Source organism: Acinetobacter guerrae (assembly GCF_009372255.1).
GTDB lineage: Bacteria > Pseudomonadota > Gammaproteobacteria > Pseudomonadales > Moraxellaceae > Acinetobacter > Acinetobacter guerrae.
Genome location: NZ_LXGN01000034.1, coordinates 294744 through 402836 on the forward strand (window position 1 = coordinate 294744; position 108093 = coordinate 402836).

The 108093-nt window shown below is 39.0% G+C and carries 96 protein-coding genes and 2 pseudogenes (1 of these 98 cut by a window edge); 33 read left to right on the plus strand and 65 right to left on the minus strand.

Translation table 11 applies throughout. From position 1 onward, the window contains the following. Positions 1-272: the start of an FAD-dependent oxidoreductase gene (locus A7A69_RS11135; protein ID WP_152877592.1), read on the minus strand. Its footprint begins 1513 nt before the window's first position; 272 of the gene's 1785 nt are visible here — the first part of the coding sequence; it begins with the start codon at positions 270-272; its stop codon lies off the left edge, out of view. Between the two features lie 299 nt (positions 273-571). Further along, positions 572-1378, minus strand: coding sequence for an IclR family transcriptional regulator domain-containing protein (locus A7A69_RS11140; protein ID WP_152877594.1), 807 nt, complete (start codon positions 1376-1378; stop codon positions 572-574). A gap of 185 nt (positions 1379-1563) precedes the next feature. Here A7A69_RS11140 and A7A69_RS11145 point away from each other — a divergent pair, with 185 nt between their 5' ends. Next, a complete protein-coding gene (locus A7A69_RS11145; RefSeq protein WP_152877596.1) occupies positions 1564-2304 on the plus strand; it encodes an SDR family NAD(P)-dependent oxidoreductase in 741 nt (246 codons plus the stop codon). A 63-nt stretch (positions 2305-2367) separates the two neighbouring features. Here the strand turns inward: A7A69_RS11145 and A7A69_RS11150 are convergent, their stop codons facing one another. The 10 genes from A7A69_RS11150 to efp all read right to left on the minus strand — a co-directional run bounded on the left by A7A69_RS11150 (position 2368) and on the right by efp (position 13019). Further along, complete coding sequence (locus A7A69_RS11150; protein WP_120368902.1) at positions 2368-3156, minus strand: alpha/beta fold hydrolase; 789 nt, start codon at positions 3154-3156, stop codon at positions 2368-2370. Between the two features lie 130 nt (positions 3157-3286). Continuing rightward, entirely contained in the window at positions 3287-4723 is a 1437-nt protein-coding gene (locus A7A69_RS11155; protein ID WP_152877597.1) for an amidohydrolase family protein, read from the minus strand. Beyond that, entirely contained in the window at positions 4723-5517 is a 795-nt protein-coding gene (locus A7A69_RS11160; protein WP_120368900.1) for an ABC transporter permease, read from the minus strand. The genes A7A69_RS11155 and A7A69_RS11160 overlap by 1 nt, the downstream gene beginning before the upstream one ends. Next, complete coding sequence (locus A7A69_RS11165; RefSeq protein ID WP_120368899.1) at positions 5510-6331, minus strand: ABC transporter ATP-binding protein; 822 nt, start codon at positions 6329-6331, stop codon at positions 5510-5512. Before A7A69_RS11165 ends, A7A69_RS11160 begins: the two co-directional genes overlap by 8 nt. A gap of 45 nt (positions 6332-6376) precedes the next feature. Beyond that, a complete protein-coding gene (locus tag A7A69_RS11170) occupies positions 6377-7363 on the minus strand; it encodes an ABC transporter substrate-binding protein (protein WP_120368898.1) in 987 nt (328 codons plus the stop codon). 551 nt (positions 7364-7914) lie between these two features. After that, positions 7915-8820 (minus strand): DUF58 domain-containing protein, encoded by a 906-nt coding sequence (locus A7A69_RS11175; RefSeq protein WP_152877599.1) that lies wholly within the window; start codon positions 8818-8820, stop codon positions 7915-7917. 15 nt (positions 8821-8835) lie between these two features. Further along, positions 8836-9795: an AAA family ATPase gene (locus A7A69_RS11180; protein ID WP_152877601.1), complete on the minus strand. Its 960-nt coding sequence runs from the start codon at positions 9793-9795 to the stop codon at positions 8836-8838. Positions 9796-9875: 80 nt separating this feature from the next. Continuing rightward, on the minus strand, positions 9876-10178 hold the full coding sequence (locus tag A7A69_RS11185) for a YbdD/YjiX family protein (protein WP_171406699.1): 303 nt from the start codon (positions 10176-10178) through the stop codon (positions 9876-9878). Then, positions 10178-12283, minus strand: a complete 2106-nt coding sequence (locus tag A7A69_RS11190) for a carbon starvation CstA family protein (protein WP_152877603.1) — start codon at positions 12281-12283, stop codon at positions 10178-10180. Before A7A69_RS11190 ends, A7A69_RS11185 begins: the two co-directional genes overlap by 1 nt. A 166-nt stretch (positions 12284-12449) precedes the next feature. After that, on the minus strand, positions 12450-13019 hold the full coding sequence (efp, locus tag A7A69_RS11195; RefSeq protein WP_120368893.1) for an elongation factor P: 570 nt from the start codon (positions 13017-13019) through the stop codon (positions 12450-12452). Positions 13020-13089: 70 nt separating this feature from the next. Between efp and epmB the strand changes: the two genes are divergently transcribed. Genes epmB through A7A69_RS11210 form a run of 3 tightly spaced genes read left to right on the plus strand, consistent with a single transcriptional unit; the run spans position 13090 to position 17987 of the window. Further along, a complete protein-coding gene (gene epmB / locus A7A69_RS11200; RefSeq protein ID WP_151980200.1) occupies positions 13090-14106 on the plus strand; it encodes an EF-P beta-lysylation protein EpmB in 1017 nt (338 codons plus the stop codon). A gap of 15 nt (positions 14107-14121) precedes the next feature. Next, positions 14122-15873: a GTPase gene (locus A7A69_RS11205; RefSeq protein WP_152877605.1), complete on the plus strand. Its 1752-nt coding sequence runs from the start codon at positions 14122-14124 to the stop codon at positions 15871-15873. Then, positions 15855-17987: an EAL domain-containing protein gene (locus tag A7A69_RS11210; RefSeq protein ID WP_120368890.1), complete on the plus strand. Its 2133-nt coding sequence runs from the start codon at positions 15855-15857 to the stop codon at positions 17985-17987. The genes A7A69_RS11205 and A7A69_RS11210 overlap by 19 nt, the downstream gene beginning before the upstream one ends. A 105-nt stretch (positions 17988-18092) precedes the next feature. Here A7A69_RS11210 and carO read toward each other — a convergent pair whose 3' ends face one another. Continuing rightward, on the minus strand, positions 18093-18824 hold the full coding sequence (gene carO / locus A7A69_RS11215; protein ID WP_120368889.1) for an ornithine uptake porin CarO: 732 nt from the start codon (positions 18822-18824) through the stop codon (positions 18093-18095). 296 nt (positions 18825-19120) lie between these two features. On the opposite strand from carO, the gene dapD reads away from it, so the two are divergent. The 5 genes from dapD to A7A69_RS11240 all read left to right on the plus strand — a co-directional run bounded on the left by dapD (position 19121) and on the right by A7A69_RS11240 (position 22406). Beyond that, positions 19121-19942 (plus strand): 2,3,4,5-tetrahydropyridine-2,6-dicarboxylate N-succinyltransferase, encoded by an 822-nt coding sequence (dapD, locus tag A7A69_RS11220; RefSeq protein WP_151980196.1) that lies wholly within the window; start codon positions 19121-19123, stop codon positions 19940-19942. Positions 19943-20034: 92 nt separating this feature from the next. Next, positions 20035-20745 (plus strand): 7-carboxy-7-deazaguanine synthase QueE, encoded by a 711-nt coding sequence (queE, locus tag A7A69_RS11225; RefSeq protein ID WP_152877607.1) that lies wholly within the window; start codon positions 20035-20037, stop codon positions 20743-20745. Positions 20746-20783: 38 nt separating this feature from the next. Next, positions 20784-21452, plus strand: coding sequence for a 7-cyano-7-deazaguanine synthase QueC (queC, locus tag A7A69_RS11230; protein WP_119686537.1), 669 nt, complete (start codon positions 20784-20786; stop codon positions 21450-21452). A gap of 16 nt (positions 21453-21468) precedes the next feature. Continuing rightward, a complete protein-coding gene (locus A7A69_RS11235; RefSeq protein WP_120368886.1) occupies positions 21469-21879 on the plus strand; it encodes a hypothetical protein in 411 nt (136 codons plus the stop codon). A gap of 68 nt (positions 21880-21947) precedes the next feature. Continuing rightward, positions 21948-22406 (plus strand): peroxiredoxin, encoded by a 459-nt coding sequence (locus A7A69_RS11240; protein WP_152877609.1) that lies wholly within the window; start codon positions 21948-21950, stop codon positions 22404-22406. Positions 22407-22478: 72 nt separating this feature from the next. Here the strand turns inward: A7A69_RS11240 and A7A69_RS11245 are convergent, their stop codons facing one another. Next, positions 22479-23045, minus strand: a complete 567-nt coding sequence (locus tag A7A69_RS11245) for a nicotinate-nicotinamide nucleotide adenylyltransferase (protein ID WP_120369065.1) — start codon at positions 23043-23045, stop codon at positions 22479-22481. A 102-nt stretch (positions 23046-23147) separates the two neighbouring features. On the opposite strand from A7A69_RS11245, the gene A7A69_RS11250 reads away from it, so the two are divergent. Both A7A69_RS11250 and A7A69_RS11255 read left to right on the plus strand, forming a co-directional pair. Beyond that, complete coding sequence (locus A7A69_RS11250) at positions 23148-23948, plus strand: enoyl-CoA hydratase-related protein (RefSeq protein ID WP_151980192.1); 801 nt, start codon at positions 23148-23150, stop codon at positions 23946-23948. 171 nt (positions 23949-24119) lie between these two features. Further along, positions 24120-24905 (plus strand): nitroreductase family protein, encoded by a 786-nt coding sequence (locus A7A69_RS11255; RefSeq protein WP_120368883.1) that lies wholly within the window; start codon positions 24120-24122, stop codon positions 24903-24905. On the opposite strand, the gene A7A69_RS11260 is transcribed toward A7A69_RS11255, so the two are convergent. The 10 genes from A7A69_RS11260 to A7A69_RS11300 all read right to left on the minus strand — a co-directional run bounded on the left by A7A69_RS11260 (position 24906) and on the right by A7A69_RS11300 (position 38628). Beyond that, a complete protein-coding gene (locus tag A7A69_RS11260) occupies positions 24906-25220 on the minus strand; it encodes a YqfO family protein (protein ID WP_151980191.1) in 315 nt (104 codons plus the stop codon). A 61-nt stretch (positions 25221-25281) separates the two neighbouring features. After that, the gene (locus tag A7A69_RS16960) at positions 25282-25398 is read right to left on the minus strand and encodes a KGW motif small protein (RefSeq protein ID WP_262381704.1); all 117 of its coding nucleotides are present in this window, start codon (positions 25396-25398) and stop codon (positions 25282-25284) included. Between the two features lie 146 nt (positions 25399-25544). After that, positions 25545-25964 (minus strand): NUDIX hydrolase, encoded by a 420-nt coding sequence (locus A7A69_RS11265; RefSeq protein ID WP_152877702.1) that lies wholly within the window; start codon positions 25962-25964, stop codon positions 25545-25547. 69 nt (positions 25965-26033) lie between these two features. Next, a complete protein-coding gene (purL, locus tag A7A69_RS11270; protein WP_152877611.1) occupies positions 26034-29870 on the minus strand; it encodes a phosphoribosylformylglycinamidine synthase in 3837 nt (1278 codons plus the stop codon). Between the two features lie 357 nt (positions 29871-30227). Then, the gene (locus A7A69_RS11275; protein WP_152877613.1) at positions 30228-32168 is read right to left on the minus strand and encodes an acetyl/propionyl/methylcrotonyl-CoA carboxylase subunit alpha; all 1941 of its coding nucleotides are present in this window, start codon (positions 32166-32168) and stop codon (positions 30228-30230) included. Between the two features lie 11 nt (positions 32169-32179). Beyond that, entirely contained in the window at positions 32180-33010 is an 831-nt protein-coding gene (locus tag A7A69_RS11280; RefSeq protein WP_152877616.1) for an enoyl-CoA hydratase/isomerase family protein, read from the minus strand. Positions 33011-33020: 10 nt separating this feature from the next. Then, on the minus strand, positions 33021-34181 hold the full coding sequence (locus tag A7A69_RS11285) for an acyl-CoA dehydrogenase family protein (RefSeq protein WP_152877618.1): 1161 nt from the start codon (positions 34179-34181) through the stop codon (positions 33021-33023). A 121-nt stretch (positions 34182-34302) separates the two neighbouring features. Then, complete coding sequence (locus tag A7A69_RS11290) at positions 34303-35916, minus strand: acyl-CoA carboxylase subunit beta (protein ID WP_152877620.1); 1614 nt, start codon at positions 35914-35916, stop codon at positions 34303-34305. Positions 35917-35919: 3 nt separating this feature from the next. Further along, complete coding sequence (locus A7A69_RS11295; RefSeq protein WP_152877622.1) at positions 35920-36804, minus strand: SDR family oxidoreductase; 885 nt, start codon at positions 36802-36804, stop codon at positions 35920-35922. Positions 36805-36822: 18 nt separating this feature from the next. Then, positions 36823-38628, minus strand: a complete 1806-nt coding sequence (locus A7A69_RS11300) for an acyclic terpene utilization AtuA family protein (protein WP_152877624.1) — start codon at positions 38626-38628, stop codon at positions 36823-36825. A gap of 194 nt (positions 38629-38822) precedes the next feature. Here A7A69_RS11300 and A7A69_RS11305 point away from each other — a divergent pair, with 194 nt between their 5' ends. Beyond that, positions 38823-39428, plus strand: coding sequence for a TetR/AcrR family transcriptional regulator (locus A7A69_RS11305; RefSeq protein WP_152877626.1), 606 nt, complete (start codon positions 38823-38825; stop codon positions 39426-39428). 144 nt (positions 39429-39572) lie between these two features. Here A7A69_RS11305 and A7A69_RS11310 read toward each other — a convergent pair whose 3' ends face one another. The 9 genes and pseudogenes from A7A69_RS11310 to A7A69_RS11350 all read right to left on the minus strand — a co-directional run bounded on the left by A7A69_RS11310 (position 39573) and on the right by A7A69_RS11350 (position 48490). After that, positions 39573-40736 carry an acyl-CoA dehydrogenase family protein gene (locus A7A69_RS11310; RefSeq protein WP_152877628.1) on the minus strand — a complete coding sequence of 388 codons (1164 nt, stop codon included), beginning with the start codon at positions 40734-40736 and terminating at the stop codon, positions 39573-39575. Between the two features lie 236 nt (positions 40737-40972). Further along, positions 40973-41677 (minus strand): PqiC family protein, encoded by a 705-nt coding sequence (locus A7A69_RS11315; protein ID WP_152877630.1) that lies wholly within the window; start codon positions 41675-41677, stop codon positions 40973-40975. Continuing rightward, the gene (locus A7A69_RS11320; protein WP_151980180.1) at positions 41667-43331 is read right to left on the minus strand and encodes a PqiB family protein; all 1665 of its coding nucleotides are present in this window, start codon (positions 43329-43331) and stop codon (positions 41667-41669) included. Before A7A69_RS11320 ends, A7A69_RS11315 begins: the two co-directional genes overlap by 11 nt. A gap of 15 nt (positions 43332-43346) precedes the next feature. Continuing rightward, a pseudogene (locus A7A69_RS11325) lies at positions 43347-44069 on the minus strand (paraquat-inducible protein A); the annotation flags it as partial. A gap of 80 nt (positions 44070-44149) precedes the next feature. Continuing rightward, positions 44150-44827 carry a paraquat-inducible protein A gene (locus A7A69_RS11330; protein ID WP_152877634.1) on the minus strand — a complete coding sequence of 226 codons (678 nt, stop codon included), beginning with the start codon at positions 44825-44827 and terminating at the stop codon, positions 44150-44152. A gap of 231 nt (positions 44828-45058) precedes the next feature. Continuing rightward, a complete protein-coding gene (locus A7A69_RS11335) occupies positions 45059-45733 on the minus strand; it encodes a class I SAM-dependent methyltransferase (protein WP_152877636.1) in 675 nt (224 codons plus the stop codon). Positions 45734-45756: 23 nt separating this feature from the next. After that, entirely contained in the window at positions 45757-46539 is a 783-nt protein-coding gene (locus A7A69_RS11340) for a Rossmann-like and DUF2520 domain-containing protein (protein WP_152877638.1), read from the minus strand. A 95-nt stretch (positions 46540-46634) separates the two neighbouring features. After that, the gene (locus A7A69_RS11345; RefSeq protein WP_152877640.1) at positions 46635-47654 is read right to left on the minus strand and encodes a DUF1311 domain-containing protein; all 1020 of its coding nucleotides are present in this window, start codon (positions 47652-47654) and stop codon (positions 46635-46637) included. A gap of 194 nt (positions 47655-47848) precedes the next feature. After that, positions 47849-48490, minus strand: coding sequence for an Ntn hydrolase family protein (locus A7A69_RS11350; protein WP_152877642.1), 642 nt, complete (start codon positions 48488-48490; stop codon positions 47849-47851). A 72-nt stretch (positions 48491-48562) separates the two neighbouring features. On the opposite strand from A7A69_RS11350, the gene A7A69_RS11355 reads away from it, so the two are divergent. Genes A7A69_RS11355 through A7A69_RS11360 form a run of 3 tightly spaced genes read left to right on the plus strand, consistent with a single transcriptional unit; the run spans position 48563 to position 50343 of the window. After that, positions 48563-48925, plus strand: a complete 363-nt coding sequence (locus A7A69_RS11355; protein WP_152877644.1) for a hypothetical protein — start codon at positions 48563-48565, stop codon at positions 48923-48925. Positions 48926-48927: 2 nt separating this feature from the next. Beyond that, positions 48928-49275: a hypothetical protein gene (locus A7A69_RS16850; RefSeq protein ID WP_241675248.1), complete on the plus strand. Its 348-nt coding sequence runs from the start codon at positions 48928-48930 to the stop codon at positions 49273-49275. Between the two features lie 24 nt (positions 49276-49299). Next, the gene (locus A7A69_RS11360) at positions 49300-50343 is read left to right on the plus strand and encodes a hypothetical protein (protein WP_241675249.1); all 1044 of its coding nucleotides are present in this window, start codon (positions 49300-49302) and stop codon (positions 50341-50343) included. A gap of 1361 nt (positions 50344-51704) precedes the next feature. On the opposite strand, the gene A7A69_RS11375 is transcribed toward A7A69_RS11360, so the two are convergent. Further along, entirely contained in the window at positions 51705-52940 is a 1236-nt protein-coding gene (locus A7A69_RS11375) for a dihydroorotase (protein ID WP_152877648.1), read from the minus strand. A 12-nt stretch (positions 52941-52952) separates the two neighbouring features. Continuing rightward, a complete protein-coding gene (locus tag A7A69_RS11380) occupies positions 52953-53969 on the minus strand; it encodes an aspartate carbamoyltransferase catalytic subunit (protein ID WP_152877650.1) in 1017 nt (338 codons plus the stop codon). Positions 53970-54112: 143 nt separating this feature from the next. On the opposite strand from A7A69_RS11380, the gene rlmKL reads away from it, so the two are divergent. Then, a complete protein-coding gene (gene rlmKL, locus A7A69_RS11385; RefSeq protein WP_152877652.1) occupies positions 54113-56314 on the plus strand; it encodes a bifunctional 23S rRNA (guanine(2069)-N(7))-methyltransferase RlmK/23S rRNA (guanine(2445)-N(2))-methyltransferase RlmL in 2202 nt (733 codons plus the stop codon). Between the two features lie 59 nt (positions 56315-56373). Here the strand turns inward: rlmKL and A7A69_RS11390 are convergent, their stop codons facing one another. Together A7A69_RS11390 and clpB are read right to left on the minus strand one after the other, a co-directional pair. Beyond that, positions 56374-56817 carry a hypothetical protein gene (locus A7A69_RS11390; RefSeq protein WP_120368858.1) on the minus strand — a complete coding sequence of 148 codons (444 nt, stop codon included), beginning with the start codon at positions 56815-56817 and terminating at the stop codon, positions 56374-56376. A gap of 185 nt (positions 56818-57002) precedes the next feature. Continuing rightward, positions 57003-59582, minus strand: coding sequence for an ATP-dependent chaperone ClpB (gene clpB, locus A7A69_RS11395; protein WP_120368857.1), 2580 nt, complete (start codon positions 59580-59582; stop codon positions 57003-57005). A 321-nt stretch (positions 59583-59903) separates the two neighbouring features. Between clpB and A7A69_RS11400 the strand changes: the two genes are divergently transcribed. Next, positions 59904-60683, plus strand: a complete 780-nt coding sequence (locus tag A7A69_RS11400) for a peptidoglycan DD-metalloendopeptidase family protein (protein ID WP_241675254.1) — start codon at positions 59904-59906, stop codon at positions 60681-60683. A gap of 147 nt (positions 60684-60830) precedes the next feature. Here the strand turns inward: A7A69_RS11400 and A7A69_RS11405 are convergent, their stop codons facing one another. Genes A7A69_RS11405 through kynU form a run of 4 tightly spaced genes read right to left on the minus strand, consistent with a single transcriptional unit; the run spans position 60831 to position 65489 of the window. Beyond that, positions 60831-61991, minus strand: a complete 1161-nt coding sequence (locus A7A69_RS11405; RefSeq protein ID WP_151980168.1) for a porin — start codon at positions 61989-61991, stop codon at positions 60831-60833. A 30-nt stretch (positions 61992-62021) separates the two neighbouring features. After that, positions 62022-62768 carry an alpha/beta hydrolase gene (locus tag A7A69_RS11410; protein ID WP_151980167.1) on the minus strand — a complete coding sequence of 249 codons (747 nt, stop codon included), beginning with the start codon at positions 62766-62768 and terminating at the stop codon, positions 62022-62024. Between the two features lie 14 nt (positions 62769-62782). Next, on the minus strand, positions 62783-64192 hold the full coding sequence (locus tag A7A69_RS11415) for an amino acid permease (RefSeq protein ID WP_151980166.1): 1410 nt from the start codon (positions 64190-64192) through the stop codon (positions 62783-62785). A 46-nt stretch (positions 64193-64238) separates the two neighbouring features. After that, complete coding sequence (kynU, locus tag A7A69_RS11420; RefSeq protein ID WP_151980165.1) at positions 64239-65489, minus strand: kynureninase; 1251 nt, start codon at positions 65487-65489, stop codon at positions 64239-64241. Positions 65490-65636: 147 nt separating this feature from the next. Between kynU and gigD the strand changes: the two genes are divergently transcribed. After that, positions 65637-66089 (plus strand): Lrp/AsnC family transcriptional regulator GigD, encoded by a 453-nt coding sequence (gigD, locus tag A7A69_RS11425; RefSeq protein WP_120368852.1) that lies wholly within the window; start codon positions 65637-65639, stop codon positions 66087-66089. A gap of 45 nt (positions 66090-66134) precedes the next feature. Here gigD and A7A69_RS11430 read toward each other — a convergent pair whose 3' ends face one another. Next, positions 66135-66560, minus strand: a complete 426-nt coding sequence (locus A7A69_RS11430; RefSeq protein WP_338325131.1) for a GNAT family N-acetyltransferase — start codon at positions 66558-66560, stop codon at positions 66135-66137. Between the two features lie 103 nt (positions 66561-66663). Continuing rightward, positions 66664-67086 carry an OsmC family protein gene (locus A7A69_RS11435; protein WP_152877656.1) on the minus strand — a complete coding sequence of 141 codons (423 nt, stop codon included), beginning with the start codon at positions 67084-67086 and terminating at the stop codon, positions 66664-66666. A gap of 149 nt (positions 67087-67235) precedes the next feature. Between A7A69_RS11435 and crp the strand changes: the two genes are divergently transcribed. Both crp and A7A69_RS11445 read left to right on the plus strand, forming a co-directional pair. Then, positions 67236-67943, plus strand: coding sequence for a cAMP-activated global transcriptional regulator CRP (gene crp, locus A7A69_RS11440; RefSeq protein ID WP_152877658.1), 708 nt, complete (start codon positions 67236-67238; stop codon positions 67941-67943). 149 nt (positions 67944-68092) lie between these two features. Beyond that, entirely contained in the window at positions 68093-69139 is a 1047-nt protein-coding gene (locus tag A7A69_RS11445; protein WP_151980164.1) for an NADP(H)-dependent aldo-keto reductase, read from the plus strand. A 48-nt stretch (positions 69140-69187) separates the two neighbouring features. Here A7A69_RS11445 and A7A69_RS11450 read toward each other — a convergent pair whose 3' ends face one another. The 6 genes and pseudogenes from A7A69_RS11450 to A7A69_RS11475 all read right to left on the minus strand — a co-directional run bounded on the left by A7A69_RS11450 (position 69188) and on the right by A7A69_RS11475 (position 74694). Further along, positions 69188-69970 (minus strand): M48 family metallopeptidase, encoded by a 783-nt coding sequence (locus A7A69_RS11450; RefSeq protein ID WP_120368848.1) that lies wholly within the window; start codon positions 69968-69970, stop codon positions 69188-69190. Positions 69971-70076: 106 nt separating this feature from the next. After that, a pseudogene (locus A7A69_RS11455) lies at positions 70077-70387 on the minus strand (hypothetical protein). Positions 70388-70499: 112 nt separating this feature from the next. Next, positions 70500-71819 (minus strand): adenylosuccinate synthase, encoded by a 1320-nt coding sequence (locus A7A69_RS11460; RefSeq protein WP_120368846.1) that lies wholly within the window; start codon positions 71817-71819, stop codon positions 70500-70502. Positions 71820-71888: 69 nt separating this feature from the next. After that, positions 71889-73055 (minus strand): ATP phosphoribosyltransferase regulatory subunit, encoded by a 1167-nt coding sequence (locus A7A69_RS11465; RefSeq protein WP_151982131.1) that lies wholly within the window; start codon positions 73053-73055, stop codon positions 71889-71891. 152 nt (positions 73056-73207) lie between these two features. Next, on the minus strand, positions 73208-73549 hold the full coding sequence (locus A7A69_RS11470; protein WP_152877660.1) for a hypothetical protein: 342 nt from the start codon (positions 73547-73549) through the stop codon (positions 73208-73210). Between the two features lie 122 nt (positions 73550-73671). Further along, positions 73672-74694: a type I glyceraldehyde-3-phosphate dehydrogenase gene (locus A7A69_RS11475; protein ID WP_151982127.1), complete on the minus strand. Its 1023-nt coding sequence runs from the start codon at positions 74692-74694 to the stop codon at positions 73672-73674. Between the two features lie 412 nt (positions 74695-75106). On the opposite strand from A7A69_RS11475, the gene alaS reads away from it, so the two are divergent. The 3 genes from alaS (at position 75107) to csrA (ending at position 79592) form a co-directional block, all read left to right on the plus strand. Next, positions 75107-77743, plus strand: coding sequence for an alanine--tRNA ligase (gene alaS, locus A7A69_RS11480; protein ID WP_152877706.1), 2637 nt, complete (start codon positions 75107-75109; stop codon positions 77741-77743). A gap of 66 nt (positions 77744-77809) precedes the next feature. Continuing rightward, positions 77810-79090: an aspartate kinase gene (locus A7A69_RS11485; protein ID WP_120368841.1), complete on the plus strand. Its 1281-nt coding sequence runs from the start codon at positions 77810-77812 to the stop codon at positions 79088-79090. Between the two features lie 247 nt (positions 79091-79337). Further along, entirely contained in the window at positions 79338-79592 is a 255-nt protein-coding gene (gene csrA / locus A7A69_RS11490) for a carbon storage regulator CsrA (protein WP_004989721.1), read from the plus strand. Between the two features lie 68 nt (positions 79593-79660). Here the strand turns inward: csrA and rnhB are convergent, their stop codons facing one another. Continuing rightward, positions 79661-80230, minus strand: a complete 570-nt coding sequence (gene rnhB / locus A7A69_RS11495) for a ribonuclease HII (protein WP_151982135.1) — start codon at positions 80228-80230, stop codon at positions 79661-79663. A 15-nt stretch (positions 80231-80245) separates the two neighbouring features. Beyond that, positions 80246-80629 carry a hypothetical protein gene (locus A7A69_RS11500; RefSeq protein WP_120368840.1) on the minus strand — a complete coding sequence of 128 codons (384 nt, stop codon included), beginning with the start codon at positions 80627-80629 and terminating at the stop codon, positions 80246-80248. Positions 80630-80839: 210 nt separating this feature from the next. On the opposite strand from A7A69_RS11500, the gene A7A69_RS11505 reads away from it, so the two are divergent. Then, positions 80840-81394, plus strand: a complete 555-nt coding sequence (locus A7A69_RS11505) for a cytochrome b (RefSeq protein ID WP_120368839.1) — start codon at positions 80840-80842, stop codon at positions 81392-81394. 74 nt (positions 81395-81468) lie between these two features. On the opposite strand, the gene A7A69_RS11510 is transcribed toward A7A69_RS11505, so the two are convergent. From A7A69_RS11510 to A7A69_RS11520, 3 genes are all read right to left on the minus strand, one after another. Further along, complete coding sequence (locus A7A69_RS11510) at positions 81469-82467, minus strand: adenosine deaminase (RefSeq protein WP_152877662.1); 999 nt, start codon at positions 82465-82467, stop codon at positions 81469-81471. A 62-nt stretch (positions 82468-82529) separates the two neighbouring features. After that, a complete protein-coding gene (locus A7A69_RS11515; RefSeq protein ID WP_151982123.1) occupies positions 82530-83849 on the minus strand; it encodes an NCS2 family permease in 1320 nt (439 codons plus the stop codon). Between the two features lie 407 nt (positions 83850-84256). Next, the gene (locus A7A69_RS11520; RefSeq protein WP_151982121.1) at positions 84257-84463 is read right to left on the minus strand and encodes a hypothetical protein; all 207 of its coding nucleotides are present in this window, start codon (positions 84461-84463) and stop codon (positions 84257-84259) included. Between the two features lie 868 nt (positions 84464-85331). Here A7A69_RS11520 and A7A69_RS11525 point away from each other — a divergent pair. Next, complete coding sequence (locus A7A69_RS11525) at positions 85332-86786, plus strand: SulP family inorganic anion transporter (protein WP_152877664.1); 1455 nt, start codon at positions 85332-85334, stop codon at positions 86784-86786. A gap of 58 nt (positions 86787-86844) precedes the next feature. Here the strand turns inward: A7A69_RS11525 and A7A69_RS11530 are convergent, their stop codons facing one another. Further along, entirely contained in the window at positions 86845-89082 is a 2238-nt protein-coding gene (locus tag A7A69_RS11530) for a TonB-dependent receptor (protein WP_152877666.1), read from the minus strand. 299 nt (positions 89083-89381) lie between these two features. Further along, entirely contained in the window at positions 89382-90728 is a 1347-nt protein-coding gene (locus A7A69_RS11535; RefSeq protein WP_151982115.1) for a dicarboxylate/amino acid:cation symporter, read from the minus strand. Positions 90729-91170: 442 nt separating this feature from the next. Between A7A69_RS11535 and A7A69_RS11540 the strand changes: the two genes are divergently transcribed. Beyond that, entirely contained in the window at positions 91171-92178 is a 1008-nt protein-coding gene (locus A7A69_RS11540; protein WP_152877668.1) for a glycosyl transferase family protein, read from the plus strand. A gap of 22 nt (positions 92179-92200) precedes the next feature. On the opposite strand, the gene A7A69_RS11545 is transcribed toward A7A69_RS11540, so the two are convergent. Both A7A69_RS11545 and A7A69_RS11550 read right to left on the minus strand, forming a co-directional pair. Beyond that, positions 92201-92467, minus strand: a complete 267-nt coding sequence (locus tag A7A69_RS11545; protein ID WP_120368831.1) for a YeaC family protein — start codon at positions 92465-92467, stop codon at positions 92201-92203. Continuing rightward, on the minus strand, positions 92464-93384 hold the full coding sequence (locus A7A69_RS11550; protein ID WP_120368830.1) for an NAD(+) kinase: 921 nt from the start codon (positions 93382-93384) through the stop codon (positions 92464-92466). Before A7A69_RS11550 ends, A7A69_RS11545 begins: the two co-directional genes overlap by 4 nt. 409 nt (positions 93385-93793) lie before the next feature. On the opposite strand from A7A69_RS11550, the gene mrcB reads away from it, so the two are divergent. Continuing rightward, positions 93794-96190 (plus strand): penicillin-binding protein 1B, encoded by a 2397-nt coding sequence (gene mrcB, locus A7A69_RS11555; RefSeq protein ID WP_152877670.1) that lies wholly within the window; start codon positions 93794-93796, stop codon positions 96188-96190. Positions 96191-96222: 32 nt separating this feature from the next. Then, a complete protein-coding gene (locus tag A7A69_RS11560; protein WP_171500811.1) occupies positions 96223-96777 on the plus strand; it encodes a tetratricopeptide repeat protein in 555 nt (184 codons plus the stop codon). A gap of 44 nt (positions 96778-96821) precedes the next feature. Here the strand turns inward: A7A69_RS11560 and A7A69_RS11565 are convergent, their stop codons facing one another. Further along, entirely contained in the window at positions 96822-97718 is an 897-nt protein-coding gene (locus A7A69_RS11565; RefSeq protein WP_152877674.1) for an NUDIX domain-containing protein, read from the minus strand. Positions 97719-97856: 138 nt separating this feature from the next. Here A7A69_RS11565 and hemP point away from each other — a divergent pair, with 138 nt between their 5' ends. Beyond that, a complete protein-coding gene (gene hemP, locus A7A69_RS11570; protein WP_004989761.1) occupies positions 97857-98027 on the plus strand; it encodes a hemin uptake protein HemP in 171 nt (56 codons plus the stop codon). Positions 98028-98174: 147 nt separating this feature from the next. Here the strand turns inward: hemP and A7A69_RS11575 are convergent, their stop codons facing one another. The 4 genes from A7A69_RS11575 to tfpB form a co-directional block, all read right to left on the minus strand. Then, on the minus strand, positions 98175-99527 hold the full coding sequence (locus A7A69_RS11575; protein WP_152877677.1) for an ATP-binding protein: 1353 nt from the start codon (positions 99525-99527) through the stop codon (positions 98175-98177). 3 nt (positions 99528-99530) lie between these two features. After that, positions 99531-100187 carry a response regulator transcription factor gene (locus A7A69_RS11580; protein ID WP_152877679.1) on the minus strand — a complete coding sequence of 219 codons (657 nt, stop codon included), beginning with the start codon at positions 100185-100187 and terminating at the stop codon, positions 99531-99533. Between the two features lie 118 nt (positions 100188-100305). Further along, the gene (locus A7A69_RS11585) at positions 100306-100665 is read right to left on the minus strand and encodes a NirD/YgiW/YdeI family stress tolerance protein (protein ID WP_120368824.1); all 360 of its coding nucleotides are present in this window, start codon (positions 100663-100665) and stop codon (positions 100306-100308) included. A gap of 105 nt (positions 100666-100770) precedes the next feature. Next, positions 100771-102528, minus strand: a complete 1758-nt coding sequence (gene tfpB, locus A7A69_RS11590; RefSeq protein WP_152877681.1) for a type IV pilus assembly ATPase TfpB — start codon at positions 102526-102528, stop codon at positions 100771-100773. Positions 102529-102675: 147 nt separating this feature from the next. Here tfpB and A7A69_RS11595 point away from each other — a divergent pair, with 147 nt between their 5' ends. Continuing rightward, positions 102676-103614: a GGDEF domain-containing protein gene (locus tag A7A69_RS11595; RefSeq protein ID WP_120368822.1), complete on the plus strand. Its 939-nt coding sequence runs from the start codon at positions 102676-102678 to the stop codon at positions 103612-103614. Between the two features lie 5 nt (positions 103615-103619). Here A7A69_RS11595 and tsaA read toward each other — a convergent pair whose 3' ends face one another. Continuing rightward, positions 103620-104339, minus strand: a complete 720-nt coding sequence (gene tsaA / locus A7A69_RS11600) for a tRNA (N6-threonylcarbamoyladenosine(37)-N6)-methyltransferase TrmO (RefSeq protein WP_152877683.1) — start codon at positions 104337-104339, stop codon at positions 103620-103622. Between the two features lie 104 nt (positions 104340-104443). On the opposite strand from tsaA, the gene A7A69_RS11605 reads away from it, so the two are divergent. Then, a complete protein-coding gene (locus A7A69_RS11605; protein ID WP_004989772.1) occupies positions 104444-105223 on the plus strand; it encodes a ferredoxin--NADP reductase in 780 nt (259 codons plus the stop codon). 74 nt (positions 105224-105297) lie between these two features. Here A7A69_RS11605 and A7A69_RS11610 read toward each other — a convergent pair whose 3' ends face one another. After that, entirely contained in the window at positions 105298-106128 is an 831-nt protein-coding gene (locus A7A69_RS11610; protein WP_152877685.1) for a DODA-type extradiol aromatic ring-opening family dioxygenase, read from the minus strand. A 196-nt stretch (positions 106129-106324) separates the two neighbouring features. Here A7A69_RS11610 and trhP point away from each other — a divergent pair, with 196 nt between their 5' ends. Both trhP and A7A69_RS11620 read left to right on the plus strand, forming a co-directional pair. Beyond that, complete coding sequence (gene trhP, locus A7A69_RS11615; protein WP_152877687.1) at positions 106325-107692, plus strand: prephenate-dependent tRNA uridine(34) hydroxylase TrhP; 1368 nt, start codon at positions 106325-106327, stop codon at positions 107690-107692. Positions 107693-107694: 2 nt separating this feature from the next. After that, a complete protein-coding gene (locus A7A69_RS11620) occupies positions 107695-107955 on the plus strand; it encodes a YfhL family 4Fe-4S dicluster ferredoxin (RefSeq protein WP_120368819.1) in 261 nt (86 codons plus the stop codon). Positions 107956-108093 lie beyond the last annotated feature (138 nt).

A 108093-nucleotide genomic window follows, 5' to 3' on the forward strand; every position in this document is an offset into this window, starting at 1 on the left:
TCGTCATTGAAAAATTGTTTAGTTTCATGCTTTAAATACGTAAGTGCAGCCTCACGACTGTCGTGTATACCGTTTTGTTTAGCATGATGATTATTAGGAATCCACAGCACTCCACCAGAAAAAGCCGTTGTACCTCCAAAGACCTGATCTTTTTCCAATACAATTACATTTAAGCCTTTTTTTCTGGCAGTAATGGCAGTCGATAAACCACCAGCCCCTGCACCGACAACGATTAAATCACATTCAAGCTGTTCGGATAATGGTATATTCATAGTGTCACTCCTTGCGACAGTTGCATACGTTCATTCGCCTGAGCGATGAAGGCTTCACAATCCTGCTGTGATATCCAGAACGTTTTTTCTTTTTATTAAACTACTGAGCAAACTTAATTCCGACCAGATCACTTTGTTCTTATTCAGGCGATGATCGCGCAAATCAACCTTATATCGTGCATTGTTTATAAAAACGGCAGCCAATTATTATTTTTATTAAATATTTTAAAAAACAATAAATTAAAATTTATATATAAAAAAAGCGTTCATTAAGAACGCTCTTATAAGCTCAATCAGAGTTAAATCATGTCCCGAATTTCTTTAGCAGCTTCTTGCAACATGGGTAAAACCGTATTGACTAGATAGTGGTCGTTCACTTTACTCATCGGAGCCACTGCATTGAGTCCTGCTACGATATCACCCATTTGGTTAACAATCGGAATCGCAATCGCAGTGACCCCCAATTCATATTCTTCAGCAGAAATACAGTAGCCATTCATTTTAATCATATCCAATGCTGCTAAAAAAGCCTCCTCCTCGGTATAGGTATAAGCAGTAAATCGCTTTAAACCATATAACCTGATCCAGTTCTTTTGTTCTTCAAGTGATTTATGTGCCAGTAAAATTTTACCTGTCGATGAAGCATGTGCTGGAATACGATTGCCTAAATGAATTCCAAATGGGCTTATTCGGAAGTTGGCATTTTGTGGGACACTTCGGGCAATTGGAACGACCTCGTAGCTATCCTGTACCACGACTGAAAATACGAGTGAGGTTTTTTCGGATAAATGATTTAGAACAGACTGTGCAACTTTTGGTAAATGTGCGGTACTGAGAAAAGCCCCTGAAAACTTTAAGACTTTATGAGTGAGCCAATAAAAATAATCATCACTGTCTAAGTAGCCCAGAAATTTGAGGGTCTTTAAATAACGGCGCGCCGCAGTTCGGGTAATATCTGTACGCTCTGCAACCTGAGTCACATTGAGGCGCTGGCGGTCTGTGCCAAATGCTTCAAGAATACTCAGCCCTTTTGCCAGACCTGCAATATAGTCATCGTATTTAATAGTTTCTTGTGAAAGATCATGTTGAATAATTTGATCCCGCATTTTTTTTCCTTGTCATTCCCTGTCCGATATTCGCTCAGTATGTCTGAAGATCGTCTAAAATCACAGCCATGATCTAGAGCAAAAATAACTAAGCACGTAATTTAAAGATAAGGAACACATCAGAATCAGAGCATGTATGCCATGCACATCGCTTCGATCAGAATTTGGAATTAAGGAATCGTATTATGTCTAGATTAAAAAATAAAGTCTGTATTATCACTGGTGCAGCTTCAGGTATGGGAGAATCAGAAGCACAGGCCTTTGCACAACAAGGTGCCAAATTAATTATTGCAGATTTAAACCTTGAACAAGCGAATCAGGTTGCACAAAAAATTGTTAATGCTGGAGGTGAAGCATTTGCATGTCAGGTCAATGTCACCAAGCTAGATCAATTGCAACATCTAGTTGAATTTAGTATTGCGAAATTTGGGCGCATAGATGTACTGCTTAATAACGCAGGTATTTTTGATAAATATACCAATAGTCTAGACACTAGCGATGAACTATGGGATGCCATGTTTGACATTAATGTCAAAGCAGTGTTTCGTTTAAGCAATCTGGTTTTGCCAAAAATGATTGAACAAGGTTCTGGAACCATTATAAATATTGCATCTGTAGCTGGCTTAGTCGCACAAATGGGTGGAGCATCCTACACTGCATCAAAACATGCAGTCATTGGTTATACCAAACATTTGGCTGCGGTATACGCCAAACAAGGCATCAAGATTAATGCCATCTGCCCAGGTACTATTCGCACGCCTATGACCGCAAAAATGCTGGAAACCCGCCCAACTGACAAGATTCCATTAGATCGTTTTGGTGAAGCATCTGAAGTTGCAGATTTAGCCATTTTTTTGGCATCTGATGAAGCACGTTTTATGAATGGTGCCTGCGTCACTATTGATGGTGGATATACTATCGTTTAATAAAAACCCTAGTTCAATTTAAATTTGAACTGGGGTCGAAATATCATATGCTAAAAGACTTGATTAATAAGCGCGTGACTCACCTTGTTCATGTAAAAAATCCTGAATAAGTTTCACGACTTGTTCAGGTTTTTCTGCATGTAACCAATGTCCTACACCTTCAATGGTTTTAATTTCAGCCAGTGGAAATTGTTCACGAATATTTTTTTCATATTCTGTTTGAATATATTCAGACTTCGCGCCCTGAATAAATAAACACGGCTTATTCCACGGCTCAATATCATTCCAGCCAGTCAAATTTGGATATTGTTTTTCAAGCGCATCGACATTAAATAACCAATGCCCCTGATTAAAAGATTTGAGTAAAAACATAATCACGCCATCTTGTGGAATGTATTGTTTCATAATCTCTGTTGCTTGCTTACGACTCAACTCATGCGGCTCTGCACGAACAGCATTAATTGCATCCAGAATATCTCGATGACGATGCCCCTGATAAGCCACAGGGCTGACATCTAGTACAATCAATTTATCGACACGATCAGGATATAATCCTGCGATTTTCATGGAAGTTTTTCCGCCCATTGAATGACCAATTAAGCTGAATTGTTGAATACCAAGCTCATCTAAAGTATCGATAACATCCTGCGCCATAATTTCATAATTCATTTCATCACTGTGCGGTGATAAACCATGATTACGCAAATCAATTTGAATGATTTTATGATTGGTATTCAAGGCTCGAGCAATAACACCCAAATTCGACAAACTACCAAATAAACCATGTAATAAAACCACTGGTGTGTTACTGGTTGCATGATCTGATTCGACGATATGAGTATTAAGTATCATAAGGATTTCCCTGTATTTATTGCTCTATAGCTTAGACTAGCTCGGCTTGATCGTTTTTTTCAAGCGACAACTACATTTCAGTAGCAAAAAGAAAGCTCTCCATTGAGAGCTGTTGTTTTTTAATACAGATTTATGAAGCTAATGCCATTTTTTCAGCGCGCTGCTGAAGTTTTTTGACAGCTTCACGTGCCTGTGCGGCTAATTCCCACATATCCAGATTTGGGATGTGATTGTTTTCAATCACTGTCTTACCGCCAATCAGCATGTGTTTAATTTGTGCCTGACCACCACTGGCGACAGGTCCAATTGCCATATCGTGCAACCCCATATAGCGTGGATCATCCAGTTGATAAACCACCAAGTCAGCCTGCTGACCGACTTCAAGCGTACCAATATCAGATAAACCCAAAACCTGTGCCCCGCCTTGCGTCCCCCAACGAATGACATCCTCGACGGTCGCCGCATCAGCCCCGCCTTCAAACGTCCCACCATCATACTTTGGTTGGGCAAACATACCTTTACGGGCACGCTGTAACATCCATGTTGCATGAGTTTCTGACAACATATCTGCGGCTTCATTGGATGCAGCACCATCCACTCCAATTGAGATATTCATTCCCGCTTTTTCTAGAGTTACCACATCTGCAATGCCACTGCCGAGCCGCGCATTACTTTGTGGGCAATGTGCAATCCCTGTTTTAGTTTGCCCTAAAAGCTGAATTTCTTCAGGAAGTAACTTAACCAAATGTGCAAACCAGACATCTTCACCGACCCAGTCATGCTCAGCACAAAATTGAACTGGCGTCATGCCAAATTTGGCCCGCGCCGCATCCAGATAGTCCACCGTTTCAGATAAATGACTATGTAAGCGAATGCCTAAACGTCGAGCAACTTGTGCCGTTTCTCGTAATTGTTCTGGTGTAGTGGAATGTAATGCCGTAGTTGGCGCCATTACAATTCTTTTAAAGGCTTGTGGGCGACTATCATGATATTTACTAACTAAACGTTCAATATCAGCAATCACATTTTCAAATTTTTCTGGACGTAATGCCTGCGGAAGTTCTGCTTCCAGCCCACGGGTTAACGTCCCGCCACCACGACACAGGATAAAACGTAAACCTAGTCGATCGGCTTCATCGAATAAAATTTCCGCGCCATCAAAAGGCATATTTGGCCAATATAAATAATGATGATCTGCGACAGTACCACAGCCTGATCGCAACAGTTCAATCAAACCAATACGCGCTGCCAATCGAAAGCTTTCTTCATCAAAAGCCCCACGAAACCGATAGGGTGTGGAAGCCAACCACGGCGTCAAACTTTGATTAAGGCCTTGCGGCTCACCTTTCAAAAGAGACTGAAACAAATGATGATGGGTATTTACCCAAGCAGGATAAATCACACAATCTCGTGCATCGATTATCGTTTCATTGGTCTGCAAGCTGAGTGATGAGCCAATCTCGGTAATAACGCCATTTCCAATACGTATACAGTCTGCCTGAATACGTGCTGCTTCACCTGCCAGACCTGTTAAAATTGCGTGTGCATTTTTAATTAGATAATTCATCAGGTCTGCTCACTCTCATGCCATTTGTTTAAAAACATTTGACTTAACATTGACATCGCAACAAACAAAACCAAACCTGTACATGTAATCAAGAAGAGTGCTGCAAACATTAACGGTAAATCAAGCTGAAAACCTGCCTGTAAAATCTGATAAGCCAATCCTGCGCTGGTTCCACCAGTTCCAGCAACAAACTCGGATACCACTGCACCAATTAAAGCTAAACCACTTGAAATACGTAATCCACCAAAGAAATATGGCAAAGCATTTGGTACACGTAAACGCATTAACTCCTGCCAACGACTGGCTTTATTGATACGAAATAGATTCAACAAACCTGCATTGACACTGCGTAAACCTAAGGTGGTATTGGTTAAAATCGGGAAAATAGCAACCAACATGGCACATACCACCAAAGCCAAAGTCGTGTTCTGAATCCAAATAATGACTAAAGGCGCAATTGCAACAATCGGTGTGACCTGAAATAAAATGGCATAAGGCATAAAACAGGCTTCAATCACGCGGCTTTGTACAAATAAGAAAGCAATCAGCGTTCCAATCACAACGGCGCAAATAAAAGCCAGCAATGTCACTTTTAAAGTCACCCACAAACTGCCAAAAAGTAAGCCTGACTGAGACACCAGTGCATGACCAATATCGGAAGGTTTTGGAATCAGATAAACAGGGACATTGAGCTGTTGCAAACTAATTTGCCAGATCAATAATAAAATAACGCCCAAAGCCAATGGTGCAGCAATTCGTCGAAAAGTTGGATGATTCATTAAAGGTTTAACCATGATGCTCCCCTCCACTGGCTTGCTCTAATACTTCAGATAAATGCGCACATTGCTTCATGAAAATATCTGAGTTTCTAAAATGTTCATCGCGATGATCAGGGCCTTCAATCTGAATATCAGCAACTACTCGACCAGGACGCGCACCCATCACAATGACACGTGACGATAAAAAAACAGCTTCATAAATACTATGTGTGACAAAAACAATCGTCAGATCACGCTCAGACCACAACGTCCGAATATCACTGTCCAAACGATGGCGAGTAAATTCATCCAAAGCACCAAAAGGTTCATCCATCAACAATAAGTCTGGTTCCGTGACCAATGCACGAGCCAGTGATGCGCGCATCTGCATGCCACCAGAAAGTTCTTTCGGATAAGATTCACCGAATTTACCCAAACCAACAGAGGTTAAAGCTGCGGTTACTTTTTGGTTGCTGATATGTTTAGACACATGTCGCAAATCCAGAGGTAAACGCACATTATCCTGAATATTTGCCCACGGCATTAAGGTTGCTTCTTGGAACACCATTGCCATTTTGCACTGGGATTGCATATCAGTTTTACCATTCCAGCGCACCTGTCCCGCAGATGGCTGCTCAAGATCGGCAAACATTTTGAGTAAAGTACTTTTACCGCAACCCGATGGCCCAAGCAGTGACACGATTTCACCGCGCTTAATATCCAGATCAAACCGCTGTAAAGCATGTGTACCATTCGGATACACTTTTTCTACGCCACGCACCATCAGCATAGGGCTACTCAGGTTTGCACTGGGTTCTGTCGTAATACTGACCGAAACTGCTGAATTCATATGAGGTTCCCCCTCTGGCATTGATTTACGATCTAATCGATTGACTTAGTTTTTCTTGGCAGTGGGTTTAACAAACTGAGTGGTATAAGCCGCTTTCCAATCCACTTTGGCATCCAATAATTTAGACTGCACCATAAAATCACGCGTTTTCTTCCAGCGCGCATCTGTCATGACACCAATGCCCATCGTTTTTGCATCACCACCATCAATCAGACCAAGCTGCTTCATTTGCGTAACAGCAAAAGCTAAAAGTGGATCATCCATATTTGGATTTTCTTTTTTAATAATGGCATTTCCCGCAGCAGGATTTTTCAGATAGCTTTTCCAACCTTCCATAGAGGCTTCTACAAAACGGCGCATCACGTCTGGTTTGCTCTGTAAAAGATCATTACGGGTCACTAAGATTCCGCCATAGGCTGGATAGCCATCATTGGCAAATAAGAAAAATTTACTTGAAGGTTCTGCTTTCTTGGCCTGAAATACTTCTGAAGTCGCATAGGCCTGTTGTGCAACATTTTTACCTGCTAAAAACGGCTGCATATTAAAGGTATAAGGACGTGCTTGAGAGTTGTCTAATTTATATTTACCACGTAACCACGGCCACCAACTTGCCTGCCCACTGGTCGAAACTAAAACGGTTTTACCTTTTAGATCAGCCAGTGATTTTACATCGCTATGGGTAATGACACCTTGTGGATCAAACTGAAAAGGTGCAGCAATGGCTTTGATTGGGAAACCACTTTCGATTCCCTTTAAGACTTGTAAATCATAATTGATAATGACATCGGCGCGTTTAGCCAAGAGCAAGGTCATGTTATTGATTTGAGGGCCACCAACTTTGATGGTGACATCTAAACCATGTTTTTTATAAATCCCTTCTGCCAATGCTTGATAGTAGCCGCCTTGTTCTGCCTGTGCATACCATGTGGTTTGCAAAACAAGCTTATCATTTGCTTGAACAAAAGAAGTGAAAAGTAATGATGCGGCAACCACAGCCAAACGCGTTTTGCCTAAACGGTTATAAATTTTCATAATAAAAACCCCTGATGAATAGGTGAAAGCTTTTGCTATTCATTCAAAGGAGGAATTGAGTACGTTGGTCAATTTATTTTTGACACACTCTCAAGGCTTTTATATAACAAATAAAAACCTTGTCCCCCTAAGAGGAACAGCTTGCGCTGTAGAGCAATGTCCCATGCGACTGAACGCACTAACCGCTTATACTCAATTAGATATAAGCAAGGGCTATGCCAAAACAAATTCAAGATTAAGATATAAATAAATTGATATAAAGCTATTATGAAATTGATATATTTTAGTGGTAAAAAAATACGATCACTTTATTTATCAAAGTCTTAATTAAAATTTAGATATGACAATATGGTCACCAAATCAAGTTTAGCTGTAATCAAAATCGAAGCATTACCCCACATTCATTATTCACTGAACACAATGTTCTTTAATCAGCAGTACAGTCTCGTTTCATGGAATAAAGATAAAATGCATTAAATTGCATCTTTTATGTGCAAAAAATTTGTTTCGCTATATAACAAGTCAGAAAATAAATCTATTTGCACATCAGCTTATGCCTGAGCCAAAAGTTTACGTGCTTCAATCGCATGCTTTTCGCCTGAACCATATTCAAGTTGTTGTATCGGTAAATGCAGACTATAAAAAATTTGTCGCTGTTCGCAAAGCTCAACCAAAGCCATCATCCAGCTCAGTTTTTGTTCATGTTCCTGACATGGGATGTGCCTGTAATCAATTTCAAACTGATGCTGATCCGATTCATCTTCAAACATTTTGACAAACAAGCCTTGTCCTCGAGCAACCTGTTTCCATGAAACCGCCTGAAATGAATCTCCCTCCCTAAAATTACGAAGTTCACGAAACTCTTGCAGGTCATGCTGATTCAACTGATGTTGTTGTTTATATTCAAGCTCAAGATCCAAACTTTGCGGCGCAATCCAGATTTCGCGCTGTAAATAGAGATAAGTCCAAGCTCGTACTAGTCCAAACGGATACGTTGAAAAAATCTGGATCGCAGGAAATTCAAATTTACCTCGATGTGTTGGCGAAAAAACCAGTTCGACTTCTTGAAACATTTGATCGATAACAACAGTCTGTTCTTGAACACATATTCGTATTTGAATAAATCGTGTAATGACTCGTTGTTGTTTAAAATGCAGCTTTAAAATTAAAGGATGACCCAGTTGCCCCACATCAGGATAGATCATTTCAATGTGTAATTGATGAAGTTGCTTAAAGGTGAGATAAAAACTGATACATAGCACCGCACTAATCAAAAAACAAAAACCCAGTATCAGATTATTTGCATAGTTGATGCCTGCGATAAATGTGATCACAATCAACGCCAGATATAAAAACCCTTGTTGATAAATAAAAACTAAAATATCACTTTGTTTTAAAATCTTAAATTGATCGGCACGGAAACGTTTGGCAAACCATTTCTGAAAACCAGATTGCATGGCTGATTCTCCAACTTATAGTGTATCCACAGCGTCCAAACATTGTCGTGCTTCATATTCAGTCATATTCATACGGTGCGCAGCGACCGCCACAAAAACGGCTTGTATATCATCTGTAATGACATAACTCCGTTTTTCAATGAGTGCATAAGCTTGTGCTGCCAATTTTAAAGCTAAAACACCACGTGTAGATAAGCCATGCCGCTGCTTACGAGTTTGTTCTGCCAAATCTAGTACGTACTCCAATACTGCATCACTCAGATAGACTTTTTTTACAAGTTCTTGGAGTTCAATAATTTCTTCGGCATAAAACACGGGTTGGATTTGAGCAACCAAATCCTGTCTCGATGCCTGTTGTAATAATAATTTTTCAGCATGTCGAGATGGAAACCCGAGTGAAAGACGCATTAAAAAGCGATCAAGCTGAGATTCTGGTAGTGCATAGGTTCCGCTCTGAAATAAAGGATTTTGCGTGGCAACCACCCAAAATGGCCGAGGAAGATCATAACGTATACTGTCCACAGTCACAGCCCCTTCTTCCATGGCTTCAAGTAAAGCACTTTGGGTCTTTGGACTACAGCGGTTAATTTCATCTGCAAGAAGAATCTGAGTAAAAATTGGTCCCTGTTTAAACTCAAAAATATGCTCTTTTTGATTAAACATATTAATACCAATCACATCACTGGCAAGCATATCATTGGTAAACTGAATACGTCCAAAATCTAGTCCAGCCAATCGTGCCAAAGCACTGGCTAATGTGGTTTTACCTAAACCAGGTAAATCCTCAAATAAAACATGCCCTCCTGCCAATAAACAAGTCAGCGCAAGTTGCGTTTGTTTTGATTTATCTAAAATAAGTTGATTAATTTGTTCTAAAAACTGATCAATCTTGGGGCTATATTGTGTAATTTTCTGGTTCATCTCTAAATTCCCCTGATTTAGTTCAGGTTTTTTTAGTTTTTCCATGCCCCACATCACAAATTTCCTTAATTAAAAAAAGGTGTATGAATCAACATACACCTTTTTTATTTTTTTCTAAAGAAATGAAAAAGATATCAACATGGACATTTTTTTAAATTACCACTGGATGGATAACGTGAATCCACACAGTGACGATAAAATGTCTTGGCATCCATCGCTTCCAAATCTGGATGATGTTTACGCATATGCTCAAGGTAAGTGTCGTAATCAGGCACACCGACCATTAAACGAAAGCTTTGCTGTAAACGCTTAAATAGAGTTGCAATACGTGACCAATTCTTTGGAGAAAGTAATAGGTCTTTTTGCGACATAATGGTCATCTTAATAATTTTTACAATCACCGCACGACCATTTTGAGCGATTTTCAGATTCATGATCATTCACCTCGCGTTGAAGCAGGTGCTACCGTTTCAACATCTGCATACACAGCAGGAGCTTCATGGGTCGTCGGTTCACGACTCGCCAAAGCACGACGGATCACACCAATCGAGGCAATCACCATCACCACCGCCACAATCATAAAGAACGCGCAAAGCACGGCATTAATCTGATTAGATAACACCACAGTTTGCATTTCAGCCATTGTTTTGGCAGGAGCTAACATTTCACCACGCCCAATCGCATCTGAAAAACGGTTTGCTTGTGCAAGGAAACCGATTTTCGGATTTTCATGGAAAATCTTTTGCCAGCCCGCAGTCATACACGTCACGAGTAAGAAAATTGTAGGGACAATCGTGACCCAAACATATTTCTCTTTCTTCATCTTAAATAGAATAACTGTGCCTAGAATCAATGCCATTGCTGCGAGCATTTGGTTACCAATACCAAATAAAGGCCACAATGAGTTAATCCCACCTAATGGATCGACCACACCCTGATAAACGAAGAAACCCCATCCACCTACCGCGACCGCAGTACCAATCATATTTCCAACAAATGATCCTGACTTTTTAATCGCTGGAATAACAATCCCAACAGTATCTTGCACCATAAAACGGCAAGCACGGGTACCCGCATCTACCGCAGTTAAAATGAATAATGCTTCAAACAAAATGGCGAAGTGATACCAAAATGCCATCATTGAACGATTGTTAAAAATTTCAGAAATGATATGCGCCATACCAATCGCGAATGTTGGTGCACCGCCAGTACGTGACAAAATCGTGGTTTCACCGACTTCCTGAGCCAGTAAAGTCAGCATTTCTGGTGTGACTACAAAACCAATATTACGCACGGCTTCTGCTGCACTTTCAACCGTTGTGCCCAATACCGCCGCTGGAGCATTAATGGCAAAATAAACACCTGGATCAAGTACTGTTGCACAAATCATAGCCATAATGGCAACAAATGATTCCATGAGCATGCCACCATAACCAATCACACGAATATCTTTCTCATTTTCGATGAGTTTAGGCGTTGTACCACTTGATACCAGTGCATGGAAACCAGAAATAGCACCACAGGCAATTGTAATAAATAGAAATGGAAATAAACTACCTGCAAAAACGGGTCCTGTCCCATCAATAAAATGTGTTACTGCTGGCATTTTTAGCTCTGGTAATGCAACAACAATACCAATTGCCAAGCCAACAATGACCCCAATTTTAAGGAAGGTCGATAAATAATCACGTGGTGCGAGTAGTAACCAGACAGGTAAAACTGAGGCAATAAAACCATAAATGATCAAACACCATGTTAACTGCGTTCCAGTTAAAGTAAATAATGGCCCCCAATATGGGTCAGCAGCAACATGTCCACCATAAATGATGGCCAACATCATTAATACAAAACCAATGATTGAAACTTCTGCAATTTTTCCTGGGCGTATATAGCGCATATATACTCCCATAAATAGTGCAATTGGAATCGTTGCAGCAATACTGAAAACGCCCCACGGACTATGTGCAAGAGCTTTTACTACAACAAGTGCCAAGACTGCCAGAATGATGATCATCACTCCCAACGCACCTAGCATAACCACGACACCCGCAAATGTGCCAAGTTCTTGTTTTGCCATTTCGCCAAGTGATTTTCCATCTCGGCGTGTCGAAATAAACAAAACTAAAAAGTCCTGAACAGCACCCGCCAAAACCACACCCACCAATAGCCAGATGGTTCCTGGTAAATAACCCATTTGGGCAGCCAGAATTGGACCAACTAACGGCCCCGCACCTGCAATTGCCGCAAAATGATGGCCAAATAAAACGTATTTATTGGTCGGTACATAGTCCAGACCATCCGCCAAGCGATGCGCTGGTGTCAATCGTCTTGAGTTGAGTTCGAAAACACGGGTAGCTATAAATAGACTATAAAACCGATATGCAATGCTATAAACACAGACTGCGGCTAACACCATCCAGACCGCATTAACATGTTCACCACGACTTACTGCCAGTATTCCAAAAGAAATGGCACCAATAATCGCGACTAGACTCCAGATTAATTTTGAGGGGAGCGTAGATTTCCTTTGAATTGTATCCATTCATGACCTCATTATTTATGATTAACTGCCCTAAAATTCAGATCCATCTTTTATAGAGAATTTCCCTGCGACTTTACTCCTCATCTTGTTATTTTCATCTAATACTTTGGCATAAAAAAAGGGATGATTGCGATCATCCCTTTCATAATAGTCTATTTTTAAACCATTATGCACGCTCTAAATAGTCACCAGTACGGGTGTCTACACGAACGCTTTCTTCTTGCTGAACAAACAACGGTACGCGAACCACAGCACCTGTTTCAAGTTTTGCTGGTTTACCGCCACCGCCAGATGTATCACCACGTACACCTGGATCAGTTTCAACAATTTTTAAAACCACAAAGTTCGGTGCACTTACATTTAATGGTACGCCATTAAACAGCATAATGGTGCATTTCTCATTTGAGTCATCTTTTAACCATTTAGCAGCATCACCCATTGCAACTTTATCTGCAGCAATTTGCTCAAAAGATACAGGATCCATAAAGTTCCATAGTTCGCCATCGTTGTATAAGTATTCCATTTCTACTTCTACAATATCGGCAGCTTCTAATGAATCACCTGACTTAAATGTTTTTTCTAAAACTTTACCTGTTTTAAGGTTACGAAGTTTTACACGGTTGAATGCCTGACCTTTTCCAGGTTTAACATATTCGTTTTCCATGATTGAACATGGGTTACCGTCAAGCATGACTTTAAGGCCTTGCTTGAATTCATTTGTAGAATAACTGGCCATGACTGGCACACTCCAAACTTACTAACTTAAATGTATTAATGCTAGACTAGCATTATTTTTTCCGTGTCGCATGATAAACTATTTGTATCAAGAGCAAAACTGGCAAAAACAACTCAATGATCTAATCATTGATCCATTAGAGCTGTTAAATCTATTAGAGTTGCCTAAAGAACACTTGTTATCTGGTGCCATTCTTGCATCCAATGATTTTAAATTGCGTGTACCACGAGCCTTTGTAAAAAAAATGAGAAAGGGCGATGCACACGATCCGCTACTGCTTCAAATTTTACCACATCATCTTGAGTTACAAGAACATCCTGAATTTGTTACCGACCCATTAGGAGAAGAAGCCGCCAATCAACTTCCAGGCGTGCTGCATAAATATAGCTCCAGATTTTTGCTAACCTTAACAGGTGCCTGTGCAGTTCATTGCCGATATTGTTTTCGCCGACATTTCCCCTATCAGGAAAATTTACCAAAAAATGAAGATTGGCTAAATATTAAGGCTTATATCGAAGATCATCCTTTAATCAATGAGGTGATTTTAAGTGGCGGTGACCCCCTTACTTTGTCCAATCGTAAATTACAACTCTGGCTTGAAAGAATCGAATCACTGCCCCAAATAAAAATTTTGAGAATTCATTCACGAGTTCCGATCGTTATCCCCAACCGTGTCGATGAAGAGCTGATTTCTCTATTAAAAAACAGTAGGCTACGCATTATAGTGGTGGTACACTCAAATCATGCTTCAGAGCTTGATGACTATACCTGTAACAAGCTTGCGGCGTTATCATTTGAACACATAACTGTGTTAAATCAGGCAGTTTTTCTTAAGGGTGTGAATGATAACGCACAAACATTGATTAATCTCAGTCATCGATTGTTTGAAGCTCGTGTCATGCCCTATTACTTACATGTTTTAGATAAAGTAAAAGGTGCGCAGCACTTTGATGTTATATCATCAGAAATTGACCATATTTATCAGGAAGTCTTGGCGAATTTACCGGGTTATTTGGTTCCTAAGCTGGTTAGGGAAATCGCAGGCGAAAAAAATAAAACACCGCTATTTGGGGTTTCAACATTTTGAGTTGAATAATAAATTATGATGAATCAAACTTTTACGGATATTTTTGAAACATCTACTGCTTTAAGTCGAGATGAATTAAGCTTTAGTGAGTCTAATGTTAAAGCAGTGTCTGACTGGGTTTCGTCATTATCCATCATGCAACTGGGGGATACTTCACGTGCTTTATTTTCTGCATTGATTGAACTTTCAGAATTAAATTGCTCTGAAACTTTACGGTTTGATTTATTACAAACCATGCATCCTGTGCTTGAAAATGTTTTAGCAAGCTTTGAAAAACATTTTTTCAATCAAGGTCTCATCAATACCGCTCGAAACGAGCATATTATTGAATTGGCAATCTTGTTACGTAAACACTTTGCTGGCATCTATATTGATATTGTAAGACGTAGTACCGAGCAACTCGAACAAAATAAATTTTCTGTTTTTGCATTGCATAAAAAGAAAAATCTACAAACGGCACGTACACTCGCAATATTTTATGGTCTACGACAGCTTACCGAGCTGCTGTATCAGGAACATATGCTCTACAGTGAACCCATGGCTGGACAATGGTTAATTGCCCATTATTTATATAAAATTGCAATGAAAGCACATGTGCATTTAACCAATATAAATCAAGTACAAGGTACTCAAAATCAACTTAGCAATATTACCCAAGCATATGCACAATTAATTTTACTGGATATTTTAAATACCAATCAGATTCGACAAGCTGAAATTCAAGCTTTATATCAATGTAGTTTTGATTGGGCTAAAAAAATACAAATTTATCCAAAAGAAACGACCTTATCAAAATATGTGATTGATACAGAAAAAGATCATCCCCCTGTATATAACAAACATCAAAATTCAGGTTTTACACCTTCTATTTATATTGTCATTCAAGATTTACTCGAACATATCACTGCGACTTTACATCGAAATGCAGATTATCTTTCACAAACCGAAAAAATTTATTTAAGCCCCGCATTGAAATTTCATGTGCAAAACATTCTCGGAACTATTGCCGAACGGCAACATGAACGCTATGAATATTCCGCTCAATTACATATATGTTTTGGCTTACTCACGGCACATTTTTATTTATCCAAAGCCAAAAATTTTAATGAAACTTTGCAGCTTGATAGTCATTACGGTTTTCAAAATAGTTCAAGAATGGCATCTGGTTTAACCCAACAAGAATCATCCGCCAGTGTACCCAATAATCAAAGATTGAATCGTGAAGCCAAACTCATTTATCAGACGGAAGTACTTGATATCAGTGTAAATGGTTATCGAATTAAATGGACTGAAGAAGCACCTAAGAATTTGAGAACTGGTGAATTTATATTGGTTAAGGAAAACACACATAGTCAATGGCGTGGTGGGGTGATTCGTTGGATTAAACAATCTGCTGAAAAAAGTCTGGAAATTGGTCTGGAAATACTGGCTCAGGATATTTTTCCCTGTGCAGTTCGCGTGCAGGCAGACCGTCATAGCAATAACTACTATCCAGCTTTGTTGATGCAAAGCCAGAATCTTGATCAGGTCAAAACCACACTGATCTTGCCTGGTTCACAAATTTTTAGGGAACAACAAGGCATACATTTAAGGTTAGAAAAAGAAGAGTTCAAAGTATATTTGCTCAAAGCACAGCTGATTACGCAAAGCTTTGTACAGTTTGACTACGAACTTTTAGACGATCAACAGCAGAACAGCCTGAAAGACTTTATGTTTAAACAGGCCAAAGACTCAGATAATCAGGATTTATGGGAAGCTTTAAAGTGAGAAACTCGTTACTTTCTAAAAAGTTAAAATTAAGCAAAACTCGTTTACTCATTATTGATGATAACCAGCTTCGTTATAATCAAATTATTGAGTTATTTGAATCAAAAAGTTATCAAATTCAAGCTACTTTGCTTGATGACCTGAATAGTTTTGAAAAACAGCTCAATATCGGTTGGGATATTGTCATTTTTGGACGGGCTTACGATCTTAAACTAGAACAAGTCGTCTCACTCATTCAAGCATCGGCACAACCCAACTTACCCATTCTATTGCTTAGCCCCGACTCATATACGTCTACTGAATATCTAAGTTATATTCATAAAGGTATTTATGAAATCATTGATCTTAAAGCCCCAGAACAACTATACATTGCGTTGGTTCGAGCATTATCCTATAGTCGTCTGCAACAAAATGAACAGCGCTTACTAGAAGAGCTAGATACAGCACATTCTCATGTTCAATCTAAAGTCAAGGAAAGCAACAAAGCGGTTGCTACGCTTCAGGAAGGGATTCACACCAAAGCCAATGCTGAGTATTTAGCACTGTTTGGCTTAAAAAATGAAAATGAACTCATTGGGCTTCCTATTTTAGATATTTTGCAACCTACAGATTTGAGTCATTTTAAACAAAAATTCAAACGGGTTTCTCAGGGATTATTCGATCAAGCCTCTCTTGATATTGTATGTAGAAATCCTGCTATTGCAGCTTCAAATCCGCTAAAAATCGAATTTTTACCGAGTGATGAAGAAGATGCAGTTCAATTGACTATAGAATATGATGACAGTAGTACGGTCGCGCCAGTCAGTACTTTGCCTATATCTCAATCCAATGAAAATGAAAAACTCCCTCCTACAATTCATGCATTTAATGCGATTAATCGCCAGCTAAGTAAACAACCTGCAAATGCCAATGCATTGGTGGTCATTACCCTTTCAAGCTGCCCAGAAGATGTGTTTAAACATAATTTTGAAACAATCAAAACCTATTTTTCTAGTATTTATGGTTTTATTAAAGAACAGGTGAATGTTTCAGTTTTCAAAATTAATGCTGTGTTGTATGTCGCTTTGTTTCAAGCTGAATCTGACCAAGTGCTGAAATCACAGTTAATCAGCTTAAAATCATTAGAAAAGCCTCAATTATTAAGTGTAGGTAATTCGACTCTACCCTTACACTTATTTTTAGGATATATGGTTTTAAATCAAACGAATATTACAGATGAAAAAAGTTTTGATCATTTGTTGGAACAGGCATTTGCTCAACGTTTGCCAAACATGGAACAAAGTTTATCTCAACCTGATTTAGGTCAGGCTACGGTTCTAGAAAAAATCAATATAAGCACTGAGAGTATACCTAAAGTTCAGCAATCACTTCTTCAAGCACTTCAGCAAAAGCTAGATGCAGGTGATATACATCTAAAATATCAACAACTGTATGATAAACAAGATAGCAACCTCTATACCTATGAAGTGACCAGTGGCTTTATTTACGACAATGCATGGCAAGATATTAACCAATTATCAGATTTGCGTGATGATCCAGAGCTTTCTATCAAAGTTGACCGTTGGATTCTGGTTGAAGCATGTAAGCAGCTACATAACTTTTTAACGCAATACCCAACAGCTAAACTGATTATTAACTTAAATCGTCACATTTTGTTAAATGACAAACAGTTACCAGAGTTGATGGGGAAACTTCTAACCATTGTTGGCAGCCGAGCCAAAGCGCCTCTTACTTTACAATTTTCAGAAGAATCTATTAGTCAAAATTTGCCTTTAGCTCAACAACAATTTGCCAAATTAAAGCAAAACGAAGTTGAAATTTCTGTGCGAGACTTTGGTATTTCGATGTATTGCGAATCTATTTTAAGTCAGATTGACCTTGATTATTTAAGTTTGCATCAGAATCTATGCAAAATGTTAGGTTCAGATAAAGAGTTAACTCAGCTTCAACACAAACTTGAAAATTTCCACAAAATTAAAGCTGTTGAAATTCTAGCTAAAGATTTAAATGATATGACCATGTTTGCAAATGCATGGAACATTGAAGCGCGCTATTTACAAGGTGATTATTTCCAGAAAAAACTAGATCGCCTGACCGATGTACAAGATCAATAGATCTTAGAAAATCGTGTAGATCTTTCGACATACTATTTATTTCAAAGTTAAAAAAAGAACCGCAATAGCGGTTCTTTTTTAACTAATTATGGACTTAGAATAATCTTACCAATAGAAGTTCAAACCAACTTTACCAACTGGTAACCATTGGTACTTATCATCATTACGGATTTTGTCTTCTTCTGCTGCCAGATCTCGGTCAAAATCTGCTCCATTTACGTTAACAAAAGTTCCATTTGCACTTAAATTAACTTTTGGATTACCAGTATAGTATGCACCTACTTCCGCAAAAGCACCCCAGTTTTTATTGAATTTTGGTGCAAAACCAAAACCAACATAAGGTGCAATATTGTTCTCATAGTTCATCTTACCGTTGACTTCACCGTTAAAGTTATAGTTATTGCCATTAACTTTAATAGTGCCATCACTAGATCGTTTAGTTAAATCATAGTCATTATCTAAATAAGCTGCACCTGCTGCTACATAAAGACCTTGTGCCCATGGATTCGCACTGGCACCCCAAGGACGAATTTCAGCGTTTAGATAAGCTAATTTATTGTCCATATCTAAATCATATTTAGTGCCATTGATTGAAACATCATCAGTCCAAGAAATGTCACCGCCGTTATAACCTAAAGCTAACCCTACATATGGATTCGCTTGCCAAAGTAAAGCACCACCATAGCCTGTTGTACCAATTTCGGCACGAACACCCACTGGTAGTAGTTGTTTTTGATCAAAAGCATAATGATCCTGTACCACAGTATCATCCGCCATTGTTGTACTCGCTACAGCCGCTAAAGCACTAGCAACTGCAATTAGTTTTAATGTTTTCATTGCCATCTCCTCAAAAGATTTTTATCAAACTTTCATCTAAAATGAATTTTTTTGTGTAGTGGTATCTTATGAGAAAGATAGAGCAGGTTTTATACAAGAATTGATCATTTTCCGTTAAGTTTTGATACAAATGCGTTTGGTTATTGTTTTTCAATAAAAATTATTTTTTTAATTGTGTCATTTAAGTCAATTACCAAAAACGCTTAAGTTTATCTTTTTAAATGAAACTTTGACATTCACAAGATTATTTTTGGTAATTCGTGTAAAATTATTCAAATTTTTTTGGAAGGAAGAACATGACTCAGCTTTCTACAATCATTGAGCAAGCGTTTGAAGATCGTGCGAATTTGAGCGCAACGGATTGTCCAGCAGAAATTCGTGATGCCGTAGAGCAAGCGATTTCTGGTTTAGATAACGGTACATTGCGTGTTGCTGAAAAAATCGATGGTGAATGGGTTGTTCATCAATGGCTTAAAAAAGCAGTATTGTTATCCTTTAAATTAAATGATAACAAGCCTATCGAATCTTGTGATTTACGTTTTTACGATAAAGTAGCAACTAAGCATGCAGGTTGGACTGAAGAACAGTTCAAAGCTGCGGGGGTACGTGTTGTACCGCCTGCTGTAGCGCGCCGTGGTAGTTTTCAGGCAAAAAATGTAGTTCTTATGCCTTCTTATGTCAATATTGGTGCTTATGTAGACGAAGGCACTATGGTTGATACATGGGCAACTGTAGGTTCATGTGCGCAAATTGGTAAAAATGTTCACTTATCTGGCGGTGTAGGGATTGGTGGTGTTTTAGAGCCTTTACAAGCGAACCCAACGATTATTGAAGATAATTGTTTTATCGGGGCACGTTCTGAAATTGTTGAAGGTGTGATTGTTGAAGAAGGTTCTGTGATTTCAATGGGCGTATTCATTGGTCAATCAACCAAAATCTTTGATCGTGAAACTGGCGAAATTCACTATGGCCGTGTACCAGCAGGCTCAGTGGTTGTTGCGGGTAGTCTTCCATCAAAATGCGGTACTTATAGCCTTTATGCTGCGGTAATCGTGAAAAAAGTGGATGCCAAAACTCGTGCTAAAACCAGTTTGAACGATTTACTTCGCGCTGACTAATTGCATTTATTTGCGGAGCTTAATTGTTCCTCGTCTCTACGCTCAAATCTGATCGTAGGGATTTTTGTTTTCTAAAATGTGGTATTTCTGCAATGACTTCTCTACGTTCAACGACTATTCCGGTATCAGATCCTGCGGCGGGTCTTCGCATTACGGAAATTTTTTATTCCTTGCAAGGAGAAGCTAATACCGCAGGTTTGCCCACTGTTTTTATTCGTTTAACAGGCTGCCCTTTACGCTGTACTTATTGTGATACCACATATTCTTTTGAGGGTGGTGAGCGTCAGTCTCTAGATCAGATTATCGAAACAGCTTTATCGTTTAAGACACCTTATATTTGCGTTACAGGTGGTGAACCTCTTGCTCAACCTAATTGTTTGCATTTATTGACACGATTATCAGATTTGGGCTGTCAGGTATCTTTGGAAACCAGTGGAGCACTGGATGTATCTAAAGTTGACCCTCGCGTATCTAAAGTTTTAGATTTAAAGACCCCCACGTCTGGTGAAGAAAAACGTAATCTTTTGACCAATCTGGATTATTTGACTCAGCATGATCAAATTAAATTTGTGATTTGTAACCGTGAAGATTATGAATGGTCAAGACAGCAATTAAATGATTATCAACTTGATCAAAAAGTCAGTACAGTGTGGTTTTCCCCTGCTTTTGCAGTTGAAAAAACTTCGGTTAAACTACCCCAGTTAGCGCGTGATATGGCGCAATGGATTCTAAATGACCATCTCCCAGTACGTTTTCAATTGCAATTACACAAATTGCTTTGGAACGATGAAACAGGTCGTTAATCCAGTTTATTTTGTTAGTTATTTTTGGAGAATATCATATGCGCCCTCGTGCCATTGTTTTATTATCAGGCGGCTTAGACTCGACGACTTGCCTAGCTTGGGCACAAGCGCGTTATGAATGTATGGCGCTCAGTTTCATGTATGGACAACGTTCTACCACTGAACTGGATGCAGCCAAAGCACTTGCTCAACGCGCTGGAGTTGAACATCGTGTTATCAATATTGATTTGGGAAATTTAGGGGGTTCTGCCCTGACCGATCATAATATCGATGTGCCTGACCATGAGCAAGAAGGTATTCCTATTACCTATGTACCAGCCCGTAATACCATCTTTTTATCTTATGCACTTGCTGCTGCCGAAGTTTTTGGAGCTGAAGCGATTGTGATTGGTATTAATGCGGTTGACTATTCAGGATATCCAGACTGCCGTCCAGAATACATCGACGCCTTTACAAATATGGCACGATTGGCAACAAAAGCAGGTGTAGAAGGAAAACCTCTTACATTTGAAACACCTTTGTTACATTTATCCAAAGCGAATATTATACGTTTAGGTATTGAACATGGCGTAGACTATAGTCAAACTGTCTCATGCTATCAGGCGGATGCTGAAGGTCGTGCATGTGGGAAATGTGATAGTTGCCGTTTACGTAAACAAGGGTTTATTGAAGCTGGCGTCGCAGATCCTACACGCTATATACCATAATAATCAGGTAATATTTATGAAATTATTCAACACAAAACTTATCCTTTCTTCAATTATGGCTGCTGCTGCATTTACAGCAACGCTTACCCATGCTGCGGATGAAAACAAGCTGCAACAAGCCTACAAGAGCACAAATGTTAAAGGTGCTTTAATTAACCTTTGTAAAGACGAAACAGGTAAAGGCAATAAACTCTCTGCTGCTGAAGTTAATAAATATTGTACTTGTGCAGTAGAAGCAGACGGTAAAATGACAAATGCACAAAAATGGGAAGTACAAAGTGCTATTAATGCCAAGAAAAGCCCAAGCTCTCTAGCATTTGTACAACAGCAAAATAAAGATCTTCAAGCCTGCTTTGGCCCACAACTTACCGGTAAGTTAAAAGGCTTAACTGAAGAAGCAATGAAGTCTGCTCAAGGCAAGAAATAAGCAGAACTGATGTGATTTGCTAGCCACTTTATGTGGCTAGTTTTTTATGGAAAATATGGAGAATAATAATGAGCATTGAAAATATTTCATTACCCAATCAAACTTTCCCAACAACGCATGGCGAAATTAATTTGGCAGATGTCGCTGCCGAATGGTTAATTATTTACTTCTATCCAAAAGATTCGACACCAGGTTGCACCACCCAAGCCGTTGGATTTTCATCTTTAAAAGATCAGTTTGATGCATTGGGTGCAACTGTAATTGGTGTATCTCGTGATTCAGTCAAAGCCCATCAAAACTTCACTGAAAAGCAATCTTTGAGTATCGATTTAATAAGTGATAAAGATGAAATTCTTTGCCAACACTTCGATGTGATTAAAGAAAAAAATATGTATGGTAAAAAAGTGATGGGCATTGAGCGATCAACTTTTATTTTTCATAATAAACAATTAGTTAAAAGTTATCGCAAAGTCAAGGCCGCAGGACATGCTGAACAAGTTTTGGAAGATTTAAAAACCCTCCAATAAGACCTGTTCAATGATTTTAAGATGTAGCATCCTTGCATCTACGCTACATCTTATTCAAGCTACTTTTAATGCTTAAACCAGATTTGATTTATCATCTCGCAAATATTTTTCTTGTAATTGCCGATAGATTGAAGATTTCTGAAAATTTTCCAAAAACTGAATAGTTCCCTTTGGAAACGCCTGTTTTTGGATTTCACCACGATAATATGCTTCCCGTATTGGGGTTGCTGACATAGATTCTTTTAAACTGTCTAACTCAACCATGATCCATTCTGGAAAAAGTTTTAGATAATACGAAGATTCATCTTTAAAATGTCCGATCAACCCAATTTTGCTATTTGGCTGAACAATTTGATTTACCCGTAGTTTTACCTGCTTAACCCATTTTTCATCATCATAAACATCAATCACATGTACAAAATGAATCCTTTTTTGGTCATCTTCCGAAAAGTTAGATAAAATCATTTCTTCACGTTCTTCTGCCAAAAAGGGATTTTTAATATTGCGCTCAGGTTGTGCAGATCCTAAAGCCAAAATAACGTTCTGACTTTGTTGTAATGCAATTTCAACGGTTTGCATATGAGCCAGATGGAACGGCTGGAAACGCCCAATAAAAACGAGATAATCAAATGTGTACATAAGCCAACTTAATTTTTTTATGAACTCACCAGTAGTCATTTACAATCAAATTTACGACATAATGGCAAACATAAACCCAAGATTGAAAGCAAGGATAGTACGATGACACTTCGCTGTATTCAACAACCCCATCAACATTTAAATGCAAAACTTGAAAATGGCATCCTGACTTTAGCCATAAATCGCCCTGAAGCTAAAAATGCGCTATACGGTGAATTGTATTTATGGATTGCTCAAGCACTTGATGAAGCAGATCAATCCAACCAAGTTCGTGTTGTTATTTTACGTGGCGCAGATGCAGATTTTTCAGCAGGAAATGACATGAAAGACTTTATGTCATTTATTCAAAAACCGCATGAAGGTAAAGCAGGAGATCAGCCTCCTTTTGTTTTACTTAAATCTGCTGCCAAATTATCTAAACCACTTATAGTTGCCATTAAAGGGGTTGCTATTGGTATTGGTGTGACTATCTTATTACACGCTGATATTGTATATGCCGATCAAACTGCGCTATTCCAGATTCCATTTGTAAGTCTCGGTTTATCTCCTGAAGGTGCTGCAAGTCGTTTATTGGTGAAACAAGCAGGTTATCACCGTGCCGCAGAGCTTTTATTTACTGCCAAAAAATTTAACGCTGAAGTTGCTGAAAAAGCGGGACTGGTCAATCAAATCAGTGAGGATGTTTATGCATTGGCTGAACAAACCGCCCAACAATTGGCTGCCCTACCACTTGCATCTATTAAGCAATCTAAAGCTCTCATGAAACACGATCTTGATGAGATTGTGCAATGTGTTGATGACGAAGCCGAGATTTTCATGCAACGTGTACGCTCGCCAGAAATGAAAGAAGCTGTACAAGCTTTTATGGAAAAGCGTAAGCCAGATTTTTCTCAGTTTGATTAAATCGGTGTCGTGAATAGCAAATAGATTAAATATTCCTGAGAATTAAATTCTGCGTTTAAAAATCATTTAATGAAACGCAGTTAATCTCAGGAACTACACTTTTTTACCCGCATAAAATAATTGAGTGATATCCTCATTCATGATCTTTAACGACTCAATATTTGAACTATTATGGCAAATTCAGAAACACTTTCTCAAAACTCCCAATCAGATTCGGATAAAACACGTTATTTTGAACCTGCACCACAAGATATCGATGTAGAAAACTTTCGTAAAGTGGTTGAAAGTCGCCGATCTGTACGCAAATTCACCGATAAAGCCATTCCAACCGAAGTGCTTGACGCATGTCTTGACTTGGCGCTTCTTGCACCAAATTCCTCCAATTTACAACCATGGACATTTTATGTTGTACAAAATGCGGGCAAGAAGAAGCAGTTAGTTAAAGCTTGCTTGGGTCAACTTGCTGCAAAAACGGCTGCAGAACTTATTGTATGTGTTGCACGAACAGATCGTGTCGATGAAATGGCGAAAAAGAATATTTCAGAATTTCCATTTCCTGAAGCCCCTGAAATGGTTAAAAAATACTATCGTTTCATTCCTTATAACTATAAAACTGGTTATTTCAATGCACTCGGTAACTTTAAAAAAGTTGCCTTTAAAGTGGCACGTAGCCTAGATAAACAACTTCCTGTCACTGCATTTAACCCTGCCGATGCACAGCTTTGGGCAAGTAAAACCACCGCATTGGCTTGTGAAAATCTGGTGCTTTCACTACGCGCTTATGGTTTTGATAGTTGTATGATGGAGGGTTTTGATGAGCCGATGGTTCGTAAAATATTAAAACTCAATGATCAGCAATTCCCCGTGATGGTCATTGGCGCAGGCGAACGTGCTAAAGACGGTGTGTTCTTCCCTCAATATCGTTTTGACCGCGATTTATTTATTCAAAAAGTTTAATTATTGAATATCTAAGATTTGAATAAACTCAAAAGCAGGCTCTTCGTATGGATGGCTTGCTTTTAATGCCGTTGCAACTGCACTGGCATTTTTTTCGGGAACAATGGTTTCCACTCTCCATTCTTCGAGCTGTTCCAATTCATCCAATTTGCCTAAAAATGGATTTGCACCTTTAACTGGCTTGAACTGCCCTATACCTTTCACTTGCCATGCGCAATGTTGATAGTTACCGATTCCACCTGCTCCAGCTTCAAAAATAGCTTGTTTAGTCAATTCAAGATGAGATTCAGGTACGTAATAAATCAGTTTAAGCATAATCCGATATAAGATGAATACGTTAGGTTTATCTTAAACGATTTAGTTTCAGGATTAATCGTTATGATTGTAAAACCAGATAATTTCCTAAAATCCATAACAATTCGGCTGTAATAACCGCACCAAACCACATCCAGCCTTTGCGTTTTCGAGATCGCATTTGGTTATTTTTTTCCATGCATTAACTCCAATTTCATATTTGTTCTGATGTCTAGTAAATGCAAAACTTATACCAACCTAAGCGAAGTAAAAAATCAAAGCATCTAAATGTATTTATGAAATGATTTTTATTGATTGGGTTATTTATATTTTATAAACATTTTATTACTTTTTATGAGTGTCGAAGAAAGTTCTAAGAAAAGTAAGCGCTTCTTTAAAAATTTCATGCCAATCTTCACTTGGTTCTTCATGCACTGAATACCAGAAGAATTCAAATGTTAAGCCTCCATCATCAAGACAGAAGTAAGTCCATGTATCTGGCGCAGTTTGATCTATTTCACAGTAATAAAAATACCAATCTTGTTGAGTAGATTTGAGGACGAGGCTTCCTATAAATTTTGGATTATCTCGTGCAATCAAACCAGATTCTTCATATAACTCACGAATTGCAGCATTTTCATAGGTTTCATTTGGCTCTATGCTCCCTTTCACCAATTGCAGGCCTGCTAAAGGATGCCTGAAAGCCAATATTTCTAAAGTCTGTGCTTTTCGTCTTATTAGAATTGGAACGACTTTTTTAATCATTGTAAACCCAATAAAAAAACCATCTTTGATTGATTTAATCAAAGATGGTTTTTTAATCACTAATTTATATTAACCAATAAACTTACGTGCATTACGGAACATACGCAACCATGCACCATCTTCAGTCCAGTCTTCTGGTTTCCAAGAATGCTGTAAAGCACGGAAATTACGCTCTGGGTGTGGCATCATAATCGTAGCTCGACCATCTTTCGAGGTCACACCCGTGATCGCTTCTGGTGAACCATTTGGATTAAGCGGATAATGTTGCGTCGGTTGACCTAAGCTATCTACATAACGCAAGGTCACTTGATCATTGCTATTCAAGCTAGCCAAGTGTTCATTACTTGCAACCACACGCCCTTCACCATGCGCCACTGCGATTGGCAGAATAGAGCCCTGCATATCTTGTAGTAATACAGAAACTGACTTTTCTACGCGAACATTGACTGCACGAGCTTCAAAAACTTCAGAAAGGTTGCGGTGGAAACGCGGCCAGTTTTCTGCACCTGGAATCAGTGGTGCAAGTTGTGACAGCATCTGGCAACCATTACAAATACCTAAGCTAAAGGTACTTTCACGGTTAAAGAAGCTTTCAAACTGATCACGCAATTTTGGATTAAACAATACTGACTTCGCCCAGCCACCACCTGCACCAAGCACGTCACCATAAGAGAAACCACCACAAGCGACTAAACCTTCAAAGTCTTGTAGATCAACACGACCTGCCAATAAATCGCTCATGTGCACATCGACAGTATTGAACCCAACTTTGTCAAATGCGGCTGCCATCTCAACATGACCGTTGACACCCTGCTCACGCAAAATCACCATATTAGGACGGCGTGTTGCGATAAATGGTGCTTCAACAGGTTCGTTTAGATCGAAAGTTGCTTGTGCAATTAAACCTTTATGGTTTTGATCTGCAATAAGTGCAAATTCCTGATCGGCTGTTTCTACGTTATCACGTAGACGCTGGATCTGATGTGACACTTCTGCCCATGCTTGTTGTAGTTCGGCACGCGCTAATATTAAACCATTGATACTCAGTTGATCAGTGTTATTCACACGTCCAACCAAATGTATAGCATCTCTTAAATTCGAGCTTTCAATTTCAACTTGTAATGCATCCCAATCAGTGGCTTTAAGTTGTAAAACTGCACCAATTTCTTCTGCAAATAAACTTTCAATTGTTTGTGGTTCTAAAGCTGCACCTAAACGTGATGCAAACATCATTTCAGCCACAGCAGCCAACAAACCACCATCACCAATGTCATGGTAAGCTTGTATCAGACCGCGATTATTCCAATCTTGTATCAGATTAAAGAAATCTTTTAAATCTTCAAAACTGTCTACATCTGGCGTAATCGTACCAATGGCTTTATACACTTGGGTCAAAATCGATGCACCAATACGGAATTGACCTTTAGACAAATCAATACGTACCAGTACAGAACCATCAATATTTTTAAGTTCAGGTGTTAATGTTTTACGCACGTCACTTACTGGTGCAAATGCCGTAATCACGCCAGACATTGGGGAAGTGACAGCTTTCTCGATGCCATCATCATTCCATGTAGTACGCATAGAAAGTGAATCTTTACCTACAGGAATTGCAATTCCGAGTGCTGGACACATTTCCATACCAATGGCTTTTACGCCATCAAACAAGGCTTGATCTTCACCTTTTTGACCTGCTGCTGCCATCCAGTTTGCAGAAAGCTTAATATCACCCAATTGTTCAATATTTGCCGATGCAATATTGGTAATTGCTTCCGCAACCGCTAAACGCGCCGATGCAGCAGGATTTAACAATGCCACAGGCGGACGTTCACCCATTGCCATTGCTTCACCTGTATAACCTTGCAAACTGGTCGTGGTTACTGCGGCATCCGCGACTGGAACCTGCCATGGACCGACCATTTGGTCACGCGCAACCATACCCGTAATTGAGCGGTCACCGATCGTGATGAGGAATGATTTGGATGCAACGGTTGGATTTTTCAAAACACGGAAAATTGCATCTTTTAAATCAATTTTTGATGTATCAAACTCGTTGCCTGTACGTTCAACAGTTTCATACGAACGCTGCATACGCGGTGTACCACCAAGCATGACTTGCATTGGAATATCTACCGCATTGTCATGGAACAATGGATCTTCAACAGTCAAATGACGTGCTTCAGTTGCTTCACCCAAGACCGCAAACGGACAACGTTCACGCGCACAAATTTCTTCAAACAATTCTAACGATTCTGGGCGAATCGCAAGTACATAACGTTCTTGTGCTTCGTTTGACCAGATTTCCATCGGGCTCATGCCACGTTCCAACGATGGAATCTTACGCAAGTTTAAAATCGCGCCCAACTCATGATCATTGACCAGTTCAGGCATAGCATTGGATAAACCACCTGCACCGACATCATGAATCGATACAACTGGGTTAAAATCTTCCATGCGCCAACAAGTATCAATCACTTCTTGGCAACGGCGTTCCATCTCAGGGTTTTCACGTTGTACCGAAGCAAAGTCCAGACTTTCACCCATCGTACCGCTATCAACAGAAGATGCTGCACCGCCACCTAAACCGATCAACATCGCTGGGCCACCCAGAACGATCAGTAGATCTCCTGGTTGAATGGCATCTTTTTCGACATGGTCAGGACGAATATTCCCGTAACCACCTGCAATCATGATCGGTTTATGGAAGCCTTTGACTTCGCCATTGACGTTTTGTTCAAAAGTACGGAAATAACCATTTAAGTTAGGACGACCAAATTCGTTATTAAACGCCGCGCCGCCCAATGGCCCTTCAATCATAATTTGTAATGGCGATGCCATACGTGAAGGTTTGCCGTAATTATCTTCCCATGGCTGCTCAAAACCCGGAATATTCAGGTTAGAAACAGTAAAGCCCGTTAAACCTGCTTTTGGTTTACCACCGCGACCTGTTGCACCTTCATCACGAATTTCACCGCCCGAGCCAGTTGCAGCGCCTGCAAAAGGAGAAATGGCAGTCGGATGGTTATGGGTTTCCACTTTCATCAAGATGTGAGCAGCTTGGCTCTTATATTTATATATAAAATGACCTGTTTCATTGTCTTTCTTTGGGTAAAAACGCTGAGTGTCATAACCTACAATCACAGAAGCATTGTCTTTATATGCCGACAATACTTCATTCGGTGATTCTTTATAGGTATTTTTAATCATCTGGAACAAAGATAATGGCTGTTTTTCACCATCAATTGTCCATTCTGATCCAAAGATTTTATGACGACAATGTTCAGAGTTCGCCTGAGCAAACATCATCAATTCGATATCGTTTGGATTGCGCCCCAAGTCTGTAAATGCTTGAGTTAAATAGTCAATTTCTTGATCAGACAAGGCAAAACCAAACTCATTATTGGCTTTGACAAGTGCTTGTTTTCCCTCACCCAAAATATCAATTGAATTTAAAGGTTTTGGCGGCGTTTCTAAAAATAAACGATGGGCATCTTCGATCTGGCTGAAAACTGTTTCAGTCATACGGTCATGTAGAGCCTGTTTAACCTCATTACTCAGTTCAGAAACACCTTTTAAGGTATATAAAATACCACGTTCCAAACGATGCACTGGCGTATTACAGTTTTTAAAAATATCAGTCGCTTTAGATGACCACGGCGAAATGGTTCCAATACGTGGAGTCACCAAAACCTGAATTTCATCATTGGTCACTTGGCGCAATTCAAATACGCTGCCATCATTTAGAAGTTGCAATGCAGATTGATGCTGCTGCTCGTCGAGCGCTTGATCAAACAGGTAAACCCATTGGCTGTCAAAGGCTTGGACAGAACTGATTGAAGATAAACGTGTTAATAGTTGAGCTTTCTTGAATGAAGAATGTGCTGGTGCACCGGCCACGATAAACATGTTGATTTTGGCTCCACGGGCAAGTCTTTTGGACTTTACCGCAATGTGACTTTAGAGAGAGCGCATATTCTACTGTGAAAAGGTCAAATCAGCTAGATGGAGAGCATGGATTTCTCCTAAGTTCTTCTATTATGACTTATATTTATTTCAAGAATGCATTCGCAGTAGGCAATTGATCGCCTTAAATATATACCTAAGAGATAAATTTATATGCAACAAAACACTTCAAATGTATCTGGATCTCATCTTTGACCCTGATTTCTATGCTCATGATCATAAATTACAAGCTAAAGAAAAGAATAGCTCAAATTTGGAATTGACCATATAAGCGATTCTTTTCTTATTTTAAGTTTAGCTTTAACGTATATTTAATAAATGTTGACGCTTTTTCACCTGCTGCCCAACCTGTCCTACCAACGACTCGACCACGCCATCAACATCTGATTTGATCTGTTGTTGAATCTTCATCGCTTCAAGAACGAGTAAAGTCTGTCCTTTAACCACCTGATCACCAACATTCACCAATAAGTTAACAATTGCACCATCCATTGGCGCACGGATTTTACCATCGCCTATCACTTCAACTGCTTCAGGGGCTGCATAAGTGGTATTTTCAATTAGTAAATTTCCATTATCTGTATCTAGATAAAGCTGATTTTGATCAAGCACATAATCCAGTTTACGGCGTACACCATCCACATGATAAATGATCTGTGTTGCATTAATCTCATGAATATAAATAAGTATTTGCTGGTCACATAAAGAAACTGTTACTTGATCATGCTCAGTTTGCACACGCAGCGATATGTGCTGATCTGCACATCTGAGTTTTAATGGAAAAGGAATCTTAATTCCAGTTTGAAAAGCGGATTTTGCTAGATTGGTCTGAGTAAATAGTGCTGCCGAAACTGCGAATATTTCAAGATTTGGCACACATTGATGCAGGCTAATATCATCCTGAAAATATTGCTGAATAAATGCAGTATTGGTATCACCCGCTATAATTATGGGATGGCGTAATACATTCACCAAAAACTGTTTATTGCTATTTACACCAAGTAATACACAATCCTCTACAGCACGAGCTAACAAGCGAATTGCGTCCTGACGGGTTTTACCGTAAGCAATCACTTTAGCGACCATAGGATCGTAATATGGACTAATTTCGCCTTGTGGTAACATGCCATGATCAATACGCACGTTTGGTAAATGAGCAGGTTGCCAACGTAATACTTTTCCAGTTTGCGGCAAAAAATCCTGACGTGGGTCTTCTGCATATAAGCGTACTTCAATGGCATGTCCATTGAGAGTCAATTGATGCTGCTGTAAAGGGAGAACTTCACCATTTGCTACTCGTAATTGCCATTCAACCAGATCTAGTCCAGTCACCATTTCTGTCACAGGATGTTCAACCTGCAAACGAGTATTCATTTCAAGGAAATAGAACTCCCCCGATTGATCTAACAAAAACTCAACTGTTCCTGCACCCACATAATCACAAGATCGGGCGGCTGCAACGGCCGCTTCACCCATTTTCTGGCGTAATTCAGAAGTCATCACGGGACAAGGCGCTTCTTCTACAACTTTTTGATGACGGCGTTGAATTGAACAATCTCGCTCAAATAAATACACATAATTACCATGCGTATCACCAAAGACTTGAATTTCTACATGACGAGGGGCAATCACCGCTTTTTCAATGATTAATTCACCTGAACCAAAAGCATTTTCAGCTTCGGAACGTGCTGTTTTTAAAGCTTCCAGAAGTTCAGACACTTGATGCACTAAACGCATACCACGTCCTCCACCACCAGCGGAAGCTTTAACCATCACAGGAAAACCAATTTTTTTTGCTTGCTCTGCTAAATATTCAATGTCTTGTTGATCGCCCTCATAACCAGGAACGCAGGGTACACCTGCCTCAATCATGGCAATTTTTGATAAACGCTTGCTCCCCATTAAATGAATGGCGGCTGCATTTGGACCAATAAAAGTAATCCCATTGTCACTACAAGCTTGAGCAAAATCAGTATTTTCAGACAAAAAACCATAACCTGGATGTACCGCATCAGCCCCTGTTTTTTTGCAAGCTTCGACAATATTGGCGATAGATAAATAAGATTCAGAAACTTTGGATGCTCCAATATGCACTGCTTCATCGGCAACTTGAACATGGCGAGCATTTTTATCAGCATCTGAATACACAGCCACGGTTTGATAGCCCATTGCTTTCGCTGTTTGCATCACTCGAACTGCAATTTCACCACGATTTGCCACTAATACTTTTGAAAATGCCATTTTTTAAATCCCTATTCAGCCCAATTTGGCAAGCGTTTTTGAATGAATGCCATTGTCCCTTCTTGCCCTTCAATACTGGCAACGGCTTGGGCAAATTGATGCGCAGCATCATCCAGCAAAGTGTCTAAAGGCTCAGTGAGTGTTCGATGTAATAAAGCTTTGGTATTTCGAGATGCTAATGGCGCAGCACGTTTAATCTGTTGAATGGTGTCACGAAGCAATTGCTCAAGCTCAGTTTCATCACGCACCACTTCATGAACTACACCTAATTTGAGCGCAGTCTCACCATTAAAGCGTAAACCTAGCAATGCCAAACGACGTGCTTGAGTTAATCCAATTCGTTTTACAACAAAGGGGGCAATTTGCGCGGGCAACACCCCTAAACCTGTTTCAGGTAAACCAAAATAAGCATTGTCACGGCTGATTGCGATATCAGAAACACAGACCAAACCGAATCCGCCACCGAGCACCGCACCCTCCAAAATTGCCACAACCGTTTGCGGAGCCTGATCTACTTGTTCAATCATGGCACCAAAACAGCGATTAAAATCAACATAGGGCTGTAAGTTCTCTACATTGGTAGCTTCAGCACGTAATGCCGACATATCTTTAATATCGCCCCCAGCACAAAAGTGCCCGCCCTTACCGCGTAAGATCACCGCGCGGATCGAAATATCGTCTGCAATCTGAGCAAAGACCTGTTGGATCGCCTTGACCATTTTTAAACTCATGGCATTGCGACTATCTGCACGATTTAGCCAGAGCGTTAAAATACTGCCTTGTTGTTCAAGCTGGATACTGTCGTCCACTGCTAAATCACTCAGAGAAGTTGAAAGTGTCATGTTTCTTCTCCTAGTTTTTCTGTTTTTTTGGCAAAATATCCATGAGCTTGCAGATGATGCCTAACATAATTTCATCTGCACCACCCCCAATCGAACCTAGACGACCGTCACGGTACAATTGCGATGCAGGGTTATCCCACATGAAGCCATTTCCTCCCCAATATTGCAGACAACTATCTGCCACTTCACGCGTTAAACGCCCTGCTTTAAGTTTTGCCATCGATGCCATCATGGTGACATTTTCACCCGCAATGTGTTGCTCACAGGCTTGATAGGTCAGAGCTTTTAAGGCTTCAACTTCAGTCATGAGTTCAGCAAATCGGAAGTGTACATATTGGTTATTGATGAGCGGCTGTCCAAACGTTGTACGTTCTTTGGTGTAATCAATAGTTTGTCGAATGACTTTTTCTAAACCACCAATCGCATTGGCACAGGCCCACATACGTTCCTCTTGAAACTGCATCATTTGCATCATGAAACCCATGCCTTCTGCACCAACCAAATTACGCTGTGGCACTCGAACATTATCAAAATAGACTTGAGCAGTCGTGGTTGAACGCATTCCCAATTTATTGAGGGGTTCTGAAAAACTAATTCCTGCGGTTTTTGCAGGAACAATTATCATAGACTTATTGACGTGTGGTTTATCATCAGAAGTATTGGCAAGCAAACAGAAGAAATCTGCTTGAAGTGAATTGGTAATCCACATCTTACTGCCATTAATCACATAATCATCACCGTCTTTTTTTGCTGTAGTTTTGACTGCTGCTACGTCTGAACCCGCATGAACTTCTGATACAGCAATCGATGCCACATATTCGCCACGAATCGCAGGATTTAAAAACTCCTCTCTTAATTCCTTACCACCAAAACGAGCAAGCGCAGGTGTTGCCATATCGGTTTGTACACCAATGGCTAATGGCACACCGCCACATGCAGCGCGCCCCAATTCTTCTGCCACGACAAGATTATAAGAATAATCTAAACCTAGACCGCCATTTTCTTCAGGTTTACAGATACCGAGTAAGCCTAAATCTGCCATTTTCTTAAACACTTCATGAATCGGGAAACGCCCTGCTTCTTCCCATTCTGGAATAAACGGATTGAGTTCATTTTCTACAAACTGACGTGCGGTACGGCGTAAAGCATCATGCTCTTCGGTAAATTTCATTATTTTTTTCCTTAAATTAAATCTTGTTGATTCAATCTCCCCAACCTCTTTTGACGACATAGTAGAGAAATAAATTCCTCTATAAAAAGCTTAGCAAAAGAGATTTCTCAGGGATGATTTCTTAAAATCTCGACACACCAAAACGAGTGGGATTTAACTCTCGTTGCTGTGCTTCATAAATCGTTTGTAATAAAAATATCAATACCTTACGTGTATCACGCGGGTCGATAATGCCATCATCATGCAACATCGCAGTATTGAATAAAGCTGTTGATTGCTGTTCCAGTTTCACCGAGGTACTTTGCTCAAGAAGATCTAGCATTTGCGGGTTAGGTTCCATTCCCGACGCTTTTTGCTTAGCTTCAGCGACAATGCGTAAAACTTTACCTGCCTGCGCAGCCCCCATCACCGCAACATGTGAATTTGGCCAAGCAAAAATAAAATCAGGCGATAAACTCCGTCCACACATTGCATAATTGCCTGCCCCATAAGAGCCAGCCACAATAATCGAGATTTTTGGTACGGTTGCATTTGCAACAGCCTGAATCAGTTTAGAACCATGTTTAATAATGCCATTTTGTTCAGCATCGGTTCCCACCATAAAGCCAGTCGTATTATGCAAAAATAAAAGTGGCCGTTGGGTTTGCTCACAAAGATGAATAAACTGAGCTGCTTTTGCTGCACCTTGTGGTGTGATCGGGCCATTATTGCTAATCACGCCAACATGCATCCCGCCTATTTTTGCCCAACCACACACCGTTAAAGCATCATATTCCTGTTTAAATTCCAGAAAATCTGAATCATCGATCACACGTGTAATGATTTCTTTCATATCAAAAGGTTGCTTTGGGTCTTTTGGGATAATACCGAGCAATTCTTCGATTGAATAATGAGGCTCTTTGTAATCATAAATAGGCTGTGTGACGTGTTCTTTCCAGTTCAGATGCTCAAAAATTTCGCGGGCAATACGAATACCATCAGCATCATTTTCCGCCAAATACTCTGCCACACCTGACACTTGGGTATGCATTTCTGCACCACCTAACTCTTCAGCCGTTGCAACTTCACCAGTCGCTGCCAACAGTAAAGGAGGACCAGCGAGTAGCATTTCAGTTTGTTTGCGAACCGCAATTACATAATCGGATAATCCCGGTTGATAGGCCCCACCAGCAGTCGCATTACCATGCACCACCGAAATTTGTGGAATACCTGCCGCAGACATGCGAGCCTGATTGGCAAAAGTCATACCGCCATTAGTAAATACTTCCGCAGCATAATTCAGATTTGCACCGCCACTTTCAGTCAAGGTAATAATCGGTAATTTTTGTTCAAGCGCAATTTTTTGTAAGCGTAAAGATTTTTGTACGCCCATTGGAGATATGGTTCCGCCTTTAATTGCACTGTTACTGGCCGTTATTAAAGCTCGGACACCACTGACAAAACCGATTCCCGCAATAATGCCACCTCCTGCATCCGAGCCATCTTTATCATCATGCAGGTTATAACCAACTAGACTGCATAGCTCAATAAAAGGTGAATTGGCGTCAAGAAGTAAGCGCACACGTTCATGCGGTAAGATTTTGCCTTTTTTATCAAATTTGGGCTTTGCTGCATAAGATTTATCAATCCCTTTTTGCTGTATAGCACGAACATCTGCAAGCTGGTTCAGTAAAGCTTCGCGATTTTGTTGGTATTGTTCATTTCCTACTACAATTTCAGATTGAAGAATTGTCATAATTTAATCCTTCTTTTCGAGTTGGTCTTTTAGTACCTCTGGAATAAAGGCACGATGGAAACCGTTAAATGACTGGCTATTGGTTGCATCTGCCAATGGATACATACGTGTTCCTTGCGAAGCTGCGCCATCAACTCTTAAAGTGACACCTGAAATAAACGCTGCTGCATCTGATAACAAATAGCAAATCGCGGATGAAATTTCAGATTCAGTCCCCATTCGTTTTAGGGGGACATTCCCTGCCAAGCTTGGAATAATCACTTTGGCAAAGTCACCACTATAATTGTCCATTCCTGATGAAATGATCCAGCCAGGTGCAACGGCATTGACTCGAACGCCTGAACGACCCCATTCAACTGAAGCTGTTTTGGTTAGATTGTCTACACCTGAACGCGCTGCACCTGAATGCCCCATACCTGGCATTCCGCCCCACATATCTGCGGTCATGTTAACAATGCTACCGCCATGTTTTGCCATCCATTGATTGTATGCTTCGCGCATTAGATAAAAAGTTGAATGCAAGTTATTACGGACTACAGCATCAAAACCATTTGCAGAAATACTGTCTAAGCTCGAAGGAAACTGTCCGCCTGCATTGTTCACCAAACCATCAAGTTTGCCGAACTTTTCGATGACATCAGCAATCATATTCTTGACAGCTTCTTCATCACGGTTATCACAAACGGTGAAATGGACTTTGCCCCCATCGTCACTGATCTCAGCAGCGGTTTTTTCAAGTTTTTCAATTTTTCGCCCTGTAATCACAACTTGCGCACCTAGTGATGCAAGTTCGTGTGCTGTGCAACGCCCAATACCAGAACCACCACCCGTGACGATAATCACTTTGTCAGCAAATGCATCTGCCCTAAAAATTGATTGATAGCCCATTTTGCGTTCTCTCCTTACTTATTTTTCTAACAATTGCTGTGGTAATTTAACTGGCATATCCAATAATTGCTGTGCAAAAGCTTTCCCTTGCGGATCAATGCGTAAACTGGCAATTCCACCTCCACCCAATGCATTTTCCAGTATAAAATTTAAAGCATTCATAGCGGGTAATTCATAACGAATGACTTTGGATGTATTTGGATCTAAAACATGCTGCATATAATTTGCAACATTCGATTCAGTCAACGCTGCCCGAATCCACGGTAAATATTCTGCTTTACGCGCAATCACCCCGATATTGCTATGATTACCCTTGTCGCCACTTCTGGCGTGAGCAAGATCAATCAATGCAACCTCTATTTCATCACCCTGATATGTGGCAACTTCACCCACTGGATGTTGCTGAATGTTGTGTGTAGTAGAACCTTGCGGGATTTGAACAGGATGACGCTGCCCTGCAAAATCCACTTCAACATTGACCTGATTTTTATCAATTAAAAAAGAAAAAAGTTTAATTACAGGCGAAGCTTTGGGGCGACCACCCACAATCCCCGCTAAAGCAGGTGCCATGCCTGTTGATGCTTGAGCGATTTCAGAAGCAAAGAACATACAGGCTTCTTTAAACAAATGTTTAACCGCAATCTTAACCACCACTTCACGGCTATCTTTTATTCTTGAATGAGCACCATATGTACTTTCAACACCTAAAATTTCCACCGATTTTTCACTAAAAGGAGGTACTGAACGTAAAGCTAATACTCTTTCGCATTTTGTTAAAATTGCATCGGCAATCATCTGGGCTTTTTCTGGTGCTTCGCGACCTGCAATTAAAAAACTGACTAAAACGCGATAACCATCGGCATAAGTCGCACTGACTTTATATTGCTGCGTTGCTGCTGTTCCTGTTGCACCTGTTACTTTAACTCGATGTTCACCTACCCGTTCTAAATGAACTTGACTAAAATCTGCCGTCACATCTGGAAGTAAATACGCTTGTGGATTGCCAATTTCATACACAATTTGTTCAGCAACGGTTGCGGTTGAAACCAAACCACCAGTCCCTTGAGGCTTAGTCACGATAAAAGAAGCATCTGCGCTGACTTCTACAATTGGAAAACCCATATTGTCAAAGCCTTGTACCAATCTCCAATCTGTAAAGTTTCCGCCTGTACATTGTGCGCCACATTCAATCACATGCCCTGCCAATGAACCTTGTGCCAGCTTGTCATAATCATCGAGTGACCATTTAAACTCATGCAATAAAGGTGCAAGCACTACTGCCGAATCGACAACTCGACCCGTAATCACAATATCAGCCCCTAAATTCAACGCATCTCGAATTGCCACAGCACCTAAATAAGCATTGCTACTGGCAAGCTGTTCAGGTAATGGTGCGTCATTAAACATTTCATGAATATTTTGCTTTAACAGCTCAGCCTGTTGTGCTAATAAATTATCCCCTAAAACCACCGCGACTTTTAAATTCAGCCCTTTTTCATCAATAATTTTCTGTAATGCATCACGACACGCTAATGGATTTACTCCCCCTGCGTTACTAATTACTTTGATTTTTTTATTCGCAATTTTTTCAATCAGAGGTGACATCACACGACTGACAAAATCTAGTGCATAGCCATGATTTGGATCCGTCATCATCGCCTTTGCCATAATTGACATGGTAATTTCAGACAAATAATCAAACACCAAGTAGTCTATATCACTTAAATGTACCAACTGAAATGCAGCAGTATTGGTATCGCCCCAAAAACCTGACGCACATCCAATTTTAATTACCTTTTGATCATCCTGTTTGATACTTGTCATGTGCTTTCTCATTGTTATTTCTAAAAACGCTTCAACATTACCAAGCAAGTGCTTGGTTTGTAAAGTGCATAATGCTATGCTGTATTGGCAAAAATAGACAAAATCAAGCAAATGCTTGTTATAAAAAGATAAGACAATTCATGAAATGAATTTTGTTACAATACCTTTAGACTTGATAGGATAAATAGACTGGCATGATTGCAACTTCAATTGAGCAAATTCCCAAAATTGTATGTTTTGATGAAAGCCCACGTGGACGTTTATTGCTTGGTGCTGCCTATCTGTTTTATAAGCAAGGTTATGATAAAACCACTGTACGCCAACTTGGTGAGTTCATTGGAATTCAGTCAGGTAGCTTGTTTCATCATTTTAAAAGTAAGGATGACATTCTTGCTACCGTGATGGAGCAAACCATCATCTATAACTTTGCACGTTTAAAAGAAGCCGCTGAACGCTCGCATGATCCTGAACAGCAATTACGTCATTTGATCAAAGCTGAGCTAGTTTCGATTGCAGGAGATACAGGTGCTGCCATGGCAGTACTGGTTCATGAATGGTTTTCTCTATCAAAAGAAAAACAAGATTATCTTCTAAAAATGCGTAATGAATATGAGCAAGTATGGCTAGATGTAATTGAAAAATTACGTGCGCAGGGTAAAGTTAAACATGATGCTTTTATCTGGCGGCGTTTGCTCGGCGGTGCTATTTCTTGGACAGTCACATGGTATAAGCCAGAAGGGAAAATTAGCATTGAAGAGTTAACTGAAATGGTTCTGGACATGGCGATAAAACCAGTATAAAAAACAAAACTGCAAAAAAAAGCTTAAACATGTGTGTAAAGCATATAAGTATTCATACCGTCGGTGAGGATGAAATTTTTGCAGAACTAGATATCAAATATATTATCTATTCTATCCAAGAAATGATTTTAAGGGGCTAGTAAATTAATACCCCAGTTGCCGACTCACCAAATCTTTCATAATTTCTTCAGCACCGCCACCAATCATATTGACTTTGACCTCGCGGTAAATCCGTTCTGATTTTGTGCCACGCATAAAGCCCATGCCACCCAAAGTCTGAACCGCTGCATCCGCGCAAAATTGCATCGTTTGAGTTGCGACATTTTTTAACATACAAATTTGAGCAATGAACTCATTTCCCTGCAATTCAGGCTTACCCAAACGATAAGCTGTATCTTCTAACAATGCACGAGTTGTAGTAAGACGCGTTGCCATCTCGACCAGCTTATGTCGAACGACTTGATGATCAATTAAGCGCTTTCCAAAAGTTTGACGTTGTTTCGCCCAGTCCAGAGCTTCTTCATAACACACCAAAGCATAACCATAACTACTTGCTGCAAGAAAAAAACGCTCCATATTAAAATTATTCATGATCACAAAAAAACCCATATTTTCTGCACCAAGCAAATGTTTGACGGGGACTCGCACATTATCGAAATGCAACTGTGCGGTGTCCGATGCCCACCAGCCCATTTTATCCAGTTTGGTTTTGGTAATACCCTCACTGTGTGCATCTATCAACAACATGGAAATACCATTCGCCCCCTTAGCATGAGGATCTGTTCTTACTGCAACGGTATAATAATCTGCACGAATACCTGAGGTAATAAAGGTTTTTTCGCCACTAACAATATAATCATCACCCTCTCGTATTGCTTTAGTTTTGAGAGTCGCAACATCTGATCCACCACTTGGCTCTGTAATCGCTAAAGCAGAAATTTTTTCTCCAGATAAAATTTTTGGTAAAACTTCAGCTTTAAGGTCTTCTTGGGCAAAGTGCTGAATTGGTGGGGAGCCAATCGTATGCGAAAGCAACGATGCCGCTAAACCACCCGATGCACATTTCGCCAACTCAATCGAAGCAAGTAAAGTATAAAAAGCATCGGTTCCTGCAACTCCACCATATTGCTCATCAAATCCCACCCCTAATAAGCCAATATCTGCTGCTTTTTGATAAAGCTCACGAGGAAAAGTTTCCGCTTCATCCCATTCGTTGATAAAAGGAATAATCTCTTTTTCCGTAAAGCGTCTCACACTGTGAGCAAAAGCTAAATGTTGCTCTGTGTAATATAAAGGATTGAGTTGCATAGTTGCATCCTGCAATGACTGATCATTGTTTTTAAATATTTATATGGCATCTAAAGTATCAAAATCACCAAAACCAAGCAAGCGCTTGGCAAAATAAAACTTAAAATATATTTACTTGGTTTCTATTCAATGATTTAAAATACTTTGAAAATAATCTAAATATTTTTCAATAGCATAAGCCAAGAACTAAAGGTTATGATCAATTAACATTGTATTTATTTATCTTTTTTCTGAGGCTAAGTACACGTTACCCCCTTAATATTTACTACTTTTTTAGCATTCATCATCACGACTGAATCAGCAATATTTTCAATGATTCGGTTCAGTGATTGAGTCGATGCCGCTACAATATTATTTATTTTTCTACTTTCACCCTGAATAGGTACAGTAAAACTGGTTCTACAACTCAATGAATGATTCTGTAAATTGGTTTGAGGCGAAGCAGATGGAGTCATTGCAACAGGTACATCTGCTTTAATAATCCAAGTCACCATCACATTTATATAGTGATTATCAGAATTGGAAGACATGTGATGAGTAGAATCATCAATCACATCAAAATTTGAAAAATCTGCCGCAATACGATATGCCATTTGACCTGCCGTCATCCCACTATTATAACGATCGACAGCACCTAACTTTTGTTGTAATCCAGCCGATAAACCATCACGTAATTGGGTACTTAAAGTCGACGTCCAGCGGTCATTGTCCAATACTTTAGATTTCCCTTGATGATCCTGCACCACAATAGATGCCCGATCGAGACGATCAGGCAATCCTACAGGCAATACTTCAATCACTTGTACACCTGAATTCACTATCGGTGTGACTTTAGACTGTAACGTATAATAATTTGGTGTAGGTGAACTTGAGCAAGCACTGACCAATACCCCTACTACTATCGTCATGACTGATAGTCTTAAAGCATTTTTATTTTTCATTACGATCTACCTCAGGAGTTTTACCTCGAATCAGAGATTCAGGATGCTGTTCAATATAATCTGCCATTAACTCTAAAGAGGCGGCTGCACGAGTCATTTGCTGCAAGGCACGGCGCACATCACGTTGCATAGGTGCATCACTTGAAAGAATTGATTCGGTAGAACGTAAAGTACCACGCACATCATTCAAGGTAGACTGTAATTCTGGTGCAACTTTACCATCGAGCTGTTGAACAAGCTGATTGGTCGAATCGATCGCATTATTCATATTCCCCAATGTTTTACGCATATCCTGACCAATTTCAACCAATGGGAATTTAGTCAATTTATCTGCAATTTGAGAAACCTGTGCCTGTAAACCTTTTAACTCAGATGGCATAGTGGGTACTTCAAAGCGACCCGTTGGCAATACTTTTATCGCTGCTGGTTTAGCCTTAGGGAACAGATCAAATGCAATATAATTTTGACCAGTCAATAAATTGCCTGTTCGCATTTGCGCTCGCCAACCGTTTTGAACAAAGCGTTTAAAAATTTCACCATCAGGATCCATATCCTGACCGTGCGCTAATCGGGATGGGTAAATGTTGCCTTCGGCACGCATACGTACATGCGTATAATTACGATCAAACTCAGCATTGATCGACTTAATATCACCAATATCAATACCCATAAAGTCGATTGGAGCGCCAGCACTCAAGCCACGTAATGATTGATCAAAGTACATTACAACTTTAATTGCTTTACCATCAGGATCTTTTAAAGCTTCTGATTTAGAATCCCATAAATTAAAATGAGTTAAATTCTGGGCGATCGGCGCATCGGAATTATCAGGATATCCAAAAGCAATACCGCCTGCCACGATACTTGCCAACGATTGGGTGTCGAGATTAAATCCTGATGCATTCAGGGTTACATCCACACCACTAGCCTGCCAAAAACGTGCATCCTGCGTGACAAATTTATCATATGGCGAACGGATAAATGTTTGAAGATCAACATGTTTACCATCTTGCGCCAAATTATAAGCTGTAATTTGACCGACATTAATTCGCCGATAATAAATAGGTGACCCAATATCAAGTGAACCTAGATCTTTTGCCTTTAAGAAAAATCTTTTACCTGGGACATCAGAGGTGACAACAGGGGGTATTTCCAAACCATTAAACTCTTCTTTTTTCTCTTTGGCTTTACCGCCATCGACTTCAATATATGAACCAGAAAATAAAGTGTCTATTCCTGAAACACCACTTGTACCAACCCTTGGGCGAACCACCCAAAAACGCGAATCTTTTGCAGCAAAATTACTGGCATCCTTGCGTAATTCTATTTTGGCAATGACGTGCGAACGATCATCTGAAAGTGTAATTTCTCGAACTAACCCGATGTCAACCTGTCTGTATTTTACTGTTGTTTTTCCAGCAACCAGACCCTCAGCAGATCGAAATGAGACATAAATTGTTGGCCCGATTGCCAGAATTGATTTAATTGCCAATGAAAGCGCAATTAACAAAGCAATCAAAGGAATCAACCAGATCAATGCAGGTCGCCATTTGCCCTTTTTTTTCTGAGGCTGTGGCAAAGTTGCTCCTACCTGATGATCTGTTTGTTTCAGATCATGATCTGAGTTGCTATTCGTTGTATTATTTTCCGTCATCATTCATATTCTTTTTTAGCGAGGCTGAAAAAAATCATTTTTAGATGGTAAATGATTTATCTGATTAATCATGGTCTTTTTCGTAGAATTAGGTTGCTTGTGTAATTTATTTTGAGAGGCGTAATAATTGTCCCAAATAATTCGTGGATCAAAACTTAACGATGCAAACATGGTCAATACAACCACTGCACCAAAAGCAACGGCGCCTGGCCCCGCTAAAATAGTTGCTAATGATTGAATTTGTATCAGTGCAGTTAATAACGCAACCACAAACACATCAATCATCGACCAACGGCCTACGAACTCAACAATACGATATAAAACACTACAATGGGAAGGTAACATATTCCATTGCGCAGAGGATTGCATTCGCACCACAAATACCAAAAAGTACAAAATTAGTAATTTCACCATTGGGATAAATATACTGGCAGTAAAAATTACGGCTGCAACAAAGTAATCGCCACTTTGCCAAAAGTAAATCACCCCACTCATTATTGTATCTTGTTGATGCCCCAATAATGAATCTGTAATTGTCATCGGCAATACATTTGCAGGAATATACAAAATGGTCGCGGCAATTACCAACGCCAATGTTCTGCTTTGGCTATGATCTTTGCGGATATGTAATGTACTTCGACATCTGCTGCAATATTGAGGCTGATCTGCTTGATGATTTTGTGAATTGAGCAAACCGCAACAATGACAGGAAACCAATGAAAGATTGATCGCTCTGGGTGTAACATGGTCAATACGGGCATCATCATCGGCGACATAATCATCTTGATGCAACTGCTGTCCAATCTGTTTGATCTTTTTCATGACATACACCGATCAACTTCATCCCAAATATCCTGAACTTTGACAGATGCGATATACACCAACAACAAACTTAATATCGCAAATGCCCATAAAGCGATACCTGGAATTACCACCACCATTCCCATCAATTTAACTAAAGTCACCAGCACCCCAATTAAAAAAACTTCAACCATCCCCCATGTTCGAAATACATAGATTATTCTTAACGCAGGGATCAAGTATTTTGGTCTGGTTTTAAAGACACTAACTGATGAAAAGATATAAGCCAATAACAATAAATCGGTCAGTGGAACAATAAACGTTGTAATCAAAATGAGAACGCCGACAAAACCTCGATCGATATGAAACATAGTCAAGGCTGCACCTAACAATGTCGTTTGAGATACATTGCCATTGAGTTCTACACTTACGATTGGAAAACTATTGGCTACAATAAAAATAATTAAGGCAGTAATGACCAACGCTAATAAGGTATTAAAAGGTTTGACCTGCCGATAAAGTTCAGCACCACAACAATTACAATATGCACGTTCCCCACGTTCAAGTTTTACTTTTTGATAAACCGCATCGCATTCTTCGCAGCAGCATAATGTTTTAAGTGACAGACTACCTGTACTTAACTGATCCTGATCAGAATTTTCTAAAAGTGAATACTTGGCAGTAGGCTCGCTCATAAACTAATCATGCTCTTTTATTGTTTATTTAATAAATTCGATATTTCCAGAAAACTTATCAGATCGTGTGAAATGATTTAGATTTTTTTCGTATTTTAAATACTTACATCCCATTGAATGAAAAAAAATGTTTTTATCCGCTCTTTTACAAGATCGCGCTCACTGTTATTTTATATCTTATCAAATATAGACAGACAACGATTGATCTGTTTCAGACAGACTTGAATTTTGTTACTTTGAGAACGCCATAAAACCCTGATAATTTAAAATCTGAGTAAATCTTTTAATTTGATTAAAACCAGCTTGCTCCAGCACATCAAAAGTTTGTTGTTCAGATAGTGCATAAAAATCATCTGACATACGCTTAAGCATTGCACTTGTTTGCACTTCGGTAAGTCCGTTACTTTCACCGATATTTTTTAAAGCATGTTGTTCTTGTTCGGAAGAAACTTCGGTTAAATCAAAAGTTAGAAATAAACCTTTTGCTTTAAGTCGCTTTTGAATCGCATGGAGGAACAACAACTTATTACTAAACGGGACAAAATGTGTCACCAATATTGAAAGTGCGGCATCGAAACCAGTTTTATCTTCTAAATCTGACACATCACCCAAAACAAATTGAACACGATGCTCTACATTCAAATCATGAATCGTTGCTCGTGCTTTCTCTAGCATCGTGGCCGATAAATCAGTTGCGGTAAACTGCCAATCTGGAAAAGTTTCCAATAAATAACGAAGTTCATAACCTGTTCCACAGCCAACCACTAAAATATGGGCAGATTCAGAGAGATAGGTTTTTAACAAGGCTTGTATCTGCTGATGCACCACTTCGTAACCTGGAATTAATTGACGAATATGTTGATCGTAACCATCCACGACTTGCTGTGATGTAAAATCTTTTGCCATATTATTTTATCCTTCTTATCTGTTTAGAACTTAGAATGGTGCCTGTCAATAATTGCATCACTCATGATTTGATAAATTTCTTTTAAATCTGTCCGATTAGCTTGTTGTAGCATATGTTGATGCATCTTAAGAATATTGTGATCCTCTCGAACTGCAGGCCCTGTTTGAACTTGTCTAGGATCATATTGTGTGGCTTTTTTAGCGGTCTCAAGAATTAAGGGATAAAGCAAAGAAAAATCGACTTTTTGCTGATCCACAATTTGTTTTGCCATGTCGTAGCAATAATTACTAAAATTACAAGCAAAAACCGCAGCCAGATGCAAACTTAAACGTTGTGAAGATGAATAAGCATAGACTTTACTACTTAGGCTATTTGCTAATTGTTCCAAGATTTCCAAGCTGTGCTGTTTAGTCGCCTCTATAAAAAAAGGAGTTTCAGCCCAATTAATTTCACGTTCAAAACTAAAGGTTTGCAGTGGATAAAATACACCTGCATTTGGATGTATCTCTGACAACACTTTAATATCTGTACTTCCCGAAGTATGAACAATCAAAACTTCAGATAATTGTGCTGAAATAGATTGCGCGACGGTTGCAATAGACTGATCACTCACTGCAACAATGAGTAAATCTATTTCTGAACTAAATTGATGATGGTCATCAATTGCTTGCGCTCCAACTTGATTGGCAAGCTTTTTTGCATGTTCGGGATTACGACTCTTGATTTGTACAATTTGATGCTGTTGTGCAAAGGCTTTGGCTAAATGTGTTGCAACTTTGCCAGAACCAATAAAACTAATCCGCATATCTCATCTCATTGATCGCAATAGGCGTAAGCATGCCAATAAAGAAAGGGCGAATCAATCGCCCTTTACAACTATCATGCTTTTACTCAAATCATTTAATTAAATGTATTATTTAAATAGACAATACGTTCCATAGTTCGATAGTTAAAGCACTTCGTGTATTGTATCTCTATGTTTTGATCGCTTAATGCCTGATCCCAGTAATTAGATTGTTTTTGATAAGTTTCCTTTTCTTTTTCAGGAATTTCATAGACAGACTTTTGAGCAAGAACTTTACAATCTACATCACGCTTTTCAAACCAGTCTGCTTGATCTTGTTTAAGTTGATCGCGCTGTTCTTCTGTAAAGTTATCCCACGTTTGATTCAGTCTTTCAACTTGTCTCTGATTTTCAGCATCTAATTCTTTTTTACGAATATCCATCGCCTGTTTTGCGAGATTGTATTGTGCAGCCACTTTTTGGTCATTATGGTCAATCATGGATTGATATTCTTTATTCTTTTCAACATAACTTTCAAAAAAAACTGCTTGTTCAGTGATAAAGGCGACCCCTTCCAATATCTCATTTTGATTCAGTACACTCAAACTCAAACCTTCTTTATCAGTCTTCGTGATATCATATAATAAATCACCACGCAATTCGTCATCAGTTACTTTCAAACCTGATTCATTATTATCTAGATAATCTTTCACAGTTGAATATCCGTGCTCTTCGCTATTCTCAATATAGACCTGATAAGCATTTTCTGCACGTTGCATTAAACCTTTAGGAAAATGTACAACCAATTGACTTTCACAGTTAAGTTGTTTTTCTGTTTGAGTATCTTCGGTCAAAGTTCGAATCGTTTTTATCTCAAACTTTAAGCTTTTATTAATGTTTTCTAGAATATTTCGATCAGCTTCATAATACCCAGAAGATTGGCGCAGTTTTTTCTCCATGACTTTTATATATTCAGACTTCAAATAACCTTGAATTTTATTAAGATTATCTTGATTGGTACAACTAAAATCTGCAACATTCTGAGCTTTATTTTCGGTTTTTTTATTTATAACGTAGTCACAACCACTGAATAAAACCCCAGTTAACAATGTCATTAAAATGATAAAATTCTTCATATTTTTTGAATCATAACTTTTGATTACTTGTATGAAGTACAGCCTAATGATATTACACCTACTAATCAAGTATATTGATTATTTTCGTATTAAACGCTAATTTATTTGTTATTTAATGATAAATATTTAAAATAATTACGCATTCTATCTAAAAATATAATTACTATGTAAATAAAAAAATTTCTACAACAACCTTAATGAATGTTAAGAGTATGACCAAAAATATAATCTTCTTTAGATTGAAAAACATAACTAAAACTACAACTCATCATAGAATCACAGCCTGCCTGAATTTTAAAAATCTCACAAAGATCAATAATATAACACTCAAACCACTCACTTTTCTGATTAAAAGAATGACGTGATCTAAGGTTAGAATAAAGTTTCTTTAACAGCGGTGTAATTGCTTCTACATGTGGACTAAACAACCATATTAAAATTTCATTTTCTTCGCATGCTTTAACTTGATATTCACCACAGTGATCTGGTTGTATAGAATAAAGTTGAATTTTATTGGGCTGATTATATGAATAAAGAAGTTTAGTGATCTGTATCTGAAAGTTTTCTACTTCTAGTTCTCTTAACATTCTTGATATTTTTAAACATTTAGGTAAAGTTTCAATTTTTGATTTCGCCAATTTTATAAAAAAATCAATTGCCCGGTAAATCAAAGTGACTTCACCTGCCCCAGTAATAACACCATTTTCCCATAAATATAATTTAGTCATACCATCAGAAAAAGAAAGTATATTTCCATCCTTATCTATCTTTACACTTCTGTTATCTGCTGCAATAATAACACTATCTTCAAGTTGAATCGCAATAATAAATGTCATATGCTAAAATAAATTAATAATTTAATTTTTATTGTATATTTTTTTATATTTAATAACTAGGGGAATAATTTTATGGCTAGTGGGTCTCAAATTATTATAAACAAGAATGGAGTTACCGTGATTACTCCAGGAAAGTTCGAATCCAAAGCAGGACAACATAAATTTGAGAATGGAGCCATAGTAAAATACCAGCTTCCACAAATCCCAGATATGAGCAACCCTTATGTTTTACAATATTTAGTTAAAAATAAAAAAAATCAGGCTATGGTAAATAAACCATATTTGTCTATAGATGAAGATGGAAATATACGAAAAGGGAAAACTGATGAAGATGGTTTTATGCAGTTGACTAAAATGCCCTCTCCTCAAAAAGTCACGACTTGGGTCATGATGAATGAAATTGAACAAGCAAAAGAAGAAGATATTGAGGATTAAACATGAGTACTCATTTCAGTCGCCTTAAACTCATCATTCAGGATCCACTTAAGTTCAAAGACTTAAATTATAAATTTATAGTGAGCAATAACCATACTAAAAAAGCAACTGTCTTTGATGGACATTTTAATGGACAAGGCCTAACAGAATGGACTGAAATCTACAATTTAAACACTACTTTAATTTATGAGATTTACTTAGGTGGAAAGTTACTTCAAAAGGTGGCTGCCAAAGCTTATCCCAATAAGAACAAACATAATGTATTTACAGTTAAGACCACGACCGAAATCACCAAAAATATAAAAGAGAATATTAAAGAAATTTATCTAAATGATGGTGAAGTTGCATAGTATCTCATCAAAAATACTGAAACTATGCTGAATTGGTCAAAAAAAGTATTTAAAAGACCACTGATTCCATCAGATTGGGACATTCTTAAAGCAAATAATACTCATATTTCTGACATAGCCCCTATCAAGTTATTAACGCCAGGTACGGTTGTTATTCTTTCCAATTCAACTACGGCCAAAGCCTTACCAAAATATAAAAAATATGCACAAGAAGCACAGAAAAATTTAGATGAGATGCAAAAAGATAAAAATTTCGATGCAGTCTTTTTTGCTCAAAATTATGAGTTTTTTTATGATGCTATGCTAAATAAGAATAGTAAAATATCTCATCAAAATATTTTAGAAAATAATAATGATCCCTTGGTTCTTAAATTTGATCAGCATTCAAATGACAGTACTGCTGCTTGGGGATCCGTCCTAAAAGGTGGCATAGATGGTGCATTAAGTTTCTCTGATGGCATTGTTCAAAGAATGCATAAAATTCATGGAGAACTTGCCTTAAAAATGGCTGAGGAAAAAGCCAAAGGATCTAGTTTGGCTAATCCTAAAAACTTCAAGGCTTTTAAAAACAAGTATTCATATTTATATGATGAATTAAACAGAGAATCTCTAAAACAGATTTTTAAGTGGGATCGATCAATCAAGACTGACAATATGAGACGTATTATTAGCCAATCTACACTTGCAAGAGGAGAGGTTTATAAAGGTGGGATAAAAGAATATGTAAAAAAGATGAGTGAACTTGGGAAAATGAGTAAATATATAAAAGGTGGAGGATATTTATTCCTTGCTTTAGATGTTTACAATGCAAGAGATGCTATTGTCCATGCAAAAAATGAAGAAAAAGCAAAAACAACTGTTGTTGAAAGTTCAAAGATTGTTGGTGGTTTAATTGGCGGTAGTGCAGGAGCATTTATTGTACTTACAGTAGCCTCTGGTGGCACTTCATTAATTGTACTCGGTATTGCTGCGGGTGCTTCGGCTTTATTAGGATGGGGAGGAAGCGAATTATTTGGAGTCGCAGCAGACATAGCTTATGAAATTGCAGAAGTTAAAAGAAGTAAATGATTATGAATATATTTTTTATTTTATTTAAAGAGATCCCACTAATAATGTTTGGTTTCTTATTTTCTTTATTTTTTTTATAATTCAATACATTTACATAAACAAAAACCTGAAAGAAATTTGCAAAATTATGTTTAAATATGATGATCTTTATAAAGCCCCTTTGAATTATTTTGATTTTTATTTTCTAAGTGCCCTTCCCTTAGTTTTTTGGCGTGAAACACTCAACATAAAGAAAGGAACAAAATTCAAAAAACTTTATGGAAAAGAGTTTTATTTTAAAATTGAACGACATCAATTAAATAAACTACTTCACCAAAATCCTTATTTCTTTTACATTCAATATTTTGTATTTTTTTCTGGAATTTTCAGCTTGCTTTTTATGGCAATTGGCTGTTTTTTGATTAAATTTTCGTAAAATATTTAATTTTCAGCTATAAAGCAAATTTTTAGCTGTATGAAAATTAGTTAGCCATGAGATTTTAAGTTATATTGAATGCGAAACCCATAGTTTTTTAATGAATAACTTACTAACATGAATAAATTTTTATTATTTATAAAAACTATGCCATTTGTATTTTTGACTATAGTTTTCTCTTTTTTATATTTATTTTCTTTCGTAGTTCAGTACATTTATATAAACAAAAATCTAAAAGAAATTTGCAAGATTATGTTTAAATATGATGATCTTTATAAAGCCCCTTTAAATTATTTTGATTTTTATTTTCTAAGTACCCTTCCCTTAGTTTTTTGGCGTGAAACACTCAACATAAAAAAAGGAACAAAATTTAAAAAACTTTATAGAAAAGAGTTTTATTTTAAAATTGAACGACATCAATTAAATAAACTACTTCACCAAAATCCATATTTATTTTACATTCAATATCTTGTATTTTTATTTGGAATACTTAGTATGATTTTTATAGCTATTGCATGTTTTTTAATTAAATTCAATTGAACACATTTTATGATTACAAAATGCTTACCCAAAGCTCTATTGAGATTAGTTAAGAATACGTCGTTTTGTTACAATCAAAAGTTAAAACTTTTGATATTATTGAAGATAAAATGAGTAAATAATAGTGAGGATAATTTTTATTTCATTTAAATAGATCCCACTAATAATGTTTGGTTTCTTATTTTCTTTAATTTTTTATAATTCAATACATTTACATAAACAAAAACCTGAAAGAAATTTGCAAAATTATGTTTAAATATGATGATCTTTATAAAGCCCCTTTAAATTATTTTGATTTTTATTTTCTAAGTGCACTACCCTTAGTTTTTTGGCGTAAAACACTCAATATTCTTTCTCGATCATACCTATTCAAAATAAGTCCCCCAACTTAGTTGGGGGGGATTTTTTAAATAAAAAAAGTTTGAATGACTTTTCCAGTTAAAGTCTGATTTAAAAGTGGTGTATTTTTACCACTAGACAAAATACTTTTCTTTTCTACTGTCCACTGTAAATCAGGATCAACTAATACCCAGCCTTTTTCAGCCTGCCAACGCTCTAACATATTCGCAACTTGAGCAGGTGCTATGGTGACTTTCTCTACCCACTCAAGTGGTTCAAACAATCCTTCTTTGACCAATTGAACACCCAAAGCTACATAAGTATCAAAAGCACTAATTCCCGGCAAAGTTTCTGCAAATGGCATCATTTTCGCCGAACTACTTAAAGGTTCATGATGCGTACAAATTGCATCAATGACACCTGATTTTACTGCTTGGCGTAGTTGTTGTTTATCTTGCTCAGAACGCAAAGGCGGACGTACATGAGCCAATGAATTAAAACCATCAATTAAGGATTCAGTTAAATGTAACTGATGCATCGCAACATCAGCAGTTACAGGTAAGCCTTTGGTTTTAGCCGCTTCAATCAACTCAATTGATTTCCCAGAAGATAACAGTCCAAAGTGCGCGCGTACCCCAGTCGCTTCAATCATGATTAGGTATTTCGCAATCGCAATGGTTTCTGCAATCGCAGGAATCATCGGTAAACCTTGACGTGAAGCAATGAAGCCTTCATGCACACAGCCATCTTTGGCAATTTGTGCTTCTTCTGGATAAAACACTACGGTTAAGCCTAAACCTGCAGCATATTCCAGTGTGCGAATAACTACATCATCATCTTCAAAAGATGCATTGGCATTTGACACGGCGGTACAACCACCCTTTTTAAGTGCCGCCATATTAGCAGGTTGTTTGCCCATTAAACCTTGGGTCTGCGCGCCAATAATATGTAAATGAAACTGTCCATCCGTCCATGCTTTCTCAATTAAGCCATGAATCAAGGCACCATTGTCCTGCACAATCGGTTTAGAATCTGGTGGCGTAATCACATGTAAAATACCATTTTCACGTGCAGCCTTGCCTTCAGACTTCAAAGTACCATGTTGTTGTTGTCCTGGCTCTCGTACACGTGCGCACAAATCTACCATCGTTGGCATCAACCATTTACCTTGTGCATCGATACTTTCATCAATATGCTCAAGTGATTCAACACGTTTACCATTTTTTAAATAAACAGTTGTAATTAGGTCAATTTTCTCTACAGGATCAAGTAAACGGACATTTTCAAGTTTAATATTGCTCATGATGTTGATCCCTTATACCGCGACTGCTTCAATTAAACCCTGGTGCTGTAACTGCCCTTGCATTGTGAGTGCCAGAACCGCCATACGCACCGCAATACCATTGGTCACCTGATGCAAAATCACAGAGCGCGGGCCATCCGCAATGCTAGAATCGATCTCGACACCACGATTCATTGGGCCAGGATGCATCACAATACAATCAGGTTTAGCCAACGCCAAACGTTCCTGATTCAGTCCATACATACGATAAAATTCTGCTTGAGAAGACAATGCAGGCGAATCAATTCGTTCATTTTGAATACGTAGTGCGATGATGACATCACAATCTTTAACGCCTTCATCCATTTTATTGAACAAACGAACATGCTCACCATATTCAGTAAAACCAACAGGTAGCAATGTATTTGGGGCAATCACCCGTATATCTTTACAACCTAAAGTTTGTAAGGCAGCAACATCAGAACGTGCAACACGAGAATGTTTAATGTCACCAATAATTGCAACGCTGAGTTCTTCAAAAGGTTTATTGGTATCACGACGAATAGTCAGCATATCCAACATTGCTTGCGTTGGATGAGCGTGACGTCCATCTCCTGCATTAATAATCGCTAGATTTGGACAGACATCTTTAGCAATAAAATGTGCCGCACCTGAAGAGGAATGACGTACCACAAAGATATCTGCCGCCATTGCTTCCAAGTTCCAGAGTGTATCTCGCAAGGTTTCCCCTTTAGAGGTACTTGAACGTGCAATATCAATATTTAACACATTGGCAGACAAACGTTTCGCTGCCGCCTCAAAAGTAGTACGAGTACGGGTAGAATTTTCAAAAAATAAATTCATCACGGTACGCCCTTCAAGTAATGGCGTCGTGATCAACTGATTTTGATCATTTATAAAAGATTGCGCGGTATCGAGAATTTTTGTAAGCGTTTCTTTGGAAAGACCTTCGATGGTCAAAAAGTGTTTTAAATTGCCCTGCTGATTGAGCTGAATCTGACTCGGTGTATGCAATGCCGCCAAGTGCATGAGAGATTCCTTAGACGTTAAGTTAAGGCATTATACAGATATTTTTCTCAATCGGGCAGTTGAAGTTTTAGGCAAATGAACAAGTTTTCCCCTTGAAAATACGCTAAAATAACCGATTGCTTTAGCTGCTCTTGGAAAATTGAATGAATTCACCGCAACGTCTTTCTACATATTGGGTTACCTGTGCAGATGGACTGGAAACCTTATTGCAACAAGAATTACAAGGTTTAGGCATCGAGCAGACTGAACGCTTTGCAGGTCGTCTCATTTTTCAAGGATCTTTAGAACAAGCTTACCGAATTTGTATGTGGTCACGTCTAGCGTCACGCGTACTCAAGCCAATTCATACCTACGAGATCGAATTTAGTCATGATGCCCGTGATGTTGCAGAAGAACTGTACGAAGGGGCTTTAAATTTTGATTGGTCACTCATTTTTGCACCTCAAAGTACCTTTGCCATCCGTTTGCATGTCGAGCGTGAAATTAAAGTCAATACTCAGTTTGCGACACTTAGAACTAAAGACGGTGTAGTCGATTCTTTTATGGAAGCCGTTGGTCGTCGTCCTAGCATTGATACCAAACAACCCGAAATTACCTTGTTTGTATTGGCAGGTAAAACCGAACACACCTTTTGCTTAGACTTATCAGGTGATTCCCTACACAAGCGCGGCTATCGTCACTATATGACCGAAGCACCGATTAAAGAAAATTTGGCAGCCGCAATTTTACAAAAAGCCAAATTACAACAATTACAGCCCGATTTAATTCTCGACCCGATGTGTGGTTCAGGTACGTTTATTATTGAATCTTTGATGATTTTGACAGATCGTGCACCTGGTCTAGTTCGTCGTTTTGGCTTTAATGGTTGGCATGGGCATGACCGTGAACTCTGGCTTGAAATTAAAGCCGAGGCTGCACAGCGTCATGAGGTCGCTTTAGAAAAAAGCCTACCCAAATTTTATGCATATGATGCAGATTGGGAAGCCGTAAAAGCGACTCGTCAAAATATTATTGCGGCAGGTTTTGAAAAATTACTAGATCAAATCCAAATTGAAGAACGCCCACTTGCAGACTGGCCATCTTTTGAAAACACCTATAACAAGGCTTTCGTGGTGACCAACCCACCATACGGCGAACGTCTTGGCGATAAAGCTTCAAACCGTGCTTTTTATTTAGGTTTATCTGCCCTATTACAACAACATTTTCCGAATCAGCATGCTGCCGTGATTGCAGCACAGATTGAGCAAGCTGATGTATTGGCATTGAGCGATCCCGAAACCTTACGCTTAATGAATGGTAAATTGCCAATTTACATTCGTTTTGGGCGAGTAAAACCTGTCGCAAATCATCAGCCATTTTTGAGTAACTGGCATGCTGATCCTGTCGAAATTGAAGGCGCACAAGATTTTGCCAATCGCTTACAAAAGAATATGTCTGCCTTAAAAAAATGGGCTACAAAAGAACAAGTGTTCTGTTTACGCCTTTATGATGCCGATTTGCCTGATTTTAATGTCGCAGTAGATTTATACGGTGATCGACTGCATGTTCAGGAATACGCACCACCGAAAACCATTGATCCTGAAAAAGCCAAGAAACGGTTTAATTTAGCATTGGCTGCCGTTCGTGCAGTAACAGGGTTATCTCGCGAAGCGATATTTATTAAAACTCGTGCGCGTCAAGAAGGTAAAAACCAATATACCAAACAAAGCACTGCGTCTAAGCGTTTTATTGTTCAGGAAGGTCAAGCCAAGATTTTAGTCAACTTAACAGATTATCTGGATACAGGTCTGTTTCTAGATCATAGACAAATGCGTTTGCGCATTGCTAAAGAAGCACGTGGTAAGCACTTCTTAAATCTGTTTAGTTATACTTCGACTGCAAGCCTGCATGCCGCATTGGGTGGCGCAGCCAGCACGACGAGCGTAGATTTATCCAATACTTATTTGAATTGGTCAAAAGAAAATTTTGTTTTAAATGGTCTCACAGTTGACCATGCCGATGAACAACATATGTTCTTTGCCAGTGACTGTTTTGAATGGCTCAAAGAAGGTCATGAACAATATGACTTGATCTTTATTGACCCACCAACATTTTCAAACTCTAAAAAGTTTTATGGCACTTTTGATATTCAGCGTGATCATGTGTCATTACTCAAACGAGCAATGAATCGTTTAAGTTCTGAAGGGACACTATATTTTTCCAATAACTATCGTGGTTTTGAACTTGATGAAGAAATCGAAGCCCTGTTTGATGCTGAAGAAATCACCCATGATACGATCGGCCCTGATTTTAAACGAAATCAAAAAATTCATCGTGCGTGGAAAATTCAACATCTACCGAACTAAACGTATGTTTTGAGAAAATGTAATCCATTTAATAAAGCCTTTTGAGATTTCAATGGGCTTTATTTATTGATGGTAATCGTGACATCGCCTTTGGCATTACCAAGCTGTGGCCCACTAAAATTAAGCTTATCCATACGGACTTTTTCTTCGTAAGGCGGCAGTTCTGGAATTTGTTGCTGTAGATAGGTACTTGCACGTGTTGGTTCAGTAATCTTTTTTTGTTCTTCATACTCAGAAAGAACACTCGCATCAAGATTATCCTGAGTCAATTGTTTGGTATGTTTTTTGGCAATATTCTGGTTTAGATTTTTTTGCTCAGATACTGGTTTTTTTGCGTCTTGTTCAACTGCCTTTACTACAGGTGGTGTTACACGTTCGAGTGAATCGCTTTCATTTCTTAAGACATTTTCATTTAAAGGTGTCGCAGAAATTGTATAGCCTGAGCACCCCAAACTTCCTAGCAAAACAATCATTGTATAGAGTGCAGATCCTTGACGTTCCATCACGTGATTCTTCCTTTATTTACTCAGTTCTTCTTATTTAATTTTACGCTAACAAGATTTGATTTAATCTGCAATGCTTAGAAAGAACTTCCCGATAATCTGTCGGTTATATCCATCTATCAAGATGTAAAAAAGAGGATGTATTAACCACATCCTCTTTATAAAGCTTCACACTCAGTCAGAAATTAACTCAGTTTTAATTTATCAAACACGAGATGACCATGATCACCTTTGATAATGATATTATCTCCCGCCTGAAATTCTGCTCCCAAAATTTTCTGTGCAAGTGGATTTTCAACTTGTTGCTGAATCGCACGTTTCAATGGACGCGCACCATAAACAGGATCAAAACCTGCATCAATCAGGATATCAAAAGCAGTATCATCCACGGTCAATCCAATTTCACGATCTGCCAAACGTGAGCGCAAACGATCAAGTTGAATATCGGCAATACCACGGATTTGTGATTTTTTCAGAGAGTGGAATACCACCAACTCATCAATACGGTTGATAAACTCTGGACGGAAATGCTGGCTCACAGCCGACATCACTACAGCCCGCACTTCATCATCAGTTGCACCTTCCCCTAGCTCACGAACATCTTGCGAACCTAGGTTTGATGTCATGACAATCACAGTATTCTTAAAGTCAATCACACGACCTTGTGAATCAGTTAAACGCCCATCATCCAGAACTTGCAATAAAATATTAAACACATCTGGATGCGCTTTTTCGACTTCATCGAACAATACCACGCTATAAGGTTTACGACGTACTGCCTCAGTGAGTACACCACCCTCTTCGTAGCCAACATAGCCTGGAGGCGCACCAACCAAACGACTCACCGAATGTTTCTCCATAAATTCGCTCATATCGATACGAATCATGGCATCGTCACTATCAAACAGGAAATTTGCCAATGCTTTGGTCAACTCTGTTTTACCCACACCTGTTGGCCCAAGGAATAGGAATGAACCACTTGGTCGATTTGGATCAGACAATCCAGCACGAGAACGACGAACCGCATTTGAAACAGCCACAACAGCTTCATCCTGCCCGACGACACGGTTATGTAAAAACTCTTCCATATGTAGAAGCTTTTCACGTTCGCCTTGCAGCATTTTCGCCACAGGAATACCGGTTGCTGCGCTGACCACCTCAGCAATTTCATTTTCCGTTACTTTGGTACGAATGAGTTTTGGCTCTTCGTTTTCTTCAGCAACTTCAGCTTGTTCCAGACGTTTTTGCAACTCAGGAATGACGCCATATTGTAAACGTGCAGCTTCTGCCAAATCGCCTTCACGCTGTGCCTTATCAAAAGCAATACGCGCATGGTCAAGCTCAATTTGGGCTTTCTTGTCACCTTCGACCAGTGTTTTTTCCGCTTTCCAGATCTCTTCCATATCATTGTATTCTTTCTCAATGATTGAAATCTGTTCTTCAAGATGATTAATTTCCGCTTTACTGCCAGCATCTTCATCACGTTTTACCGCTTCAAGCTGCATTTTTAACTGGATAATACGACGTTCCAAACGATCTAAAGCTTCTGGTTTAGAGTCGATCTCCATTTTAATACGCGATGCTGCTTCATCAATCAAATCGATGGCTTTGTCAGGTAGCTGACGATCTGTGATATAACGATGTGACATTTTTGCCGCTGCAATAATTGCGGAGTCAAGAATTTGTACACCATGATGTGCGGCATATTTCTCTTTTAAACCGCGCAAAATCGCAATGGTATCTTCAACACTTGGTTCATCGACCAATACTTTTTGGAAACGGCGTTCAAGAGCAGCATCTTTTTCGATGTATTGGCGATACTCATCTAATGTCGTTGCACCGACACAACGCAGTTCTCCCCGTGCCAATGCAGGTTTCAGCATATTACCTGCATCCATCGCACCATCGGTTTTACCTGCACCAACCAAAGTATGTAATTCGTCAATAAATAAAATCACATTCCCATCTTGTTTGGCCAGATCATTAAGTACCGCTTTTAAACGCTCCTCAAATTCACCACGATATTTTGCCCCTGCAAGCAATGAACCTAAATCTAGCGATAAAACACGTTTATTTTTTAGGCTTTCTGGAACTTCACCATTGACAATACGTTGAGCCAAGCCCTCAACAATCGCGGTTTTACCCACACCCGGCTCACCAATCAACACAGGGTTATTTTTGGTACGACGTGACAAGACTTGAATGGTCCGACGAATTTCATCATCACGTCCAATCACAGGGTCAAGTTTACCTGCCAAAGCACGTTCGGTTAAATCAATCGTATATTTATTTAATGAGTCACGTTGATCTTCGTGATTATTACTCATGACTTTATCGTTGCCTCGAATAGATTCAATAACTTTACGTAAAGCGTCTGTCGTTACACCTACGCTGTTTAATAAGCTTTTGGTACTGCCTGTTTCAGTGAGTGCCAGAAGTACCCAGTCAGTCGATAAGAACTCATCACCTGCCTTTTGTGCATGTCGATCTGCCAGATTCAAAACCTTAACTGCTTCAGGATTTAAATTCACATCACCCGTCGGATTGGCAATTGTTGGTGCATCTTTAAGGGCTTGTTCGAGCTTTTGTTTTAACTCTGGTAGCCGCGCACCCGATTGCTGCAACAGGCTTAAATTTGATGGTTCTTCCAGTAAAACAGTAAGAATATGAACACCATCAATAGCTGTATGGTCTTTGCCAGTAGCCAAAGATTGTGCATCTGATAAAGCTTGTTGCAATCGATTGGTAAATTTCTCAAAACGCATTATTGTTATTCCTCATCATCAATTTGTTACTTGCTTTATACATGGGAACGCTTTTATGGATTTCAATCATTTTTTATAAATTTTCATTATATTTTTCATAAGCTTATGTTAAAATACAAGCATAATGGATCTCCATTGTAATATGGGTTCATTTCCAAACATTTTCAAGTGATCTATAGTCAGTTTTTGTTAATCGAGTGTCAAAGCAAAATATCTCGAATACACACATAAAACAGCAGATTATTCAAAAACAATCTGTTAAAAATATTTCATAACTATTTATTGTTGATCTCTATGTTAAAAAAATACGTTTATTCTGTGATGGGCTTTATGTTGATCTCATTACAATCTATTCATGCTGAATTACCACAGGATTCTCGCCGTCCCGGTGGGATTGCGGTTATTCCACTGGGCCAAGAGATTAAAAATGTTCGCTTTAATCAGCAAAATATTCTGATTAGCAATGAAAATACCCAACGTTATGCCATTCTAGGGATTCCATTAAATACGCCAATTGGTACTTTAAAACTAGAGACTAATACTCAACCAATTCAGATCGAAATAAAACCTTATGCATATGCAGAACAACGTATTAACGTCAAAAATCAAGATTATGTGAATCCTTCAGATGCTCAATTGACACGCTATGCCAATGAAGCCAAAGTGCAAAATGATGTTTATAGTTCATTTACACCAAGTACATGGCAAGCACTGCCTCACTTTATTCGCCCAACCTTAGGCCAATTCAGTAATTCTTTTGGGCGCAAACGTTTTTTTAATGGTGAAGAACGAGCACCACATTCAGGGTTGGATATTCCTGCACCCATAGGACAAAAAGTTGTTGCTCCTGCCGACGGCATTGTGGTGCAAACAGGCGATTACTTCTTCAATGGAAAAACTGTGCTGATTGATCATGGACAAGGGTTAATCAGTATGTTTTGTCATTTAAGTAAAATTGAGGTCAAGCAAGGTCAGCACATTCGTCAAGGAGAGGTTTTAGGATTAGTCGGAAAAACGGGGCGTGTCACGGGGCCACATCTACATTGGGGAATGAGCTTAAATAATGCACGGGTAGATCCGCAATTGTTTTTAAAGCCTTAATTTTATTGTTCATTTTTTTGATTAGTTTTCTCGTCACGTTCAATGATGATGCAACTCACTTAAACAAATGGCGTATAAGTGAATTGCATACATCAATAAAATCAAAGAAAAGATATAAATTGACTGATTTGTATTAAGCGTTGATGATTACCATTCATAACGCAATCTAAATAAATGCATATCTGGTGTAGCATAACTATCCTGAGTATATAAGCGTTCATAATCAAAACCAAATCCATGCTCAAAACGAACTGCAACACCCACTCCATGATCACGTCGTGAAAAATCATAGCCACTACTATATTTTAAATAATTGCCCATGACATAAGGCTGTACAAATTTAATGCCATGATCAGCAATCTTAAATTGATAGCCTGCATAATATTCAAAGCCATAGGCTTCGGTGTTTAAAAAGTTTTTCAATGATGCTGATGGCATTTGACTCAACGCATCATAGTTTGGCAAGAGATTTTTATACCAGCCACCTCCAATACCAAACACCCATTGACCATTAAAATAAAATAAGGAGGTTGCAATTAAATTTTGATCAAATTTTTGTTGTTCACCTACTGCCGAAAGGCTGGCTGCATTATGCTTCCATGAAACTGCCCAACTGGTATTTTTATTCAGATGAATCTCAATCGCGGCTTCCTGACCTGATTGACGCTGGTACTGCAGACCCTGTATCTGCGTATCATCTTTAAACAAATAAGCCGCATAATAATCAATCAAACCTGTTTTTTTCTCGTATCTCAGTGTTTTACTCGCAGCTTGTGTGCCATCATAATAAGCCACTGGGCTCCAAGTTTGTGCTTGACCCAAGGTGTCATAGTCCCAAAGATCGGTTTTGATGCCGACCACATCATAATACAGGCTATAAATTTTTCCGTACTTTAAGGTACCGTAGCTTTGGCTTGAAATGCCCATATAGGCTTGTTCAGTTGTAATATTTTTATCAGATTGCGCATAATGACCTTCCCAATCCAGTATTTTGGGTGGATTAATATAATTTTGATAACCCGCTAATAAACTATATTCATCGTTAAATTTATAATAGGCATTAGCATATATGCGACTGGTTGCACTATAGCCGTTACGTCGATATTTTTGGCTTTCATTTGACTCATTATATTGATCAAAATTAAGTGCTTGTAAGCGTAGGCTGCCCGAGGTGGTCAATTTAAACTGATCATGATCGGTAAAAATGGAACTTTGATCAATAAGACTTACCTCGGCAAACGCCGTTGTTGAAATAACAAAACTTGACGCAATAAGTAACCGATGGTATTTAAGATTAAACTTAACCATTTGTAAAATTATCCTGTATATTGCTGCGCTTTATTCCAATATTTGTGAGAAATACGCATCTAAAATATTGTAGTGATGAATGTTTTTAAGCTCGGTAAAACTCACCAAGTCCTGATCAATGCTGCGCCTTTGTTCAAAATAATGACGACTTTGCCATTTCAGTTCATCCAATTCTTGTTTTCCGCAATAAATGCGATAAGTTTTTTTAAACCGATCAAGTACAGAAATCGGGCTAAACTTCATAATTTCATTTTCAGATAAACTCAGCGCTGCATTTAAATGAGTATTTTGAATCGGTGCCAGATCATAAATTCCACTTAATAATGCAGCTTCAGTGATTAAAGGGTGATCAAGTGCCATCGCCGCCAAGTGCGCACCCGCTGAATGTCCGACCAGTAAGACCTGATTGGTGATCCAAGCTTGTTGTTGAAGAAAATCCAGTGCTGCTTTCACTTGAACAACCATTTCACCAAGCCGACTATGCGGTGCTAAATCATATTCAAGCAGAACGCATTGCATGTCTTTAGCCAATACCTCAGCCGCAATAAATGCAAAATCCGATTTATCACACCATTGCCAATAACCGCCATGTAGAAAAATTAAAGTTTTCTTTGCATGATCTAAAGGGAAATAATCAAAATTAGCGCGTTGCTGTTCAGCATATTGAATATCCCGAATGCAGTGATGCTGCTGATAACTCAAAAGACTACGCTTTTGAAAAGCAATGAGGATCTCTTGCTCATTGCTAACTGTTCTGGAATTATCGTAGAGTCTCATCGGATAACCCTGCATTAGTTTTCTGATATCTTTTCTTTATTGGGAAGGTCTATCCTTGTTGCGGTTGGTCTTAAGTAAAAAAATAGCACTAGAATCAAAATAAATGGTAAGCCAAATTGTAGGGTCGATTTAAATTCATGCGTAAACCATGTGGTGATGGTAATACTCAAAATACTAACAAGACCAAAAATTGAAATTAAACTGCTCGCAGGTATTCTAAATTTCAATGCAATTTTATTTTTGGCTAAATTTTTTCTAAAAAATAAATGGGTGACAAAGATACTGCCCCAAGTAAATAAAGCACCAAACATGGATAAAGCAATCATGATCGGAAAAGCTGAAGCAGGATCTATAGTATAAACCACACTTGCAACCCCAATCCCCGTCGCAGAAAGTAAGAGCGCATTCATCGGGACACCATTACTACGAATTTTTCCGAAAATTTTGGGTGCATCACCAGCACGAGATAAACTAAATAACATCCGCGTTGAGATATATAACATACTGTTCATGGCAGAGAGAGCAGCCACAATTACAATAAAATTCAGAATACTATCAGCATATGGAATTCCCACTATTTTCATGACCATCACAAATGGGCTAGTTGCGTCTTTGCCAATCAGTACCGTCCACGGCACTAAAGCCACAATTAAAGATAAAGAAAGTAGGTAGAATAAAATTAAGCGGATGGCTGTGCTTTTAAAAGCATATTTGACAGCTTTTTCAGGGTTAGATGCTTCACCCGCAGCTACAGCAATCATTTCAATACTTAAATAGCTAAAGATTGAAATAATAACGCCGATCCAGACACCACTAAAACCGTTGGGAAAAAAACCACCATGTGCAGTGAGATTGAATACAACATGGCTACTTTGTTGATGATTTTGGGTCAGAATAGCTATCGCTAAAAGTATAAATGCAATAATGGCGAAGATTTTAATGGTTGAAAACCAGTACTCGACCAAACCAAATGCCTTAACACTATAAGCATTAACTGCCAGTAATGTCCCAGAAAAAAAAAGGATCCAGACCCATGAAGATACATGCGGAAACCACATTTTCATATAATCGGCGACTGCGGTAATTTCTGTTCCAACAGCCAAAACAATACACGCCCAATAACTATAGCGAACTAAAAAGCCAGCCAAGGGCCCAATATAATGCTCCGCATAAGCACCAAAAGAACCTGATGTAGGATGTTGAACCGTCATTTCAGCTAAACACGCCATTAACGCGAAAGCAATCAATCCGCCAATGGCATAACTTAAAATCACCGCTGGCCCTGCAAAACTGATGGCAAACTTACTTCCCATAAATAGCCCAGTTCCAATTGCGCCGCCAATCGCAATCATACCCATTTGCTTTGCAGTTAACTTTTTATGTAATCCCGCTTCACGAGATTGAATCTTATTAAAATTATCCATAAGGCTCTCCTAGCCATATACAGATTTTGAAAGTGACCTTTAAGCTTTAGGTCACTGCTGCCCGAACCAAATAGCTTTCATTTTTCCATTCGTTATGAAGCATGATGGCTTTTAATTGTTGAACAGCTTGCCAAATATCTTCAAAGCCAAGATATAAAGGTGTTACACCAAAACGTAATACTTCTGGTTCACGATAATCACCAATGACACCACGCGCGATTAACGCCTGAATAATTTCATAGCCATGTGCATGGCGATAACTGACATGACTACCTCGATCATGCTGATCTAATGGAGTAATCAGTTCAAAACCGAATTCGGCACATTCCTGATGCACTAAAGCAATAAATAAATCGGTAAGTTTTAGTGATTTTGCACGAATTTTCTGCATTGATGTTTTCAGAAAAATATCCAATCCACATTCAATCAAACTCATGGAAATAATTGGCTGCGTTCCACATAAATAACGGCGAATACTATCAGCCGGTTGATAATGTTGCGCCATATCAAATGGCTTCTTATGCCCCCACCACCCCGATAAAGGTTGCCAAAATTTTTCGGTATGTTTGGCATTAACCCAAAGTAAAGCTGGTGAACCTGGGCCACCATTTAGATATTTATAAGTACAACCAATTGCAAAATCACTTTCCGACTGATTTAAATCCATGGCTACTGCACCAACTGAATGACACAAATCCCAAATGACCAAAGCATTTGCCGCATGTATCTGACGGTTAATATCAGTCATGTCATATAAATAACCAGTACGATAATTCACATGGGACAAAACTACGACCGCAACCTCTGAGGCTAAAACCTCAGCTAAATCATCTGCGCCATTGATTAATTCAATTCGATAACCTTGATTGATCAGGTCAATAAAACCTTCAATGATATAAATATCAGTGGGAAAAACTTCTTTCTCAGCCACAATCACTTTCCGATCAGGATATTTTTCAGCCTGAATTTTTACCGCAGCAGACAAAACCTTAAAAAGGTTTAAAGTTGTGGAGTCTGAAATAATGGTTTCACCAGCATTTGCACCAATCAATTGCCCAACTTTATCGCCCAAACGTGTAGGCAACCCCCACCAATCTGCTTTATTCCAGCTATTAATTAAATCCTCACCCCATTGCTGCTGAATAATATGCTGTGCATAAGCCAGTGATTTTTTGGGTCTAGCTCCCAAAGAATTGCCATCCAGATAAACCACGCCCTCAGGCAATACAAATTCATCTTTTAAATGTTTTAACTCGTCTTCTTCATCCCAATAACAGCATTGTTCATGTGTAATCATCTAAGGTTCCATCCTGATCTTAATCAAATTTACCATTCGATTTTATCACGGCATTTTTTATGATTTATTCGATAATTTATATTAAAAACACTTTAAAACAGTATATTATTCTAATAATATAAAATTTATTTAAATTTAATTCGAATGATGAATATTGATACCATTGACCATAAAATTCTTAATTTTCTACAAAAAGATGCACGTTTAAGTAATCAGGAACTCGCAGATTTAGTCAATCTATCGGCTTCTGCTTGTCATCGGCGAGTAAAAATTTTGGAATCAAATGGAATTATTGAAAAATATCAAGCAAAGATTAATTATGAAAAATTGGGCATCAAAATAGAAGCTATGGTTGAAATTAAACTGGCGCAATTGAGTGAAAATGAACACAATGCATTTTTGGCTCAAATTGATCGTTTCGAAGAAGTCATCAATGCCTATATCATTACGGGCGATTCAAATTACGTGTTACATGTCGCAACGCAAGACTTAAATGCTTTTTCTCAGTTTATTGTACATAAACTCAATAAAGTCAAAGGTATTATGAATATCAATTCTAAAATCATTTTAGAAAAAGTGATTCAGAAAAGCATAGTGTAATGTTAGATTGCATAAATAAAGCTTCTGATTGAAAATACGCCCCATTCAATCCAAGAATTTTCTAAAATACTTCGGCGCATCTTCATAGCCTTGAGCAAGATAAAACTGATGCGTCTGCTTTCGATGATCACTTGAATGTAATTCCATTCGATCACAGCCACGCTGTCGTGCAATCTCTTCGGCAGAGTCTAACAATACCTGACCAACTTTTTGTCCTCTAAATTTTTCATCGACACACAAATAAGCGACCCGTGCAAAATCACCTTCTATAGCAATTTGCGCAATAATACTCAAAGATAAAAATCCTACAACCTCATGCTCAATTTGAGCAACAAAAATATATTGATGAGGATCATGCATAAATGCCTTGATTTTTTGTGAAATGAAATCAATCGATTGAGCATAACCCAATTGATCCAGTAGAGGTTGTAATGCTTGGGCATCTTCTAGTTTTGCTTCACGTATTTGCACCACAGTAATTCCTTCTTTATCTTTTGATGATATCTAAAAGAAAAAGCTGACAGTTTGTCAGCTTTAACCTTACAGATTTAATCAAATTATTTTCAAGCTAAACTTATTCAGCTTCAATAATTTCAAAGTCATGCGTAATATTGACACCACCATCAGACAGCATTTTACTGGCTGAACAATATTTCGCTGCCGAAAGCTCAACTGCTTTTGCCACCTGTTTTTCTTTCACTGCCTTTCCAGTCACCACAAAGTGCAAATGGATGTCGGTAAAAACTGCTGGAATGGCATCGGCGCGGTCTGCTTTTAACTCACATACGACATTGGTCACATCTTGACGTGATTTCTTTAAAATAGTCACAATATCAAACGAAGCACACCCACCAAGTCCCATTAAAATCAGTTCCATCGGACGTGGGCCACGGTTTTCACCACCATATTCGGCAGAGCCATCCATCACCACTTGATGACCACTTTCAGATTTCGCTTCAAAAGCAACATTCTCTAGCCAATGAACACTTGTTTGCATTGCAACTACCCAAAAAAAATTATAAATTTACATAGTTCTTGTACACTAGCATAAAATGAGTTGATAAGGAATTTCATCTCTTGTGTGTGAATACGCTCATTTAGGTCTTGTGCGATCTTTTTTATATATCCTAATCGGAAAACTTAAGCATGACGTCAAACTTTTCACAACTCAGCACCGATGCTTTGTCTCCAGGTCAACTACCAGAGTCAGTCAAGGCGCTTTTAAAACGTGCTCATATTAATCGCTATCCAAAACGCACGACAATTGTTGACGCAGGTACTGAATCAAAATCACTTTATTTGATTTTGAAAGGCTCCGTTTCAATTATTTTACGTGAAGATGATGAACGTGAAATCGTGGTTGCTTATTTGAATCCTGGAGACTTTTTTGGGGAAATGGGTCTCTTTGAAGCAAATCCACAACGTACAGCAGAAGTACGTACGCGTGATGTCTGCGAAATTGCTGAAATTTCGTATGACAACTTTCATGAACTCAGCAAGCAATATCCAGATTTAAGTTATGCGGTATTTGCCCAACTGGTACGTCGCCTGAAAAATACCACCCGTAAAGTCACAGACTTAGCTTTTATCGATGTATCGGGTCGTATTGCGCGTTGTCTCATCGATTTATCAGCTCAACCAGAAGCCATGATTTTGCCGAACGGTCGTCAAATCCGTATTACGCGTCAGGAAATTGGACGTATCGTAGGCTGCTCACGCGAAATGGTTGGCCGTGTTCTTAAGACACTTGAAGAACAAGGCATGATCGAAACTGATGGTAAAGCGATCCTGATTTTTGATACATCATTGGAAGAAAACTCTCTCAATGATACGGATTTCGATGACGAAGAATAAGTTTTCATTTTATAAGATAAGAAAAGCAAACTTTATGGTTTGCTTTTTTTTTATAAAAAATATTTAAGATACAAAAACCTACATACAGCTTAAACGAAATAATTTAAGTTTAAAAATGCTACTTTTCAATCAAAATTAAGGATCAGGTTATGCAATATCATGCACTGGGTGATTCAGGCATTCAAGTTCCTGAAATTTGTTTAGGTACAATGACGTTTGGAGAACAGAACTCTCAGCCAGAAGCATTTGAACAACTTAGCTATGCCCTTGAAAATGGTTTATATTTTTGGGATACCGCAGAAATGTATTCGGTTCCCCCAAAACCTGAAACCTATGGAGCAACTGAAACCATTTTAGGCAATTGGTTTGCACAATATGGTCAGCGTGATAAAGTGTTTTTGGCTTCCAAAATTGCAGGGCCAGGTTTTGGTGGTAGCCATATCCGTGAGGGCAATACTCGATTTGGTAAACACATCGAACAAGCGCTAGATGGCTCTTTAAAGCGATTACAGACTGATTATATTGACCTGTATCAACTGCACTGGCCAGAACGTCATACCAACTTCTTTGGAGGTTTAGGCTTCGCCAACGCAGAAGCTGCGACTCACTATGGAATCGAAGCCATGCAAGACACCTTATTGGCACTACAAAAAGAAATTGAACGTGGACGTATTCGTCATATTGGCTTATCCAATGAAACGCCTTGGGGAACGATGAAGTTTCTACAATTGGCAGAGAAACTTGGTGTTGCTAAATTTGTGAGCGTGCAAAACCCCTATAGCTTACTAAATCGTAACTATGAAATTGGCATGTCTGAAATTGCCAAATTTGAAGGTATTGGATTGTTGGCTTACTCACCTTTGGCCTTTGGTTACTTGACAGGCAAATTTCGTCACGGCGCACGTCCAGCCAATGCTCGCGTAACTTTATTTTCACGTTTTACCCGTTACAGCAACCCGCAAAGCGAATGGGCAACTGAACAATATGCGCAACTGGCTGAAAAGCATGGTTTGACTCTGACCCAAATGGCACTCGCTTTTATTAAACAACAGTTCTTTGTGACCAGTACCATCATTGGTGCAACGAGTTTGGATCAGCTAAAAGAAGATATTCAGGCTTTTGACATTACTTTGGATGAAGCCGTGTTGAAAGGGATAGAAGATATTCATACTCAACAACCTAACCCCGCTCCTTAAAACAGAACAGGATGCTTGATGGCATCCTGTTTTTCTATTTCAATTTCATTAACGACGATTATTATAAAGTGTCATCGCTGCTGGCAAATTTTTACGCATATCATTAATACGTTGTACGTTTGAAGGGTGTGTTGATAAGAAAGATGCACCACTACCTGCCCCATCTAACTTGTTCATTTTTTCCCATAAGGTAATCGCAGCTTGCGGGTTATAACCAGCTTTTGCCATCAACATTAAACCACCATAATCGGCACGACTTTCAAGGCTGCGTGAATACGGTAAACCCACACCAACCTGACTTCCTAGATCCAGCGCGGCTGAACCCAACTGACCAATACTTTCTCCCGCATAAGCCTTGCCAATATTGAGTGCCAATCCAGTAAGGGCTTCTGCACCAATCTTACTTTTTGAATGTTCTTCTAATGCATGCGTCATTTCATGCCCCATTACCGCAGCAATTTCAGCATCACTTAGATTGAGTTTATTGACAATACCTGTATAGAACACGACCTTTCCACCAGGGGCCACATAAGCATTCACTGTATCTGACTTAATCACAGCAAGCTGCCATTGAAATGGCTGACCTGTTTGATTCATCTGGTTTGCATAAGGAACCAAACGCTGCATCACTGTATTGATACGACGATACGTGATAGAGGAAGTATCTAGCTGCCCCTTTTGCTGTGCTTCGGAGGTCATTTTGCTAAAACCTTGCGCAGCTGTTGCATTTAGAGTCGCAGAATCTGCACCCGCCATATCTGCGACTGTGGCACAACCACCAAGAGTTAATATGCTGGCAGTTAAAAGACTTATGGCTATTTTTTTATTCATCAAAACTACTCCTCACAAGACAAAGCAATTTAACTTGCTGTTTTGACGCGCATTATAGATAAATGTTAAGAACAAATGAGATCAATATCATTAGATTTATGTAATTCTATCTAAAAATAAATAAAATCCATGAAATTAAACAAATGACATTCATAACAAAATAAAACGCAACAGGTATTTAATTTTATCTTCAAGATTTACATCATTTCTTTTAAACAGCAAATAGGCATTTTGCAATAAAATTATAGGCACTATGACACAGGCAATAATGACAGTTAAGCCCATAAATGCAGCCATAAACAAGTTTGGATCATTGGTTTGTAAAGCAATAATCCACATGGCAATTGTGGGGGCACCACCAATCGCAAATAACAGCGAATAGAAAATTGTTTGTGCAATGTGTGGTTGTAGCTTCATGCCGACGTTATTTTCCTGTTTTTATATAAAAAATCAGTTTTATCATAAAAGAAAAGCACCTCGTTAGGTGCTCTCTTTAGTCGTAATGACAAAGTTTCTACTAAGAATAGATTTATGCTGAAAATGGATGACGCAACACAATCGTTTCAGCACGATCTGGACCAGTCGAAATAATATCAATTGGACACTCAATCAGTTGCTCAATACGTTTCACATAGGCCAACGCATTTGCAGGAAGTTGATCTACACTGGTCAAACCAACCGTTGAATCTGTCCAACCTGGCATCGTTTCATAAATTGGTTTTAGGCTTTCAAATGAAATTGCATCTGAAGAACCAATACAGCCTGAATCTGTATTTTCATAACCAACACAGATTTTAACTTCTTCCAAGCCATCTAAAACATCAAGTTTAGTCAAGCAAATACCTGAAAGTGAGTTTACATCGACTGAACGGCGTAAAATTTCAGCATCAAACCAGCCACAACGGCGTTGGCGGCCAGTTGAAGCACCAAACTCATGCCCCACTGTACCCAAATGACGACCAATTGCGTCACCAGTATCAGTGGCAGCATCATAGTGCAATTCGGTTGGGAATGGACCTGCACCAACACGTGTCGTATACGCTTTAGTGATACCAAGTACATAATCGAGATGTAAAGGCCCCATACCCGAACCAGAGCTTACTCCGCCCGCAGTGGTATTTGAACTGGTCACATACGGATAAGTACCATGATCGATGTCAAGCAGTGAACCTTGCGCACCTTCAAACATGATGGCTTTACCATCTTTACGATAGTCGTGTAGCACCTGAGTCACATCGATAATTAATGGTGCTAAAACTTCACGCCATTGATTACAAAGCGCCAATACATCTTCAAACTTAACGGCTTCTACGCCGTAAAATTGAGTCAATTGGAAGTTGTGTAGCTCAAGCATTTCCTGAAGTTTTTCTTCAAGTGCAGCGCCACCACGAACCAAGTCTGCAACGCGTACAGCGCGACGTGCAACTTTATCTTCGTAAGCTGGGCCAATTCCACGACCTGTCGTACCAATTTTTGCATTACCACGTTTTTTCTCACGTGCCTGATCCAATGCAATGTGGTTTGGCAAAATCAAAGGGCAGTTTGGAGAAATACGTAAACGCTCTTTCACAGGAACGCCTTCTTTTTCCAAAATAGCCATTTCTTCGATTAACGCTGCTGGTGAAAGTACAACACCATTTCCAATTAAGCACAGCACGTTTTCACGTAAAATGCCTGATGGAATGAGGTGCAAGACAGTCTTCTTTCCACCTACGACAAGAGTATGACCCGCATTGTGTCCGCCTTGATAGCGAACCACAGCTGCCGCCTGATCTGTGAGCAGGTCGACGATTTTGCCTTTACCTTCGTCGCCCCATTGGGTACCAAGTACCACAACATTTTTGCCCATAATAGCCTCATTACATCATGCTGTTAAAATTGAACGTCTATTTGCTTTGCATGTCTGGCAAATAAACCCTTAAATCTTTTCAATCTGCCATGTGCCGTTTGCATCCACCATTTTGTGTGTTGCATAAGGAACAGAGCTTAAATCATCATTGCCCAACAACTGAATCACGGGTAAGCCTTGCTGACGTGCATGCTCAATCGCTTCAAGCAGATTTTTATCGTGACCATTTGGCGCAACAACCGTTTCAATCTGTTTAAACTGACCTGCACAGAGTGCATATAAATCGCAGCTAAAACCAGTTGCAGGACGCGCACGACCAAAATGTTCACCAATACCATCATAGCGTCCACCCTGTGCCAGTGGTGCTGCACGATTTGGTGCATATACGGCATACATCAAACCTGTGTGATAGTGATAGCTTCGAAGCTCTACCACATCAATACCAATACGTAACTGCGGCCAGCGTGACTGTATTTGACGCAACGTGGTTTTAAGTGCATTTAAAGCAGTCTGGAAAGCTTCATCATTCAGTACATCGGCACTTAAATGATTTTGCAATGCATCAAGATCACTTGCATAACGACCAAGTGCATAAAAATCTGAACCAAAAGGTAAATTTTGAGTAAATTCTTCTAATTCTGGTAAGGCTTTTCTCTGATATAAATCAGATAAGTCCTGCTCAGTCTGTTTATTTAATCCTGCTCGTGCTACAAGACTACGAAACAACCCGACATGCCCCAAATCAAGATGCACCCCATCTAATGCATCTGCTTGCTTGATTAATCCCAGCATAATATCGATCATTTCAACATCAGCTTCAAGGCTGTCATGACCGTAAAGCTCCGCCCCTAACTGTAAAGGCGCTCTGGAAGAATTAAAATTTTGCGGCTTAGTATGAAGCACAGTGCCCGCATAACAATAACGCGCAACACCTTCAACAGAACGAACGTGCGCATCAATACGAGCAACTTGTGGCGTCATATCTGCACGAACACCGAGTAGGCGCCCAGAGAGTTGATCAATAACTTTAAACGTAACCAGATCCAAATCATGATTTGATTCAGATAATAAAGACAACGATTCGATATATTCGATAAATGGTGTGTACACCAACTGATAACCACGAGATGCAAGAAAATCCAAAGCATCTCGACGAAGCGTCTCTACGACTTGCGCTTGTTCTGGTAATACATCTGCTACCCCATCAGGTAGCAACCATGTCTCTGAAATCGGCATGTTTCGAACCTAAAATTTGCTCAAGGCGGAATCTATCCGCATAAAAAAATCGGGAACACACCCGATTTCTCCAAGTCTAACACGATAGTTGTTGGCATGCACCTGAGAATTTTAGGAAAATTAAATTTATGACTTTCCTGTCCATTCCATCTTTATTTCAGGTCATCTTGCTCGAACTCATTGATCCGTTTAAAATCTTCTGCATGCCCCACATATTTAGTGATGAGTGCAATCAATTCTGCATTTTGCAACTCTAAAAGTTTCGATTTTTGCACTGTTTGATTGAGCAATTCTCGATCAAGCTGAACACTTTTTGCAAGATCCTGCATAATTTCAAGCGTTTTTTTTAGGTTACTTTCAAGCATAACCAGTTTTTCTTCAAGCTTATGATGCTGACTTTCATCTTGTAGTAAGTTTTGTTCTTTACGAAATTGCAGAACAATTAAAATTAAAACTGCAATCATTAAGATCACGATAAATAGCCATACAAGCATCCTGTTCCCCTTATTTTATTGCATTCTTCAATTATATTTATAAAGGCAGATCAAAATATAAATGTCAATTTGATTTAAAATACAGTGTTTTAAATCAGAATGTAAACAATTAACCACTTCACTTAATTAAATGACTCACACAAATCCAGTAAGCGATTTGCATATCCCCATTCGTTGTCATACCACGCAAAGACTTTTGCTTGACGACCAACCACCAATGTTTGATTCAAATCTACAATTAGTGAATACGGCGAGTGATTAAAGTCACTAGAAACCAGTTCTTCATCGGTCACAGACATAATTTCTGCATAATCGAACTTGGCTGCTTTTATCAGCACTTCATTTAAATGATGTGCATTTATTGGATGTTGCGAAACAAAACTTAAGTCAATTGCAGCGACATTAATCGTGGGCACTCGCAATGAATAACCATCGATCCGATTTTCCATTTTCGGCATGACTCTTTTCAATGCATTGAGTGCACTCGATGTGGTTGGAATAATATTTTGACCCGAAGCGCGAGCGCGACGTAAGTCACGATGCGCATGATCGAGGACTGACTGGTCTGCCGTCACAGCATGAATTTCGGTCATCAGTGCAGTTTCTATACCAAATGCATCATCAATAATTTTCACGAGCGGCACTAAAGCCTGTGTTGTACAGGACACACTTGAGATAATACGGTCTGTAGGTTTAACTTCTGATTGATTCACGCCATATACAATCGCTGCATCCACCTGATCGAATGGCGCTGCTCCAATAATGACGCGTTTAGCTCCAGCACTCAAATGTCTGATTGCATCGGCATGCGAACGGAATAACCCCGTACACTCTAAAACGACATCTATATCCAATGCTTTCCATGGCAAATTTTCGGGTGCTTCTTCACGAAAAACCCGTACCGCAAGCGCTCGACCAAAAGCCTGAATATGCAAAACAATTTGGTCATTTTCAATCTTGATCGAAGCTTCACCATGAAAACGACCATGTGTTGTATCGTATTTAAATAAATGAACCAGCGTTTCTACATCTGCTATGTCATTGATTGCCACGATATCAAAATTAAACTTTTTGGGATTTTCAAACCAAGCACGTAATACATTTCGGCCAATTCGACCAAATCCATTAATGGCAACACGTTGCATGGTTTATCCTTTTGTATAAGCGATCTGACTATATGTTAAAACATTGATTATCACGATGATACAATTGAATCGAGAGTTTAGACGAGTTTGCTATTTTTTAACCAATCAGAAACGAGCACTTAGTTTAAATCTTGCTTTCGATTTAAGCTGAATCACCCTAACAAATATAGGTATTCTGGAAATTTACTGCTTTTTTGCTCACGAACGCTCACATTTATCGATCAAACTATTGCATAGAATTGTCATGATTTCTCGGTAAAATCATTGGTTGAACAGGCTTTTTCCGTTATAATTTGGCACTTTTGAAATCTACGCCACGCATTCATCCTTAATCGTTTTTGTTTAAACGATGTGCTGTCTGCATATAGCCTATTTGAATTTATGGAGTGACTTGGTCGTGAGTACTCGTTTTATGACATCAGCTGAAATTCGTGAAGCTTTTTTGCGTTATTTTGAATCGCAAGGCCACACACGTGTCGCGTCGAGTTCACTTGTACCTGCCAATGACCCAACATTATTGTTTACCAATGCAGGCATGAACCAGTTTAAAGACTGTTTTTTGGGTCTTGAAAAACGTGATTATGTTCGAGCCACTACTTCACAAAAATGCGTGCGCGCAGGTGGTAAACATAACGATCTGGATAACGTCGGCTATACAGCACGTCACCATACTTTCTTTGAAATGTTAGGTAACTTCTCGTTTGGCGATTATTTCAAACGTGATGCACTAAATTTTGCATGGGATTTTTTAACCAGTGAACAATGGTTAGGTTTACCTAAAGATAAACTTTATGTCACGGTTTATCATACCGATGACGAAGCTTATGACATCTGGAACAAAGAAATTGGTTTAGCGCCTGAACGTATTATCCGCATTGGCGATAATAAAGGCGAAAAATACGCATCTGATAACTTCTGGGCAATGGGCGATACAGGGCCATGTGGTCCTTGTTCTGAAATTTTCTTTGATCATGGCGATCATATCTGGGGTGGATTACCAGGCACACCTGAAGAAGATGGTGATCGTTTCATCGAAATCTGGAACAACGTCTTCATGCAGTTTAACCGTACTGCGGATGGCGTATTACACCCACTTCCAGCACCTTCTGTTGATACAGGCATGGGCTTGGAACGTATTAGTGCAGTATTGCAGCATGTCAATTCAAACTATGATATTGACCTATTTCAACATTTGATCAAATCTGCTTGTGAAATTATTGGCGTTCAAGATGAAGCTCAACCTTCACTGCGCGTAGTAGCTGACCATGCGCGTTCTTGCTGCTTCCTGATTGCTGATGGTGTTAATCCGTCTAATGAAGGTCGTGGCTATGTATTGCGTCGTATTATTCGCCGTGCAGTACGTCATGGCAATAAACTCGGAGCAACAGGTACGTTCTTCTATAAAATGCTTCAACCTTTAATCGATGTCATGGGTGATGCTTACCCTGAACTCAAAAATGATCAGGCACGTATCGAAGCGACTTTAATTAAAGAAGAAGAACAATTTGCTAAAACGCTTGAACAAGGTTTAAAACTGCTTGAAGGTGAACTTGCACAACTTACTGGCAAAGTGATTGCGGGCGAAACGGTATTTAAACTGTATGATACTTATGGTTTTCCAACCGATTTAACCGCTGATATTGCCCGTGAGCGTGATTTAGAAATCGATGAAGTCGGTTTTGAGCGCGAAATGGAAGCACAGCGTCGTCGTGCACGTGATGCAGGTAAGTTTGCGGTCGACTATAACAGTATCGTCAAAGTTGAAGGTCAAACTCAATTTGACGGTTATGATGCAACTGCTGGTCAAGGTCAAATTATTGCAATCTATAAAGACGGCGAACAAGTTGACGAAGTGGTTGAAGGTGATGAAGCCTTAATTGTTTTAAATCAAACCCCTTTCTACGCAGAAAGCGGTGGCCAAATTGGCGATACTGGTATTTTCAAAAACGATACAGGTATTTTTGAAGTTCAGGATACCAAAAAATCTGGTGGTGCATTTGTCCATCAAGGTATCGTCACGATGGGTAGCTTAAAAGCGACGCAAAATGTCGATGCAGTTGTTAAAGCAGACATTCGTGCTGCAACAGCGCGTAACCACTCTGCAACTCATCTTTTACATGCTGCCTTACGTCAAATTTTAGGTACACATGTTCAACAAAAAGGTTCATTGGTTGCCAGTGATATTTTGCGTTTTGACTTTGCAAATGATCAACCTGTGACATTTGAACAACTGCAACAAGTTGAGCAATTGGTGAATCGCGAAGTGATTGCGAATACACCAGTTGGCGTTGAACTACTCGATATTGAATCTGCCAAAGCCAAAGGTGCCATGATGCTGTTTGGTGAAAAGTATGGCGACGAAGTTCGCGTCCTTTCAATGGGTTCAGTAATAGACGAGCGCAACTTCTCAATTGAACTTTGCGGTGGTATTCATGTACAGCGTACTGGCGACATTGGCCTATTCAAAATTACTTCTGAAGGCGGTGTTGCGGCTGGTATCCGTCGTATCGAAGCGGTCACAGGCAGTAAAGCACTTGAAATCGTGCAAAAAGCTGACACAGATATTCAACATATCAACAGCTTATTAAAAGCCCAAAAAGATCAAACAGTAGAACGTGTTCAGGCTGCGGTAGAACATACTTCAGCTTTGCAAAAGCAAATTGAACAGCTTAACCAAAAGTTAGCGAACTTTCAGGCGACTGAACTTTTAAGCCAAGTTCAAACCGTTGCGGGTCGTTCTACCCTCATCACGACTGTTCAGAACATGGATGCGAAATCACTTCGTAACTTGCATGACAGTGTGAAATCAAAATTAGAGGATGCCGTGATTGTATTGGCAGGTATTGAAGACGACAAAGTCAGTCTGATTGCCTCTGTAGCAAAACAATACACAGCACATCTAAAAGCAGGCGATATCATCAAATATCTTGCAGCCGAACTTGGCGGTAAAGGTGGTGGTAAACCTGACTTAGCACAAGGTGGCGCGCCACTAAACGAGAAGTTTGAACAAGTCATGACAGCTCTCCCTGTCTGGCTTGGGCAGCAATAAGACTTCACTTTTGTGTAACTGACCCTGAATTAAGCCTCTCAGGGTCATGGCTTATATGGAACAACTATGGCACTAATCGTTCAAAAATATGGCGGGACCTCAATGGGGACTCCCGAGCGCATTTTAAATGTTGCTCGTCGTGTGAAGCGTTGGCATGATCACGGCCACAAAGTTGTAGTGGTGGTTTCGGCAATGAGTGGTGAAACCAACCGCTTACTTGCACTTGCTAAAGCCATTACCGAAACACCTGATCCACGTGAGTTAGACCAAATGGTGTCTACAGGTGAACAGGTGACGATTTCCATGTTAGCAATGGCACTCAATTCGATTGGTGTAGAAGCTAAATCTTATACTGGTCGTCAGGTTGGGATCAGAACTGATAGCGCGTACAATAAAGCACGTATTGAAGCGATTGATACCGATGTAATGACTGCCGACCTTGATGTAGGACGTGTATTGGTTGTTGCGGGCTTTCAGGGTGTCGATGACGAAGGAAATACCACAACATTAGGTCGTGGTGGTTCAGATACAACAGGTGTTGCACTTGCAGCAGCCTTAAAAGCCGATGAATGCCAGATTTATACTGATGTTGATGGTGTTTATACCACTGACCCACGTGTTGCCCCAAAAGCCAAAAAAGTGGATCGTATTTCTTTTGAAGAAATGTTGGAAATGGCCTCTTTAGGCTCTAAAGTCCTACAAATTCGTTCAGTTGAATTTGCGGGTAAATATCAAGTTCCACTTCGTGTATTGTCTAGTTTTGACAATGATAACGATGGTGCATTTGATGAAGACTTTAAACAAAACGTAGGTACATTAATTACCACTGAGGCGGAAGACAACATGGAACAACCTATTATCTCAGGTATCGCATTTAACCGTGACGAAGCGAAACTCACTATTTTGGGTGTAGCAAATGAGCCAGGTGTTGCTGCTAAAATTTTAGCTCCGATTAGTGCTGCAAATATCGAAGTCGACATGATTATCCAAAATGTCGAAGAGGATGGAACTACTGATTTTACCTTTACAGTCAATCGTGGCGATCTTGCTAAAGCTGAAAAAATTCTAAAAGAAACAGCTGCAAACATCGGCGCACGTGAAGTTGCAACACGTGATGATATTGTAAAAGTATCTATTGTTGGCGTAGGTATGCGTTCGCATGCAGGTGTTGCGAGTAAAATGTTTATCGCTCTTGCAGACGAAAGTATCAATATTCTGATGATTTCAACATCTGAAATCAAAATTTCAGTCTTGATCGAAGAAAACTATTTAGAGCTTGCTGTACGTACTTTACATACCGCTTTTGGTCTAGATCGTGAACACGGCGAAAGTAGTGCCCGCGCATAAAGTTTAACCAAACAAACTGTGAAATAGATCACTTTTCAACAAATTGTGTCAAAAATGCAGAGCCACTGTAGTTTTTTCTATAGTGGCTCTGTTATATTAGCATCTAAGTATTTAGAAAATTTCGACAGATTCGGTAAATATAACACTTTTTTTGTTGATTCTGTTAAAGATTTCTCTAATTCTGAGGTTGTAATTTCAGTTTATTAAATCACTATCGCAGGTTTAGCGTTTTAGCAAGGAGATAAACATGCTGATTCTGACCCGTCGTGTCGGAGAAACATTAATGATTGGGGATCAAGTCAGTGTAACTGTGCTTGGCGTTAAAGGTAATCAGGTTCGTATTGGTGTGAATGCACCAAAAGAAGTGTCTGTGCACCGTGAAGAAATCTACCAGCGTATTCAACACGAACGTGCCATGCATGAACACCTTCAGCATCTTGATCAAGATTATCAACCTTCATTTGAAGACGATAATTTCTCTCAAAACAATTTTAATCGTTAAGAATAAAGTATTGTATTGATGATTAAAGCGGCTACCAAGCCGCTTTAAATATTTCCGAAGATGTTATTTTATAACAGCGCAAGTGCTTTTTTTACGGGTGCATAACTACGGCGATGTTCATCAATCACACCATGCAAAGCAATCGCCTCAAAATGTGCTTTGGTCGGATAGCCTTTATGCTTGGCGAATCCAAATTGAGGATATTTTTCATCTAGCTCTTTCATTTGTCGATCGCGAGCAACTTTTGCCAGAATACTGGCAGCACTAATTTGTGCATGAGTCGCATCCCCGCCTACTATTGCTTCACAGCTAATGCATATCCCTTTAGGAATTTGATTACCATCAACAAGGACTTTAGTTGGTTGAATTTTCAAATTTTCTACCGCACGATTCATCGCAAGAAAAGTAGCCTGTAAAATATTTATCTGATCAATTTCGGTATGTGTTGCCTCAGCAATTGACCATGCTAATGCCTTTTCCTGAATTTCAACGAACAATTTTTCACGTTTTTTCTCAGTGAGTTTTTTTGAATCATTCAATCCTTCAATGGGATTATCAGGATCCAAAATCACAGCCGCAGCAACGACTGAGCCTACTAAGGGTCCACGCCCTGCCTCATCTACACCTGCAATTATCATGTTCATCAATATCATTTAATTCTTACTAAAGGTTTCATTTACACACGCTGTAACTGTTTTTGAAACCACCTGCCCAACCATAGTCGCACGTGCATTTGGATCAAATGTTGCATTGGCCAAATCTGCCGCAGTTACGCTATACGGTGCTTTTTCACTCACACAATTACAAACTTCTGTTTCTATATTTTGCTTTTGTTCAGTGGTCATGAGTTTAGATGCTGTTTGCCATGCAGGAATCGTATTAATTTCACTCACACATTTTGCATTTACAGCTATTTTTAAAGCAGCCATACCCAACTGTTCTGTGGTCGTGGCTGTATTGGTATTCATTGAACCATCAGTCGCACAGCCAGCTAAACCCAGTGTTAATACTACTGCACTTAAAAGATATTTAGTCATAGATAGATCCTATTAAAAAATTTTCCGCTATTTTGCCTAAAGCCCAAAAACTATGAAATATATAAATTGTAGAAATGCATGAATTATTTTGAATTACTGTTTATCCATCGTTTCATTTAAAAAACGCTTCGTTACAACAGACCCATTTTTCAAAATCATCTTCTCGTCTATTCTCGCGTCATAATTAGCAATTGAAAGGACATCATTTTCATGTCTAACTCTAGCCAGTACTACACAAGAACGGCTCAATATTTACACTGGATCATGGCCATTATCTTTATTGCGGCGTGGATCATTGGTTTTTATAGTGGCAACTTTTTAAGCTATGAAACAGATGGCAGTTTTAAAGGTGATGTCATCACGCTTCACAAGAACATTGCAACGACGATTATTTTCCTTGTCATGATTCGGCTCTTTTGGCGTTACACTCATCCAGCGCCTCAACTTCCAGACAGCATGTCTCCTTTGATGAAAAAACTAGCACATGTAGGTCATTTAGGTCTGTATTTTATTTTGTTGGCTTTGCCAATTACAGGTTGTTTATATAGCTGGAGTGCTGGGCACCCTGCACCAGTGCTTTATCTATTTAATATTCCCCAGTTGATTAATGAAAATCCTGAAGTGATGGCAATTGTTAAACCGATGCATATTTACCTGTCATGGTTTGCAGGTTTACTTGTTGTAGGTCATATTCTAGCAGCACTCAAGCATCATTTTATTGACAAAGATCATGTGTTGATCAGCATGAGCAGACAACCTAAATAACGACACAAAATTGTTCAAAAAAAACGCATCAAATTAAGATGCGTTTTTTTGCTTTAAAATTTTTAGCTTCATCTTTATAACTGTTGAATGGCAGCAATCCATTTTTGCTTTTCGGCTTGATCTATAAATGATGCTTCAAATGAGTTGATTGCTAATTGTTTCAGCTCATCATTAGATAAATTCAACGCTGCATGAACCGCAAGAAAGTTATCATTCATATACCCACCAAAATACGATGGATCATCTGAATTAATGGTGACATGAACACCTTGTTTGAGTAAGCGATGAATATTATGCTCAACCATATCATCGACCACACATAACTTTAGATTACTAAGTGGACAGACAGTTAGAGGCATTTTCTCATCAATGAGACGCTGCAATAAAGCTGGATCTTCATCTGAACGCACACCATGATCAATACGATTGACCTGAAGCAAATCTAGTGCCTCCCATACATATTCTGGCGGCCCTTCCTCACCTGCATGCGCAACAATTAAAAAACCTGCTTCACGGGCTTTTGCAAAAACTCGTTCAAACTTGGACGGTGGATGCCCAACTTCGCTTGAATCTAATCCAACCGCAATAATATCGTCTTTAAAAGCGAAAGCTTGCTCAAGTGTCTTAAATGCATCTTCTTCGCTTAAATGGCGCAAAAAGCACATGATCAGTTGTGAACTAATACCGAGCTTATCTTTCGCATCTATACAGGCACGCTTCAAACCATTCAAGACTGTCGAAAACTCAACACCACGCTCAGTATGTGTTTGTGGATCAAAAAACATTTCTGTATGTACAACTTTATCTTCAGCACATTTTTCAAAGTATGCCCAAGCTAGATCATAAAAATCCTGCTCATATACCAAGACATTGGCGCCAGCGTAGTAAATATCTAAAAATGACTGCAAATTATGAAAGTTATAAGCTTGCTTAATTTCTTCAACCGACTGATAAGGAATCTGAATATGATTGCGCTGTGCAATTTCAAACATTAATTCAGGCTCAAACGTCCCTTCAATATGCACATGTAATTCTGCTTTAGGTAAAGCGCGAATTAACTCAACTTGATTCATAACCACTCCAAAATAACAAAGGGTGCAGAAATGATCCCTGCACCCTTTTTACACACAAAAAATTAACCACCAAATACAGCAAACTTAAATGCCCAAAGTAACGCTACAATCCAGACCATATATGGAACAGTTTTCGCTTTACCTGTAAGTAACTTGATTAAGGCATAACTAATAAAGCCCATTGCAATACCATCTGCAATCGAATAAGCAAATGGCATAAATACAATGGTCAAAAACGCAGGAACAGCTTCTGTAATATCTTCCCAATCAATATTGGTAATACCTTGAATCATCAACACACCAACAAATAAAAGTGCTGGAGCAGTTGCAAAACCTGGTACAGATTGAGCAAGAGGAGCCAAAAACAAACAAGCAAGGAATAAACAAGCGACAACCACCGCAGTCAAACCAGTACGACCACCTGCGGCCACTCCCGATGCAGACTCAATATACGGTGTAGTCGAAGAAGTACCTAAAGCAGCACCCGCAACAATCGCTGTCGAATCTGCAAACAATGCCTTTTTCAAACGCGGTAACTTACCATCGACCAATAAACCTGCACGATGTGAAACCCCAACAAGTGTTCCAGTACTATCAAATAAATCGACCAAGAAGAAAACAAAAATTACCCCAATCAAACTCGCAGTAAATAATCCTTCAAAATCCATTTGTAAAAACGTAGGCGCTAAAGATGGAATCTCACCGACGACGCCTTTAAATTGATTCAACCCCATCAAGGTTGATATTGCGGTAATGACTAAGATACTGATAATAATTGCACCACGGATTCTAAAATGATGCATCACGACGATCATTAAAAAACCTAATAAAGACAATAATACTGTAGGCTGTTTAATATCACCCAGACCAACCAAAGTCGCAGGGTTGGCTACAATAATGCCCGAATTTTTGAGTGCTACTAGCGCAAGAAATAAACCAATCCCTCCCCCAATTGCAAACTTGAGTGACATGGGTATAGCATTCACAATGGCTTCACGAATCTTTAAGAAACTGATGGCCAGAAAAATAAGACCCGAAATAAAAACTGCAGCTAATGCCGTTTGCCAAGGCACACCCATACCTAAACAAACTGAATAGGTAAAATAGGCGTTTAACCCCATTCCTGGAGCAAGTGCAATCGGATAATTGGCGATCAGCCCCATGACTAAACAGCCAATTGCAGCAGCCAGACAGGTTGCCACAAATACCGCGCCGTGATCCATGCCAGTTTCAGACAATATAAGCGGATTGACAATAATGATGTAACACATCGTCAAAAAGGTCGTTACACCTGCAAGTACTTCAGTTCTGAAGCTTGTCTTATTTTCGCTTAATTTAAATAAGCGCTCTAACAAGTGTGCTGAAGGGTTAGGAGTTGACATAACATAGTCCCTAGAAAAAGTTTGAGCATTCAATATTGCTATATGTACATCATCTTAAAGTGAATATTTATTTGAATACACTTTTAAAGACTGAATGTGGTCGTGCTATGGATTAAGCAATCAGCATGCCATTAATAATATTCAAAGGGTTTTCCCCATATCACAATAAATACTATATTCAGGATGCTATAAACCAAACTGCTCAGCCAGAACACAAAAAAGCTGCATAGGCCTATGCAGCTTTACGTATACGTTAAGGAATATGATCTTAAAAATATCAATGTCATATCTTTAATGTCATCCCCTAGCAAATAGTATAACACAATGTTTTTTACTTTTACTTTATGAAAGCAAACAACCCTTCTTATAAAAAAATTTAAAAATCAATATGTTAAATAAAAAACCGATCATTGTATTAAATTTTGACGATGCGCACGGGACAGCGATGAACGCTGTGTATAATTCGGATTATTTTCTATGACTTGAAGGCTATGCTCCGCATCAGTGATCACTTTACTGACTTGTTCTTTCTTCTTCATCTTGGAATCCAGATAAATACTATAACCAAGCAAGATCACTAGACTAGCAAAAACCATCACGAGTATATTTCTCATAAGGTATATTCTTGTTATTCGTCTAACTGTGTTTTATTTTACCAAAAATAGACAAAAAAGCGACATATTTAACAATTAAAAAACTGATTGCCAATTTAGCTATTATATGACAGCTAAAAAATACACTTTTTTGAAATTTTTGTCCCTTTTACATCAATCATTTTATAAAATGGAAAATATAATCTTTCCACGTTATTTTGTTGTTAATACCCTGATTTTAAAATTATTATTTAAATAGCCAAAACTTTATTTCATCTACTTTAGGCTTTTAAAAGTCGTTCTCCTATACTTGTACTTTATAACTTATTGCTTTAAATAATTATATTCATATGGTTGTGCTCACTTAAGGGTTAAAAATATCAATTTTGTACTTTTTTAACATTTAAAAAATTAATCTATGACGTTAAATTCCTTCATTTTCATTATAAAAAATAGGTAGTTATTCAATATATAAGACCTAACAGCTTATTCTATAAATTATTGTAATATGATGACAAAATCATGAACTCAATCAAGTTAATTGCCTTAAAAGGCTAAATTATCAACACCTTTATCATTATACTTTTACGCTTTGTAAGATTGGCAGAAAATGACTTTTTTTGTCAACATACAAATATGTGTTCGATTACCAAGCAAAACATTTTTAACGCTTATAAGCTCGACAAAAATTCGTGTATGTTTCGAGCTTAAAATGTTAGACTTGCGCCTTATTTCTAAATTCATTTCATTTTATGCAAATTACGCCACCTTGATTGATCTCACTTCTTAAATATCAATTGAATTCATCACTGTCTAGTGATGTGGTGTCGTTGTATGTGTAAATATCACATCACTAGCCTTTTATAACAGATAATTTTATAGGCTATTTATGTTTCAGCAAATTCGTCAAGAATGGTTCTCTAATATTCGTGGAGATGTTCTGGCAGGCTTAGTTGTGGGACTTGCTCTGATTCCAGAAGCGATTGCTTTTTCCATTATTGCAGGTGTTGACCCTCAAGTCGGGCTATATGCTTCGTTCTCTATGGCTGTTGTGATCGCTTTTGTCGGTGGCCGCCCAGCGATGATTTCCGCAGCAACAGGTGCTATGGCTTTGCTGATGGTAACTTTAGTGAAAGAGCATGGACTGAATTATCTTCTTGCAGCAACAATTTTGACTGGGATTATTCAAATTATTGCTGGGCAACTTAAACTGGCTAAACTGATGCGCTTTGTTTCTAAATCGGTCGTGATTGGTTTTGTGAATGCGCTTGCGATTTTAATCTTTATGGCACAACTTCCCGAATTGATACACGTCTCAAGTCAGGTCTACCTTTTTGTGATTTTAGGTTTGGTAATCATTTATGGATTCCCTTATGTGCCAAAAATTGGAAAATTGATTCCATCCCCGATGGTCTGCATTGTTGTGATTACTTTTCTCGCTTTATTTTTAGATTCACATGTAAGAACCGTTGGTGACATGGGTCATTTACCCAATAGCTTACCGCATTTCTTTATTCCAGATATTCCGTGGAATCTTGAAACTTTATGGATCATTTTACCCTACTCCTGCGCATTGGCTGCGGTGGGATTATTAGAATCCATGATGACCGCAACAATTGTAGATGAACTGACGGATAGCTCAAGCGATAAACATCGTGAATGTAAAGGTCAGGGTTTTGCCAATATTGTGACAGGTTTTATGGGAGGCATGGCGGGTTGCGCCATGATTGGGCAATCCATGATTAATGTAAAATCGGGTGCTCGCAAGCGTCTTTCAACCTTAGTGGCAGGTATTTTTCTACTGATATTAGTCGTGTTTATCAGTGACTGGTTGCGTGTGATTCCTATGGCAGCATTAGTTGCAGTAATGATTATGGTGTCAATCAGTACCTTTGACTGGGGATCGATTAAAAACTTTAAACGAAATCCTAAAAGTAGCAATATCGTCATGATAACCACAGTGATCGTGGTGGTTGCGACTCATAATTTAGCGATTGGGGTCTTGGTCGGAGTTCTGTTGTCGGCATTATTTCTGGCTCAAAAACTCGAAAATGATGTGTATATTGAAACTTCACTTCATGGTAATAGACGTATTTACGATGTTCGTGGGCAGTTATTTTTTAGTTCATCTGAGCGTTTTATCCGTGCATTTGACTTTCAGGAAAATGTTGAGCAGGTCATTATAGATTTAACCCATTCTCATATTTGGGATGTGACGACTGTAGCAACACTTGATAGCATCGTTGAAAAGTTCGAGAAAAATGGAATACAGGTCACTGTAAAAGGTTTAAATGAAGCGAGTTCCATCATGATTGATAAATATGGTAAACACGCCAAAATTTAAAAAATATAAAACCGTGCAATTTGAGTTTTGCACGGTTTTGTTTTAGACACAGAGATCTTTAAAACTGGTAGTTTAAACGGACTAAATAATTTCGTGGAGTACCTGGCATAGAGTTAGAACGCCAATACTCTTTGTCGGTTAGATTATTTACCGCAAAAGTAATGCCCCAATGTTCATCTTTATAACCCAATGCAGCATCTAAACGTGTCCAGCCATCAATTTTGCTAAGATTGTTATCTGCGGTATAAAACGAACCCACATAAGTTCCACCAACTTCAACATAGACTCTCTCAACAGGGAGATAACGTATAAATAAATTACCCGTATTTTCAGAAATATTGGCAAGACGATTATCTTTTAAACGACTCGCTGGTGTCACATTGGCACGAATATCTTTTGTCCATTTGGCATCGGTATAACCATATCCACCACGCACAAAAACATTATCTAGCACACGACCAATAAAACTGAACTCAACCCCCTTTGATTGTTGTTGTTGACCGACTTGCCATTCATTGGGTTGGTTTGTTGGATCAGGACGATAACGAATATTGTTCTTGGTAATATCAAAAACCGATAATTGTGTGTTTAAGCGCTGATCGAACCAATCGCTTTTAACTCCTATTTCGTATTGCTCATTGTATTGAGGCTTCGCATCATAAACACTGGTATCATTTACATTCGGGTCAATGCTAATTGTACCTCGCCCGCCATATGGGGCAAAGCTTTTACTGTACGACGTATAAAAACTATGATTATCGGTTGGCTGCCAAACAAAACCGACATTAGGGCTTAAACTTTCACCATTATAACTTTTTGATATATCTACAGGTTTACTGTTAGCCACAAATGCCTGTGTTTTAAACTCAAATGTATCGTAACGAATACCCAGCATCATTTTTAATGTTGGTGTAAGCGTTATCAGATCTTGTAAGAAAAACGCAAGATTTTCTGCATCATGATGATTAATTGTAGTGGTGGTTTTATGTGCATTTTCAGGCAAATCATCATAATAGTCTGAAGGCTGATAAGGATTAATATATCCATAATATGTTTGAGTGCCGCTTGAATAGTTGCCAAGTTTTGGATCACGATCTTCATGTGTCCAATCACTTCCAAACATAATTTGATGTTCAAAACGTCCTGTATTGAATTTACCCGTAATATCAAAGGTATTAACCAATGTTTTATTCATGGTTTCTTGCCATGCATAACTTTGGCGCAAATATCCTTTCCAAGTACACGCTGCGCCTGTAATTTGTTTACCGTTCAGATCACACCATGTTCCGCCGAAGAAATTATCAAAATTTTGATAGGCTTGACGGTAGCTTGCCGCCCAATGAAATTTCCAGTTGGGAGCAAATTCATATTTAAGATCCGTCCGAATAGTTTGCAACTCATCTTCAATATAATCGGTTGGACGGGCAAATCCTGTTTTTAACGATACATCTTTTGGCAAGTTTTCATAACTTGGCCCCCGATCAGGTGTGCGATCTAATTTATCGTAGGTGTATTGTGTGGTCCATAATAAAGTTTGATCATCATTTCGATAACTAACACTTGGAGAAAGAAGTTCAATTTGAGAGCCAATTCCTTTACGAAAACTGTTGGTATCCGCTTTTTCACCTGTTAAACGTACTGCCCAGTTATCATTTAAAGCTCGATTAATATCTATGGTTGCCCCAACATTATTGTAGGAACCCGTATAAAGCCCAACCGTACTTTTTGAATCAAAATTGGCAAATTTTGTGACCATATTGATCACGCCACCACCTTGACTTCGACCATACAGAACTGAAGCAGGCCCTTTTAAGATTTCAATTCGTTCAACATTGGCTGTGCTACGGCGTAACTGACCGCTTTCACGCACGCCATCACGGTAAATGTCACCTGCATCTGCGGCAAAACCACGTAAATAAATGCCATCACCACGAGTATCGTAACTGGTCGATACTCCGGGTGTGCCTTGCAGCATAATACTTAAATCGTTAGCACCATATATTTTATATTTTTGCACATCGATAGTATCGATGGTTTGTGGAATATCTTTCTTCTTTAGACCATTACGCGTGACATTTGCTTCATCATAGTCGATATAACTTTTGACTGGATCAAGTTCGCTCATTGCTTCAATTTTAATGGTAGGCAAGACTGCTTTAGTCGTTTGTAGCTCATCAGTATTTAGCGATTCATCAAGATCTTTTGCAAATCCAGAATGAGTTTGCACAATCATCATTGCTAATAGACTCAGCTTAAAGGCGCTTATAAGCTTCATTTTTAAATTAAATTGATTCATTAGAAAAATTACTCAGACTTAAAATATTTAGTAAATAAAAACCTGTGCATACTAATAAAAAACATTCTCATTTGCATTACTGTTTTAATACAAATTGATCATTCTGAGTACAATCAATTAAGCTATTTTTAATAATCATCTTCTAGAAATTGAAAATTCAACTATATTTTTAAGAAAAAAAATACAATCTAATGTGATAACAAACTAAATATAAATAAGAAAATTTTAAAAAAAATGAAACTTTTCCAATAAAAAAGGGATAACCGAAGTCATCCCTAAATATTACATGTTTTGATTAATTACGCAGCAGACCGCTCATTCTCTTCAAGCATTTTACGGTCAACTTCTTCAGGATTATTAAGAGCATTCTGAAGTTTTTGCATATCCAATGCTCCCACCCATTTAGCAACAACGATAGTCGCTACACTGTTTCCAGTTAAATTGGTCAAGGCACGAGCTTCAGACATAAAACGGTCAATACCCAAAATAAGCGCTAAGCCTGCAACAGGAATATGTCCAACTGCCGATAATGTAGCAGCCATTACAATAAATCCTGAACCTGTGACACCAGCTGCACCTTTAGATGAGATCAACAATACAACCAACAAAGTAATCTGATGCTGAATATCAAGCTGTGTGTTGGTCGCCTGAGCAATAAAGATCGCCGCCATGGTCAAATAAATCGATGTACCATCCAAATTAAATGAATAGCCTGTCGGAATAACCAAACCTACAACTGACTTTTCACAACCTGCGATTTCGAGTTTTTTCAGCATACGCGGTAATACGGATTCTGATGAAGACGTCCCTAATACAATGAGTAATTCTTCACGAATCAGGCGTAACATTTTAAAAATGCTAAAACCACACAAGCGACTGATAGAACCTAATACAACGAAAATAAACAACAAGCAAGTGGCGTAGAAACAAAGAATAAGTTGACCAAGTTGTACCAACGATCCAACACCATATTTACCAATGGTAAATGCCATCGCACCGAAAGCACCGATCGGTGCAAGCTTCATGATCATATTCACGATATTAAAGAATACATGTGAAATTTGATCAATCAGTTTCAGAACAGGTTTGCCCGCATCGCCAAGTTTATGAAGTGCGAAACCAAAAAGGATAGCAAACAATAAGACCTGTAAGATTTCACCATTGGCAAACGCACCTACGACCGTCTCAGGAATGATATGCATCAAAAAGTCGACGGTAGATTGGGACTGACCCGATGCAACGTATTTCGCAATCCCTGCTGTATCAAGTGTTGCTGGATCAACATTCATACCCACACCAGGTTTGGCAATATTAATCACCAACAGACCTACAATGAGAGCAAGAGTTGAAACGATTTCGAAGTAAAGTAACGCAATCCCACCTGTCTTACCGACAGATTTCATACTTTCCATACCTGCAATCCCACTGACTACAGTACAGAAAATAACAGGTGCAATAATCATCTTAATCAGACGAATAAATGCATCACCTAACGGTTTAAGTTGTTCACCTAAACCTGGGATATTTTCTTTGACACCATCTACGATTTGCGTGGTACTCGGATAAAAATGTCCGACCAAGACACCCGCAATAATGGCAATGATCACTTGAAAATAAAGTGATTTGTAAATCGGTTTTTTAGCCATAACTTTACGTCAACAAATATTTCTAAGCCCTTAGAAATATATCTATAAAAATATCTATAAAAAATTTATAGACAGCCCTTTAGCCCACTTGTCTGGATGACTCATGGCGGAAGTTCTTTTACAAGAAAACTTTCCTTAAGATGAAAAACAATATGTTTTTCAAAACAGTCTCACGACTTAAAACGTTCCGATCAAACTAGAACTTAATCTGTTTAAAGAAAAATGGGAGGTAACGAATAAATCGTTAATAAAAATTAAACAGTACTAAAATGCCGAGAGTTTACTGCAATTCCTCTTTTTATCGGTTACAAAATCCATTTTTCGGCTATTTTTTAAGCAAAAATAGTGTAGACATTAGTCTAATGCCCTTAAGAATAATTCTTTCATTTTATTTTTATGTCATAGTGATGCTATTCATTTTTCCACGAAATATTGACCGCATATGAACACTAAGAAAAATCTATATAAAGACAGTGAACATCCTTTTGCCCAATATGTGCGTATATTGGGCAAAGGTAAAACAGGTTCACGGTCTTTAAGTTATGAAGAAGCTTATGCCGCTTTTTCCATGATTTTAAAAGGTGAAGTTCTGGATGTTCAACTTGGTGCTTTTTTAATGCTGCTTCGTGTTAAAGAAGAATCTGTTGAGGAACTGACTGGTTTCGTGCAAGCAACTAAGGATCAGCTCAACTTTGCACCACTTGCAGTCGATCTGGACTGGTCATCTTATGCGGGTAAACGCAAACATTATCCATGGTTTTTGTTGTCCGCACTCACGCTAGCAAAACATGGTTATAACATTGTCATGCATGGTGCTGCGGGACATACCATTAACCGCGTATATACTGAACAAGTGTTAGAGTATCTGGGATATCCAATTTGTCAGTCTGAACAAGATGTTAAGCAACAATTACAGCAACAACATTTTGCTTATTTACCATTAGAGGCAATTTCTCCTGTACTCAATGACATGATTTCTTTACGTAATGTCATGGGGCTACGTTCCCCCGTTCATACTTTAGCGCGTTTAATCAATCCCTTTAATGCTAAAGCCACTTTACAAGCCATTTTTCATCCTGCTTATCGTAGTTCACATCAGCAAGCAGCATATCGACTAGGCTATAAAAATAGTGCGGTAATTAAGGGTGAAGGCGGTGAATTTGAGCGGAATCCAGATGCTAAAACGCTTATTTGTGGAATAAAAAATGGCGAACTGTATGAATACGAATTACCTAAATTAACACCAGAACGCAGCCCGACCGAAGAAGAACTTGATTTAGAAACATTTAAACAAGTCTGGTTAGGGCATACTCGCCATGAATATGGTGAAACGGCACTTATTGAAACAATGGGTATTGCACTGTACAGCATGAATATCGTTGAGGATTATGCTCAAGCGATGGACAAAGCAAAAGAGCTTTGGAATACCAGATTCGACAAAGCTCTTTAAATAGCTTTAAAACCGATGCGTTTTAAATAAAACGGATCGGTTTAAATTCAGGTTCTGGCAGGTGTGAATCACACTCCTCACCTTCTTCCTTTTTACCTTTATCGATATAACCTGTACGCTCTGTTTCGGGTACATTCTGGTGTTCCCACGCAATGACCGCTTGCATACAAGTCTGGCGTTGTTCCTGAGTCAGAACTACACCATTTGGCCATTTACCAATTTCGACTGCCGTTTTTAAACGCTGTACGATATCTGGATCTAAAACGGCAAGCATTTGTTCAATATTCATGCGTCATCCTGCTGTTGAAATGAGTCAAAATCCTGATTCCAGCCAAGCTTTGTACGGCAAGCCATATAAAAGTCATAACCGGGTGGATGCAATAAGTTTAACTTAAATGGATGCTTTCGGATATGCACCGTGTCACCGACATTCAGAGAAATACTGTTTTGTCCATCTGCGCTCACCATCGGTAAAACGCGATTTTCTCGAATCGTCAGTTTAATCTCGCTGTGTCCACTCACCACGATTGGACGCGAAGATAATGTATGAGGATGCATAGGAACTAACGCTATCGCATCCATGCCAGGATGCAATATAGGCCCCCCACCTGACAGTGCATAAGCGGTAGAACCCGTTGGGGTTGATACAATCAAGCCATCGCTGTGCTGACGATAAACATACTGACCATCAATATTGAGTTCAAAATCAATCATATGAACTGATCGACCAGAATGCAGAACCACATCATTGAGCGCAATCGCATCATAAATCGTTTCGCCTTTGGAACGTACTTCCATTTCCAGTAAAAAACGGCGATCTAATTGAAAATGTCCTTGCAAAACCTGATCAAGCTTAAAAATAACTTCAGACGGGGTAATATCGGTTAGAAATCCTAAACGTCCACGGTTGACACCGATTACAGGGGTATTATGTCGAACCAATGCGCGTGCCGCATGCAATAGCGAACCATCACCACCTACGACAATGACCAGATCGACCACTTCTCCCAACAAATTACGACTGACACTTTGTGTGTTGTTGTCTGGAACAAGTGCTGCGGTTTCCTGATCAAAAACAGGATGTAAGCCCAAATGCAAAAGATGGTCATGAATTAAGCTTAGTGTCTCAACCACTGATGATTTATCAGGACGACCAATTAAACCAATATTACGAAAAGATTTGGCTGAAAGATTTGCAGACTGCATTGTATGCCTATAAGTTAAAGCCAGTATAGGGTTTGTCTGTGAAGCATCTCACATCTTTTATCAATGTATATTCACAGGATTCAGATACCCGCTTTCAACGCCTTTGTCGCTATTCAAAGATCCATACTAAGTTGAAGTGAATCTCTTGAATGGCAAAATAACGATGAACCAAAGATCGACATATAACATGCGATTTGTGTAGCTAATATAACACAGTAAATTTAAAATCGTATGCAATCCATTGGATCTGTTTATCTTTATAAAAAAATCATGATTATCAAAATGCTGAAGCAAATATAAGCTTTCGGATAAAATCTGGTTTTTTTAGCTCGTTCACAGATTTATTATTGCAAAATATATAAAAGCTATCGCATGATTAGCACACTTTGTTGGCTTTTATGACAGATTTATGAAGTTTGAACGTGGCATTGGCTTTTTTGCGCTTATCTTTTCAGTCATTATTATTGGCGGTTTTCTTGCATTTAGTATCTATTTAATTCGTCTGGATAACATTATTCGCGATAAGTTTGAAGGTAAACGCTGGGATATCCCCGCAAAAGTTTTTGCACGACCTTTAGAACTTTATACCAATGCGCCTGTCGACCAAGCAGATTTTACTCAGGAACTTGGATTACTTGGTTATAAAAACGCTCAGAATTACACGAAATCTGGTAGTTACGTGGTTCAAGGCAATACCATGTATGTGCATACCCGTGGTTTTGACTTTGGTGATAGCAATGAACCTGAACAGGTTTTACAGGTTTCTTTTGCCAATGCCCAAATCGCAGATATTCGCGCGACCAAGCCTTCTTCTACAGGAATCGCGCGACTTGAACCACTTTTGATTGGTGGGATTTATCCGCAGCACAATGAAGATCGAGTACTGATTAAACTCGACAAAGTTCCAAAAACCTTGATTGAAGCTCTTGTTGCAACAGAAGATCGTAACTTTTATAGCCATCATGGTATTTCTGTACGAGGTACTGCACGTGCTTTAGTGAGTAATGTCACAGGCGGCAGACGTCAGGGTGGTTCTACGCTGACACAACAATTGGTCAAAAACTTCTATTTGAGTCCAGAACGTACACTAAAACGTAAAGCCAATGAAGCATTTATGGCGATGTTACTAGAGCTACATTATAGTAAAGATGAGATTTTGGAAGCTTACTTAAATGAAGTCAATCTAGGACAAAATGGCAGCTATTCTATTAATGGCTATGGCTTGGCTTCCCAGTTTTATTTTGGTCTCCCGCTACGCGAATTAAACATTGCCCAACAAGCTTATCTTGTTGGTCTGGTACAAGGGCCATCGTTATATAATCCGTGGCGTAACCCTGAAGCGGCACTCAAACGTCGTAATATTGTGCTGAATAACATGTTGGTGATGGGTTACTTAACTCAGGACCAATATGATAAAGAAAGCGCGCGTCCTTTAGGCGTGGTGGCTAAACCAAGTCTTGGGCCAGCAAAATTTCCAGATTTTCTGGATATCGTGCGCCGTCAACTGCGCTCTGAATATCAAGAAAATGACTTAACCAATCAAGGTCTACGTATTTTCACAACCCTTGATCCGATTGCTCAAACCCGTATTCAGGATGCATTTAAATCGAGTGTCGAGCAGATTGCGAAACGTAATCCTGCGCGCCTAAAAGATCTACAAGGTGCGGTTCTAGTTCAACATCCCGAAAATGGAGAACTAATTGCTGCTGTAGGCTCTACACAGGACTTTACTGGATTTAACCGTGCCGTGGATGCAAAACGTCAAGTTGGCTCCTTACTTAAACCCGTGATCTATTTAAGTGCCATTGAGTCTGGACGTTATACTTGGGCCAGTCAGATTCAGGATGCTGCTGTGAATATTCCGGTGGGCGGAGATAAAAGCTGGACACCCAAAAACTATAGTGGCGGTGAACATGGCGTGGTCACCTTACAGCAGGCATTGGCAAACTCATATAACCTTTCAGCCGTGCGTTTAGGGCAGGAATTTGGTTTATCTGCCTTTACCAATAACCTGAAAAAATTTGGAGTTAGCTCAGATATTCCAAACTATCCTTCTGCATTTTTGGGTGCTGTAAATATGTCACCGATGGAAATGCTCAGTATCTACGGAAACTTTGCAACTGGCGGTTTTAAATACCCGACTCGCGCGATTCGTTCAGTCGTGGATGCCAACGGTCATGTATTGGAGCGCTTTGGTTTGAATGTTCAACAAACCATTGACCCATCTGCTGCTTATATTTTGAATTACGGTTTGCAACAAGTTATGCGTTCAGGTACAGGTAAAGCCGCTTACAGCACCTTGTCATCTGACTTGAATTTGGCTGGTAAATCAGGAACAACCAATGATACACGTGACTCATGGTTTGCAGGTTATTCAGGCAATCATCTTGCTGTGGTATGGCTTGGTCTGGATGATAATAAAATCACAGGTCTAACGGGTTCGTCAGGTGCCTTACCTGTATGGACGAATGTCATGAAACAATTGCGTCAACAACCAGTTAACTTACGTCAAACAGATGATGTGCAATGGCAATGGATTGACTCTGCTACAGGTCATTTATCAGCTCAGGGTTGCGAAGGTGCAATGTATATTCCACTCATGCGTAATAATGTGCCGCGTCAGGCAACTGTGTGTGGCTTACCGCATTATCATGTTGAACCAACTTACAATTCTGATACGGAAAACGGTGATACAAGTGCTCCTGCGAACGATAGCATGGACAACTATATTCGCGACAGTGAAGATCAAATGCAAAATGATCTCTCCAATAATCGCGTAATTTCCAGCGGTAGTTATTCGAACTAATGATGTGGATTGGTAAAAGAGATTTTAAAGATATGTGGAAGCAAGGTTTTTTAGCATTAACAGTCGTTTCTTTTGTGGGATGTTCAACATTTCCCTTACATGAGGAGCAAAAAAAAGCGCCAGAAAAGCCTGCTGAACCTGCCAAGAAAGCGGTACAGACTCCTGATGGTGTCAAAATTACTCCGTATCAGCAGGATGAAATTAAGCGTAAACAAATGCGGGTTGTAGTTCCTGAACAAAAGCCACAACAGCAGTTTAATGATGGACGATCTTTGCCTGCCTTTAAAAATCTGATCCAACAAACTCAGACAGCCTATAGCCAACAAAAATGGGACGATGCTGAACGTTTTGCTTTACAGGCTCAGCGTTTAGCACCACAGGCTGCTGAAACCTTTATGTATCTGGCTTTAGTCGCCAATCAAAAAGGACAATATAGTTCGGCAGAATCACTGGCAAGACGCGGTTTAAGCTATGCACAATCTGCGCCAATGAAAAAACAACTTTGGCAGGCTATTTTAGTCGCGGGGCAAAAGCAAAATCATGTTCAAACGGTACAACAAGCTCAACAGGCCTTAAAATCACTTTAAGGCTTGTTGTAGATAGTGCAAGCATCTGAAGTTTTTATATGAATTTAGAAATTACGAATGCCTGCAATTCCGTAAGCACCATGTTGCTGTGCTTTCATAAGATCATCAGGATGCAAACCACCCAGCGCAAAAATCAACACATTCGTTTGTTTCGCCCATTCTGCTAAAACCTGCCACCCAAGTGCTTTCGCCTCTGGATGTGTTTGTGTGGTCTGGATTGGACTGATCAACACCGCATCACAGCCGACTTGCTCGGCATGTTGCAACGCAACCAAATCATGACATGCAGCGATGTAACGTGTACCTCGCTGCAAATCCCCTTTTCTGCATTGCATTAATTGATGCTGCTTTAAATGCAGCGTTTTGATCAAAGGCTTTAAATCACTAGGTAGTTGTTGGAAAGCTTCAATATTTAAAATCAGTTTTTCCAAATCATCTGGTGAATATTGAAATAAATCTTGAGTTTGAAGTTGTTCTGTTTCCGTACGCCAGTAAAACAGTCCATGTTGATCTGGCTGAAATTCCGATAATTGATGACTAATTTTGATGAAATTTGACCAAACTAAACGCTGAATAATGCAATCATTTGCTTTGGGGAAATTGAGCTGCGTGAGTTGCTCACGACTGTACCACGTCCACGGCTGTTGAATTAAAGTCAGTAAATTTTCTGGCACATAGGCATAAAACAGATGAAGATTAACCACAATATCGTCATATTCATGCTGAATACAATCAAACGCATACCATTGTTTTAATCCAATACCAACTTCTTCATAAATCTCACGGCGACAAGCTTCTTCAGGACTTTCTTGCTGTTCCACTTTGCCGCCTGGAAATTCGTATTTATTGCCTTGATGTTGCTTTGCTTCACGCCAGCCCACCAGTACTTTTCCACGATGAAATAATAGTCCAATTGCAATGTCGATCACAGGTTTTGGCATAGCGTTTAGGTCTTCCTTAATTTTACCCAAGTGTAAGCAAATTTTATTTTTTATAAAATATTCATTTTTTCATTGACAGGCCTATTCGATAATGATTATCATTTAAATCGTTAGCTAAAACACCACGGAGCACAACAAATGAACGCACCTTTTAATTTATTTACTCGTAGCAATGAAACAGCCCAATCTTTACCAATGTTGCATTCAAACAATCTATTTGCCCTAGGTCGTGAAATTCGCATCATGCATGCGGGTGAAGAATACCGTTTACGTTTAACCCGAAACAATCGTTTGATTTTGACAAAATAATAAGAACTATCGTCTAAAATAATAATACTCGTGGGCAAATAAAATACATGAACAGTATGGTTAAGCCATACTGTTTTTCTTTATGCCAAATCTGAATTTATTACACACTAAACATTTTAATGGGCATACACCATCTAAAAATAAACCTTAATCTTCTGCTAAAGCAAAAACCAGTTGTACCGATAATCCACCATGTTCTCCAGCATGAAAATCCAGTTTTGCATGATGCAACATTACAATTTTTTGGGTAATAGAAAGTCCAAGACCAGTACCCTGCTGCCCTGTGCCCAAGCTTCTAAAAAAACGTTGACCAAATCGCTCTAAAATTTTCTGGTCAATTTTCTCGCCGTGATTTTGAATGGTCAAACGCAGTTGTTTTAGATCTTGCTGTGTATTTTCAACTCGAATATGAACTTGTGAATAAGCAGGTGAATAGCGAATTGCATTATCCAGTAAGTTTCGAATACAGGTAAACACAAGTTCATGATTGGCATTGATATACGTTTGTGTTGCATTAAAATCGCAAATAACTTGAACGCCTTTATCCTCTGCAAATAAAGATAATGCAGTGATGACTTCAATCACGATTTCATCTAGCGATAGCAGCGTTTTGGTGAGTTGCTGTTCATGGGCAGGATCTAAGCGTGCTAAAAGCAGCAAATTTTCTAAAACCTGCGTACTGCGGTCGACATCATTTTGAATCTGGCCTAAATCTTTCTTCAATTCTGGAATATCATGATATTTTCGTTGGATCAATTGCAGACGCATTTGTATTGCAGATAATGGAGAACGTAATTCATGTGAAGCATCCGCAGTAAATGCCTGCTCTGCCAATAATGCCCGATCCAGTCGTGTTAAAAGTTGATTTAAAGCATCGATGACAGGTTCAATTTCTTCGGGCATTTGAGCAGTGGTAATAGGTTGTAAGTTCTGTGCCGACTTTGCCTCAATAGATTGAGATAAATTTCGTAAACTTGCCAAATCGCGATGAATACCCCAACGTACCAACCCCCATTGCAATAACCATAAAATGATCAGAATTACCAAGTACCAGATCAGGCTTTGCCAGATTTCATCAAAGCGTGCTGATAAAGGCTGAATCACAATAGATTTCAGTCCTGTTTCAGCTTTATCCTGCCGATAAATACGCCAAAGATGTCCATCTTTCCATAACAAGGAAAAATCTGTTTCAACGTCTAAATTTAGAGGTAAAGCATCATGATCTGCGGATTGAGTAAGCAGTTGATTATTCCAATACAATACATATTGCAGATCGAACTCATCACTTAATTCATCTAGTTGCTGACCTGAAGGTAAATGTATGTCTGAAAGTAATAACATATCTGAAACCTCGTCCATGATTTCATCTTGTACTTTCATGGTGTGATAACAGGTCAAAAACACCAGCAACATAAAAGCAATTACGCCTGCAACAACTCCACTCCATAGCGTTGTTCTGATGAGTTTCGACTGTAATGACAAAGACACTGGACGATTCATTATTTATTCACCCATTCGATAGCCAAGACCACGAATGGTTTTAATCAAAGTTGTACCGATTTTTTTACGCAACTGATAAATATAGACTTCGATGGCGTTACTCTCAATTTCTTCACCCCATGCATAAAGCGATTCTTCAAGTTGTTCACGTCTTACAATACGTTCGGGGTATTGCATCAATTTATATAAAATCTGGAATTCTTTTGCGGTTAAATCCACGATGTGCTCATCTAGCAATACGGTTTTAGCGTGTGTATCCAGTTTGAGTTGTTTCCATTCTAAAATATGACTATTTGCACGTTGTTGGGAACGTAACTGAGCGCGTACGCGGGCAGAAAGTTCATCCAGACTAAAAGGCTTAACCAGATAGTCATTTGCTCCCAAATCCAAGCCTGTCACTCGATCTTCAATTGTATCTTTGGCAGTGATAAAAATAACAGGAGTAATTGGCTGGTGTTTGCGTAAAGCGAGTAGTACATTATCCCCTGTCGCTTTAGGTAAACCTCGGTCTAGCAAAATACAGTCATACTGGTGTTGCTCAATCGCGGCAATGGCATAATCGCCACGTTCAACCCAATCCACACGATAGCCATCCATTTCGAGCCATGATTTTATGCTTTCAGCTTGGGAACGATCATCTTCTGCTATTAATATGCGCATGGGCTATCTCAAGTGCTTTATCATTAAATAGATCTGTTTTTCACTATAAAGTAAAAAAACCACAGATCCAAAATCAGACCTGTAGTTTCTCTGGAGAACAACTTTTTAAGATTTTCGATCAAAATTGAACACGATCAACATCAATTTCAACACGTTTTGTCGGTAAACGGTCAATATCGACTTCACCGATCAACGTTACGGTCGTAGTGGGCGAAATTGCACGACCTTGCCATAATTCATCATCGATATCGACTGTAATCGTGCCTGTGGCATCTCGGAATTGATATTTTTCATCTCCCAAAGATTTAACCACCTGCCCTTTAAGCATTACAGGCGCATCATCTTTCATAGTCAAGGCTTGCTTCACACTCGTCACTTTTGTTGGTGCTAGAGCAGACTGATTAACAGGTGTCTGCGCAGATACATAACCAGTGGTCGCTAAAGTTGCAGCTAATAAGATATTACGCATCATATTCATTTTAATTACCTCATTTGTGTCGGGGTATTGAGTTGATTCATTCAATACGCATAAATTAAACAAACAAGATGAGGTGAATCTTAGGAAAATTTGTGCTTAGGCTATTTAGCTAAGTGGAACAACACGCAAAACCTCTTCTAGCGTCGTAACACCTTCAATCACTTTACGCGCACCTGCAATGCGCAATGGTTCTACACCTTCTTTTTTAGTTTGGGCACGTAATTCATTTAAGGTCGCATGTGCACTAATTAAATGTTTAACTTCAGTACTTACAGGCATAAATTCATAAATACCAACACGTCCTTTGTAACCCGTGTTACGACATGCTTCACAGCCTACTGCACAATAGACAGTTTCAGGCATATCCATAATGTAATCAAAAGTCAGGTGTTCCCACTCCTGTTCATTAATCTGGGTTTGCACTTTGCAATGCGGGCATAACTTTCTGACTAGACGTTGCGCTAATACACCCAAAATGGTTGCGGCAGTCAGAAATGGCTGGACACCAAGATCATGCAATCGGGTTAAACTTGATGGTGCATCATTGGTATGTAAAGTGGAAAGTACCAAATGCCCTGTTAATGCTGCTTGTATCGCCATATTGGCGGTATCCTGATCACGTACCTCACCCACCATGATGATATCGGGATCCTGACGCATTAAAGCTCGGACACCATCGGCAAAACCAAGTTCAATGGCAGGGTTGACCTGCATCTGATTAAAACTGGGTTCCAACATTTCAATGGGGTCTTCAATGGTACAGACATTAACCTGTTCAGTTGCCAATTGTTTTAATGATGAATAAAGTGTCGTGGTTTTACCTGAACCTGTCGGCCCCGTAACCAAGATAATGCCGTGACTATGCTGAGTGAGTGTATTCCAGTCATTGAGTAAACGTCCTTCAAAGCCCAATTGCTGAAAACTGCGTACCAGAACTTCTGGATCAAAAATACGCATCACCATTTTTTCACCAAATGCAGTCGGCAAAGTCGAAAGACGTAGCTCTGTTTCTTGTCCTTTAGGTGTTCGGGTTTTTAATCGTCCATCCTGTGGTTTACGCTTTTCTGCAACATTGAGTCGTCCCAAAATTTTAATCCGCGCAATAACCGCAGTTAGTGTATTTGCAGGCATGTTATAAATGGTGTGTAAAACACCATCAATACGGAAACGAACCTTGCCTGTATCTTTACGTGGTTCAAGATGGATATCACTTGCACCCTGTTCAAAAGCAAATTGCAAAACCCAATCAACTAATTTGACGATGTGTTGATCATTGGCATCAGGCGTTTGCGTATCGCCTAATTGTAAAAGTGCTTCGACGCCTTTATTTTCCCGATCATAACTACCCGAATTTTGCGATGAATTGACCGCGCGACTGACCTGATAATATTCAACCAGATAGCGATGTAACTGTTCAGGATTCAAAATCACTCGTTCAATTTTTTTGGGACTCAAGCTACGCTCAAGATTCACCAACCAGTCTGTCATAAACGGTTGGTCTGTCCCGATTAAAATTGAATCTGCTGTAATACCAACGGCCAAAATTTTATTTCGTAAAGCAAACTCTTGTGACATCACCGACGTCAATTTACCTACATCTGCTTTTAGTGGATCAATCACATAAAATGCCAGATCTGATTTTTCCGCAAGCCATTGACTTAAACGTGTGCTATTTAAAATTTTGTCAGGTGATTGTTGGTCTTTAAGATTGAACTGAGCAATCCATTGAATTGGATGCCATTTCAATTGATCTTTTTGTCGATGTGTCGTTTGAATCAATAATTTATCACGCTCGGTGATGCGACCATCTTTTAATAATTGTTCTAAACACCAAACCGTATCTATTTCAAAATTAAACTTCATTGTTATACCCCAAACACTCTACACAATATAGCAGAGTTCATTTGCAATGTATTTTTTAGTCTTTAAATTAGGTATATGCAGCACTTAAAAATTGTTTTAAAGTGCCATAAAAAGCACCAACAAAATATCCATATCATAGGCGGCTAAATGAGTTCGATTGCATTTAAAAACTTTCATGAGGCAGGACAAGCGGTACTGCATTTTTTACATCAAAAATTTGGTTTTGATTTATGGATGATCACGCGTGTAGAAGGCAATGACTGGATTGTCTTGCAATCTGAAGATCATGGTTATGATGTCAAACCTGGCCGCGTTTTTAACTGGGCAGATTCGTTTTGCTCACATATGGTATTGGGTCATGCCCCACGCATTGCGCCACGTTCCGAAGATATTCCTCTCTACGCTTCTGCGCCCATTGCCCAACAAGTCAACATTAAAGCCTATATTGGTCAGCCTTTGGTTAAAGAAGATGGCAGTCTATTTGGAACATTATGCGCGATTGATCCAGAACCCAAGTCTGAACAAATTATCGAAGATGGTGGTTTAGTTGAATTATTTGGTAATTTACTCAGTCATATTTTACAGCGTGAAATTCGTGAGAATGAACAAATTCGTTTGCATGAGCGCTTACAAAATGAAGCCGTCATTGATGCTATGACAGGTGTCTACAATCGCCGCGGCTGGAATCAATTTCTTTGTACAGAAGAAGAACGCTGTAAAATTTATGGTCATCCTGCTGCCGTGTTGATGATTGATCTCAATGGTTTAAAAGCAATCAATGACCAACAAGGACATGCCGAGGGCGATCGTTTTATTGAACAAGCAGCGTTCATTTTAAGAAAATCGCTACGTCAGGAAGATTTACTGGCACGTTTAGGCGGCGATGAATTTGGAATCCTGATACTGGGTCACGACCATGACAATCTGGAACACTTAAAACAGCGCTTACTTGAACATTTGGCAGATGCCAAAATCAGCGCTGCAATCGGCTATGCGATGCGTCATCCAAGTCATGGACTCGAGGACGCTTGCAAATATGCAGACGAACAAATGTATATTCATAAACGAGAATGCAAAATGCATTAAAACGATCATGGTACTTGGGCAAAATCAACAATTTCAATGTATTGTTTATTTACACTGAAACTAACATCAAATTGAGCAAATTTCATCTTGTAGATTCGATGAATATCATCCTGATAGGCAGGACGAGGATCTAAAGATAAAACTTGCTCAAGATCTTGAACCAATTGTAGATTTAGCTGTAATTGCTGCATAAAAATTTGTTGCTGTTGTAAGGCAGATTTATTCCAGATCACTTGTTTTCGTTCAGGCTCAAGTTGGGCATAACCACTCTGTGCCTTTTCAATAGCATCTGAATAATGAATATAAGGCTTAATATCCAAGATGGGCGTTCCATCAAGTAAATCACTGCCTGTCAAATAAATTCGAAGTGCTTTGCCTATTTTTTCAATTGATTTAAATTGCACCACGGATAACCCAATGGGTGCAGGTCGATACATACTACGGGTAGCAAAAACGCCGATTTTTTTATTTCCGCCCAAACGTGGTGGACGTACTTGTGGACGAAATTTTTCAATTTTCTGCTGATTTTTATTGTCATGAAACTGCCAAATCAACCATAAATGGCTAAATTCCTCGATTCCTTCAAATGCCAAAGGATCATTATAGGGTTCGTACATTTCAATGTATGACTCTACCTGCACCAGATTGGGCTGGCGCGGAATACCAAACTTTTCACGGTAAGGCGAATGCATGCTGCCGATGATTGGCAAATTTACGGAATTCATCATCACTTTTTCTTATAAACACAATTAAATATATTCAGTTTATCGAGAATGATTTTAGATTAGAATAGCAACCTGTTTTCTTTTGATCGTGATTGAGATCTTTAATGGCTGCTTTTAATGTTGAACGCATCACCCATGTTCACCACTGGAATGACACTCTTTTTAGTTTTAAAACAACACGCGATACCGCACTACGTTTTAAAAATGGTCAGTTCGTCATGATCGGGCTTGAGGTCAATGGCAAACCGTTAATGCGTGCCTACTCAATTGCCAGTGCCAACTACGAAGAAGAACTTGAGTTTTTCTCGATCAAGGTTCAAGACGGTCCACTCACCTCTATTTTACAAAAAGTACAAGTGGGCGATGAAATTTTGATTTCAAAAAAACCGACAGGCACTTTGGTACATGATGATATTAATCCAGGTAAAAATCTGTATTTCCTTTCTTCAGGTACAGGTCTTGCACCATTTCTATCTTTGATTCGTGATCCTGAAACTTACGAAAAATTTGAAAAAGTGATTTTGGTTCATGGTACACGCTGGATTAGTGAATTGGCTTACCAAGATCTAATTTTGAATGAATTGCCAAATAATGAATGGTTTGAAGAACTCGATATCAAAAACAAATTGATCTACTACCCAACTGTGACACGTGAACCATTTGAGAATGAAGGTCGTGTCACGACTGCCATTGAAACTGGTGCATTATTTGAAAAAATTGGTTTACCACCATTTAACCCAGAAACTGACCGCGCAATGCTTTGCGGTAGCCCGCATTTCTTAACTGACGTAGCTGCACTTTTAGACAAAGCTGGTCTTAAAGAATCTCCGCGTATGGGCGTTTTAGGCGATTACGTGATTGAACGTGCGTTCGTTGAAAAATAATCTGCTTTTGTGACAAAAAAACCGAGAAAATTTTCTCGGTTTTTTTATTTGGCTCATTAACGTCTAATCAAATTTTATGACGTCGCTTTCAGTTCACCAAAAGCAAAATTGGAAACAGATAATCCACCCATAAATTTAGCTTCATGATAATTACGCGTTGCCTGTTCACCCTCTGCTGCACCAACTGCAACCATTAAAGGTAATAAGTGTTCCTCACGTGGATGAGCAATACGTGCTGCTGGAGCAAGCTCCCACTGATTCAGGCGTTCATTACGCTCACTACCTTGCTGTTCAACAACAGTTTCAAACAACCATTGATCAAATGCGCGTGACGGTTCTGCCGCATGTGCATTGAACATACGTAAGTTGTGATAGCTGAGTCCACTCGCCACAATCAACACATTTTCATCACGTAACTGCGCTAAAGCACGTCCCATTGCGATATGTTGTTGCGGATCAAGCCCTTTTTTCAAGGATAATTGCACCACTGGAATGTCCGCAGCAGGGTTAATGACCTGCATTGGAGAAAACATGCCGTGGTCATAACCGCGTTGCGCATCTGTAGCAACCGCAATATTCGCTTGTTCAAGTAACGCTACAACACGTTCGGCCAGTTCTGGTGATCCAGATGATTCATAACGCACCTGATAGGTATGTGCAGGAAAGCCACCATAGTCATAAATCATATCGGGCTGTAATGCAGTTTGAACCGTAAATTCTGGCGCTTCCCAATGCGCAGAAATCATCAAAATGGCTTTAGGTCGTACTAGCACAGAATCTAACAAATCGCCCAGTGATTGGGCCAGATTGGCATAAACTGTATTCAGATAATCAGGCATCCACGGCCATGGCCCACCACCATGCGAGACAAAGAATACAGGTTGTCGATAATGTATGGTTGTCATAGAACTCCCCTCTCCCAAATCATTTATTTCATTACTTATATCTATTTAATAGACTTATAAGTGCAACAACAACGATAAAAACAGAACAATTCAACGCATTATTAGAACGATAAATCCTGACCGAATTGCTAGGTTGAGTCCAACACAGACTAAACTTAAAATAATCACTTATATTTTATATGCCTTTAGTCATTTTATGAAAACTGAGTTGCTCTCTCCAGCTGGATCATTAAAAAATATGCGTTATGCCTTTGCTTATGGCGCTGATGCTGTTTATGCAGGTCAACCACGTTATAGCTTGCGGGTCCGTAACAACGAATTTGATCATGATAATCTTCGTATCGGAATTAACGAAGCACACGCTTTAGGCAAAAAATTTTATGTAGTGGTCAATATTCAACCACACAATAGTAAACTCAAAAACTTTATCGCCGATCTACAACCTATTATCGAAATGCAACCAGATGCACTGATTATGTCTGATGCTGGCTTAATCATGTTGGTGCGAGAGCATTTTCCAGAAATGCCGATTCATTTATCTGTTCAAGCCAATGCAATCAATTGGGCAACGGTAAAATTCTGGAAAAACTATGGTTTAACTCGTGTGATTCTTTCACGCGAACTTTCGATAGAAGAAATATCAGAAATACAAAAACATGTGCCAGATATTGAACTTGAAGTGTTTGTACATGGCGCTTTATGTATGGCTTATTCAGGTCGTTGCTTGCTGTCAGGTTATATGAATAAACGTGATGCCAATCAGGGCACCTGTACCAACGCTTGTCGATGGGAATATAAAATTCATGAAGCCGTGGAAAACGAAACTGGAGATGTTATTCCCACCAAACAACTCGCATCCACACAAAGCTGTTGTCATCCCAAAGAGGATCAAACTCCGTTCATACAATCTGTTTTGGTACAACGCAATGATGAGGAAATGTTTGCTGCTGAGGAAGATGAACACGGCACTTATTTTATGAACTCGAAAGATTTACGTGCCGTGCAGCATGTAGAGCGTTTGAGTCAGATGGGTATTCACTCCCTAAAAATTGAAGGTCGCACCAAATCTTATTTTTATTGTGCGCGAACTGCGCAGATTTATCGTAAAGCGATTGACGATGCTTTGGCGGGTAAACCTTTTGATCCGAGTCTAATGAAACTTCTCGAAGGTTTAGCAAATCGTGGCTACACCGAAGGCTTTTTGCGTCGCCATGTGCATAGTGATTATCAAAATTATGCCGATGGTTCTTCACATTTTGATTATCAGCAGTTTTGTGGTGAAGTACTAGAACGCAATGGCGACTACATCAAAATTGATGTAAAAAATCGTTTTGATGTTGGTGATGCTTTAGAGCTGATGACACCACAAGGAAACATTAGTTTTATTTTAACTGAAATTTTGGACAATAAAGGTCGGCAAATTGAAAGTGCCAAAGGCTCAGGGCATGTCGTTGAAATTCCATTAGATCCACGTATTGATATTAAATATGCGCTTTTGATTCGAAACCTACCTTATGCTGCAGAACAAATTTCTTCGTCCGCTTTAGCGTACGCTGCGGAGTAATGATGGCTTTATTGATCACTTCTGAATGTATCAATTGCGATATGTGTCTACCCGAATGCCCAAATACTGCAATTTTTGAAGGCAAAAAGGTCTATGAAATTGATGCAAATCGCTGTACAGAATGTGTGGGATTTTATCCTGAACCAACCTGTATCGCAGTCTGCCCAATCAACTGCATTATTGCAGACCCTAACCATGTAGAAGATCAAGCAGAGTTACTGGAAAAGTTTAAAAGACTAAATATTGTCTCTGGTCGATTTTAAAAGAACATAAAAAAAGAACTTGACTGTTAGCGGATCAAGTTCTTGTAAAATAAATCTAAATTTGAAAACCTTTAACGTTGAAAGCAAAGCAGTCGGAACTCCTTTGCTTTTTATGGCTTAACTATTCCGAATAATATA

Excerpts from the sequence above, each read along its gene's own strand:
- A7A69_RS11140 (WP_152877594.1), bottom strand. The coding sequence starts at position 1,378 with ATGCGGGATCAAATTATTCAACATGATCTTTCACAAGAAACTATTAAA.
- A7A69_RS11145 (WP_152877596.1), top strand. The coding sequence starts at position 1,564 with ATGTCTAGATTAAAAAATAAAGTCTGTATTATCACTGGTGCAGCTTCA.
- A7A69_RS11150 (WP_120368902.1), bottom strand. The coding sequence starts at position 3,156 with ATGATACTTAATACTCATATCGTCGAATCAGATCATGCAACCAGTAAC.
- A7A69_RS11155 (WP_152877597.1), bottom strand. The coding sequence starts at position 4,723 with ATGAATTATCTAATTAAAAATGCACACGCAATTTTAACAGGTCTGGCA.
- A7A69_RS11160 (WP_120368900.1), bottom strand. The coding sequence starts at position 5,517 with ATGGTTAAACCTTTAATGAATCATCCAACTTTTCGACGAATTGCTGCA.
- A7A69_RS11165 (WP_120368899.1), bottom strand. The coding sequence starts at position 6,331 with ATGAATTCAGCAGTTTCGGTCAGTATTACGACAGAACCCAGTGCAAAC.
- A7A69_RS11170 (WP_120368898.1), bottom strand. The coding sequence starts at position 7,363 with ATGAAAATTTATAACCGTTTAGGCAAAACGCGTTTGGCTGTGGTTGCC.
- A7A69_RS11175 (WP_152877599.1), bottom strand. The coding sequence starts at position 8,820 with ATGCAATCTGGTTTTCAGAAATGGTTTGCCAAACGTTTCCGTGCCGAT.
- A7A69_RS11180 (WP_152877601.1), bottom strand. The coding sequence starts at position 9,795 with ATGTGGGGCATGGAAAAACTAAAAAAACCTGAACTAAATCAGGGGAAT.
- A7A69_RS11190 (WP_152877603.1), bottom strand. The coding sequence starts at position 12,283 with ATGGATACAATTCAAAGGAAATCTACGCTCCCCTCAAAATTAATCTGG.
- efp (WP_120368893.1), bottom strand. The coding sequence starts at position 13,019 with ATGGCCAGTTATTCTACAAATGAATTCAAGCAAGGCCTTAAAGTCATG.
- epmB (WP_151980200.1), top strand. The coding sequence starts at position 13,090 with ATGATAAACTATTTGTATCAAGAGCAAAACTGGCAAAAACAACTCAAT.
- A7A69_RS11205 (WP_152877605.1), top strand. The coding sequence starts at position 14,122 with ATGATGAATCAAACTTTTACGGATATTTTTGAAACATCTACTGCTTTA.
- A7A69_RS11210 (WP_120368890.1), top strand. The coding sequence starts at position 15,855 with ATGGGAAGCTTTAAAGTGAGAAACTCGTTACTTTCTAAAAAGTTAAAA.
- carO (WP_120368889.1), bottom strand. The coding sequence starts at position 18,824 with ATGAAAACATTAAAACTAATTGCAGTTGCTAGTGCTTTAGCGGCTGTA.
- dapD (WP_151980196.1), top strand. The coding sequence starts at position 19,121 with ATGACTCAGCTTTCTACAATCATTGAGCAAGCGTTTGAAGATCGTGCG.
- queE (WP_152877607.1), top strand. The coding sequence starts at position 20,035 with ATGACTTCTCTACGTTCAACGACTATTCCGGTATCAGATCCTGCGGCG.
- queC (WP_119686537.1), top strand. The coding sequence starts at position 20,784 with ATGCGCCCTCGTGCCATTGTTTTATTATCAGGCGGCTTAGACTCGACG.
- A7A69_RS11235 (WP_120368886.1), top strand. The coding sequence starts at position 21,469 with ATGAAATTATTCAACACAAAACTTATCCTTTCTTCAATTATGGCTGCT.
- A7A69_RS11240 (WP_152877609.1), top strand. The coding sequence starts at position 21,948 with ATGAGCATTGAAAATATTTCATTACCCAATCAAACTTTCCCAACAACG.
- A7A69_RS11245 (WP_120369065.1), bottom strand. The coding sequence starts at position 23,045 with ATGTACACATTTGATTATCTCGTTTTTATTGGGCGTTTCCAGCCGTTC.
- A7A69_RS11250 (WP_151980192.1), top strand. The coding sequence starts at position 23,148 with ATGACACTTCGCTGTATTCAACAACCCCATCAACATTTAAATGCAAAA.
- A7A69_RS11255 (WP_120368883.1), top strand. The coding sequence starts at position 24,120 with ATGGCAAATTCAGAAACACTTTCTCAAAACTCCCAATCAGATTCGGAT.
- A7A69_RS11260 (WP_151980191.1), bottom strand. The coding sequence starts at position 25,220 with ATGCTTAAACTGATTTATTACGTACCTGAATCTCATCTTGAATTGACT.
- A7A69_RS16960 (WP_262381704.1), bottom strand. The coding sequence starts at position 25,398 with ATGGAAAAAAATAACCAAATGCGATCTCGAAAACGCAAAGGCTGGATG.
- A7A69_RS11265 (WP_152877702.1), bottom strand. The coding sequence starts at position 25,964 with ATGATTAAAAAAGTCGTTCCAATTCTAATAAGACGAAAAGCACAGACT.
- purL (WP_152877611.1), bottom strand. The coding sequence starts at position 29,870 with ATGTTTATCGTGGCCGGTGCACCAGCACATTCTTCATTCAAGAAAGCT.
- A7A69_RS11275 (WP_152877613.1), bottom strand. The coding sequence starts at position 32,168 with ATGGCATTTTCAAAAGTATTAGTGGCAAATCGTGGTGAAATTGCAGTT.
- A7A69_RS11280 (WP_152877616.1), bottom strand. The coding sequence starts at position 33,010 with ATGACACTTTCAACTTCTCTGAGTGATTTAGCAGTGGACGACAGTATC.
- A7A69_RS11285 (WP_152877618.1), bottom strand. The coding sequence starts at position 34,181 with ATGAAATTTACCGAAGAGCATGATGCTTTACGCCGTACCGCACGTCAG.
- A7A69_RS11290 (WP_152877620.1), bottom strand. The coding sequence starts at position 35,916 with ATGACAATTCTTCAATCTGAAATTGTAGTAGGAAATGAACAATACCAA.
- A7A69_RS11295 (WP_152877622.1), bottom strand. The coding sequence starts at position 36,804 with ATGGGCTATCAATCAATTTTTAGGGCAGATGCATTTGCTGACAAAGTG.
- A7A69_RS11300 (WP_152877624.1), bottom strand. The coding sequence starts at position 38,628 with ATGACAAGTATCAAACAGGATGATCAAAAGGTAATTAAAATTGGATGT.
- A7A69_RS11305 (WP_152877626.1), top strand. The coding sequence starts at position 38,823 with ATGATTGCAACTTCAATTGAGCAAATTCCCAAAATTGTATGTTTTGAT.
- A7A69_RS11310 (WP_152877628.1), bottom strand. The coding sequence starts at position 40,736 with ATGCAACTCAATCCTTTATATTACACAGAGCAACATTTAGCTTTTGCT.
- A7A69_RS11315 (WP_152877630.1), bottom strand. The coding sequence starts at position 41,677 with ATGAAAAATAAAAATGCTTTAAGACTATCAGTCATGACGATAGTAGTA.
- A7A69_RS11320 (WP_151980180.1), bottom strand. The coding sequence starts at position 43,331 with ATGACGGAAAATAATACAACGAATAGCAACTCAGATCATGATCTGAAA.
- A7A69_RS11330 (WP_152877634.1), bottom strand. The coding sequence starts at position 44,827 with ATGAGCGAGCCTACTGCCAAGTATTCACTTTTAGAAAATTCTGATCAG.
- A7A69_RS11335 (WP_152877636.1), bottom strand. The coding sequence starts at position 45,733 with ATGGCAAAAGATTTTACATCACAGCAAGTCGTGGATGGTTACGATCAA.
- A7A69_RS11340 (WP_152877638.1), bottom strand. The coding sequence starts at position 46,539 with ATGCGGATTAGTTTTATTGGTTCTGGCAAAGTTGCAACACATTTAGCC.
- A7A69_RS11345 (WP_152877640.1), bottom strand. The coding sequence starts at position 47,654 with ATGAAGAATTTTATCATTTTAATGACATTGTTAACTGGGGTTTTATTC.
- A7A69_RS11350 (WP_152877642.1), bottom strand. The coding sequence starts at position 48,490 with ATGACATTTATTATTGCGATTCAACTTGAAGATAGTGTTATTATTGCA.
- A7A69_RS11355 (WP_152877644.1), top strand. The coding sequence starts at position 48,563 with ATGGCTAGTGGGTCTCAAATTATTATAAACAAGAATGGAGTTACCGTG.
- A7A69_RS16850 (WP_241675248.1), top strand. The coding sequence starts at position 48,928 with ATGAGTACTCATTTCAGTCGCCTTAAACTCATCATTCAGGATCCACTT.
- A7A69_RS11360 (WP_241675249.1), top strand. The coding sequence starts at position 49,300 with ATGCTGAATTGGTCAAAAAAAGTATTTAAAAGACCACTGATTCCATCA.
- A7A69_RS11375 (WP_152877648.1), bottom strand. The coding sequence starts at position 52,940 with ATGAGCAATATTAAACTTGAAAATGTCCGTTTACTTGATCCTGTAGAG.
- A7A69_RS11380 (WP_152877650.1), bottom strand. The coding sequence starts at position 53,969 with ATGCACTTGGCGGCATTGCATACACCGAGTCAGATTCAGCTCAATCAG.
- rlmKL (WP_152877652.1), top strand. The coding sequence starts at position 54,113 with ATGAATTCACCGCAACGTCTTTCTACATATTGGGTTACCTGTGCAGAT.
- A7A69_RS11390 (WP_120368858.1), bottom strand. The coding sequence starts at position 56,817 with ATGGAACGTCAAGGATCTGCACTCTATACAATGATTGTTTTGCTAGGA.
- clpB (WP_120368857.1), bottom strand. The coding sequence starts at position 59,582 with ATGCGTTTTGAGAAATTTACCAATCGATTGCAACAAGCTTTATCAGAT.
- A7A69_RS11400 (WP_241675254.1), top strand. The coding sequence starts at position 59,904 with ATGGGCTTTATGTTGATCTCATTACAATCTATTCATGCTGAATTACCA.
- A7A69_RS11405 (WP_151980168.1), bottom strand. The coding sequence starts at position 61,991 with ATGGTTAAGTTTAATCTTAAATACCATCGGTTACTTATTGCGTCAAGT.
- A7A69_RS11410 (WP_151980167.1), bottom strand. The coding sequence starts at position 62,768 with ATGAGACTCTACGATAATTCCAGAACAGTTAGCAATGAGCAAGAGATC.
- A7A69_RS11415 (WP_151980166.1), bottom strand. The coding sequence starts at position 64,192 with ATGGATAATTTTAATAAGATTCAATCTCGTGAAGCGGGATTACATAAA.
- kynU (WP_151980165.1), bottom strand. The coding sequence starts at position 65,489 with ATGATTACACATGAACAATGCTGTTATTGGGATGAAGAAGACGAGTTA.
- gigD (WP_120368852.1), top strand. The coding sequence starts at position 65,637 with ATGAATATTGATACCATTGACCATAAAATTCTTAATTTTCTACAAAAA.
- A7A69_RS11435 (WP_152877656.1), bottom strand. The coding sequence starts at position 67,086 with ATGCAAACAAGTGTTCATTGGCTAGAGAATGTTGCTTTTGAAGCGAAA.
- crp (WP_152877658.1), top strand. The coding sequence starts at position 67,236 with ATGACGTCAAACTTTTCACAACTCAGCACCGATGCTTTGTCTCCAGGT.
- A7A69_RS11445 (WP_151980164.1), top strand. The coding sequence starts at position 68,093 with ATGCAATATCATGCACTGGGTGATTCAGGCATTCAAGTTCCTGAAATT.
- A7A69_RS11450 (WP_120368848.1), bottom strand. The coding sequence starts at position 69,970 with ATGAATAAAAAAATAGCCATAAGTCTTTTAACTGCCAGCATATTAACT.
- A7A69_RS11460 (WP_120368846.1), bottom strand. The coding sequence starts at position 71,819 with ATGGGCAAAAATGTTGTGGTACTTGGTACCCAATGGGGCGACGAAGGT.
- A7A69_RS11465 (WP_151982131.1), bottom strand. The coding sequence starts at position 73,055 with ATGCCGATTTCAGAGACATGGTTGCTACCTGATGGGGTAGCAGATGTA.
- A7A69_RS11470 (WP_152877660.1), bottom strand. The coding sequence starts at position 73,549 with ATGCTTGTATGGCTATTTATCGTGATCTTAATGATTGCAGTTTTAATT.
- A7A69_RS11475 (WP_151982127.1), bottom strand. The coding sequence starts at position 74,694 with ATGCAACGTGTTGCCATTAATGGATTTGGTCGAATTGGCCGAAATGTA.
- alaS (WP_152877706.1), top strand. The coding sequence starts at position 75,107 with ATGACATCAGCTGAAATTCGTGAAGCTTTTTTGCGTTATTTTGAATCG.
- A7A69_RS11485 (WP_120368841.1), top strand. The coding sequence starts at position 77,810 with ATGGCACTAATCGTTCAAAAATATGGCGGGACCTCAATGGGGACTCCC.
- csrA (WP_004989721.1), top strand. The coding sequence starts at position 79,338 with ATGCTGATTCTGACCCGTCGTGTCGGAGAAACATTAATGATTGGGGAT.
- rnhB (WP_151982135.1), bottom strand. The coding sequence starts at position 80,230 with ATGATAATTGCAGGTGTAGATGAGGCAGGGCGTGGACCCTTAGTAGGC.
- A7A69_RS11500 (WP_120368840.1), bottom strand. The coding sequence starts at position 80,629 with ATGACTAAATATCTTTTAAGTGCAGTAGTATTAACACTGGGTTTAGCT.
- A7A69_RS11505 (WP_120368839.1), top strand. The coding sequence starts at position 80,840 with ATGTCTAACTCTAGCCAGTACTACACAAGAACGGCTCAATATTTACAC.
- A7A69_RS11510 (WP_152877662.1), bottom strand. The coding sequence starts at position 82,467 with ATGAATCAAGTTGAGTTAATTCGCGCTTTACCTAAAGCAGAATTACAT.
- A7A69_RS11515 (WP_151982123.1), bottom strand. The coding sequence starts at position 83,849 with ATGTCAACTCCTAACCCTTCAGCACACTTGTTAGAGCGCTTATTTAAA.
- A7A69_RS11520 (WP_151982121.1), bottom strand. The coding sequence starts at position 84,463 with ATGAGAAATATACTCGTGATGGTTTTTGCTAGTCTAGTGATCTTGCTT.
- A7A69_RS11525 (WP_152877664.1), top strand. The coding sequence starts at position 85,332 with ATGTTTCAGCAAATTCGTCAAGAATGGTTCTCTAATATTCGTGGAGAT.
- A7A69_RS11530 (WP_152877666.1), bottom strand. The coding sequence starts at position 89,082 with ATGAATCAATTTAATTTAAAAATGAAGCTTATAAGCGCCTTTAAGCTG.
- A7A69_RS11535 (WP_151982115.1), bottom strand. The coding sequence starts at position 90,728 with ATGGCTAAAAAACCGATTTACAAATCACTTTATTTTCAAGTGATCATT.
- A7A69_RS11540 (WP_152877668.1), top strand. The coding sequence starts at position 91,171 with ATGAACACTAAGAAAAATCTATATAAAGACAGTGAACATCCTTTTGCC.
- A7A69_RS11545 (WP_120368831.1), bottom strand. The coding sequence starts at position 92,467 with ATGAATATTGAACAAATGCTTGCCGTTTTAGATCCAGATATCGTACAG.
- A7A69_RS11550 (WP_120368830.1), bottom strand. The coding sequence starts at position 93,384 with ATGCAGTCTGCAAATCTTTCAGCCAAATCTTTTCGTAATATTGGTTTA.
- mrcB (WP_152877670.1), top strand. The coding sequence starts at position 93,794 with ATGAAGTTTGAACGTGGCATTGGCTTTTTTGCGCTTATCTTTTCAGTC.
- A7A69_RS11560 (WP_171500811.1), top strand. The coding sequence starts at position 96,223 with ATGTGGAAGCAAGGTTTTTTAGCATTAACAGTCGTTTCTTTTGTGGGA.
- A7A69_RS11565 (WP_152877674.1), bottom strand. The coding sequence starts at position 97,718 with ATGCCAAAACCTGTGATCGACATTGCAATTGGACTATTATTTCATCGT.
- hemP (WP_004989761.1), top strand. The coding sequence starts at position 97,857 with ATGAACGCACCTTTTAATTTATTTACTCGTAGCAATGAAACAGCCCAA.
- A7A69_RS11575 (WP_152877677.1), bottom strand. The coding sequence starts at position 99,527 with ATGAATCGTCCAGTGTCTTTGTCATTACAGTCGAAACTCATCAGAACA.
- A7A69_RS11580 (WP_152877679.1), bottom strand. The coding sequence starts at position 100,187 with ATGCGCATATTAATAGCAGAAGATGATCGTTCCCAAGCTGAAAGCATA.
- A7A69_RS11585 (WP_120368824.1), bottom strand. The coding sequence starts at position 100,665 with ATGAATATGATGCGTAATATCTTATTAGCTGCAACTTTAGCGACCACT.
- tfpB (WP_152877681.1), bottom strand. The coding sequence starts at position 102,528 with ATGAAGTTTAATTTTGAAATAGATACGGTTTGGTGTTTAGAACAATTA.
- A7A69_RS11595 (WP_120368822.1), top strand. The coding sequence starts at position 102,676 with ATGAGTTCGATTGCATTTAAAAACTTTCATGAGGCAGGACAAGCGGTA.
- tsaA (WP_152877683.1), bottom strand. The coding sequence starts at position 104,339 with ATGAATTCCGTAAATTTGCCAATCATCGGCAGCATGCATTCGCCTTAC.
- A7A69_RS11605 (WP_004989772.1), top strand. The coding sequence starts at position 104,444 with ATGGCTGCTTTTAATGTTGAACGCATCACCCATGTTCACCACTGGAAT.
- A7A69_RS11610 (WP_152877685.1), bottom strand. The coding sequence starts at position 106,128 with ATGACAACCATACATTATCGACAACCTGTATTCTTTGTCTCGCATGGT.
- trhP (WP_152877687.1), top strand. The coding sequence starts at position 106,325 with ATGAAAACTGAGTTGCTCTCTCCAGCTGGATCATTAAAAAATATGCGT.
- A7A69_RS11620 (WP_120368819.1), top strand. The coding sequence starts at position 107,695 with ATGGCTTTATTGATCACTTCTGAATGTATCAATTGCGATATGTGTCTA.